We start from the raw sequence: 111,293 nt of genomic DNA, 5'->3' as shown, positions 1-111,293 counted from the left end.
ATCAACCCGACCGGCCAGTTCATCATCGGTGGCCCGGTGGGCGACTGCGGCCTCACCGGTCGCAAGATCATCGTCGACAGCTACGGCGGCATGGCCCGTCACGGCGGTGGCGCGTTCTCGGGCAAAGACCCATCCAAGGTTGACCGCTCGGCGGCCTACGCCGGTCGTTACGTGGCCAAGAACATCGTCGCCGCCGGCCTGGCCGAGCGTTGCGAGATTCAAGTGTCCTACGCCATCGGTGTAGCGCAGCCTACGTCGATCTCGCTGAATACTTTCGGCACCGGCAAGATCAGCGACGACAAGATCATCAAGCTGGTACGCGAAATCTTCGACCTGCGCCCTTACGCGATCACCACCATGCTCGACCTGCTGCATCCGATGTACCAGGAAACCGCAGCCTATGGCCACTTCGGCCGTACACCTGCACAGAAGACCGTCGGCGACGACACCTTCACCACCTTCACCTGGGAAAAAACCGACCGCGCCAACGACCTGCGCACCGCTGCCGGTTTGTAATCGCTCGCAGTACCCAAGGCCCCGCCGGTTAGCCCGGCGGGGCTTTTTATTGCCCGCAGGTTTACGCACAACGGTCAAATATTTTGGATCCAAACCTTGCAGGCCAAATAATGGCCCTCTAGAATCCGCGCCCTCTCGGGCCCTTCACCTCCATCTGGATATTGCACTGCGCCCGCCCGGGACGGATAAGCGCGCAGGCAATCGAACATTGAGGTTTTTCATGCGCATTTCCACGCTCGCCCCTGCCGCCCTTTTGCTCAGCCTGTTCACCCTGCCGGCTCACGCCGCAGACCTGAGCGCACTGAGCGGTGCCCTGAGCTCCCAACTGGGCGGCGGTAATTCCGGCGATTGCCAGCAACACGCCAAAGACCTGCAAGCCAAGATCGATGCCGCCAACGCCCAGAACGACGTTTTGAAAGTGAAGGCCTTTGAGGCTGCGCTGGAACAAGTCAACAAAGGTTGCAACAAACTCGCCGAATCCCAGGCCAAAGTCGACGCCAGCCAGCAAAAGCAGCAGGCCAAGGCACAGAACAACGACGCGGTGAAAGCCTTGGGCGGGCTGTTCAAGTAAGCCGAAACACCCAGTAAAAAGCCCCGCTCGTTCGGGGCTTTTTTGTGGCTGCGTGGATCACTTAGGCTGGGCACCCTTTTCGAGCAAGGATGCTCATGATGCGCTTGCTGATGGTTTTACTGCTGAGTGCTCTACCTTTTTGGGCCACGGCCGAAGACTGCACCAACCGGACCCGCTCACAGTTCGACGCCCTGGCCAGGCAAATACACCTGTGGGATGACCGTTACCACCGCCTCGGCCAATCCCCCGTCAGTGACGAGCTCTACGACCAGGCCCGCCAGCGCCTGAGCCGGTGGCGCGAATGTTTTCCCCAACCCACATCGGACATCGACTCACCCCTGGCCAGTTCACGGGGCACGCAGCCTCATCCGGTGGTACACACCGGCCTCGAAAAGTTGCTGGATGAATCGGCCGTCGGCGACTGGCTTGGGCACCGCCAAGACGTCTGGATTCAACCCAAGGTCGACGGCGTGGCGGTTACATTGGTGTATCGCAACGGGCGCTTGAGCCAAGTCATCAGTCGCGGCGATGGCGTGCTCGGCCAGGACTGGTCCGCCTCCGCCAGCAAGATCGCCGCGATCGTCCAGCAACTGCCGGAGCCCATCGATGTCGTGTTGCAAGGCGAGCTTTACTGGCGCCTGGATGCACACGTGCAGTCGGCACAGGGCGGGCTCAATGCCCGCAGCAAAGTAGCCGGCCTGATGAACCGCCACCAGTTGAGTGACGTCGAAGCCGCCGGAATCGGCCTTTTCGTCTGGGCCTGGCCAGAAGGCCCGGCCAGCTTCTCCGAGCGCCTGGCGACCCTGGCACGCTGGGGTTTCAGCGACAGCGAACGTTACAGCCACCCTATCAAACACATCAGCGAAGCCGCGCATTGGCGCACTTATTGGTACAACCAACCTCTGCCCTTCGCCAGCGATGGCGTGGTGTTGCACCAGGCCGCGCGCGCACCCGCCGAACGCTGGCAAGTCGCCGCACCTTACTGGGCAGTCGCCTGGAAGTACCCGGCCGCCAAGGCCCTGGCACTGGTCCGCAAGGTGCAATTCAAGATCGGTCGCACGGGGCGCATCACTCCCATTCTGGAACTAGAACCCGTGCGCCTGGATGATCGGCAGATCAGCCGGGTCAGCGTCGGCTCCCTCATGCGCTGGCAAACCCTGGATATCCGCCCCGGAGACCAGGTGTCCATCAGCCTGGCCGGCCAGGTGATCCCACGATTGGACGAAGTCATCCTGCGCAACAAGACCCGGGTGCAAGTGCAAGTGCCCGACGCCCACGCGTTCCATGCCTTGAGCTGCTGGCAACTGGACCCCGGCTGCGAGGAGCAGTTGCTCGCGCGCCTGACCTGGCTCAGCAGCAACCAGGGCCTGGCTTTACCGCATATGGGCCGCGAGACCTGGAACATATTGATCCAGGCCGGTCTAATCGCAGGCTTTCTCGATTGGTTAACCCTGGATGCGACAGAGCTTGCTAACATTGACGGCTTCGGCGACCGCAGCCGTGCGCGGGTGCTCGACAACATCCTCAGCGCCCGGCAACGCCCTTTTGCACAATGGCTCAAAGCCCTGGGCGTACCGCCCTCGGCACGCAACAACCTGGAAGGCGGCTGGCATACCCTGGCTGCCCGGGACACACAAGCCTGGCTCGCCACCGACGGCATAGGCCCGGGTCGCGCCGCGCAACTCAGCGCTTTTTTTCACGACCCGCAAGTGCAGGCGCTGGCTCAAACATTACGTACGGCCGGAATAGACGGGTTTTGAACCCAGGCCAACTACCTTTAACCCCGGCAGAATTCATCCTGCCATCGGATCGCGACTTTGGAGTTCCACATGAATTTTTTCGCCCCCCTCGCCCTATTGACCGCCGCAAGCTTCATGACCACACCGTTGCTGGCAGCCGAAGAAGACTCACCACTCACCGGCTGCGCCGCCAAGCGCCAGGCCATCAGCACGCAGATCGAACAAGCCAAGGTGCACGGTAACAGCGAGCAGCAGGCCGGCCTGGAAAAAGCCCTGAGCGAAGTCACCACCCACTGCACTGACGCCTCCTTGCGCAAAGAACGTGAAAACAAAGTGCTCGACGCCAAGCACGAAGTCAGCCGCCGTCAGGCCGACCTCGACAAGGCGATGAAAAAGGGTGACGCCGACAAGATCAACAAGCGCAAGGACAAGCTCGCCGACTCGCGCAAAGAGCTGCAGGACGCCGTGGAAGAACTCGACAAATAAAACCGGTCAATGGTCTCGGAACTGCTTATGGCAGGCGGAGCAGGCATCTTCGACTTTCTGCACGGCAGGCCCCAGGTTGCTGGCTTTGTAAGGCTGGACTTGGCTGGCGATCACCAGTTCACCGGTGGCCGCCTCAAGGTTACGCGCCAGCTCCTGGAAACGGGCCTGTTGTTGCCACACGTTATCCTTGGCGCTGGTATGGTCTTCTTCACGCACGCTTGGGAAATGTTTCCACGGTTCGTGGGACAACGCGTCCAGCTTGACCGCACCTTCGGCAAACTTTGCACCGTCGAACGGAATGCGTCCGCGCAACATGCCACCCAGGTCTTCGCCAGTCTTGAGCATCTGCTTGAAGATCGCCTTGCGCTGACCCAGCGGCGAGTTCGGATCAACACCGCCACAGGCGGACAACGTCAGGCAGGCCAGCAATACCACGGTCAGTTTTTTAAAAGTCATGATGGCTTCAAGGTCACGGGAACGGCGGCCAGTATCCTCGCCCCGCCCGCAAAGACCAATAGCCCTATTAATAATAAGGGTTGCCCGCTGGCGTGAATGCACGGGTGACCGCTTCAGGAATTGCTTGTATGAATCTCACCTTCAAACCTTGGAGCCGCCTGGCGTGGGCTCTGCCGATCATCGCGCTGCTGGCGGGCTGTGACGGCGGCAAAGACGCCAATCAACCGCAAGCCCCCAAACCCCATGCTATCGCCACTTATGTGAGCGCGCCGTGGGAAGCCTTGCCAAGCGTGTCCGACAGCGACCTGCTGGCCGGTTTTGAATCCTGGCGCAGTGCCTGCCAACGCCTCAAGGCCGACCCGGTGTGGGGTGCGACCTGTGCGGCCGCAGTGAGCGTGCCGGGCAATGCCGAGGCGGTTCGCGATTTTCTCAAGGAACGCCTGGATGTATTTGGCCTGCGCTCGGCCGACAACACTCCGAACGGCCTGATCACCGGCTACTACGAGCCGGTCTACCCCGGCAGCCTGACCGAAACCGCCACGGCCCATGTGCCGGTGTATGGCGTACCGGACGACCTGATCATCGTCAACCTGGAAAGTATCTACCCCGAACTCAAGGGCAAGCGCCTGCGTGGTCGCCTGGAAGGTCGCGTACTCAAGCCCTATGACGACGCCGGCACCCTCAACAGCCAAGGCTCGACCGCCAAGCCGATTGCCTGGCTGACGAACCCGATGGACCTGCAGTTCCTGCAAATCCAGGGCTCGGGGCGTATTCAACTGGCAGGCGGGCGCCAACTACGCGTGGGCTACGGCGACCAGAACGGTTACCCCTATCGCCCGATCGGACGCTGGCTGGTGGAGCAAGGCGAACTGAAAAAAGACGATGTGACCATGGGCGCCATCAGCGCCTGGGCCAAGGCCCATCCACAGCGCATTCCGGAACTGCTGGCGAGCAACCCCAGCTACGTGTTCTTCAGCGCCCGCCCCGACAGTAACGAAGGGCCACGGGGTTCTTTGAATGTGCCGTTGACGGCCGGTTATAGCGTGGCCGTTGATCGCAAGGTCATTCCGCTCGGCAGCCTGTTGTGGCTGTCGACGACCAAACCCGATGGTTCACCGATCTCAAGGCCTGTCGCCGCGCAAGACACGGGCGGCGCGATCACGGGTGAAGTGCGTGCGGACTTGTTCTGGGGCACGGGGGATGCGGCGGGTGAATTGGCCGGGAACATGAAGCAACAGGGGCAGATCTGGATGTTGTGGCCTAAAGGTGCTGCATTGCCACAGGTGCCGGACGCACCAGCCGGCACCTGATGCTGACCTATGGCGAGGCCGCCCCAAACCAGGCACCTGAGCTCTGCCTGGAAGAATGCGGTGCCTGGATTAGGGCGGCTTCGCCACCCATCGCGAGGCAAGCCCGCTCACTACATCAGGGGTTTGCGTCGGGCGTCAGATCGAGACAAAGAAGAAACTCGCAATCAACGCCATGCCCACGAACCACACCAGCGAACGCAACATCGCCCAGTCCGCCAGGTAGCAAATGATGTACAGCAGGCGACTGGTGATAAACAACACGGCCAGCACGTTGATCGTCACCAGCGACGCCGTACCGGCCAGGTGCGCAATAATCACCGCCGCGGCGAATGCCGGCGTCACCTCGAAGCTGTTCAGTTGTGCGTTGTGGGCGCGTCTTGCTAACCCTTCCAAGGTGTCCAGGAAAGCACGTGGGTCGTGGTTCTGCCGCGGTCCGAATTTGCCGCCGCTGAACTTGGCCACTCCCGTGCACAGGTAAGGTAGGAAAATCGCGATCAATACACACCAGAATGCCACCGTCATCACAGATTCCTTTTGTTGTTTTAACCAGCGGTTAGAGTTTTAGCACCAAACATTCGCGACCGCACTCACCCGCTATGAGCCCTGTCGAACCGAAAAGGTTCTATCCAGCGCTTGCAACATCCCACCGCTGCTGCGGTCCATCCACCCACTGACGAACGATCCAAACCACTTCCAAGGACCCCGGATGCTTGAACTTGTCGCCGCTTTCATTTGCCTCACCACACTGCTCACCTATGTGAACTTCCGTTTTATCGGCCTGCCGCCCACTATTGGCGTGATGGTCACGGCCCTGCTCTTCTCACTGATCCTGCAAGGGCTCAGCGTGCTCGGCTACCCTGGCCTGGAAGACCGCATCCAGCAACTGATCGGCCAGATCGACTTCGGCGACTTGCTGATGAACTGGATGCTGTCGTTCCTGTTGTTTGCCGGCGCCTTGCACGTCAATTTGAACGACCTGCGCAGTTACCGCTGGCCCATCGGCCTGCTGGCAACCTTCGGCGTGTTGATTGCTACCGTGGTGATCGGCAGCCTGGCGTATTACATCTTTGCCCTGTTTGGCTGGCACGTGAGCTTCCTCTACTGCCTGTTGTTCGGCGCGCTGATTTCCCCCACCGACCCGATTGCGGTGCTCGGCGTACTGCGTACCGCCAACGCCTCGAAACCCTTGAAAACCACCATCGTCGGCGAATCGCTGTTCAACGACGGCACAGCGGTCGTGGTGTTTACCGTATTGCTGGGCATCGCGCAGTTGGGCGAAACCCCGACCGTGGGTGCCACAGCCATGCTGTTCGCACACGAGGCATTGGGTGGCGTGGTGTTCGGCGGCTTGATTGGTTACCTGGTGTACCTGATGATCAAAAGCATTGAACAGCATCAGGTCGAAGTGATGCTGACCCTTGCCCTGGTCATCGGCGGCTCGGCGATGGCCACCGAACTGCACGTCTCTGCACCGATTGCGATGGTGGTCGCGGGGCTGATCATCGGCAACCTGGGCCGCAAGCTGGCAATGAACGACATGACCCGGCGCTACCTGGACGGTTTCTGGGAACTGCTCGATGACATGCTCAACGCCCTGCTGTTTGCGCTGATCGGCATGGAGCTGTTGCTGCTGCCGTTCAACTGGCTGCATGTATTGGCGGCAAGCTTGCTGGCCGTGGCGATCCTGCTGTCGCGCCTGCTGACGGTGGCTCCCGCGATCCTGCTGCTGCGTCGCTGGCGCAGCGTGCCGCGTGGCACCATCCGCATTCTCACTTGGGGCGGCTTGCGCGGCGGCGTTTCGGTGGCATTGGCCCTGGCCTTGCCGCTGGGCCCGGAACGCGACCTGTTGCTGAGCATCACCTACATCGTGGTGCTGTCATCGATCCTGCTGCAGGGCTTGAGCATCGGCAAGCTGGTCAAGCATGTGACCCAGGGCGAACCCGAGGCCACACCCGAACCTCACTGATCCTTGTTGATGGGCTGCGGATGCCTTGGGTCCGCAGCTTGTTTGCCGGGCAGGCTGCCTTCGCTGCGGATCTGCGCATGGCTGATCAACGCAAAGATGAAGCTGCCACCGATGATGTTGCCGGCCAGGGTCGGGCCGGCAAATACCAGCCAGAAGTCATGCCACGACAGTTCACCGGCAAACACGAGGTAGGACACTTCCGCCGACCCCACCACGATATGGGTGAAGTCGCCCAGCGCCATCAGGTAGGTGATCAGAACGATGATCCAGATCTTGGCGCTTTCCATCGACGGGATCATCCACACCATGGTGGCGATCATCCAGCCGGAAACGATGCCCTTGGCGAACATCTGGCCGGCGTCGTTCTCCATGATCTTGCGCCCGATCTCGAGGAAGGCAAGGTCGGTCTTGCTGTCGAAGATCGGCAAGTGCAGCATCACGTAGGCAACCAGCAAGGTGCCGCACAAGTTACCCACCAGCACCACGGACCACAGCCGCAGCAGCCGACCCGCATTGTTCAGCGTAGGTTTGCTCATCACCGGCAGCACGGCGGTCAGGGTGTTCTCGGTGAACAGTTGCTGGCGTGCCAGGATCACCGCGAGGAACCCCGCGCAGTAGCCGAAACTGGCGATGACCTTGAAGGCTTCGCCCTCCGGCAGGCGCGAGTTGAGCAGCCCCATGGCCATCAATGACAACCCCATGGTCAACCCGGCTGCCAGCGCCGACCACCACAACGCCGCAACGTTGCGCTCCAGTTCCTGGTCGCCCTGGGTACGGATGATTTCATGCAGCACAGCCGCACGGGGCGGCTGGTTTTTGTCTACGTCCTGCTGCTCTTCCTGCGACAGGTTGGGGGTCTTGCCGTCTTCGGGGGTGGCCATGATCTACAGTGTCCTTAGGGGGTTCCTGTAGCTACGACACGCCGCAACGATGGCTGTTCAGTGGCACCGTATTTAAACCGGAATGCGCCAGGCCTTGGCCATTTCAACGGTGGTCGACCTGACCGGCTTGCTCCAGGGTTTATTGCGCGCACCGTATTGCTCAATGATGCCGTCGAGTACGCGGTTGAACTCGGCGGGCGTGGTCGCATCGGCCAAGTCACGCGCCGAGCGCTGCAATAACTCAAGATTGGCCTTCGATTGGCCCGGGCGGTGCATTGAGGGGTAAATCACTTCACGCGTGAAATTCTCGACTTTCACCGCGATATCGCGTCTTTTCATCTCAGCGACGGCACTGCTCATCACTTTGGACAGGGGCGAAGCCTGTTTGGCAGCCACTTGCAGCAACTGCTGGAAGTTGCGCTGGCCCGGCGCATTCAAGCGCTGCGCCAGCCACTCGATGTGCTCAGGTTTACGGGCCAGCGCGTCCAGGTTACGCAAGGCTGCCGCCACTTTGGGCGTGACCTTGAGGGCGCCACCGGCTTGATTGGCCTCGCTGATGGCGCTGTCCAATGCCTGCAAGGCTTGTTGTGCATGCCTGCGAAACATCAGCACCTGTGCGGCAGCCGGGTCTTTCTGGAGTTCCGTTTGCACGCCGGCAAGCAGTTCATCGTCCATCGCCAGCACCGCACTTTCCAATGAGGGAAACTCGTGCGTTTCACGCGCCTGCGCACGCTGATCCAGATGCCCTGCGACCGCTTGCCGGCTGCGTGCCTGCAGCTCCTTTTTCTGTTCGGGGGTCATGGTGAAGTTGACCGTACCGTTGAGCAGGCCGCGAAAGTCACCTTTGTTGGTTTTCAGCGGCAAGGTCACCGTCTGATCGCGATACGCCTTGAGTCGCTGCTCCTGATAAGCGCCCGCTGCGGCGTGGGGCGTACCGGTAAAGCGGTCGACCAAATGACTGAAGAATCCCCCACTTTTTTTCGGCCCTGCTGCTGCGGACTCAAACTCGACGACCAGCGACTCGGGCCGATTCAACGGGCCCTGCGCAACGGCGCCGCCGATCACCCCCGGCGCGGGCGTATTGGCCAGCAGGCCACCGTCCTGAAACGCCGTGATCTGAGCCTGTGCCTGGAATGCATGGCCTTGCTCCTCAGGGCTTTTGAACAGCCCCGGCAAGGCACCCGAGATACGCGCTGCCCGGGCAATGTCCATATCCGGAGTGAGACTGGCGTTGAACACAACCAACTGCGGCCGCCCATCGAACATGCCCGTGCCGGTGATATTGAGTGACTTGATCGCCGGGATATGCCGGCTCAACACCTCCAGATCGCGGAACGTCGGCGCACCACCGGCTCTGAGCCTGGCGGCGATCTTCATCACCTCGGCGGGCGGCTTGGCCCCGGGCATTGCGGCGATATGGGCGAGGATCGACTTACGCGACTCGTTGCGTATCATCTCCTCCAGCGGCGAGGCCTCGGTTTGCAGGCGCGGCAACAGGGTCAGCAGCAGTTGGGAAATGTTTCCGGCGGCGCCAGGCAGACGCCCGGCGAGCTTGCCAAGTTCGGAACTGATGGTTTGCAGCCAGGCCGTCACCGGGTCCTGGCTATTGAGCAGGCTGGGCAGGTCGATACTGTTCGACAACTCACCGAACGCCTGCGCGCCCATGCCGCTGGCGATCAGCGTCGCGGAAATCGCTCCGGCCGATGAGCCGGAAATCACTTTGACGCCAGGGAGCTTATTGGCCTGCTCGAGCGCCTGTAGCACTCCGGGGAAAGCGATACCCTTCGCACCGCCACCACTGAGCACAAGATGGCTCACCGCCGGCGGCGACAGAACCACTTTTACGCGGCCATCGCTGTAACGATGAAGGCTTAACTTGCGCGGGCCCACCTCTTTGAGCAGAGGCGTCTTCACCGCCTGTTCGAGCGCTTGAGGAAACGAAGATTGGACAGGCGAGGTTGACACTTTCATACACGGGGCTCTCTCTACAGGGTGTAGGCCTGAGTGATAAGAGAGCCACGCAAAGATCCTTACGGAATAACCCGGTAAAGATTCAACACCTACCCCGCGACGGCGTCGTCCTGGAACTGGTCCTTCACGTATTTGATCTCGGTACGCCCATGGGGCGCAGGCAAGCCATCTTCGCCGAGGTTGACGAACACCATTTTTTCCACGGTGAGGATACTTTTGCGGGTGATCTTGTTGCGCACTTCACAGGTCAGGGTGATGGAGGTGCGGCCGAACTCGGTAGCCGTGATGCCCAGTTCGATGATGTCGCCCTGGCGCGAAGCGCTGACGAAGTTGATTTCGGAAATGTACTTGGTCACCACGCGCTGGTTGCCCAGTTGGACAATCGCGTAGATGGCCGCTTCTTCATCGATCCAGCGCAGCAGGCTGCCGCCGAACAGGGTGCCGTTGGGGTTGAGGTCTTCAGGTTTTACCCACTTGCGGGTGTGGAAGTTCATGGTCACTCCAAAGCGTCTTGCCGAATGATGGGTGACATCATGGCAGAGCCTGGGCTCTGGCTCTATGAGCCATTGCCTATCAACCCCATGAGCGATCTTCATATGACCGACGGAAAGGCTTGGGAAGTCAGGCGCACACGGCTATAATCGCCACCGTTTCAAAACGGTCATCTACGATTGATACCGTTCTCCCGCCACCTGTCCGAGGGGCGCTGCAGCAGGTTCAACCTGTCAGGCTCGGATGGGGCGTTGTCCGGCCTGGTTGCCCTGGCCTGATACTAAACGCACAACGGCGCCCATTCGCACACTACGAATGGAGGCTCTTCATGAGCGCTGTCAACACGCCTGCAGATTTCAACGACTACAAAGTCGCCGACATGTCCCTCGCTGCCTGGGGCCGTCGCGAAACCTTTATCGCCGAATCCGAAATGCCTGCCCTGATGGGCCTGCGTCGCAAGTACGCCGCTGAGCAGCCGCTCAAGGGCGCGAAGATTCTCGGCTGCATCCACATGACCATCCAGACTGCCGTGCTGATCGAAACCCTGGTTGCCCTGGGTGCCGAAGTACGCTGGTCGTCCTGCAACATTTTCTCGACTCAAGACCAGGCCGCTGCCGCGATCGCTGCCGCCGGTATCCCGGTATTCGCCTGGAAAGGCGAGACCGAAGAAGAGTACGAGTGGTGCCTGGAGCAAACCATCCTCAAAGATGGCAAGCCTTGGGATGCCAACATGATCCTCGACGACGGCGGCGACCTGACCGAGCTGCTGCACAAGAAATACCCGGCCATCCTGGACCGCGTCCACGGCGTGACCGAAGAAACCACCACTGGCGTACACCGCCTGCTGGACATGCTGGCCAAGGGCGAGCTGAAAATCCCGGCCATCAACGTCAACGACTCGGTGACCAAGAGCAAGAACGACAACAAGTACGGCTGCCGTCACAGCCTGAACGACGCCATCAAGCGCGGCACCGACCACCTGCTGTCGGGCAAGCAAGCCCTGGTGATCGGCTACGGTGACGTGGGCAAGGGTTCGTCCCAGTCGCTGCGTCAGGAAGGCATGATCGTCAAAGTCTCCGAAGTCGACCCGATCTGCGCCATGCAAGCCTGCATGGACGGCTTCGAAGTGGTTTCGCCGTTTATCGATGGCGTCAATGACGGCACCGAAGCGAGCATCGACAAGGCCCTGCTGGGCAAGATCGATCTGATCGTCACCACGACCGGCAACGTGAATGTTTGCGACGCGAACATGCTCAAAGCCCTGAAGAAGCGTGCTGTTGTCTGCAACATCGGTCACTTCGACAACGAGATCGACACCGCTTTCATGCGCAAGAACTGGGCATGGGAAGAAGTGAAGCCGCAGGTACACAAGGTTCACCGTACCGGTGCCGGCGATTTCGACCCGCAGAACGACGACTACCTGATCCTGCTGGCTGAAGGCCGCCTGGTTAACCTGGGCAACGCCACCGGCCACCCAAGCCGCATCATGGACGGCTCGTTCGCCAACCAGGTACTGGCGCAGATCTTCCTGTTCGGCCAGAAGTACGCCGACCTGTCGCCGGCCCAGAAAGCCGAGCGCCTGACGGTAGAAGTACTGCCGAAGAAACTCGACGAAGAAGTGGCCCTGGAAATGGTCCGCGGCTTCGGCGGCGTTGTGACTCAACTGACCAAGACCCAGGCCGACTACATCGGCGTGACCGTTGAAGGTCCGTTCAAGCCGCACGCTTACCGCTACTGATTTGCCTGCTGCCCGCTCTCTACTCACGGGAGAGCGGGCTTTATGTGGGAGGGGGCTTGCCCCCGATGGCGGTAGCACATTCAACAGCTCTGTTGACTGAACGACTGCTATCGGGAGCAAGCCCCCTCCCACATTGACGGTGTACACCTCCCGGCATTTTGAGTTTCCAAGGATCCGACCATGTCCCAAGACCGTCGCTACAGCTTCGAGTTCTTCCCGACCAAGACCGATGCTGGGCATGAAAAACTGATGGCCACTGCTGAGCAACTGGCCCGCTACAACCCTGACTTCTTCTCCTGCACCTACGGTGCCGGCGGTTCCACCCGCGACCGTACGATCAACACCGTGCTGCAGCTGGAAAGCCAAGTCAAAGTTCCCGCCGCTCCGCACTTGTCGTGCGTGGGCGACAGCAAGGCCGACCTGCGCAGCCTGCTGACCCAATACAAGCAAGCCGGCATCAAGCGTATCGTCGCCCTGCGTGGTGACCTGCCGTCCGGTATGGGGATGGCCAGCGGTGAACTGCGCCACGCCAATGACCTGGTGAGCTTCATCCGCGAAGAAAGCGGCGATCACTTCCATATCGAAGTGGCGGCTTACCCGGAGATGCACCCTCAGGCACGTAACTTCGAAGACGATCTGCGCAACTTCGTACGCAAGGCCAATGCCGGCGCCGACAGCGCGATCACCCAGTACTTCTTCAACGCCGACAGCTACTTCTACTTCGTCGAGCGTGTACGGGCCATGGGCGTGAACATCCCAATCGTGCCGGGCATCATGCCGATTACCAACTACAGCAAGCTGGCGCGTTTCTCCGACGCTTGCGGCGCTGAAATCCCACGCTGGGTGCGCAAGCAACTGGAAGCCTATGGTGATGACGTCAAGAGCATCCAGGCGTTCGGTGAACAGGTCATCACGCAAATGTGCGAACAATTGTTACAAGGCGGTGCGCCAGGACTGCATTTCTATACCCTGAACCAGGCTGAACCCAGCCTCGCCATCTGGAACAACCTCAAGCTGCCACGCTAACGCTTGCCCGGTTGTGCCAAGGCCCTCGTCCAGACGAGGGCCTTTGTCGTTTTACGTAGCCACGGAACTGCGAAATCCGCCCCACCTCCGATCAAGGCCCATGCCCACTTGATGGACGCTGCGGCGAAATAGCTCGCGCCGCCAATGCGCGTGCCAGAGCTTCTCTTTAGGGCTGGAGCGTCGTAATCTCCCGGCATGCCTGTCATTTTAAAGCTGTTGACTGCTGCGCTTTTCGCTTGCCTGAGCCTGGCCGCTTACGGCGAGAAGCTGCGCATTGTCACTGAGCCTTGGACGCCCTACGTCTACGACGACAACGGCACCATGCGCGGGCTCGACTATGAAACCACGGTGACCGTGTTCCAGCGCCTGGGGGTGGATGTGCAATGGCAGTTCCTGCCCTGGAAGCGCTGCCTGGCAATGCTCGACCAAGGCCACGCCGATGGTGCGCTGGATATTTTCCACAGCCACGACCGCGATGCCCTGCTGCTTTACCCCAGCGAGCCGTTATCGGAGGTCGAGTTCGTGCTGTTCTACGCCAACGAACGCCCTCACCCCGCCAAGACCCTGGACGAGTTGCGCGGCCTGACGGTCGGCATCTCGCCAGGCTACCTGTATGGCAGCGCCTTCAGTGACTCCACAGCCTTCAACCGCGAACCCGCTCCCAGCCACGAAGCCAATTTCGGCAAACTCATGCTGGGGCGCATCGACCTGCTGATCACTGACCGACGCGTGGGAATGCATGTGATCAAGGACCTGGGCCTGGAAGGCAAGGTCAGCCAGGCACCGCTGGTGGTCAGTCGCCAGCAGCAATTTCTGGCCGTACGCCGTGGCGCGGGCATGGACCTGCTGGTGCAACGTTTCGCCGCCGAGCTCAAGCGCTTCAAACAAGAGCCGGCCTATGCCGTATTGAGCGCAAAATACGGCGATGCCCACCTGCACACCACCCCGATTACCACGCCCGCAGGAACCGTTGAGCAGCAGGAAAGCAGCGCGCAGTGATTGCTCTGTTATACTCCGGCCTTTCCGCCAGGCTTACGCCCGGCCGCTGAGGTCTTGAAAAAGGCACCTAACCCAGCTACTGCGCAGCTTTCAGCCCGCGCGAGCCGGTGGAGTGCCCGCCAGACGCAGCAGGACCGGACGGGGTTGCGCTCCCCTAAGCGCCATTCACGCCCGGCAAGATTATCCCTTTGGGCCAAGCCCTAACTAAAACAGGATTACTCATGTCCTTTGCTTCCCTCGGTCTCTCCGAGGCTTTAGTCCGCGCCATCGAGGCTGCGGGCTATACCGAGCCTACTCCGGTGCAACAGCGGGCCATTCCCGCCGTGTTGCAAGGTCGCGACCTGATGGTTGCGGCACAGACAGGTACTGGTAAAACCGGTGGTTTCGCCCTCCCGATTCTGGAGCGGTTGTTCCCCAACGGTCACCCGGACAAATCCCAGCGTCACGGCCCGCGCCAACCGCGCGTACTGGTCCTGACCCCAACCCGCGAACTCGCAGCCCAGGTGCATGACAGCTTCAAGCTGTATGCCCGCGACTTGAAGTTCGTCAGTGCCTGCATCTTCGGCGGCGTCGGCATGAACCCGCAGGTTCAGGCCATGTCCCGGGGTGTTGACGTGCTGGTGGCATGCCCGGGTCGCTTGCTCGACCTGTGCGGTCAAGGCAGCGTCGACTTGTCCCACGTCGAAATCCTCGTACTGGACGAAGCCGACCGCATGCTCGACATGGGCTTTGTCCATGACGTGAAAAAAGTCCTCGCCCGTCTGCCGGCCAAGCGCCAGAACCTGCTGTTCTCGGCGACGTTCTCCCAGGACATCACCGCCCTGGCCGGCAAGCTGCTGCACAACCCGGAGCGCATCGAAGTCACGCCACCGAACACCACGGTCGAGCGTATCGAGCAACGTGTGTTCCGCCTGGCCGCCAGCCACAAGCGTGCATTGCTGGCCCACCTGATCACCGCCGGCGCCTGGGAACAGGTGCTGGTGTTCACCCGTACCAAGCACGGCGCCAACCGCCTGGCCGAGTACCTGGACAAACACGGCCTCACCGCCGTCGCCATCCACGGCAACAAGAGCCAGAACGCGCGCACCAAGGCCCTGGCCGACTTCAAGGCCGGCACCGTACGCATCCTGGTTGCCACCGACATCGCCGCCCGAGGCCTGGATATCGACCAGTTGCCGCACGTGGTCAACTTCGAACTGCCTAACGTCGACGAAGACTATGTGCACCGTATCGGCCGTACCGGCCGCGCCGGTCGTTCGGGTGAAGCCATTTCCCTGGTTGCACCGGACGAAGAAAAACTGCTGAAAAGCATTGAGCGCATGACCAAGCAGAAGATCGCCGACGGCGACCTGATGGGCTTCGATGCCAGCGCCGTAGAGGCTGAAAAGCCTGAAGCGCGCGAGCGTCCGGACGTGCGCAACCCACGCAACCCACGCGGTCCTAAGGGCGATGGCCCGAACGGCGGCGGTGGTGGCGGCGGGCGTCGCGACAAGGGCAAAGACAAGGGCAAGGAAAAGTCCGCGAGCAACGGCCGTGGCGAACGCCCAGCCCGCGAGCAGAAGCCCCGCGAAGGCACCCCGGCCCGCGAACAGCGCCAGCCGAGCCAGCCGCCCCGCGCCGCAGCCGACCGTGCTCCGGACGAGTTCCTGGACGACGATATCGATAACTTCGGTAACCGCGTCGACTACGTGCCCCAGGCCAAACCGGCCCAGGGCCGTGGCCGCCGCCCAGGTGCTCCGGCACAGGGCGCGGGCGCTCCGCGCAGCGGCCAGCCTCAAGGCGGCCGCCAGAACGGCCCACGCAACAGCAGCGGCGGCACCGCCGGCACCCCACCAGCCAAGCGCAATGGCGGACGTAATGGCGCATCACGTGACGGCCAGGCCCGTCGCGAAGATTCGCGTAACCGCCGCCCGGCCCGTGACGACCAGCCTCGTTCGTCTGAACCTGCCGTGCAGAACCCGCGTGGTGGCCCGGCGCCGAAGATCATCCACAAGGAGTCCAAAGCCGACCGCTTCCCGACACCCGAGCAGTTGGATCAACTGCCAGGCCGTCCTCGTGGTGAAAAACCAGCGCTGCTGACCCGCAACCGCTGAGTTTTCAAGCCCCATAAAAAATGCCCCGCATCGAAAGATGCGGGGCATTTTTGTATGCGAGGCGAAAATTACTTCGCTTTCACACCTTCAAAGGTGATGTACAGATTAACCACGTCGGACTGTGGACCTACGTCCATGCCACCTGGATTGAACTCCTTGCGGCTGATCGAGGTGGTCCCTTCAAAGCCGGCACGGTAGCCGCCCCATGGATCCTTGCCTTCGCCCAGGAACGTAGCCTTGACCACGATAGGCTTGGTCACGCCGTGGAAGGTCAGGTCGCCCGCCACATCGGCAGTCTGCTTGCCATCAGCATTCTTGCCGGTTGGCTTGACGCTGGTGGAAACGAACTTGGCGTCCGGGAATTTGCCCGACTCCAGGAAGTCCTTGCTGTTGACGTGCTTGTCACGTTCAGCATGGTTGGTGAACACACTGGCAGTGCGCACATTGACTTCGATCTTGGCGTCTTCAGGCTTGGCCGCGTCAAAACTGAACTTGCCGTCCAGGTCCTTGAAGGTACCGGTGATGTAGCTGTAGCCCAGGTGGCTGATCTTGAAGTCGACGAAGGCGTGCTGGCCTTCTTTGTCGATCACATAGTCGGCAGCCATTGCCGAACCTGCGGACAGCAGGACCGAACCGATTGCCAGAGCGGCGAGAGTCTTTTTCAACATGCTTTCTATTCCTTGTGAGTCGAGGTTGAACATCAGGCTTTGCGCCCCAGCATTCGCGTCAGGGTCACATCACGATCGATAAAGTGGTGTTTCAATGCAGCCACGCCATGCAAACCGGCGAAAACCACCAGCACCCAGGCCAGGTACAAATGCACCACACCCGCGGTATCTGCCTGGTCCGGTAGACCGGAAACCAAGGCAGGAATTTCAAACAGGCCAAACACCGGGATACCGACACCATCGGCGGTGGAAATCAGGTAACCGGCAATCATCACGGCAAACAGCCCGACATAGAGAAACGCGTGGCCAAATGCGGCCCCCATACGGGTCAGGCGGCTATAGCTGGCCAGCGGTGGTGGCGGCGGGCTGATCAAGCGCCAGACGATCCGCACCAGCATGATGGCAAACAGCGTGATGCCGATGCTCTTGTGCAAATCCGGAGCTTCTTTGCGCCAGGCGCTGTAATAGTCGAGACCGACCATCCACAAGCCCAGGGCGAACAAACCAAACACCACCAGGGCAACGCCCCAGTGCAAGACCATACTGACCCAACCATAGCGGGCCTCTGAATTGCGTAGCTGCATGTACTTAATCCCGTAAGAGCTGTGCCAAGCCTAGCGATTTACCTATCGAATTAAAGCGGAAAATTTTGCTTTGAAATATCAAGAAATACGATATTGAGAGTAGGCAGATTAAATTAACAAGGGATTAAGGACTATCCAGAAGAAACGTGACAGACCGTCCTGTGTTTACTGCCTATTCGCACGTAATGGGTTGTGACACGGCCGCCCATTGCATAGGCTTGCGCGATTGTTTCGCCTGCGTGGTGCGCAGGACCGCTTCGAGGAGAAAACCGATGGGCTTGAACAACCAGTGGATGCAACGCGACCTCGCGGTGCTGTGGCATCCCTGCACCCAGATGAAAGACCACCAGCAATTGCCGCTGATCCCCATCAAGCGCGGTGAAGGCGTGTGGCTGGAAGACTTCGAAGGCAAGCGCTACCTCGACGCCGTCAGTTCCTGGTGGGTCAATGTGTTTGGTCACGCCAACCCACGCATCAACCAGCGCATCAAGGATCAGGTCGACCAGCTTGAACACGTGATCCTCGCCGGTTTCAGCCACCAGCCGGTGATTGAGCTGTCCGAGCGCCTGGTGCAAATGACGCCTGAGGGCCTGACCCGGTGCTTCTACGCCGATAATGGATCGTCCTGCATCGAAGTCGCGCTGAAAATGAGCTTTCACTATTGGCTCAACCGGGGCCTGCCGAACAAGAAGCGCTTCGTCACCCTGACCAACAGCTACCACGGTGAGACCATCGCCGCGATGTCGGTAGGCGACGTGCCACTGTTTACCGAAACCTATAAGGCGCTGCTGCTCGACACCCTTAAAGTGCCCAGCCCGGACTGCTACCTGCGCCCTGAGGGCATGAGTTGGGAAGAACACTCGCGCACTATGTTCCAGGCCATGGAACAGACCCTGGCGCAGCACCATGAAACGGTCGCCGCCGTCATCGTCGAGCCGCTGATCCAGGGCGCCGGCGGCATGCGCATGTACCACCCGGTCTACCTCAAGCTGCTGCGCGAAGCCTGCGACCGCTACGGCGTACACCTGATCCACGACGAAATCGCCGTGGGCTTCGGCCGCACCGGCAGTATGTTCGCCTGTGAACAGGCCGGCATCCGCCCGGACTTCCTGTGCCTGTCCAAGGCCCTCACCGGCGGCTACCTGCCGCTGGCCGCCGTGGTCACCACCGAAGACGTGTACAGCGCGTTCTACGACGACTACCCCACCCTGCGCGCCTTCCTGCACTCCCACAGCTACACCGGCAACCCGTTGGCGTGCGCGGCGGCCCTGGCCACCCTGGATATTTTCGAAGAAGACAACGTCATCGAAAACAACCACGCCCTGGCCCAGCGCATGGCCAGCGCGACTGCGCATCTGGTTGACCACCCCCACGTCGCGGAAGTCCGCCAGACCGGCATGGTGCTGGCCATCGAGATGGTCCAGGACAAAGCCACCAAGACCGCCTACCCCTGGCAGGAACGCCGTGGCCTGAAGGTATTCGAACATGCCCTGGAACGTGGCGCGCTGTTGCGGCCACTGGGCAGCGTGGTGTATTTCCTGCCGCCCTATGTGATTACGCCACAGCAGATCGACTTCCTCGCCGAGGTGGCCAGCGAAGGCATCGATATTGCGACCAACAGCCGCGTCAGCGTGGCGGTGCCCAACAACTTCCACCCCGACTTCCGCGACCCCGGCTGACTGATCGTTCCCGCGCTCTGCGTGGGAACGCATCCCCAGACGCTGCGCGTCCGCTCTGCCGACCCTTTTCCAGAGAACACAAATGAGATTGTCCCGTTTCTTCACCGACACCCCGCTGAGTCTCGGCGATCACGAATTGCCCGAAGCCCAGGCGCATTACATCAGCCGCGTGCTACGCATGACGGAAGGCGACGCCGTGCAATTGTTCGACGGTTCCGGCCAGGAATTCCTGGGCAGCTTGCTGGAAGTCGGCAAAAAGCGCGTCACCGTGCAGCTGACGGAACGTTTCGCAGGCCAGGCCGAATCACCGCTGCACATCCACCTCGGCCAGGGCCTGTCCCGGGGCGAGCGCATGGACTGGGCGATCCAGAAAGCCACCGAACTGGGCGTCAACGCCATTACCCCGATTTTCAGCGAGCGTTGCGAGGTGCGCCTCAAAGACGAACGCGCCGACAAACGCCTGCTGCACTGGCGCCAGGTGGCGATCAGCGCTTGCGAGCAATGCGGACGTTCAACGGTGCCGGTAATCCATCCGCCGCTGCTGTTGGCGGACTGGTTGAAGCAGACCGAGGCCGACCTGAAGCTGGTGCTGCATCCGGTCGCGGCGCCGCTGGTCAGCCATGCCAAGCCCTCGAGCCTGGCCTTCCTGATTGGCCCCGAGGGTGGGCTGACGGACGCCGAAGTCGAAACCGCCCAAGGCGCCGGCTACCATGCCGCCCGCCTTGGCCCACGGGTGTTGCGTACCGAGACGGCACCGGTGGTGGCGCTGGCGGTGGCCCAACAACTGTGGGGCGATTTCTAAGCCTGGTTTGTAAGCCCAATCCCAAAATGGGATTGGGTTATCACGCCGTCAAATCAGTCCACCGGGTCACTGACCGGCTTGGCGATAATGGCCTTCAGCTCAGCGGTCATCGGGAATTCCAGGTTCAGGCCCTTGGGTGGAATCGGCTGTTCAAACCAGCGCTGGTAAATCCCGTTGATCTCCCCGCTGCGATACAGGTCGCCAAGCGTCTCGTTGACCACGGCCAGAAATTGCGGGTCGTCCTTGCGCACCATGCAGCTGTAGATTTCCCTCGATTGCTCCTTGCCGACCACCACCCAGTGGTGCGGGTCCCTGGCCTTGGCGCGCTCGCCGTACAGCAGCGCGTCATCCATGTAGAACGCCGCCGCACGGCCGGTCTCCAGCATCTTGAACGCTTCGCCATGGTCCTTGGCGCTGATCACGAACATGTTGGTTTTGTGCTCGGCGTCATAGCTCTTGAGAAAGCGCTCGTTGGTGGTGCCCGCAGTGGTCACCACGTTCTTGCCCTTGAGGTCGTCGAACCCCTGGATGCCACTGTCCTTGGCGGTGAGCAACTGGCCCTTCACGTAGATAAAGCCATAGGAGAAGGCCACCTGCTTCTGTCGCTCGGCCGTCACCCCGGTGGACCCACACTCCAGGTCGACGGTGCCGTTCTGCACCAGGGGAATGCGGGTCTGGGAGGTCACCAGGTTGTATTTGACCTTGAGGTCCGCCACCCCGGTTTTCTGCTGGATGCGCTCGACGATCTTGTTCGCCAACTCCACCGAATACCCCATGGGCTTGCCGCTCTGGTCCCCTACGTAGGAAAACGGCACCGATGCGTCGCGGTAGCCCAGGGTGATGGACCGGCTGCTGGCGATCTTGCTCAGCGTGCCCTCCAGCGGTGCTTCGTTCGCATAAGCCTGTGCCCCGAGTAAAAGCCCCAGGGTGCAGCCGCTCAACAGGATTTTTTTCATTGTTATGCTCCGTTGGTTGTTCGGATTATTGACGTACAGCGATCACGCTGATTTCCACCTGTACACTGGGCCGCGCCAGCTCCGCTTGCAGCGTGGTGCGCGTTGGCGCCATGCCCGGGGATAGCCATGCGGACCACACTTCATTCATCGGGGCAAAACCCGCGCCGATATCTTTCAGATAAATAGTCGCATTGAGCAGATGGTCCTTATCGCTACCGGCCTGGGCCAGCAGCGCATCGATCTTTGCCAGGACCTCGCGGGTTTGTGTCGCCACGTCCTGGCCTTCGCCCGGCACCTGACCCGAAAGAAATACAAGACCCTTGAAGGTGACGGCGTCAGAGAGGCGCTCGTTGCTGTCGATTCGGCTGATGGTCATGGGACATCCTCATGTAGCGCGGGGCGCCAGGCCCTGCATATCAATGGAAGGAACCTGCTGGCCAATCAACTCGGCCAGCAGTTGGCCGCTACCGCTGGCCAGCGTAAACCCGAGCGCGCCATGGCCCAGGTTCAACCACAGGTTGCTATAAACACTGGCGCCGATCAGCGGCACGCCGGTCGGAGTGGCCGGACGCATGCCTGCCCATTCGACCGCGTGGGCATAGTCGCCGGCCAGAGGGAAAGTCTCCAACGCCTGACGCTTCATCAGCGCCAGGCGCTTGGGTTCAAGGCGGGCGTCAAAACCGACGATGTCCACCATGGCCGCCACCCGCAGTTGCTCACCGATGCGCGCGTAGACGATCTTGCGGTCGTAGTCGGTGATGCTCACACTCGGCGCCCGGTGCTGTGGGCCGATGGGCACGCTCAGGCTGTAGCCCTTGAGCGGATACAGTGGCAGCGCCAACCCCGGCAGGCCCAACTCAGCACTGCGATGGCCGGCCGCGAGTACCAGTTGTTCCACGGGCAGCACTTCATCGCCCAACTCGACAGCCCGCACCACGCCGTTGGCGTGGCGAATCGCAGTCACCCGCCGCCCCAGTAAAAACCTGCACCGGCCCGACGCCTCAAGCCGCTCGGCGAGCCGCCGGCAGAAGGCATGACAATCAGCCACCTCCTCGTTCGGCGTGTAAATGCCGCCGACAAAACCACCGTCTGCCAGTGCGGGTTCAAGGCGCGCGCAATCCAGCGCCGACAGCACTTGCTGCTGGAGGATATCCGTGACTTTGCTGCGTGCCTGTTCAAACGTGGCCGCGTGGCGGAAGGTCACCAACTTGCCGTTACGCCGCCAGTCGAAACCGTCCAGATGATCATCCTCGCGCCAGCGCTGCAACGTGTCCTGGCTCAGGGACGCCAGGCGCAGCAGGTGCGCGGCATTGCTCTTGTTGACCGAGCCACGGCAGGCGCCAAGAAACGCGGCCATCCAGCGCCATTGCTGAAGGTCCAGGCGCGGGCGCAGCCTGAGCGGCGAGTCACCGCGCAGCAACCAGCCAATGGCTTGCAGGGGGACACCGGCGTCGGCCAACGGCGCGACGTAGCGATAAGACAACTGCCCACCGTTGGCGAAACTGGTTTCACTGCCCACACTGTCGCGAGCCTCGATCAGTGTCACTTCATGGCCCGCCCGCACCAACGCGTAAGCACTGGCCAAACCGATGACGCCACCGCCGATGATGCAAACTCGCTTGGCCATCCCCGCCACCCGTGGTTGAAGTAAGAGGTTCCAAGGGTAGAGGCAGGTGACAGGTCACCGACAATGAATAAAGATGGTCCACCTATAAACAAAGGTTATGGACTTGCCATGCGCTTGCGGCATATCGAAATTTTCCAGGCCATCCGCCAGACCGGCTCCGTCAGCGCCGCCGCGCAGTTGTTGCACGTCTCGCAACCGGCGGTGACCAAGGTGTTGCAACACGCCGAATTGCAGCTGGGCTTCCCGCTGTTCCTGCGGGTGCGCGGCAAATTGCAGCCCACCCCGGAAGCCCTGGCGCTGGAAAGTGAAGTGGAGAAAGTCACCCAGAGCCTGCAAGGGGTGCGGCGCCTGGCCAAGAGCCTGCGCCACGAGCCTGGGCAAAGCGTGCGCATCGGTGCGATTCCGGCGCTGGCATTGTCACTGTTGCCACCGGCGGTGCTGGAGTGGAAGCGCGATTACCCGGACATCGCCTGCGAGCTGTCCAGCGACCACAGCCGCGAGCTGGTCCACAAGCTGTTGATGCGCGAGATCGACCTGGCGCTGACGCTCAACTTCTCCGGCCATCCGGGGCTGACCACCCAGGTGCTGGCCAACGGTGTGCTGGTGGCGTTGGCGTCCAAAGGCTATTGGCCCGAAACCGCGTCGGCTCAACCTTTACCTTTATCGGATCTGGCCGGCGCACCGCTGATTGGCTTGTCCAGCGCTGACCCACTGGCGGCAAAACTCGAGAGTTACCTGGAAAGCGTCGACCCGACGCCTCGGGTGACCCTCTCCGTACAGACCTATTCCCTGGCCCGGGCCATGGTGGAGTCCGGCGCGGGCTTGACGGTGATCGATCCCTTCACTGCATCAGGTGCCTCGACGGCCACCACCTGCATCCGCACGCTCACACCGCCGCTGCCCATCACCCTGTATGCCTTGACCCGCGCCGACGAGCCGCCGCCGCATATGCTGGCCAAGCTGGTGGAGATCTTCGGCCTGCGCGCCAGGGAGCTACTGGAGCGCTTATAAGACGTAATGCATGATCGCCACGAAGTGCAGCAGGCTGCCGCCGATCACGAACAGATGCCAGATCCCGTGGGAATGCCGCAGCCGGTCCTCCAAGGCAAAGAAGATGATGCCGACGGTGTACAGCACCCCACCCGCCGCCAGCCAGGTAAACCCCGCCGTGCCCAGCGCGGCGATCAGTGGCTTGACGGCCACCAGCACAATCCAGCCCATCACCGCGTAGATCACGATCGACAGGATGCGCGCCTCGGAGCGCGGCTTGATCTCCTGCAGGATGCCGATCACCGCCAGCCCCCACACGATGCCGAACAGCGTCCAACCCCACGGGCCACGCAAGGTCACCAGGCAGAACGGCGTGTAACTGCCGGCAATCAGCAGGTAGATAGAGAAATGATCGACCTTCTGCATGATCTCTTTTCGCCGCCCGCGCACGCTGTGGTACACGGTCGACGCGCTGTACAGCACCAGCAACGTAAAGCCATAAATTGCCACGCTGACAATCTTCCACGGGCTGCCATCCAGGCTCGCCACCACCAACATCCACACTGCACCAATACACGCCGCCACTGTGCCGAGCAAATGGCTCCAGGCGTTGAATCGTTCACCGTGGTACATCTGTCACCGACCTCCCTAACCGTTAACCATTGGCGAGCTAGCGTCCAACCTTGCGCATAAGAGTGCAAGCGTCTTGTGACGTTCCGAGGACGCCACGCGGTTTTGCGGGCACAATCGAACGCATTCGAACAAGAGCCACGGCCATGCTGATCGACGAAGAGTTCACCCTCAAGAAGCTGGAAATCTTCCTGGCGTTCATGCGCACCGGTAACCTGGCCCGCGCCGCCGCCGAGCTGCAAACCAGTAACGTCAGCGTGCACCGCGCCATCCACTCCCTGGAAAATGCCCTGCGTTGCCCACTGTTCAAACACGAAGGGCGCAACCTCACCCCGCTGGAAAGTGCCTACGTGCTGGAAGAGCGCGCGCAAAAACTGGTCGCCGATGTGGTCGACAGCGTGCGCCTGACCCGTGAAGCCGCGGGTTTCTCCGCCGAACGCTTCAAGCTCGGCGCGTTGTATTCGCTGACGGTCAAGACCGTGCCGCAACTGATCATGGGCCTGAAAATCCGGCGCAGCGAACTCAACATCGACCTGATCCTGGGCTCCAACTTCGACCTGCTCTACAAGCTCAAGAATATGGAAGTGGACGCGATCCTGATCTCCCTCGATGAGCACGCCAACGACCCTGACTGCGAACAGATCGCGCTGTTCTCGGACGACATCTTCCTCGCCACCCCGGCCGACTCGCCGTTCGATCGCGAGCAGCAGATCGACCTCGCCGATGTTCGCGACGCCACCTTCATCACCCTCACGCAAGGCTTCGCCACCCACCAGGATGGCAATCGCGTCTTCAAGCAAGCGGGGTTCGAACCGAAGGTCGCGATGCAGGTGAATGACATTTTCACGTTACTGAGCATGGTCAGTTCGGGAGTGGGCTATGCCCTGCTGCCGGGAAGGATTGCGGCGGTGTATGAGAACCGGGTGAAACTGATACCGCTGCAACCGCGGTATCGGTTGCAGCAGCATATTGGCGTGGTGTTCTTGAAGGCCAAGGAACGCGACCCGAATTTGCTCGCGTTGCTGGCGGAGTGTCGGATGTATGCCAACCGTCAGACCGCTATCGGGAGCAAGCCCCCTCCTACATTTTGATATGTGAACCCAATCAAGTGTGGGAGGGGGCTTGCTCCCGATGACGCCAGACCAGACAACACAAACTCCAGAGTCAGCCAACCAGCCCACGCACAATGAAGTACAGCACCGAAGGCCCGAGCAAACACCCAAGCCCGGTATGAAACGTCGCCGTCAGCGCACCATAAGGCACCAACCGCCGATCCGTCGCCGCCAGCCCCGCCGTCACCCCGCTCACCGTGCCGGCCAAACCGCCAAACACCATCGCCGAGCGCGGGTTATCCAAGCCCATCCAGCGCGCCGCCACCGGGGTGCCGACCATCACCAGAATCGCCTTGATCAAGCCGGTGGCAATCGACAGCGCCATCACATCCGACGTCGCGCCAATCGCCGCGCCGGTCACCGGGCCGACAATGTACGTCACCGCACCGGCGCCGATGGTGGTCATGCTGACCGCATCGCGATAACCAAAGGCCCAGGCCATGCTGGCGCCGACAATAAACGGCAGCACCGTGCCCAGCAGCAACGCGATCACGCCGATCAACCCAGCCTTGCGCGCTTCGGTGGCTTGCACTTCAAACGCGGTGGCAACGATGGCGAAATCCCGCAGCATCGCACCGCCCATCAGGCCAATGCCGGAGAACAACGCCACATCGGCCAAACCCTTTTGCCCGCCGGTGAGTGTGCCGCCGACCCAGGCCAGTACCAGCCCGATAACGATGGCAATCGCCGAACCATGAATGCGCCCGAACGTCAGGCGCTTGGACAGCACCACGGAAATCCACATCACCACACCCACGAAGGCGAATGCGGTAACCAGGCCGTTATGTTCCAAACCTTTCTCGATGAGGTCCCACATATCAGCGACCTCCCGCCGGCGCGATCAGCGGCTCTTCAGCGGGTAACGGTTCGCCTTTGTGGGTGCGGCTGATCAGGGCAATCGTGCAACCGCACACCAGTATCGAACCGATGGCCGCCAGTACCGCCACCGGCCCACCGTGCAGGGCCGTCACCACGTTTTGTTGCGCCGCCATCGCCACCACTACGGGGATGTACATCGCGCCCCAGAAGCCCACGCCCATCTCGCAATCCTTGGTCATGCCACCGCGTTTTTGCATCCACAGGCGGGCGCAGATCAGCAGGATCATCGCAATGCCCACTCCGCCCACGTTGGATTTGACGCCCAGCAACACGCCGAGCATGTCGCCCATGATCACGCCCGCTAGCGTGCAGATCGCCAGCAATGCCACACCGTAGATAATCATTGTTGTTGTCCTCAAAGTGCTCGATCGAAATTGTTGTTTTTGTACTTCGAATGCCTTGGGTGGGGCTTTATCGGTGGCGGCGTTCCTCCTCTTGCAGCAGGGCCTGCAAGGTGTCCAGGCGCGCGCCTTCATAGGCGATCACCGTGCCTTGCTCGAACACCCGGCGTGACAGGCCGGTCAGCACGGAGCCCGGCGGCAATTCGATTTGCAGGCGCACGCCGCGCTCGTAGGCGCTTTGCACGGTGCCGCGCCAGTCGACGATGCGGCACATGTTGAACGCCAGGTCATCGCGCAGTTGCTCGGGGTTGTGGATAGGTCGGGCACGCGTACTGCTCAGGTAGGTGATGCGCGGCGCCTTGAGTGCAACGAAGGCTTGTGCCAACACCTGGGCCGGTTGCTCCAGCAGCGCGCAGTGGGACGGCACGCTCACCGCCAGGCGCTTGGCAATGCCGTTGCCTTTGATGCGCTCGGCGACAAGCGCCATCGCCGCGTTGCTGCCGGAAATGACGACCTGGTTGTCGGCGTTGATATTGGCCAGGTACACCGGGGTTTGCGGGCTGTGGATAGCGGCCAGCAAGGCTTCGACGGTGGCTAGCTGAGCACCGATGATCGCCGTCATGCCATAACCTTGTGGATAAGCCTGCTGCATCAGTTCGCCGCGCAGGCTGACCAGTCTGATCGCGTCGGCAAAATCCAGGGCGCCGGCGATAATCGCGGCCGGATAAGCACCGATGGAGAGGCCCGCTACGTAATCGGGTGTGTATTGCAGCTGGCGGGCGTGGGCCACGCCGCTGATCAACAGGCACAATTGCACGGCGCGCGTCGACTCAAGGGCTTGGGCGCAGTCGAGTTGGCGAACGTCCTCGCCCAACGCATCGCTGGCTTCATCCAGCACAGCGGCAGGCAATGGCTGGAGCATGCCCGGCCGTTGCGCGCCCTGCCCCGGAAACACCAGCAGGCTGCTCATGCCACGGCCTGCCAGGGGTTGAATACGAGGTGCGCGCCGCTGACGGTTTTCAACAACACTCGGCGTGACGGGCCAGCCCATTCGCGTAAAGCGACCGCGCCGAAGGGCGTCTGCAGTTGCAGGTCCACCGCGCACACTGCTGTGTCCAACAACGCCAGCAGGTCCCGCGCGGCATGCCGATCAAGCGGTTCAGGCGTACACAGAATCAAATCCAGATCGCTTTGGGCATGCAGCGCTTCGATGCCGCTGGCCAACTCAAAGCCGGCGCTGCCGCTGACGCCCCAGTCCAAAGACGCCAGCAACGGGCGCAGTTGATCAAGCGCGCGCAATGCCGGCACCTCTCGCGACGAGCGCCGCTCACGCAGGGCTTGCGGCGTGACGCTGCGCTGCACCGAGTGCAGGGGCATGGTCGTGGCAAAACGTTGCTCGCGCAAACGCCCACGCACACCGACCGCCACAGAGCCAGGCTCGGTGATGGCGCGACGCACCACTACCGGGTGGCCGGCGCTGATCGCGTCCAGCGCCCAGGCCGGTGCATCGGCAGGCAGTTGCGCCGGGGTCATGCCCCAGAGCAAATCGTGCGCGTTCACCATTGCTCCCGCAGCAGTTGGCGTACGTGGCTGGAGGCGGCGCGATTGGAGGCGCCCAGGCGCCCGCTCAAGTCGGTGCTGGCGATATCCTTGATCGCGTGCACCAGGCAGTCGCTGACCCGCGCCACGTCATCCGCAGTAGGCTGTTCGATCCGGCTGACCGACAGCGTCTCCCAGAGCAGACCGAGGCTGGCATAACTGTCGATGTCGTAGGCCATGGGCGGCACGCTGGCCGCCAGGGCTTCCAACTCTTCGACGCTGCGCAGGGTCACCCGCGCAGCAGAAGCTTTGCCCATGGCATGCACCATCACACCCGGGTCGCGCAGGGCGATCAAACGATTGGCCTGGTAGCCGTGGGCGAGAAACGCACCCGACATGGCCTTGCCCACCAAGAGCGCAATCACCGGGTGCCCGGCCAAGCGAGCGCGGGCGTAACTGTCGGCGGCGGCGGCCAGGGACTGATGAATACCGAGGGCTTCTTCGCGACGCCCGTAGGCTTGGCTGGGCACATCGACGATGGCAATGATCGGACGCCGGTCGCCACGGGCGATGGCGTCATCCACCGCCTTGGCCAGGCCCCAGCCTTCGAGCAAGCCGACTTCCCCATTGCGGGCACGGGCAAAGCGGTTTTGTGGGTCGGTGACCACGGCGATAAAGCGCACGGCTTGCCCGCCCAAGGCAGCGTCGGCGACCCTCAATGAAGCCGGCAAGCCCTCAACAGGCGTCGCCCCGGCGCTCAATGCGTTGAACCACTGCAAGCCTCTCATGGGCGTTCTCCTTGATACAGCTTGCGCACCGTCGCCGGATCGATCTGCGGCGTGGCGTCCAGTTCGGCCAGGCGCGCCAAGTAGTACTCGGCCTGACGGCTGCGCTGTTGAGCGGGTAAGCCTTGTTGCAGCAGCGCGGTGACGGTCTGCTGGATCTGCACGGCATCGTCCGCGACATAGCGGTCGGCCAGGCCACTGTTAAAGCGTTGCTCCCCTCCGGTGAGGCTCCAGATGAAAGGCCGGTCACGGGAGTCATACTCATCCAGGCCCGCTTCCTGCTCGATCACTTGCGGGCCGTTCAGGCCCAGGCGGGCTTCACGGGTGACAACGAGGTAGCTGCACAGCCCGGCCGCGATGGACATGCCGCCAAAGCAACCGACACTGCCGGCCACCACGCCGACCACGGGCTGGTATTGGCGCAGGTCGACAATCGCCGCGTGGATATCGGCAATCGCGGCCAGGCCCAGGTTGGCTTCCTGCAGGCGCACGCCACCGGTTTCCAGCAACAGCACGGCACGCGTGGGCACACCGTTGCGGTTGTCTTCGGCCGCCAGCTCCAAGGCGCCAGCGATTTTTGCGCCACCGACTTCACCAAGGCTGCCTCCCTGGAAATTCCCTTCGATGGCCGCGATCACTACCGGCAACCCGGCCATGCTGCCCTTGGCGATCACCACGCCATCGTCGGCCTGGGGTACCACGCCCTGGCGACTGAGCCAGGGCGACATCACACGCTGGAACGGATCGATCAGTTCGCGCAGGGAGCCGGCGTCCAGCAATGCCTTGGCCCGCTGACGAGCGCCCAATTCAACGAAGCTGTGTTTAGCCAGCAAGTCAGTCATGCCCGACCTCCTCGAAACCCTGCTCCAGGCGCAGCCGCACCACGCCGGGCGTCGCGCCGAAATCGTGAATATCAATGTGCAACGCCGGTGGCGTCTGCTCCTGGAAAATCCGCTCAAACAGGTGACGCCAACGTTGTTCAGCGCCATTCACCGAGGTTTGCACCTGGATCGTCAGCGTGCCCGCCGTACCTGGCTCCAGCAGCACTTCCAGGTCTCCCGAACCGACACATCCCACCAATGCACGGCCTTTGGGCGGCACCCCGGCGGGGAATTCAAAGGATAAGGTTTCCATCACAACGCTCCGTCGAGGCGGTCGATAAACAGGCAGGCGGCCAACAGGTCGGCAGCGCCGCCGGGGGAGGCATTCAGGGCCAGCAGTTGCAGGTCCAACTCGTGCAGTCGGCGACGTCCGGCGAGGGTTGCGCTGCCGCCGGCCTCCAACACGGCTTGGGCACCCTGCTGCATGGCGCTGATCCCTTCAGGGCCGGCACGGTAGAGCACGCAGGTGTCGGCCAGCTCGGTCATGATCGCCAACAGCGCGTCCAGCCGAGCGTTCTGCTCACCGACGTTTTGCAGGCGGCTTGTACGCAGTTGCGGCAAGCCGCGTTGCATCACCGAAGGGAAACCGAGCTGGGCTTCCTCGCGAGCACCACGCGCGCCGTAGCGTTGCGCAACTTGTACGCCGTGGCTCAAGGGCTGCGGCGCATAGCGGTCATTGAGCAGGGCTAGCCTGGCGGCAGTCAGCGTGACAGCGCGAGGTTGCAACGCGGCGGCGGCGGTGAGCAGACCGAGCGCCCAGATCGCACCCCGATGAGTGTTCACGCCGTGGGTGGTGATCAACATCGCTTGCTCACCTTCGCGACCCAGCCGCCCAAGGGCTTCGCGCAGGGGCAGGCCGATTTCACCGAATTCGATCGCCGCCTCGGCCATGGCCTTGAACATCGGCCACAACGACAACGCCGAGGCGTGCATCAGGCCCAGGTGCAGATCGCTGTGGGCGCCGTTGCCGCGACGGTCCACCAAGGCGGGTTTGGGCGACAGGTCGGCCTCATCGATCAGCGCATCGACGGCCAGGTCGGCCAGCCGATCGGCAAGGCTGAGTTCATGCAGTTTGAGGGCGCGCATTTACCAGCTCCTGAACTTGGCGGGCGGGTTGTACAAACCACCGGACCACTCCACCAGATCGGCCACGCTCTTGGCGGCCAACAGCTCGCGGGTGGCGTCGGTACGGCGGATGCCGAGGTCTTCGGGCAAGGCGATCAAACCTTCACGACGCATGCGTGCGGTGTCCTTGGGGTTATGGCGCATGCCGATGGCCGTTACGCCTGCAACGGCGGCGATCATCGCTTGGCGCTCTTCCAGCGAGCGCGCCTTGTACAGGTAGGCAATGCCTTCTTCGGTGAGCAGGTGGGTGACGTCATCGCCGTAGATCATGATCGGCGCCAGCGGCATGCCGCTTTTACGGGCGACTTCCATCGCATCCAGCGTGTCGACGAAGGTGGGTTTGCCGCCTTCCTGGAAGGTCTCGACCATTTGCACCACGAGTTTTTTGCCGCGCTCAAGCAAGGCTTCCGGCGCGTCGTCGTGGCGCATATCCAGCCAGGCCGGTGTGCCATGCCGGCGGCCGCGTGGGTCGTGGCCCATGTTCGGCGCGCCACCGAAACCGGCGAGGCGGCCACGGGTGACGGTGGAAGAATGCCCATCACCGTCCACTTGCAGGGTGGCGCCGATAAACAGGTCCACTGCGTATTGGCCGGCGAGTTGGCAGAACATCCGGTTGGAGCGCATCGAACCATCACGGCCGGTGAAAAACACATCGGGCCGTGCGGCGATATAGTTTTCCATGCCCAACTCGGTACCGAAACAATGCACGCTCTGCACCCAGCCGCTTTCGATGGCCGGGATCAGGGTTGGGTGTGGGTTCAGGGTCCAGTTACGGCAGATCTTGCCTTTGAGACCGAGGGATTCGCCGTAGGTGGGCAAAATCAATTCAATCGCGGCGGTGTTGAAACCGATGCCGTGGTTGAGCGACTGCACGTTGTGTTTTTCGTAGATGCCACGGATCGCCATCATCGCCATCAGCACATGCACCGGCTTGATGTGGCGCGGGTCGCGGGTAAACAGCGGTTCGATGTAGAACGGCTTGTCGGCCACCACCACAAAATCCACCCAGCTCGCCGGGATATCGACGCGGGGCAAGTCAGTAACGTCGTCCACCAACTGATTGACCTGCACGATGACGATGCCATCGCTGAACGCAGCGGGCTCGATCAAAGCCGGGGTGTCTTCGGTACTCGCGCCGGTGTAGATGTTGCCGGCGCGGTCAGCCATGAAACCGGCGGAGAGCACCACGTTGGGGATCAGGTCCACCACCAGTCGCGCATAGAGTTCGATGTAGGTGTGAATCGCGCCGATTTCCAGCAGGCCATCTTCCAGCAACTGGCTGATGCGCAGGGATTGGGTGCCGGCGAAAGAGAAATCCAGCTTACGGGCGATGCCTTTTTCAAACAGGTCCAGGTGCTCGGAACGGCCGACACTGGGCATGATCATGTGCAAATCGTGGAGCTTGGCCGGGTCGGCCTTGGCCAGGGAGCGCGAGAGAAAATCGGCCTGCTTCTGGTTGTTGCCTTCCAGCACGACACGGTCGCCGGGGAGGATCAGGGCTTCAAGGGCCTCGACGATTTTGTCACTGGCCAGCACGGCCCCGTCTGCGTATTGCCGGACCAACCCGAGGCGCCGCTGCTTCTCGTCGCGCCGCCGCGTCCAGCGCGAGTCGGGGGTGATTGTTGTTGTCATGGTCGCTCCACGAGGATTGCTGTCGTGGGCTGTACCTTAGGAGTGAAACTGGGGGGTATCAATCAAGCTGGTCGTTGGACTGTTACGCTTGGGTTAACGATAACCCGAATGAATACAGGCATTCACGTTCTATGGGAGGGTTGGCGGTTTTCAAGTACTCCCACATTTGATCAAGTCATTCCCACTGATAGCTCGCCAACAGATACTCCACGCTACTCAGCAATGTCCTCGCGTTGTCGATCACAGCCTTTAGGCCACCACTACGTTGCAGGTTCTCCAGGTTTGCCTTGTTGTCCATCCGTGGGTTCCAGGGGGTTGTCCCCAATCAGGTTGATCTTGTCCTGCTGCATGACCCGCCGTACAAAACTGTTCCCCGCATGCCATTTGCCTATCCAGTCTTCAGGGGTGTAAAGCGTCGGGTTGATGGTGCGGCCCAGCTGTTCTTCCAGCGGCATCAACTGCTCCATGACTTCACTGTAGTTGAGGCTTTCGCCAACCAACATGAGATCTATGTCACTGGATGAGTGCGCCTCGCCCTTGGCGATGGAACCGTAGATAAAGGCCCAGGTTATCTGTTCGGCAAACGGTGTCAGTGCGTTGCGCAATGGCTCGTCCAGGCTCAAGGTTTTGCGCACGATGGCCAACAACTCCGAGTAAATCGGACATTGGGGGTTGGCTTGGTAGTGGGTCTGATTGCCCTGGCGCGTCATGCTCAAGATACCTGCCAACTGCAAACGCTCAAGCTCACGGGTAAGACTGCCCTTGCCCACTTGGGCCCAGCGTGCGATTTCATTGGTAAAGAAACTTTGATCGGGCTTGCCGTAAAGCAGGCCAAGCACTTTTTGCTGAGTGACGGTAAAGAGCACAGTGCTGAGCGGCAAGGTATGCATGACGGCGGCCAGAGAGTCCCAAAAAGGGAACGATAGGTCCCTTTTTGGGAACGATCAGGTTTTAAGGCACAAGGGAAGGAGAAACTTGTTCCGGAGCCCGATCCACCAGCAGTTGTCCGAACTCTGCCATCCCCCTCCCACACTCGCTCAGTGGTGTTTGTCAGGAAGCAGTCCCGAAAGGGACCGCTTCACACTTCCGGCGACGGGCTGACTTGCTCCAGCGCACGATCCACCAACAACTGCCCCAACTCCACCATTTGCTGGATCCCGAGCATAACGGCGCGCTGGGACGTGTCCAGGTCAAAAGCCAGATTGCAGGTGAGAGCGTTGAGGGAGGACAGGGTTTCGCTGGCGTTGACCAGTAGAGTTTCGGGGGTGTGGTGAGGATTTACAGTAAAGAGGGGCGGATTAGGGGTAGGTTTGACCATGATGAAGCTCCTAGACAGTGAGTAAGGAGCGCCACCGTTCGCTTGCACGCGAGTGAGGGTGGCGACCGTGCGCAGGTGTGCAAGACCGGGCCTGTTTAGGACACCCAGCAGGTCCGAAGACCTCCTGCGCGCAGCCGCCATAAAGCAGCGAGCACAAAAAACGCCCGTTGGATGGCTGGGCGTATGTACGCCTAAACAGTTTCGTCGGACTTGCACGTCCGTGTCACCGTTTTTTGCGATGACGGGACGAAGACTAGGCGCGCCGACTGCACGCGACAAGTTCATGCATGGCCCAAAATCTTGCAGGAAAAATCCTGAGCAACCGCCTACCTTCGTTACTCCTACAGGCAGCAAAGAATGCTCCGACAGTTTTTTCAGGTTGTTGCTCGGTCAATCGACCCGCGACGTGGCCTCCCCCCACACGTTGATTCGTACAAGGCCTGAAAACAGAGCAATTCAGGCCAGGCCGGACTCGACCAGCAGCGCTTCCAGCCCCATCAAGTCCGGCACCTTCGCCACATGCTCCCCCACCTGCACCGCCGCCAACTCCAGGGGGCACAGGGGGACGTCCACATAGCTCAACTGGCTGTCGAGCTTGTACGAGCGGGGAATCCCCTGGATCACCATCGCAATGAACTTCAATGTCGGCCGCCCACCCAGCGTATTCAGCACCACGATCCGCGAGCGTTCGCTTGTGACGATGGCTTCACCGCACACCGCTTCAAAACTGATCAGCGGCAACTGCCGATCGCGCCAGGTGACTTGCCGCAAATACCAAGGGGGTGCATCGCTGGCCGGTTCGCCGCGTTGGAAGTCGATGAGTTCGGCCACGGCGACGTTGGGCAACACCAGGTGGCGGTCAGCCAGAGGTAGCAGCAGGCCGGTGACTTGGCTGGCACGGTGGTCAAGCATGGGACTTGCTCCAATAGGCGATGCTTTCCAGCAGCACCGACTCTTGATACGGCTTGCCGAGGTAGTCGTTGACACCAATGGCCATGGCGCGATCGCGGTGTTTCTGGCCGGTACGCGAGGTGATCATGATGATCGGCAGGCGCATCAGGCGCGGGTCGTTGCGCACCTGCATCGCCACTTCGAAACCATCCATGCGCGGCATTTCAATGTCGAGCAGCATCAGGTCCGGCGTGTGTTCTTCAAGCACGGCAATGGCATCGATGCCGTCCTTGGCGGTGAGGACGTTCATGCCGTTGCGCTCCAGCAGGCGGCTGGTGACTTTGCGCACAGTGACCGAGTCGTCCACCACCAGCACCAGCAGCGGGCGCTTTTTCAGCGGGTCGTTGAGCACCAGCGGTGCATCGACCACCTGGGCCGGCAAGGCCGGTTGCCGGGCACGGATATGGGCGAGCAAGTCGATAATCAGCACCACGCGTCCGTCACCCAGGATCGTCGCGCCGGACAAACCCTGCACGCCGGCAAACTGTGGCCCCAGGGCTTTCACCACGATCTCTCGCGTACCGGCCATGGCGTCCACGTGTACCGCCACGTGACGTTCATTGCATTGCACCAGCAGCACCGGCACCGGCTGGTACTGGCCGAGCAATTTCGGGCGAGCGCCGGTATGCAACAGATCGCCAAGGTAAAACAATTCGTAGCGCTGGCCGGCGTATTCATAACTCGGTGGGTCTTGCTGATAGTGCCCCGCCAGTTCATGGGGCAGCACGCGCACCAACCCTTCGATAGTGTTGAGCGGGATCGCGTATTGATCGTCGGCGCATTGCACCATCAGCGCACGGTTGACCGAGACGGTAAACGGCAGGCGAATACGGAAGTGCACGCCCATGCCCGGTGTCGAGTCGATCACCATCGAGCCGCCCAGTTGGCGCACTTCTTCATGCACCACGTCCATGCCGACGCCACGCCCGGAAATCTGCGTGATTTTTTCCGCAGTGGAAAAGCCTGGCTGCAAAATGAACTGCAACACATCGCGATCGCTCATCTCCTGCTGAGGAGCCAGCAGGCCGCGCTTGATCGCCTTGCGCCGCACCGCGTCCAAGGGCACACCGGCGCCGTCGTCGCGCATGTCGAAGACAATATCACCGCCTTCATGGGTCAGGTCCAAGGTGATGCGGCCCTTCTCCGGCTTGCCGGCCAACAGCCGTACCTCGCGCGACTCCAGGCCATGGTCGACGGCGTTGCGCAACATGTGTTCCAGCGGCGCCACCATGCGTTCCAGCACGTTGCGGTCCATTTCGCCCTCGGCATTGCCGACCACGAACTCCACGTCTTTGCCCAACTCCTCCGCCACCTGCCGCACGATACGCTTGAGGCGCGGCAGCATCCGTTCAAACGGCACCATGCGCGTTCGCATCAAGCCTTCCTGCAACTCGGTGTTGATGCGGGCTTGTTGCTGCAACAGGTTGTGGGCGTCCTGATTGCGGCGGTCGAGGGTTTCCTTGAGGTCCAACAGGTCGAACGCCGATTCCGACAGCGCTCGCGACAATTGTTGCAGCTGCGAATGGCGGTCCATTTCCAGCGGGTCGAACTCCTCATAGCCCAGGCGCTCGGCCTCGGCCTGCTGATGGCTGAGGATGCGGCCCTGGGTTTCAGTCTCGAGGCGACGCAACTGGTCGCGCATGCGCTCGATCGTGGTCTCCACCTCATTGAGGGCAACGCGTGCGTCGTTGACTTGCTGCTCGATGCGCCCCTGCAGGATCGAAGTTTCGCCGGCCAGGTTAACCAGGTCGTCCAGCAGGTCGGCGGAGATTTTCACCATGTCCGCCGCAGGGTCGACCGCAGCTTCGGTCTTGCCGCCGGGCAAGGCGACCGGTACCGGCGGCTCGTCGCCGGCCTGCACCAGGCTTTTGATGCGCCCGATGAGCTTGTCCACCGAGCCTACCGGCAACCCCTGTGCCACGGCGTCGATCATCTGCGCCAGGCGGTCATGACAGCCTTGCAGTAACGCGAACAGTTCGGCGGAAGGCGCCAGCTGGCCTGCGGATAACCCTTCGCAGAGAAATTCCAGTTCATGCGCCAAGTCGCCAATCGGCGCGATTTCGACCATGCGTGCACCGCCCTTGAGGGTGTGCAGGTCACGCAGTAGGGTTTCCACCTCCTGACGATTACTCGGCTCAGCCTGCCAACGCGCCAGCGCACTGCCGGAGCTGTCGAGAATATCGGCGGCTTCTTCGAGGAAGATATCCAGCAGCTCAGGGTCGGCGCCCTGGGTGGGCGCTGCCGTGGCGGCAGCGGGCGCAGTGCTGCCCTGGCGCAATGCGCGCACCCTGGCGACCAGCTCGCCGCTGTCGCTCAAGGGCTGGTGGTGTTGCAGTTCTTCGAGTTGCAAGGCCAGCCGCTCGTGGCAGGCCATCAGCACCTGGGACAGCTCGGTGGAATAACTGTAGCGGCGGTCCACCAGGCCCTCATAAAGGCCCTCCAGCTCATGGGCCAGGTCGCCGATCGGCCCTATTTCGGCCATGCGCGCACCGCCCTTGAGGGTGTGCAGATCGCGTTGCAATGACGACAACGGCGCGGCACTGTCGGGCTCCAGCAACCAACGCTTGAGCGATTGCCCGGCGCTGTCGAGGATGTCGACCGCTTCTTCCAGGAAGATCTCGACCAGTTCATCGTCCATGGCCGTGTCGTGGTCGAGCCTTGCAGTCGCGGCGCCCAGTTCGGTAATGCTCGGAGCGCGGCTGCCGTCACGTTTGATCAGGCCGGTGGCGGAGGGGTCGAGGGCTTCATCCAGCAGCTCGCGCAAGGCTTCGACCCGCGCCGGTGCCGGGCTGATTTCCTGGCCGGCGGCCAGTTGGTCGAGCATGTTGATCAGCGCTTCATGGGCCTGTTCGGCCTCCTGGAAAAACCGTTCGCTGACCGCCAGGCTGCTCTCTTCCACGGCGCCATACAGGTCGAGCAAGGCTTCGCAGAGTGCGTCGATGCTGTGCAGGTCGGCGTCGTGTGCGCCCTCGCCCAGGGTGGTCAATTCGTCCAGCAGCGCCGTCAGTTCCTGGCGCTCGCCAGGGTGCTGCTGCCAGCGCCGTAACAGGCTTTCGGCGTCGAGCAGGATATCCATGCCCTGGGCCAGGAAGTTGGTGATCAATTGCGGGTCGCGCTTGGTACGCAGGCCAGTATTGGGTGCGTCGAGCAACGCTTGCAGTTGTTGATCGAGCAGGCCTTGGGTACGGCTGATCAGGTCTTGCGCGCCTTTTATCGGCGCCAGGGGGTCGCTGTCCAAATCACGCAGCCCACGCTGGAACAAGCCTTCGGCCTCCAGCAGCAACTCCACTTCGTCCAGGTCCAGCGGCAGGCGGTGGGCTTTGTATTCGCGGGTCAGGTGGTCAAGGGGGCGCGCCAGTTCGGCGATGGGTAGCACACCGGCCATATAGGCACTGCCCTTGAGCGTATGCAGGGCGCGTTGCAGCTCATCGCTGACTTGCAGCGGCACGTGTTCGGCGGCCTGTTGCAGGAACTGGTTGAGGCTCTCGAGATGGCTCTGGGCTTCGTTGCGGAAGATCTCCAGCAACAGCGGGTCATGCGGTTCGGCGCCGCTGGCCAAGGCATGGGCGCGGGCCGCCAGGGCATCGACTTCATCGCGCTGGCGCTGCTCGTCGTTGGCGAAGTCGGCGACCAGTGTCGGCAACAGGGCCACCGCTTCATCCAGCACCTGTTGCACTTCAAGGCCAAGGGTCACGCTGCGCTCCAGGACCCGATTGAGCAGGTTTTCCACCGCCCAGGCCAGCTCGGCCAGGACCAGCGCGCGCACCATGCGACCGCTGCCCTTGAGGGTGTGGAACGCCCGGCGCATTTCGCCCTGGGCGGTTTTGTCGGCGCTGTCCGGCAGGTAGCGGTGCAACACCTCGAGCACTTCGTCGACTTCTTCGAGGAAGACCTCGCGCAGCTCATCGTCAATCGGTTCTTCGTCGGCCGGTGGCGGCAGCAAGCTGCCGGGGCGGTGCAGGGCCGGCGGGTTCAAGCGCGAGGCCGGGCTGGCCAACGCATCGAACTGGGACTGGCTGGGGATGATCTCGGCCGACAGCGCCCCATCGGGCGCGACCAGCGCCTGGCGCCAGGGCTTTTCGGCAGGCAGGTAGCCCAGCGCGGCCAGCCCCTGGGTCGCCAGCTCAAGCACCCGCTCACCCGAAGCGTCAGGGTCCTGGAGCATGCGCTCCAGGTAGTATTCCAGGCTGCTGACCACCTCGGCAAAATGCCCCAATTGCACCTCGGCAGGAGGGCTGTCGCTGAGCATCAACTGTTCGTCGACGTAATCCGAGCAACCCCGCATCAGGCTGGCCGCCCGTGGCAGGGGAATCATCGCCAGCGCACCGCGCACCTGGCTCAACAGCTGCGGCAGCGACTCCAGGCGCTGGCGGTCCCAGTCCGCTTCGATGCAGTCGATGACCAGCTCCTGCGCTTGCCGCAGGCATTGGCAGGATTCGCGGATCACCAGTTGGTGAATCTGGGTCAGGTCGGTCGTGGGCAGACGGCTTTCTTCACGGCTTTGCGGCTCCACGGTGCCGACCATGCCCGCCAGGGTGGCCTCGACGTACAGCAAGGCACCGGCGACGTCCATCAGCACCGCATCGTTGGGCTCGCGCTGCCCCTGGACAAGGCTGAGGACCACGGCCAATTGATCGATGATCACCTTTCGCGGCTGGCCGAACCCCAGTACCGCCAGGGTATCGGCTATCTGGCGCAGCGGTGCCAGCAACGCATCAAGGTCGCTGGTGTGTTGCCGGTCGCTGCGCACGAACAGATCCAGGCGCTCCTTGACCCGCACCAGCTCTTCACACAAAGCGCCGAGTACCGAACCCATGCCGTCGCGATCCGGCCCGGCCAGGCGCGCACGCTCGGCATCAACCACGGCACTGTCGGGCAAGGCTTCGTCCAGGCCGTAGCGCTCCTTGAGGCTTTGCATGCGCGGCGTCGGCCGAGTGACCTTGGCCACGTAGAACAGCAGGCTCCTGAGCAATTCATCCGGTGCCGGCTGGTTGATCCCGCCGATCCCCTGGGCCAGCAGGCGCTTGAGTTGTTTGTCGCTGGCCTTGAGCAGGCTGCGCAAAGCCGGGCTGTTGGCGATTACCCCGGTGAGCATGCCTTCGACCAGCGCCGAGGTGACCTGCCACAACGGCAACAACGGCGCGCCTTGGCACAACGCTTCGAGGCGCGCAAAGACCCGCGCCATGTCCACCAGGTTACTGGGGCCGTGATCTTCACGCAGCAGGCCGGCCAAGGCTTGTTGCAGCAGTTGGTGCCACTGGCGCAGTTGCTCATGCAGTTCAGGCGGCGCACGTTGCGCCAGGACCTCATCGCTCAACGGTGCAATCGTCAGCAGTTGCGGACTGAACAGGCTGGTTTCCGACAGCAGGCTTTCACCGCGCGCGCTGCGCAGGTCGTTGAGCAGCGGCAGTACCACCAGCGGCAGGTCACGCCGGGCACTGTGGACGCGGTCCAGATACAGCGGCAATTGGCCGAGGGCCTGTTGCAGCAGGCGGATGCTTTCATCGCGCTGGCCGACACGCCCGGCCTGGAACGCCAGGGCCAGCTCCTCGAGTTCTTCGGCGAGCAAGGCGGCACCGTAGAATTCGACCATTTGCAGCGCACCCTGCACTTGGTGGATGCCGGCCAGGCACTCGTCGATGGCTTCGCTGTCGCCGGTTTCGACAAATGTGTCCAGCGCCGAACGAGCCTGTTTCAGGGTTTCGGCAATGTCGCCCTTGACCCATTCGAGGGCCACGTAGTCGTGCCGATCAACCATAACTGCTCCGCTTAGAATTCATGAGTGGCTGGTGTTCTTGAAACCTGTGGGCCTGCGGCGGCCAACTGTGGGAGGGGGCTTGCTCCCGATGACGGTGGTTCAGCCAATGGCTCAGGTGACTGATGCACCGCCATCGGGAGCAAGCCCCCTCCCACAGTTGCATCGCGTTTCAATCATCGGTTTGCTTGGCCGCCGGCAAGGTGAACCCGGATACCGACCTGCGCAACTGGCTGGCCATTTTTGCCAGGTTGCCAATGCTTTCAGCGGTGGCGGTGGAACCCGACGACGTCTGGGTGGTGATCTGCTGGATCACGTTCATGGTCAGGGAAATCTGCCCCGCCGAAGACGTCTGCTGTTGCGCCGCGTTGGAGATGCTCTGGATCAGCGCCGCCAGGGTTTTCGATACGCCCTCGATCTCTTCCAGCGCGACGCCGGCGTCCTGGGCCAGTCGCGCGCCACGTACCACTTCGGTGGTGGTCTGTTCCATGGAGATCACGGCTTCGTTGGTGTCGGCCTGGATCGCGCGCACCAGGGTCTCGATTTGCCGCGTCGCGGCCGACGAACGCTCGGCCAGCCGTTGCACTTCATCGGCCACCACCGCAAACCCGCGCCCGGCATCCCCGGCCATGCTCGCCTGGATCGCGGCGTTGAGGGCGAGGATGTTGGTCTGGTCGGCGATGTCGTCGATCAGGCTGACAATATCGCCAATTTCCTGGGACGACTCACCCAGGCGCTTGATGCGCTTGGCGGTGTCCTGGATCTGTTCGCGGATGTTGTCCATGCCGTGGATGGTGTTGTGCACCACCTCGTTGCCCTTGTTGGCAATCTCCACCGAGCGCTCGGCCACCGCCGAGGATTCGGCGGCGTTGGCCGACACCTGATCGATGGACTGGGCCATTTGCTTGATTGCGGTGGAGGCCTCGGCGATCTGCTGGGCCTGGTGTTCCGAAGCCTGGGCCAGGTGCATGGCGGTGGCCTGGGTGTCCTGCACCGCACCGGCCACTTGCCCGGCCGTGAGGTTGATGGTGGCGACCAGGTCGCGCAATTGGTCCACGGAATAGTTGATGGAGTCGGCAATGGTGCCGGTGAAATCTTCAGTCACCGAGGCCGTGACGGTCAGGTCGCCGTCGGCCAAATCTTCGATCTCATCGAGCAGACGCATGATCGCGTTCTGGTTGCGCTCGTTCTTTTCGGCGGTTTCATGCAACTGCCGGTTGGTTTCGCGCACCATCACCAAGCCGATCAGGATGATCGAAGTCAGCGCCAGCAGGCCCAGCACGTAGCCGCCAATGGTGTCGAGGCTGCGCCCGCCGGCGAGATTTTCAAAGCCGGTGGCCAGGTGCGAGGCTTCATCGAGCAGGGTTTGCGAAAGGTTGAAGATATTGCTCGCCGAGGCCCGTACCTGGAACAGTTGCGGCGAGGTTTCAAGGATCTCATCCACGGAACCGGAGACGAACTCGAACAGCTCGGCAATTTCCGCCAACCGCGCCCGGGCGTCGTGGTCCTCGACCTGGCTGATGCGCAACCCTGGGTTGCCCTGGAGCATGCCATTGAGCACTTCGCCGAAACGGTTGGCATCGCGGCCAAAGGCATCGGCGGCCTGTACCGAGGTGTCGTCGCCAGCCAGCACGGTATTCACCGCCCCGAGGATACGTTCGGCCAACAGCGACTGGCGCTGGGCCAACACCACCTGGCTGGCCGGGGCGCCGCGCTGCAGCAGGATGTCGACGACTTTTTCCGACTCCATCTGCAACTGCGGCACCGTCTCGGCCAGGGTCGCAGCCACTTGGTGCAGGGACAGCACGGTCTGTTCGCTGGCAAGGATCGCGTCAGTATTTTTCAGCAGCGCTTCCCAGTCGGTCTGCACCGCACGCATTTCGGCACGCACGGCGTGGGGCGCCGCCGGCAGGCCGGTTTGCGGGTCGCCTTTTTTCAGGTAACCCCAACGCTGGGCAAAGTCATTGCGTGCATCGCCCAGCAACTTGAACGCCGCGGCCTTGCCGGCGGCGGCTTCGGTGGCGTTCTTGGCAATACGCTGCGACAGCACGCGCAATTCACCGGCGTGGCCGATGTACTGCTTGTCGTAGGTGGACTGGGTGTTGAGGTACGCAAAGTTGGCAAACAGCAGCATGATGAACACGATCAACGCGATAAACAGCACGATGATCTGCGAACGGCTGCGCGACCCAGCCTCGGGTTTGGACGTGGTAGCGGTGGTCATGCGGCAACATCCATGAAACCTGGGGCCTGGGCCAAAGCGAAGGGGCTGAAGACCTGCCACGGCGGGTCGCCGTCGAACTGGCCTTGAATATACGGCGCGCCGGGGTTGGCGCTCGCCATCAATGCGTCTTGCGCGAAATGCTGCATGCCCACCACCTCATCCACCAGCAGACCGACGAACAGGTCGTTGAACTCCACCACCAGCACCCGCCGCTGCTTGGGCGCCGGTGACCGCTCAAGGCCGAGGAACCCACCCAGATCCATCACCGGCAGCAGGCGCCCGCGCAGGTTGGCCACGCCCTTGACCCAGGGTTTGACCCCGGGCATCAAGGTGCAACGCGGTTCATGCAGCACCTCGGCGACTTCGCCCATGGGCGCCACATAACCGTTCGGCCCCACGCGAAAGGCGATCCCGCTCCAGCGCTGCTGGCGGGTTTCCTGGGACGGCAGGTCGGCGGCCAGCAGGCGGCAGCGGCGGTCGATGTCCAGCAGCAACTCGAAGGCGGTTTGCGACTCGGTCATGATGGTGAACCGTCAGCCGGCCAACACCTTGTTCAGGGTGGCGATCAGGGTGTCTTCATCCACCGGCTTGGTCAGGTAATCCTTGGCGCCCTGGCGTGCGCCCCAGATCTTGTCGGTTTCCTGGTCTTTGGTGGTGATGATGATGATCGGGATGCCGTTGGTTTCCGGCTCCTTGGACAACTGACGGGTGGCCTGGAAGCCATTGAGACCCGGCATCACGATGTCCATCAGCACGGCGTCGGGTTTTTCCTGGCGGGCCAGGGCCACGCCGTCCGCGCCGTTTTCGGCTTTCAGTACCTGGTGGCCATGCTTTTCCAGCATGCCGGTCAGTTTGTACATTTCGGTCGGCGAATCGTCGACGATCAGAACACGTGCCATGGTTTTCCCCATTACTTTGATGGATGCCGGCCCTTGTGAGGCGGTATCAGTGTGCTTGTTCTACTGCGGCGAAGGCAGGCACGTAGGCCTTGATCGCGCTCAGCAGCTCTTCCTTGCTGAAAGGCTTGGTCAAAAACTGATCGACACCCACGATACGCCCCTTGGCCTTGTCGAACAGGCCATCCTTGGAGGACAGCATGATCACCGGGATCGACTTGAACGCCGGGTTGTTCTTCACCAGTGCGCAGGTCTGATAGCCATCCAGGCGCGGCATCATGATGTCGACGAAGATAATGTGCGGGTGATGATCCACGATCCGCGCCAAGGCATCAAAACCATCGATGGCCGTGATGACCTCGCACCCCATGTTCTTCAACAGGGTCTCGGCGGTGCGGCGGATCGTTTTCGAATCGTCGATCACCATCACTCTCAAGGCGTGGGAATGCTGTTCCATATCTGCTCTACCATCGCCACAGCGAATCGGTTTTCGGTGTGTACTGCCTGATGTTGCACAGGATGAACGCCAGAAGCCTTGGAATTGGAGGGCTGCTGCGCCGTGGCAGTCTTTTTAGCACAGTCTCAGGGCGCAATCTATCGAGCGGCCCGCCCAGTGGTTTTTCCTTGACCCACAACAGCCGCAGCGCCACTCTGACGCCACTTTTATGCGCCCTTATTTGCTAGAGGAAATCCCCCATGAGCGTTCGCGTCGGCATTGTCATGGACCCTATCGCCAGCATTTCCTATAAAAAGGACAGCTCGCTGGCCATGCTCCTGGCCGCCCAGGCCCGCGGTTGGACGTTGTTCTATATGGAGCAGCGCGACCTGTACCAGGGCGACGGCGAGGCCCGCGCACGCATGCGCCCGCTGCAGGTGTTTGCCAACCCTGAGAAGTGGTTCGAACTTGCGGACGAAATCGACAGCCCGCTGAGCGATCTGGATGTGATCCTGATGCGCAAGGACCCGCCGTTCGACATGGAATTCGTCTACTCCACCTACCTGCTGGAGCAGGCCGAGCGCGCCGGGGTACTGATCGTCAACAAGCCGCAGAGCCTGCGTGACTGCAATGAAAAGCTGTTTGCCACGCTGTTCCCACAGTGCACGCCGCCGACCGTGGTCAGCCGTCGCGCCGATGTATTGCGTGAATTTGCCGCCAAGCACGGTGACGTGATCCTCAAGCCGCTGGACGGCATGGGCGGTACGTCGATCTTCCGCCACCGCGCCGGTGACCCGAACCTGTCGGTGATCCTGGAGACCCTGACCGCCCTGGGCGCCCAGCAGATCATGGGCCAGGCCTATCTGCCGGCGATCAAGGACGGCGACAAACGCATCCTGATGATCGACGGCGAACCGGTGGACTATTGCCTGGCACGCATCCCGGCGGCGGGCGAGACGCGCGGCAACCTGGCGGCCGGTGGTCGCGGTGAAGCGCGCCCTCTGTCGGACAAGGATCGCTGGATTGCAGCCCAGGTCGGCCCCACCCTGCGTGAAAAGGGCCTGCTGTTCGTCGGGTTGGACGTCATCGGCGAAAACCTCACCGAAATCAACGTCACCAGCCCGACCTGCATTCGCGAGATCGACAATGCTTTCGGCACGAATATCGGCGAAATGCTGATGGCGGCGATTGAGCGCAAGCTACAAGCCAAGTGACATAGAACAGCCGGACACAAACCAACATTGCGTTATCATGCGCCACCTGTGAAACGCGCGATGTTGGTTTTCTTGCCATGACCCTCCCGTCCAATCTGCCCCCCGAACTCTCCCACAGCGGCGTGCGCCCGGCTGATCGGCTCGGATTTACCCTGTTCCTCGCGGCACTGGTCCACCTCGCATTGCTCCTCGGCCTGGGTTTCACTTTCGCCGAACCCAAGCAGATCACCAAGACCCTGGAGATCACCCTCGCCACGTTCAAGAGCGAGAAAAAGCCCGAGAAAGCAGACTTTCTGGCACAGGAAAACCAGCAAGGCAGCGGCACCCTGGACAAGAAAGCGGTGCCCAAGACCACCGAAGTGGCGCCATTCCAGGACAACAAGGTCAATAAAGTCACCCCACCGCCGACGCCCAAGCCCGAGGTCAAGCAAGCCACGCCCAAACCTGCCGTGACCACCGTCGCACCCAAACCGCAAAAAGCCCCGGCCCAGCGCGAGAAAACCAAGACCGAGCCGCAACCCGAGCCGGTGAAACCGGCGCCGACTTTCGACAGCTCCCAGCTTTCCGACCAGATTTCCAGCCTGGAGGCGGAGCTGGCCAACGAACAACAACTTTATGCCAAGCGCCCACGCATCTATCGCTTGAACGCTGCCTCGACCATGCGCGACAAGGGTGCCTGGTATAAGGACGAGTGGCGCAAGAAGGTCGAACGCATCGGCAACCTCAATTACCCGGATGAGGCACGGCGCCAGCAGATCTACGGCAATCTGCGCTTGCTGGTGTCGATCAACCGCGACGGCACGCTCTATGAAGTGCAAGTGCTGGAGTCGTCCGGCCAGCCCCTGCTCGACCAGGCCGCCCAGCGCATCGTGCGCCTGGCAGCGCCCTTTGCGCCGTTCAGCGGTGACTTGAACGACGTGGACCGCCTGGAAATCATCCGCACCTGGAAGTTCGCCCGGGGTGATCGGTTGTCCAGCAATTGATGACAATTGCCATTTGCCGCACATCCCCAGCTTGTCAGTTAGCCCCTCCAACGCCACACTAGTGGACATGAAAAACGTCAACCCGACCTACCTCAAGCACCAATTCCTGATCGCCATGCCCCATATGGCCGACCCGAACTTTGCGCAGACCCTGACCTATATCGTCGAGCACACCGCCAAGGGTGCCATGGGGTTGGTGGTGAACCGCCCGCAAGAGCTGAACCTGGCCGACATCCTCGAGCAACTGCGACCGGAGGTTGACCCACCGGCCCGCTGCCAGGGCGTACCGATCTATATCGGCGGGCCGGTGCAAACCGATCGCGGTTTTGTGCTGCACCCCACCGGGCCGAAGTTCCAGGCCACGGTCGACCTGGAAGGTGTGTCGTTGTCCACGTCCCAGGATGTGCTGTTCGCCATTGCCGACGGCGTTGGCCCTGAGCAAAGCGTGATCACCCTCGGTTACGCCGGCTGGGAGGCCGGGCAACTGGAGGCGGAACTGGCCAGTAACGCCTGGCTGACCTGCCCCTTCGATGCCGACATTCTGTTCAACACCGCCAGTGAACTGCGCCTGGAAGCGGCCGCCGCCAAGCTGCGCGTCAACCTCAACCTGCTGACCAGCCAGGCGGGGCACGCCTGATGGCTTTGCGTCTGATCCTCGGTTTTGACTACGGCACCAAACAGATCGGCGTAGCGGTCGGCCAGGTGATTACCGGCCAGGCCCGTGAGCTGTGTACCTTGAAAGCCCAGAACGGCGTGCCGGACTGGAACCAGGTCGAAGCCCTGATCAAGGAGTGGAAACCCGACGCCGTCGTGGTCGGCCTGCCCTTGAACATGGACGGTACCCCCAGCGACATGTGCCTGCGCGCCGAAAAGTTCGCCCGCCGCCTCAATGGGCGCTACAACCTGCCCTTCTATACCCACGATGAACGCCTCACCACCTTTGAAGCCAAGGGCGAGCGCCGCGACCGTGGCGGCCAGAAAGGCAGCTACCGCGACAACCCCGTGGACGCTATTGCCGCCGCCCTGTTGCTGCAGGGTTGGCTGGACGAAAACACCGCTTTATTTGAATCCTGACTGACGCGGCTTGCCGCGTCTTTTTACGTTTGAGCCCGGATCTTGCCAGCGCGAGACCTAGAAGGAGCACCCATGAGCCTGCCCAATCCCGCCGACCTGATCAGCCAGATGGCGACGCGCCTTACGGCCCATCTGCAACACCGCGGCATCAGCGAACCACGCTTCATCGGCATCCGCACCGGCGGTGTCTGGGTGGCCCAAGCCTTGCTGGAAGCGCTGGGCAGCGAGTCGCCGCTCGGCACTCTGGACGTGTCCTTCTACCGCGACGACTTCAGCCAGAACGGCCTGCACCCGCAAGTGCGCCCTTCGGCCCTGCCGTTCGAGATTGAAGGCCAGCACCTGGTGTTGATCGACGACGTACTGATGAGCGGACGCACCATCCGTGCCGCCATGAACGAATTGTTCGACTACGGTCGCCCAGCCAGCGTGACGCTGGTGTGCCTGCTGGACCTGGATGCTGGTGAATTGCCGATCAGCCCGGATGTGGTCGGTGCCACACTGTCGCTGCAGGCCCACCAGCGGGTAAAATTGTCCGGTCCCACGCCGCTCGAACTCGAACTGCAAGACCTCGCCCTTTAAACCGCCTTGTAAAGAGTCCCCGCGATGACGCCTCTAGATGCCAAGCGCCCGCTGCAGCTCAATGCTCAGGGTCAGTTGCAACACTTCTTGTCCCTCGACGGTTTGCCCCGCGAACTGCTCACCGAAATCCTCGACACGGCCGACTCGTTCCTCGAAGTCGGTGGCCGGGCGGTGAAGAAGGTCCCGCTGCTGCGCGGCAAGACGATCTGCAATGTGTTCTTCGAGAACTCCACCCGCACCCGCACCACCTTTGAACTGGCCGCCCAACGGCTGTCGGCCGACGTGATCACGCTGAACGTGTCCACCTCGTCGGCGAGCAAGGGCGAAACCCTGCTCGACACCCTGCGTAACCTGGAAGCCATGGCCGCCGACATGTTCGTGGTCCGCCACGGCGACTCCGGCGCCGCGCACTTCATCGCCGAGCACGTATGCCCGCAGGTGGCGATCATCAATGGCGGCGACGGCCGTCATGCCCACCCGACACAGGGCATGCTCGACATGCTGACCATTCGTCGGCACAAGGGCAGCTTTGAAAACCTCTCGGTGGCCATCGTCGGCGACATCCTGCACTCGCGGGTGGCGCGCTCGAACATGCTCGCCCTGAAAGCCCTGGGCTGCCCGGACATCCGTGTGATCGCCCCGAAGACCCTGCTACCCATCGGCATCGAGCAGTACGGCGTGAAGGTCTATACCGACATGACCCAAGGGCTCAAGGATGTGGATGTGGTGATCATGCTGCGCCTGCAACGCGAGCGCATGGCTGGTGGCCTGCTGCCCAGCGAAGGCGAGTTCTATCGCCTGTTCGGCCTGACCACTGCGCGCCTGGCCGGCGCCAAGCCGGATGCCATCGTGATGCACCCAGGCCCGATCAACCGTGGCGTGGAGATTGAGTCGGCGGTGGCCGACGGTGCGCAGTCGGTGATCTTGAACCAGGTGACCTACGGCATCGCGGTCCGCATGGCGGTACTGTCCATGGCCATGAGCGGACAAACCGCGCAACGTCAATTCGAGCAGGAGAACGCCCAGTGAAGCTCAGCATTCTCGGCGCCCGTGTCATCGATCCGGCCAGTGGCCTGGATCAAGTTGTCGATCTTCACCTGGAAGCCGGCAAGATCATCGCCATCGGTGCCGCGCCCAGCGGTTTCAGCGCCCACGAGACCATCGACGCCAAGGGCCTGGTGGCCGCTCCGGGCCTTGTGGACCTGAACGTCGCCCTGCGTGAACCGGGCTACAGCCGCAAAGGCAACATCACCAGTGAAACCCGCGCCGCCGCCGCCGGTGGCGTGACCAGCCTGTGCTGCCCGCCGAATACCAAGCCGGTGCTGGATACCTCGGCCGTGACCGAGTTGATCCTCGACCGCGCCCGCGAAGCCGGCAATTGCAAAGTGTTCCCTGTCGGCGCCTTGAGCAAGGGCCTGGACGGTGAGCAACTCGCCGAGCTGATCGCCCTGCGCGACGCCGGTTGCGTGGCCTTCGGCAATGGCCTGGAAAGCTTTCGCAGCACCCGCACGCTGTTACGCGCCCTGGAATACGCGGCCACATTCGACCTGACGGTGGTCTTCCACTCCCAGGACCACGACCTGGCCGAAGGCGGCCTGGCCCATGAAGGCGCCGTCGCCAGCTTCCTCGGTTTGCCGGGCATCCCGGAGACCGCCGAAACCGTCGCCCTGGCCCGCGACCTGCTGCTGGTGGAACAAAGCGGCGTACGCGCACACTTCAGCCAACTGACCAGCGCCCGGGGCGTCGCCCTGATCGCGCAGGCCCAGGCCCGTGGCTTGCCGGTGACGGCGGATGTGGCGCTGTATCAACTGATCCTGACGGATGAGGCGTTGATCGACTTCTCCAGCCTGTATCACGTACAGCCGCCACTGCGCACCCGTGCCGACCGTGAAGGTTTGCGGGCGGCGGTGAAGTCCGGCGTGGTGTCGGCGATCTCCAGCCATCACCAACCCCATGAGCGCGATGCCAAACTGGCACCCTTCGGCGCGACAGAGCCGGGCATCAGCAGCGTCGAGTTGCTGCTGCCACTGGCCATGACGTTAGTCGATGAAGGTTTGCTCGATTTGCCGACATTGCTGGCACGCCTGAGCACAGGCCCGGCTCAGGCGCTGCGCTTGCCGGTGGGCAAGTTGGCGGTGGGGGCTGCGGCGGATCTGGTGCTGTTTGACACGGGCAGTTCCACGGTGGCCGGGGAACACTGGCTGTCCAAGGGCGAAAACTGCCCGTTCATCGGCCATAGCCTGCCGGCGACGGTGCGTTACACCCTGGTGGATGGGCGGATTACCTACCCGATTTAATCGTTCACACCTCAAGTGTGGGAGGGGGCTTGCTCCCGATTGCAGTGGGTCAGCTACAGAAAAACTGGCTGATCCACCGCTATCGGGAGCAAGCCCCCTCCCACATTTAATCCCACTGTGGCTCGGAAGATTCAACGGCCGCTAATGCGCTCGGCATTGCGGATGGAAATCTGGGTATTCAACGTCCAGAAGTCATACAACACCCCCACCAGGAACAAACCGCCGGTCAGCAGGTAGATCAGGCCGGTGATCCATTTGCCCTGGTACATGCGGTGCAAACCAAACACCCCCAGGAACGCCAGCAGTACCCAGGCCACGTTGTATTCGATGGGCCCAGCGGTAAAACGCAGGTCAGCTTCACGGTCCATGGCCGGGATCAGGAACAAGTCGATCAGCCAGCCGATACCCAGCAGGCCGAAGGTGAAAAACCAGATCGTACCGGTGACCGGTTTGCCGTAATAGAAGCGATGGGCACCGGTAAAACCGAAAATCCAGAGCAGGTAACCAATCACCTTACTGTGGGTGTCTTGCTGCGAAACATCCTGTCGATAGGTGTTCATGAAGTACCTCTTTTGCCTCGATAGATAAATTTTTTCACTTTCTTTGTGACTTTTTTACGGGCGCCCGACGTACGGCAAATGGTATCTTCCCTCCCCTCAAAGCCTTGTACCGCCTGACTTGTGTAGGACAATTGCGATAAAACGTCGCGCTTTTCCTGTATTTGACCCCAAGGTTCAGTCGACAAACGGCCTGAGAACGGCACAAAAAGCTGTTATAAAGTTGCGCGCAAACCTATATGAGCCACGCCTAATGCGACCATTTTTCAAGACATGGCTAACCATTTGCCTATTAATGCCACTGGCCGCCCACGCCACCAATCGTGAGCAACGACTTCCGAACGTCAACGGTTTCACCCCTAAAGTCCACAGCACACCCAGCACTGCCAAGTCGGTAAAGCTGACCGTCAACCGCCCGACTCAAGTGAGCAAGGCCCACGGTAAAACGCTTCATACCCAACTGGCCACGAACGGCAAGCAAAGCAGTACCGTGCTCAGCCGCGCCGTCAACGTGCTGGGTACTCCTTATCGTTGGGGCGGAAGCAGCCCAAGTAAAGGGTTCGACTGCAGTGGTTTGGTGAAATATGCATTTAATGACGTCAAAGCGGTGGATTTACCACGCACCTCCAACGCCATGGCTGCCGGCCACGGGCTGAAGGTAGATCGCAAGGACCTGAAACCGGGCGACCTGTTGTTCTTCAAACTCAAGAGCCGCCAGGTCAACCACGTCGCCATCTACCTGGGCAACGACCGCTTCATCCACGCACCGCGTCGTGGCAAGTCGGTCAGCATCGACACGCTGAAAAAACCGTTCTGGGACAAGAACTACGTGATCGCCAAGCGGGTCCTGCCTAAAGAGCAGAACAACCTGCGCGTGGTACAACGCTGATCTCAGGCGAAAATGCAGTAAATGTAGGAGGGGGCTTGCTCCCGAAAGCGGTAGATCTGTCAAACATGTGTTGACTGACACTCTGCTATCGGGAGCAAGCCCCCTCTCACATTTTGGCTTTCACTGGCCCCCAGAAGCTATATGTCTGTGGGAACCCTCGCCAGCTCCCGCGCAGCCTCCCGGCTGACCAGCCCCTCGCTCACCAGCGCCTTCAAGCTCATATCCAACGTCTTCATCCCTAATGCCCCACCGGTCTGGATCGCTGAAACCATCTGCGCACCCTTGTCCTCGCGGATCAGGTTACGAATGGCCGGCGTGCCCAGCATGATCTCGTGAGCCGCTACCCGCCCGCCGCCGATCTTCTTGACCAGCGCCTGGGACACGACGGCCTGCAAAGACTCCGACAGCATCGAACGCACCATGGCCTTTTCCCCCGCCGGGAATACATCCACCAGCCTGTCCACGGTTTTCGCCGCGGACGCGGTGTGCAGGGTGCCCAGGACCAGGTGCCCGGTCTCGGCCGCCGTCAGCGCGAGGCGGATGGTTTCCAGGTCGCGCAGCTCTCCCACCAGAATCACATCCGGGTCTTCGCGCAACGCCGAACGCAGGGCCGCCGAGAAGCTGTGGGTATCACGGTGCACCTGCCGCTGGTTGATCAACGCCGATTTGGGTTTGTGGATAAATTCGATGGGGTCTTCGAGGGTGAGGATGTGCTGGCGCCGATGCTGGTTGAGGTGGTCGATCATCGCCGCCAGTGTCGTGGACTTGCCCGACCCGGTCGGCCCGGTCACCAGTACCAGCCCACGAGGCAATTGGGCGATACGCTGGAACACCTCCCCGAGGCCCAGGCTTTCCAGGCTTCGCACCTGAGCAATGGTACGAAACACCGCCCCCATGCCGCGATCGTGTCGGAACACATTGGCCCGAAAGCGCGCCACGCCAGGCAATTCAAATGCAAAATCCGTTTCAAGAGATGTTTCGAAATCCTTTTGTTGGTGTTGATTGAGCAAAGGGCTCAATAAGTCCGCAACTTGCGGTGGCGAAAGTATCGACCCCTCCAGGGGCCAGACTTCGCCATCGATGCGCAGCATCGGCGCCAGACCGGCGGACAAATGCAGGTCTGAGGCGCCACGGCGCACGCTGGCCGTGAGCAATTGCGTGATATCCATAGGGCTTTCCATTTCCAGTAGAATGCCGCGGACTCCATATCCACGGGTGCATCTTGAATGTCGACGATAGCAGACAACATTGGCTTGGTTAGCGAGCGGATCCGTGCCGCGGCCCATGCCGTGCAACGTGATGAACACAGCATCCATCTGCTGGCCGTGAGCAAGACCAAACCCGCGCAAGCCGTGCGCGAAGCCTTTGCCGCCGGAATGCGCGACTTTGGCGAAAACTACCTGCAGGAAGCCTTGGGCAAACAGGCCGAATTAACCGACCTGCCCTTGAGTTGGCACTTCATCGGCCCCATTCAATCGAACAAGACTCGCTCGATCGCCGAGAACTTCGCCTGGGTGCATTCCGTGGACCGCTTGAAAATCGCACAACGCCTGTCCGAACAACGCCCGGCCGACCTGCCGCCGCTGAACATTTGCATCCAGGTCAACGTCAGTGGCGAAGCCAGCAAGTCCGGCTGCACACCCGTCGACCTGCCGGCCCTGGCCAATGCCATCAGCGCCCTGCCGCGCCTGAAGCTGCGCGGGTTGATGGCGATCCCCGAGCCGACTGAAGAGCGCGCGGCGCAAGATGCGGCGTTCGCAACGGTCAGAGACCTGCAAGCGAGCTTGAACCTGCCGCTCGACACACTTTCGATGGGCATGAGCCATGACCTTGAGTCGGCGATCGCCCAAGGCGCCACCTGGGTGCGGATCGGTACCGCCCTGTTTGGCGCCCGCGACTACGGCCAGCCGTGAAATGGCTGACTTCTCTCTGAATAAGGACCTGTCATGAGCAACACGCGTATTGCCTTTATCGGCGCCGGCAACATGGCGGCCAGCCTGATCGGCGGCCTGCGGGCCAAGGGCCTGCAAGCCCAGCAGATCCGTGCCAGCGACCCCGGTGCCGAAACCCGTGCCCGCGTCAGCGCCGAGCACGGTATCGAAACGTTCGCCGACAACGCCGAAGCCATCCAGGGCGTCGACGTGATCGTGCTGGCGGTCAAGCCGCAAGCCATGAAGGCCGTGTGCGAAAGCCTGCGCCCGAGCCTGCAACCGCAGCAACTGGTGGTCTCGATAGCCGCCGGCATCACATGCGCCAGCATGAGCCAATGGCTCGGCGCCCAGCCGATTGTGCGCTGCATGCCCAACACCCCGGCGCTGCTGCGCCAGGGCGTGAGCGGCCTGTATGCAACTTCCAGCGTCAGCGCCGAACAACGCGACCAGGCCCAGGAGCTGCTGTCCGCCGTGGGTAGCGCCCTGTGGCTGGAACAGGAGCAGCAGCTGGATGCCGTCACCGCCGTCTCCGGCAGCGGCCCGGCCTACTTCTTCCTGCTGATCGAGGCCATGACCGCCGCCGGCGTCAAGCTGGGCCTGTCCCACGAAGTGGCTGAACAACTGGCCGAGCAAACCGCGCTGGGGGCCGCGCACATGGCCGTCGGCAGCGAGGTGGATGCCGCCGAGCTGCGCCGTCGCGTAACCTCCCCAGGCGGCACCACGCAGGCCGCCATCGAATCCTTCCAGGCCGGGGGCTTTGAAGCTCTGGTGGAAAAAGCACTGGGTGCCGCGGCGCATCGTTCGGCTGAAATGGCCGAACAGCTGGGCAAATAGTCGTCCCCTTCATTAGGAAACCAACATGCTCGGAATCAATGACGCTGCCATTTTCATCATCCAGACCCTGGGCAGCCTGTACCTGCTGATCGTGCTGATGCGTTTTATCCTGCAACTGGTGCGGGCGAACTTCTACAACCCGCTGTGCCAGTTCGTGGTGAAGGCCACCCAACCGCTGCTCAAGCCACTGCGCCGGGTGATCCCGAGCATGTTCGGCCTGGACATGTCTTCGTTGGTGCTGGCGCTGCTGCTGCAGATCCTGCTGTTCGCCGTGATCCTGCTGCTCAACGGCTACCAGGCCAACACGGTGTTGTTGTTGCCGTGGGGCCTGATCGGCATTTTCTCGCTGTTTTTGAAGATCCTCTTCTGGTCGATGATCATCAGCGTGATCCTGTCGTGGGTCGCACCTGGCAGCCGCAGCCCGGGCGCCGAATTGGTCTACCAGATCACCGAGCCGGTGCTGGCGCCGTTCCGCCGCCTGATCCCTAACCTGGGCGGCCTGGATATCTCGCCGATCTTCGCGTTTATCGCGATCCAGCTCCTGCAAAGCTGGGTGATTCCGCGCCTGGCTTACTACGCGTTCATGCCCAAGGAACTGTTCGGCCTGATCTGACACGCAACGATCGTTCCCACGCTCAGCGTGGGAACGCAGCACTGGACGCTCCGCGTCCCGAAGCGTGACGCAGAGCATCACAAAAGGCATTCCCACGCAAAGCGTGGGAACGATCCGCCGGGAAGGGTTTGCTTGCCGCTGGGTGCAGCGCTCTTTAGACTTACGCCTCATTTAAACGAGAGCAGGGTCGATGCCAGCTGCCTTTCCCCCCGATTCCGTTGGACTGGTCGTACCCCAAGTGGCGCACTTCAGCGAGCCGCTGGCCCTGGCCTGTGGCCGCTCGCTGCCCGCCTACGACCTGATCTACGAAACCTACGGCCAACTGAACGCCACGGCGAGCAATGCCGTGCTGATCTGTCACGCCCTGTCCGGCCATCACCACGCGGCGGGCTTCCACGCTGCCGATGATCGCAAGCCCGGCTGGTGGGACAGTTGCATCGGCCCCGGCAAGCCCATCGACACCAACAAGTTTTACGTGGTCAGCCTGAACAACCTCGGCGGCTGCAACGGTTCTACCGGCCCGAGCAGTATCAACCCGGAAACCGGAAAACCCTTCGGTGCCGACTTCCCGGTATTGACCGTGGAAGACTGGGTACACAGCCAGGCTCGTCTTGCCGACCTGCTGGGCATCGGCCAATGGGCAGCGGTGATCGGCGGCAGCCTTGGCGGGATGCAGGCCCTGCAATGGACCATCACCTACCCGGATCGCGTGCGCCATTGCCTGGCCATTGCCTCGGCACCGAAACTCTCGGCACAGAACATCGCCTTCAACGAAGTCGCGCGCCAGGCCATCCTCACCGACCCCGAGTTCCACGGCGGTTCATTCCAGGAAGCCGGTGTGATCCCCAAGCGCGGCCTGATGCTGGCGCGGATGGTGGGGCATATCACCTACCTGTCCGATGACTCCATGGGCGAGAAATTCGGTCGTGGCCTCAAGAGCGAGAAGCTCAACTACGACTTCCACAGCGTCGAGTTCCAGGTGGAAAGCTACCTGCGTTATCAGGGCGAGGAGTTCTCGGGGCGTTTCGACGCCAACACCTACTTGCTGATGACCAAGGCCCTGGACTACTTCGACCCGGCGGCCAACCACGACGACGACCTGGCGAAAACCTTCGAAAATGCCACGGCCAAGTTCTGCGTGATGTCATTCACCACCGACTGGCGCTTCTCGCCGGCCCGCTCCCGCGAGCTGGTGGACGCGCTGATGGCTGCACGCAAGGACGTCTGCTACCTGGAGATTGATGCTCCGCAAGGCCACGACGCCTTCCTGATCCCGATCCCGCGTTACTTGCAGGCGTTCGGCAACTACATGAACCGTATTACTGTATGAGAACGCCATGAGAGCTGACCTGGAAATCATCCAAGACTGGATACCCGCCGGCAGCCGCGTGCTCGACCTGGGCTGCGGCGACGGCGAACTGCTGAGCTGGCTGCGTGACAACAAGCAAGTCACCGGCTATGGCCTGGAAAACGACCCGGACAACATCGCCCAGTGCGTGGCCAAGGGCATCAACGTGATCGAGCAGGACCTGGACAAGGGCCTGGGCAACTTTGCCAGCAACAGCTTCGATATCGTGGTGATGACTCAAGCCCTGCAAGCGGTGCACTACCCGGACCGCATCCTCGACGAAATGCTGCGCGTCGGCCGCCAGTGCATCATCACTTTCCCCAACTTCGGCCACTGGCGCTGCCGCTGGTACCTGGCGACCAAGGGCCGCATGCCGGTCTCGGACTTCCTGCCGTACACGTGGTACAACACGCCCAACATCCACTTCTGCACCTTCGAAGACTTCGAAGCCCTGTGCGGCGAGCGTGAAGCCAAGGTGATCAACCGCCTTGCCGTCGATCAACAGCACCGCCACGGTTGGGCGAGTAAGCTGTGGCCGAACCTGTTGGGAGAAATCGGGATTTACCGGGTCAGCAGTCCTGGCCTGGCCGACCACAAGATTGCCGTCTAATCATTTTCCAGAGGGACGCACATGAGCCGTTTGGCTGTTGTTCTATTGACCGCACTGCTTGGCGTCAACGCCATGGCCGCCGACGTTATCGACCCTAATCGCACGAAGGAATTCGGCGATATCACCGTGCGCTACAACACCTTCACCTCCAGCTTCCTGCAGCCGGAAACCGCCCAGGCAGTGGGCGTAGTGCGCAGCAAGAACAAGGGCTTGATCAACGTGTCGGTGTTCAAGGGCGTGACGCCCGTGGCAGCGCAAGTGACCGGCACCATCAAGGACTCGCTCGGCAAGAGCGAAGTACTGACCTTCAAGCAGATCACCGAAAAAGGCGTGACCAACTACCTCGCGCCATACTCGGTGCCGCAGCAGGAATTCAAGACCTTCACCATCAATGTTGAAACCGGCGGCAAGGCCCACGGTTTCAGTTTTGTCCAAGAACTCTTCCCGGCCGAATGATGAACCTCACCCAACTCGTACTGGCCAGCCATAACGCCGGCAAGCTCAAAGAACTGCAAGCCATGCTCGGTGGCTCCGTGCAGCTGCGCTCGATCGGCGAATTCAGCCAGGTCGAGCCGGAAGAAACCGGCCTGTCGTTCGTCGAAAATGCCATCCTCAAGGCGCGCAATGCCGCACGCCTCTCCGGTCTGCCGGCGCTGGCCGATGACTCGGGCCTGGCGGTGGACTTCCTGGGCGGCGCCCCAGGCATCTACTCGGCGCGGTATGCCGATGGCAAGGGCGACGCAGCCAATAATGCCAAGCTGCTGGACGCGCTCAAGGATGTGCCGGACGCAATGCGTGGCGCGCAGTTTGTGTGCGTACTGGCCCTGGTGCGACACGCCGACGACCCGCTGCCGATCCTCTGCGAAGGGTTGTGGCACGGGCGTATCCTGCACGCGCCCAGCGGTGAACACGGTTTTGGCTATGACCCGCTGTTCTGGGTACCGGAGCGCAATGTCTCCAGCGCCGAACTGAGCCCGGCCGACAAGAACCAGATCAGCCACCGCGCCCGCGCAATGGATTTGCTGCGCCAACGCCTGGGCCTGAAATGACTCAAAACACCTCCGCGCAGCCGCTGATTCACGGCGGCGCGCGAACACCACGGGCGGCCCTGCCCCACTTGCCGCCCCTGGCGCTGTACATCCACATTCCGTGGTGCGTGCGCAAATGCCCTTATTGTGACTTCAACTCCCACACCGCCAGTAGCGTGCTGCCGGAAGAGGAGTATGTGGATGCCTTGCTGGCCGACCTCGATCAGGACCTGCATGCGGTGTATGGCCGCGAGCTGAGTTCGATCTTCTTTGGTGGCGGCACGCCCAGCCTGTTCAGCGCCGCCGCGTTGGGGCGCTTGCTCGAAGGCGTGCAAGCGCGCATTCGGTTTGCCGACGACATCGAGATCACTCTGGAGGCCAACCCCGGGACTTTCGAGCAAGAAAAATTTGTCGCGTACCGCAAGCTGGGGATCAACCGGCTGTCCATCGGCATCCAGAGCTTCCAGCAGGCGAAGCTCGAAGCCCTGGGGCGTATCCACAATGGCGATGAAGCCGTACGGGCTGCCGATATGGCGCGTCAGGCGGGGTTTGATAACTTCAACCTGGACTTGATGCACGGCCTGCCCGATCAGTCCCTGGACGACGCCCTGGGCGACCTGCGCCAGGCCATTGCGCTCAAGCCTACGCACCTGTCCTGGTACCAACTGACCCTGGAGCCCAACACCGTATTCTGGAACCAGCCACCTGCGCTGCCGGAAGACGACACGCTGTGGGACATCCAGGAAGCCGGCCAGGCGCTGCTTGCCGAACATGGCTACCGGCAATATGAAGTGTCGGCCTACGCCCAGGCGGGCCGCCCGGCCCGGCATAACCTGAACTACTGGAGCTTCGGTGACTTTATCGGCATCGGCGCCGGCGCCCACGGCAAGCTCAGCCACCCGGACGGGCGTATTGTGCGCACCTGGAAGACGCGAGCGCCGAAGGACTACCTCAACCCGGCCAAAAGCTTCCAGGCTGGAGCCAAAGAGCTGACGAACGAGGAACTGCCGTTCGAGTTCCTGATGAACGCCTTGCGCCTCACCGAAGGTGTCGAAGCCAGACTCTATGCCGAACGCACCGGCCTCGACCTGGCCAGCCTCGACGAAGGCCGCCGCGAGGCAGAACAAAGTGGCTTAATGCAGGTCGAACCGTCACGCCTGGCGGCGACCGACCGCGGGCAACTTTTTCTCAATGACCTGTTGCAGAAGTTTTTGAGCTGATCGCTCTTAAGGAAATCACATGGATTTGGTACTCGACCTGCTCGCCACTTTGTCCCGCTGGAGCCGTAGCAACCTGTCGGAAATCTCCCTGGCCCTCGTGGGCTGTTTGCTGGTGCTGTTCGGCGCCGACATCAAGGGTTGGGTCGAAGCGCGCCTGGGCAGCATTGCTGGCGCTTTGCGCGTACCGCTGATGGCGCTGGTGTGCATGATCGGCAGCGGCGCGGCGCTGATCTATGCCACGCCGTGGATTGTGCGGGGGTTGAGCCAGTTCAATAACTACAGCCTGGCACCGGTGCTGGTGGTCGTGCTGGTGTTGATTGGCGTTGTCGCAGACCGGCGCTAATTCCAAGCACACTGCAAAAACAAATGTGGGAGCAAGCTCCCACATTTTTTACCGCATTTCAAAACTGCGGCCGGGTCAGGCCAGTTTCTCGAACTTCAAATCCCACACCCCATGCCCCAATCGCTCGCCGCGGCGTTCGAACTTGGTGATCGGACGCTCGGCCGGGCGTGGCACGCACTTGCCGTCTTCGGCCAGGTTGCGGTAGCCGGGCGCGACGTTCATCACTTCCAGCATGTATTCGGCATACGGCTCCCAGTCGGTCGCCATGTGCAGGATACCGCCCACTTTCAGCTTGCTGCGTACCAGTTCCGCGAAGGAAGCCTGGACGATGCGACGCTTGTGGTGACGAGCCTTGTGCCACGGGTCAGGGAAGAACAGCATCAGGCGATCGAGGCTGTTGTCGGCGATGCAGCGGTTGAGCACTTCAATCGCGTCGCAGTCATAGACTCGCAGGTTGGTCAGGCCCTGGGTCAACACGCCATTAAGCAGCGCGCCGACACCCGGACGGTGTACTTCCACACCGATGAAATCCTGTTCCGGCGAAGCGGCGGCCATTTCCAGCAGGGAGTGACCCATGCCGAAGCCGATTTCCAGGGAACGCGGGGCCGAACGGCCGAACACCTGGTCGTAATCCACCGGCGCGTCAGCCAGTGGCAATACGAACAGCGGCGTGCCCTGCTCCAGGCCCTTTTGCTGGCCTTCGGTCATGCGACCGGCGCGCATCACAAAACTCTTGATACGGCGGTGCTTGGACTCGTCACCTTCTTCCACGGTGTTTGGCGTTTCGTTTGATTCAGTCATCAATAGCTCTTACTTGATCAGACCATCCAGCGGCGAGGAGGCGCTGGCGTAGAGTTTTTTCGGCATGCGGCCGGCGAGATACGCCAGGCGGCCTGCAAGGATGGCGTGTTGCATGGCTTGGGCCATCATGACCGGTTGCTGGGCATGGGCGATGGCCGAGTTCATCAGCACCGCATCGCAGCCCAGCTCCATGGCGATGGTGGCGTCGGAGGCAGTCCCCACGCCCGCATCCACCAGGACCGGGATCTTGGCTTCTTCAAGGATGATCTGCAGGTTGTACGGATTGCAGATACCCAGGCCGGAACCGATCAGACCGGCCAGCGGCATCACGGCGATGCAGCCGATGTCTGCCAGTTGGCGCGCGATGATCGGGTCATCGCTGGTGTAGACCATCACGTCGAAACCTTCCTTGACCAGGGTTTCAGCGGCCTTGAGGGTTTCGATCACGTTGGGGAACAGGGTTTTCTGGTCGGCCAGTACTTCCAGTTTCACCAGGTTATGGCCGTCGAGCAGCTCACGGGCCAGGCGGCAAGTACGCACGGCTTCGATGGCGTCGTAGCAACCGGCGGTGTTCGGCAGAAAGGTGTAGCGATCCGGCGACAACACGTCGAGCAGGTTCGGCTCGCCTTCGATCTGGCCCAGGTTGGTGCGGCGCACGGCAAACGTGACGATCTCGGCGCCCGAGGCTTCGATGGCCAGACGGGTTTCTTCCATGTCGCGGTACTTGCCGGTACCGACCAGCAGACGGGACTGGTAAGTACGACCGGCCAGAACGAAGGGCTTGTCGCTACGAACGATGCTCATGGGAAATCCTCGAAATGGGGTGAGGTTCTGCAGAATGCGGGTTGGCGCGATTGAGCGCCTGACGGCTAGCCGCCGCCGATGGCGTGGACCACTTCGACCTGGTCACCTTCGGTGAGCGCGGTCTCGGCGTGCTGGCTACGCGGGACGATATCCAGGTTGAGCTCCACTGCGACGCGACGCCCGGTCAGGTCCAGGCGGGTCAGCAGGGCCGCAACGGTTTCACCGTCGGGCAGTTCAAAGGATTCGCCGTTCAACAGAATGCGCATGCCACGGGCCGTCATCGTTTTTAGGGGCCAGCATTCTAGCGCGATTGAGACCTCAAGGTCAGCTCCAAGCGTCAAGCGGTCAGTTGCAAGCGCCACGCGGCCAAGCCAAGGAAGAACCACCCGAGCAGAAACGCCAGCCCGCCAAATGGCGTGATGATCCCCAGTTTGCTGATCCCGGTCAGGGTCAGTACATACAGGCTGCCGGAGAACAGCAGGATGCCGACGGTAAACGAGAGACCCGCCCAATTCACCAATCGGCCCGGGATATGCGCAGCCAGCAACGCCACGCCGAACAGCGCCAGGGCATGCACCAACTGATAGGTCACGCCGGTATGGAAGATCGCCAGGTACTCGGCGCTCAGGCGGTTTTTCAGGCCGTGGGCGGCGAAAGCCCCCAGGGCGACACCGGTAAAGCCGAAAAAGGCAGCCAGCATCAGAAAGCTACGCAGCATGAGGAACTCCAGTCAGACTCAAAGGGCCGGGTCTGTATAATGGCCCGCTCAACGGGTTCGGCCAAGCCATCTCTATGCTGCGTTTCCTCTTCAAGCGTTTCCTCAGAGTCGTGAAATGGTTTGCCATCGGCAGTGTATTGCTGGTGCTGCTGTTGCGTGTCGTGCCGCCACCGTTCACGGCGCTGATGGTGGAGCGCAAGGTCGAATCCTGGATTGATGGCGAGCCGATTGACCTGCAGCGCACCTGGGTGCCGTGGGATGAGATATCCGATGAACTGAAAGTGGCGGTGATGGCCGGTGAAGACCAGCGCTTCCCGCAACACTGGGGCTTTGATTTCGGCGCGATCCAGGCGGCGATTCTGCATAACGAGCGCGGCGGCTCCATTCGCGGTGCCAGTACCCTGAGCCAGCAGGTCTCCAAGAACCTGTTCCTGTGGGCCGGCCGCAGCTATTTCCGCAAGGGCCTGGAAGCCTGGTTCACTGGGCTGATCGAGGTGTTGTGGCCCAAGCAGCGGATTCTTGAGGTGTACCTCAACAGCGTGGAATGGGATGAAGGGGTATTTGGTGCGCAAGCGGCAGCAGAGCATCACTTTGGAGTGAGTGCCAAGACGCTTTCTCGCCAGCAGGCCAGTTATCTGGCTGCAGTGCTGCCTAACCCACGAGTGTGGAGTGCCAGTCATCCAACGGCGTATGTGGCAAGACGGGCAGCCTGGATTCGCCAGCAGATGAGCCAGCTGGGTGGGGATGGTTACCTGGCTGAGCTGAACAACTCCAGAAAAGCCCCCTGGTCCGACTGATACCACTCAGAAACAACTGTGGGAGGGGGCTTGCTCCCGATTGCTGTGCGTCAGTCACAGATGAACTGGCAGAAACACAGCTATCGGGAGCAAGCCCCCTCCCACATTTTGACCAGGCCGCGCTTTAAGCAGCGATGGACAACTTCAGCTTGTTCATCGCACTTTTCTCAAGCTGGCGAATCCGCTCGGCCGACACGTTGTACTTCTGCGCCAGGTCGTGCAGCGTGGCTTTTTCTTCCGCCAGCCAACGCTGGTAGAGGATGTCACGGCTGCGGTCGTCCAACACTTCCAGCGCTTCGTGCAGGTTGTGGTTGGAGTTGTCGCTCCAGTCGGCGTCTTCCAGTTGACGGGCCGGGTCATACCGGTGGTCTTCCAGATAGTTGGCCGGCGATTGGAAGGCGCTGTCGTCGTCCGCTTCGGCGGCCGGGTCGAAGGCCATGTCATGGCCGGTCAGGCGGCTTTCCATCTCGCGCACTTCACGTGGCTCCACGCCGAGGCTTTCGGCCACGCGGTGGACTTCTTCATTGTTCAACCATGCCAGGCGTTTCTTCTGGCTGCGCAGGTTGAAGAACAGCTTGCGCTGGGCCTTGGTGGTCGCGACTTTCACGATGCGCCAGTTGCGCAGGATGAACTCGTGGATTTCCGCCTTGATCCAGTGCACGGCAAACGACACCAGGCGCACACCCATTTCCGGGTTGAAGCGCTTTACAGCCTTCATCAGGCCAACGTTGCCTTCCTGGATCAGGTCAGCCTGGGCCAGACCGTAGCCGCTGTAGCTACGGGCGATATGTACGACAAAACGCAGGTGGGCGAGCACCATCTGCCGAGCCGCCTCCAGATCCTGCTCATAGTAGAGACTCTCGGCCAGTTCACGCTCCTGCTCGGGCGTCAGCAATGGAATGCTGTTCACCGTGTGCACATAGGCCTCCAGGTTCGCACCCGGGACCAAGGCATAAGCAGGTTGCAAAGAAGTGGTCATACGAAAAAACCTCCGACTCACATAACTCGTGCAGTTAAGCACTGCGAAAATTGACCGGGAACCGTAGGACAAGTTCCCTAAACCACCTATACGGTCAATACAAACGAAACCACATTAATCTGACATTAACTACTTCGGTGCCAGCTCGCGTAAATGACGAGCGACCGCAATCCACGCACCGATATACCCCAACAAGACAGCGCCGAGCAAGAGACTCAGACCATCGGCCACCGGCACGCCGGCCAAGGCAAAATCGCTGCCGTACAACCCGGCAAGCCCGACGACCGCGTCGTTCAGCCAGTCAAGGCCAAACGCCAGCACGCCCCAGGACAAAATCCCCGCACCAAAGCCATAAAGCGCGCCCATGTACAGAAAAGGACGACGCACATAGCTGTCTGTGCCGCCGACCAGTTTAATGACTTCTATCTCGGTGCGACGGTTTTCAATATGAAGACGAATGGTATTACCTATCACCAAAAGTAATGCAGACACCAACAGCACCGTCAGGCCGAATACAAAGCGGTCACCCAGCTTGAGGATCGCGGCCAGGCGCTCCACCCAGACTAGATCAAGTTGAGCCTGTTGCACCTTGGGCATCTCTGCGAGTTTTTGTCGCAGGGCTTCCAGGGCCGGCTTGTCGACTTCATTCGGCGTCACCAGCACCACACCCGGCAGCGGGTTCTGTGGCAACTCCTTGAGCGCCTCGCCCAGCCCGGATTGTTGCTGGAATTCCTCAAGGGCCTGGTCACGGCTGATGTATTCAGCATCGGCGACACCCGGCAGTTGCTTGATGTCATCGCGCAGGCCCTCGCCATCTTTGGCACTGGCGTCGATGTTCAGGTACAGGGAAATCTGTGCCGCACGCTGCCAGGAGCCACCCAGGCGCTCCACATTATTGAGCAGCAGCGACAACCCCATCGGCAGGCTCAATGCCACTGCCATCACCAGGCAGGTGAAGAAACTGCCGATCGGCTGCTTGCCCAGGCGGCGCAGACTGTCGAGCAAGCTGGCACGATGGCTTTCGATCCAGGCGTGCAGCAGGGTGCCGAAGTCCGGGCCCTCATCATCGTCGCGTTTTTTCTTCTTCTGCGGTTGTGGGTCAGCCGCTTTCGGCGCCACGCGCTCGGAAACTTTAGGGCTACGTGTTGCACTCATACACCCGCCTCCCCGTCACCGATCAGGCGGCCACGCTGCAGGGTCAGCATGCGGTGACGCATGCGGGCGATCAGTGCCAGGTCGTGGCTGGCAATCAGCACGCTGGTGCCCAGACGATTGATGTCTTCGAACACGCCCATGATCTCGGCCGCAAGGCGCGGGTCGAGGTTACCGGTAGGTTCGTCCGCCAGCAGCAAGGCCGGGCGGTGGACGATGGCGCGGGCAATGCCGACGCGTTGTTGCTGGCCGGTGGACAGGTCGCCAGGATAAAGATCGGTCTTGTCCGACAACGCGACACGCTCCAGGGCCGAGTCCACGCGCTTGATGATCTCGGCCTTGGACAGCCCGAGGATCTGCAACGGCAGCGCGACGTTATTGAATACCGTGCGATCGAACAACAATTGGTGGTTCTGGAACACCACGCCGATCTGGCGGCGCAGGAACGGAATCTGCGCATTGCTGATGGTTGCCAGGTCTTGCCCGGCCAACAGCAGTTTGCCGGTGGTAGGGCGCTCCATGGCCAATAGCAGGCGCAACAAGGTGCTCTTGCCGGCGCCGGAATGGCCGGTGACAAACAAAAACTCGCCGCGACGCACTCGAAAGCTCAGCTCATGCAAGCCCACATGCCCGTTGGCATAGCGTTTACCGACCTGTTCGAATCGAATCATGAACGCTCCCGTTCGGCAAACAGTGCCTGTACAAAGGGTTCGGCTTCAAAGGTGCGCAGGTCGTCGATGCCTTCACCGACGCCGATGTAGCGAATCGGCAACCCGAACTGTTTTGCCAAGGCGAAGATCACGCCACCTTTGGCCGTGCCGTCGAGCTTAGTCAATGCCAGGCCGGTCAGTTGCACCGTCTGGTTGAATTGCTTGGCCTGGCTGATGGCGTTCTGGCCAGTACCCGCGTCGAGCACCAGCAATACTTCGTGTGGCGCATCGGCGTCGAGCTTGCCGATCACGCGGCGCACTTTCTTCAGCTCTTCCATCAGATTGTCTTTGGTGTGCAGGCGACCGGCGGTATCGGCGATCAACACATCGATGTTGCGCGCCTTGGCGGCCTGCACGGCGTCGAAGATCACCGAAGCAGAGTCGGCACCGGTATGCTGGGCGATCACCGGGATCTTGTTGCGCTCACCCCACACCTGCAGCTGTTCAACAGCAGCGGCGCGGAAGGTGTCACCGGCCGCCAGCATGACTTTCTTGCCTTCTGACTGCAGTTTTTTCGCCAGTTTGCCGATGGTGGTGGTCTTGCCCGCGCCGTTCACACCCACAACCAGGATCACAAATGGCTTGTTCGGCGTGATCACCAGCGGCGCTTCCACGGGCTTGAGCATCGCAGCCAGTTCAGCCTGCAGGGATTTGTAGAGGGCGTCGGCGTCGGTCAACTGCTTGCGCGCCACCTTCTGGGTCAGGCTCTGGATGATCACCGCAGTGGCTTCGACGCCCACATCGGCGGTCAGCAAACGGGTTTCGATGTCTTCCAGCAGTTCGTCATCGATGACCTTCTTGCCCAGGAACAGGCTGGCCATACCTTCGCCGATGCTTGCGCTTGTCTTGCTCAGGCCCTGCTTGAGGCGAGCGAAGAAGCCGGTTTTGCTGGCTTCGGTGACGGCGGCGACAACCGGCTCTGGCTCCGGCTCGATCACGGCCGTAGCAACCGGCTCCAATGCCGGCGGCGCTTCGACCACTACCGTTACGGGCTCAATGACGGCAGGAATGGGCGGCGTGACATGTTCAGCCTGCACATCCTCAACCAGCGCCACGGGCTCTTCGGCCACCGGCAACTGTGGCCACGGCGTATGTATCGGGCTGGGCTCAGGCTCAGGCGCGGCCTCGACCACCGGCTGCAACACCGGTTCAGCCATCGGCAATACCACCGGCGCCGGAGTTTCGGCAACCGGTTCGGCCGCAACTACCGGGGGCTCTGGAATCGGCTCAGGTTGAACCTGCGGCTGTTCGACGACGGGTTCCTGCGGCTTTTTGCGCAGCCATCCGAACAGGCCTTTTTTCTCGCCAGCCGCAGCTGGGCTCTTCTTGTCGTCGTTGGAACCAAACATGGAGGACGGCTATCTCAAAGTAGCGATGCGCCAGGGCGCTTCGGTAAATAAATTCAATGCAGAACAGACTGCTTTAAAGCTCGCTTGTTCATGCGCAACATTTTCAGGGCATAAATAAAGACCCTGACAAATCGATTCAATATAGGACTGAAGCGATAACATCGGCGAAAAGTGGAAGATCGTCGGGAAAACCCACGCTCTATTCCAAGATTCCGACGACTGAACCCGGGACAGGATGACCGCCGCAGTGGCCGTGTCCAAATCGGATCAGTATCCTAGCACCTCCTCGCCCGCCGACGCTAAGACCAAGCGGGCAGCCCAACAGGTTTAAAAACGAATGAATGCTCTAGCCCGCCGCGCCGCAGGCCTGCTGCTCAGCACAGTTTGTCTGCCCCTTTACGCTTTCGCAGCCGACCCACAACCTACCCATGAATTCACCCTGGATAACGGCCTCAAAGTGGTCGTGCGCGAAGATCATCGTGCACCAGTTGTAGTTTCCCAGGTTTGGTACAAGGTGGGTTCAAGCTACGAGACCCCGGGCCAGACCGGTTTGTCCCACGCGCTGGAACACATGATGTTCAAAGGCAGCGCCAAGGTCGGCCCCGGCGAAGCCTCGCTGATCCTGCGCGACCTGGGCGCCGAGGAAAACGCCTTCACCAGTGACGACTACACCGCCTACTACCAGGTGCTGGCCCGTGATCGCCTGGGCGTAGCCTTCGAACTGGAAGCCGACCGCATGGCCAGCCTGCGCCTGCCGGCCGATGAGTTCAGCCGCGAAATCGAAGTGATCAAGGAAGAACGCCGCCTGCGCACCGACGACAACCCAATGTCCAAGGCCTACGAGCGCTTCAAGGCCATGGCCTACCCGGCCAGCGGCTACCACACGCCGACTATCGGCTGGATGGCCGACCTTGAGCGCATGAAGGTCGAGGAGCTGCGTCACTGGTACCAGTCCTGGTACGTGCCGAACAATGCCACCCTGGTGGTCGTCGGCGACGTCACGCCGGACGAGGTGAAAAACCTGGCCCAACGTTATTTCGGCCCGATTCCCAAGCGCGACGTGCCACCGGCCAAGATCCCACTGGAGCTGGCCACGCCTGGCGAACGCCTGCTGACCATGCGCGTACAGACCCAGTTGCCGAGCGTTATCCTCGGCTTCAACGTCCCAAGCCTGGCAACGGCCGAAGACAAGCGCTCGGTACAAGCCCTGCGCCTGATCTCCGCCTTGCTGGATGGCGGCTACAGCGCACGTATTTCCGAGCAACTGGAACGTGGTGAAGAACTGGTTTCAGCCGCCTCCACCAGCTACGACGCCTACACCCGTGGCGACAGCCTGTTCACCCTGACGGCCACGCCGAACCAACAGAAGAAAAAGACCATTGCCCAAGCCGAAGCCGGCCTGTGGCGCCTGCTGGAAGAGCTGAAAGCCAAACCGCCGACCGCCGAGGAACTGGAGCGCATCCGCGCCCAGGTCATTGCCGGCGTGGTCTATCAGCGCGACTCCATCACCAGCCAGGCCACGGCCATCGGTTCGCTGGAAACCGTCGGCCTGTCCTGGAAGTTGATGGACACTGAACTGGCCGAGCTGCAAAGCGTGACCCCGGAAGATATCCAGAAAGCCGCGCGCACCTATTTCACCCGCGATCGTCTGAGCGTCGCCCATGTTCTGCCTGAGGAGACCGCTCATGAGTAATCGAAGCAGCCGCCTGATCTTTCCCGGCCTGGTCGTCGTCACCCTGGTCGCCGCAAGCGCCGTGTACTTCCTGCGCCCAAGCGAATCCGTCGCCAGCCAGGCGCTGGACAAGGCGCAATCGAGCAACACCCTGCAATCGCTCGCGGAGTTGGACGGCAAGGCGCCGACCAACCGCAAACTCGACGTGCAAACCTGGAACACCGCTGAAGGCGCCAAGGTACTGTTCGTCGAAGCCCATGAACTGCCGATGTTCGACATGCGTATCCTGTTCGCCGCTGGCAGCAGCCAGGACGGTGACGTCCCGGGCCTGGCCCTGATGACCAACGCCATGCTCAACGAGGGTGTGCCGGGCAAGGATGTGAGCCAGATCGCCAGCGGTTTTGAAAGCCTGGGCGCCGATTTCGGCAATGGCGCTTACCGCGACATGGCGCTGGTGTCCTTGCGCAGCCTGAGCGACAGCGATAAACGCGATGCCGCGTTGAACCTGTTTGATGAGGTGATCGGCAAGCCGACCTTCCCGGCCGACTCCCTGGCGCGCATCAAGAACCAGATCCTTGCCGGTTTCGAATACCAGAAGCAGAACCCCGGCAAACTGGCGAGCCTGGAGCTGTTCAAACGCCTCTACGGTGACCACCCGTACGCGCACCCGAGCGAAGGCACCGTCGAAAGCGTTCCAAAAATCACCCTCGCCCAGCTGCAGGCGTTCCACGCCAAAGCTTACGCCGCGGGTAATGCAGTCATTGCAGTGGTCGGCGACCTGACCCGCGCCGAAGCCGAAGCGATGACCGCCAAGGTTTCCGCATCGCTGCCCAAAGGTCCGGCGCTGGCCAAGATCGCTCAGCCAAGCGAGCCCAAGGCCGGCCTGAGCCACATCGAGTTTCCGTCCAAGCAGACTCACCTGCTGTTCGCCCAACTGGGTATCGACCGCGCCGATCCGGATTACGCAGCCCTCTCCCTGGGCAACCAGATCCTCGGCGGCGGTGGCTTCGGCACTCGCTTGATGAGTGAAGTGCGCGAAAAACGCGGCCTGACCTACGGCGTGTACTCCGGCTTTTCGCCGATGCAGGTACGCGGCCCGTTCATGATCAACCTGCAGACTCGCGCCGAAATGAGCGGCGGCACCCTGCGCCTGGTCGAGGACGTGCTGTCCGACTACCTCAAGACCGGCCCGACGCAAAAGGAACTGGATGACGCCAAGCGCGAGTTGGCCGGCAGCTTCCCACTGTCGACGGCAAGCAACGCCGATATCGTCGGGCAACTGGGCGCGATGGGTTTCTACAACCTGCCGCTGAGCTATCTGGAAGATTTCATGAAACAATCCCAGGCCCTGACCACAGAGCAGGTCAAGGCTGCCTTGAACAAACACTTGAGCGCCGACAAGATGGTCATCGTGACCGCCGGCCCGACGATTGCGCAAAAGCCACTACCGCCCCCCACTGACAAACCCGCCGAGCAACCGCTCGGGGTTCCGGAGCATTAATGGCCAGTTCATCTCGCCCGAAAAAACCTGTCCACAACGTCCATAACGGTGTGGGCCAACTGCGCATCATTGGTGGTGAATGGGGCAGCCGCAAGCTGAGCTTCCCCGATGTCGTGGGCCTGCGCCCGACGCCGGATCGCGTGCGTGAAACCCTGTTCAACTGGCTCGCGCCGCACATCGGCGGGGCCAAGGTACTGGACCCGTTTGCCGGCAGCGGCGCGCTGTTCCTGGAGGCGCTGTCCCGTGGTGCGGCCCAAGGCCAGGCGCTGGATGCCAGCAATGTGGCGGTTTCCAGCCTCAAGGAACACCTGGGCACCTTGCGCTGCACCACCGGCCAGGTCCAGACCGCCGACGCCTTGCGCTACCTGGACACCCAGCCGGCCAGCGAATACGACGTCGTGTTCCTCGACCCACCGTTCAACCAGAACCTGTTGCCGACCGTGTGTGCGTTGCTCGAAGAACGCCAATGGCTGGCGCCCGATGCCTGGATCTACACTGAAAGCGAAACCGCGCCATCCACGCTTGGCCTGCCGGGCAGTTGGCGCCTGCACCGGGAACAGAAGTCCGGCCGCGTGTATTACGCCCTGTGGCACCGCAACACCATGTAGTGAGCGGGCTTGCCCCGCGCTGGGTGGCGCAGCCGCCCTAAACCAGGCGCCTAATTTCTGCCTGGATACATGCCTTAAAACCAGACGCCTGAGCTCTACCCGGACGCATGCGTTGGACGGATTGGGACGGCTGCGCCGCCCAGCGCGGGGCAAGCCCGCTCACTACAGAGACCTTCATGAAGATGTCGTCTGGAAATTTTACGCCCGCCTTCGGCCTCGGCAACCCACACCTGCAAACGCTGTGGGGGCCGTTGTGGCGCCCGACCACCCACCTCGAGCGCCAGCGCGAACGCTTATGGCTGGACGACGGCGACTTCCTTGACCTCGACTGGCATGGCCCCCACGACGTGCAAGCACCGTTGGTGCTGGTGCTGCATGGGCTGACCGGCTCATCCAACTCACCCTACGTGGCCGGCCTGCAAAAAGCCCTCGCCGAGCAGGGCTGGGCCAGTGCAGCGTTGAACTGGCGCGGCTGTTCGGGTGAGCCAAACCTGTTGGCGCGCAGCTATCACTCGGGCGCCAGTGAAGACCTGGCGGCGGCGATTGCACACCTGCGAGCCAAACGGCCGTTGGCACCACTGTATGCAGTCGGCTATTCGCTGGGCGGCAACGTGCTGCTCAAGCATTTGGGTGAAACCGGTGAAAGGTCGGGCTTGCAAGGCGCGGCGGCGGTATCGGTGCCGTTTCGTCTGGATCAGTGCGCGGACCGTATCGGGCTGGGGTTTTCCCGGGTTTACCAAAAGCATTTCATGCGCGAAATGCTGACGTACATCCGCGTCAAACAGAGCCGTTTTCTGCAGGATGGTCGTGCTGAAGGGCTGAAAACCCTGGAAGCACTCGGTTCGTTGGAAAAAATGCGTACGTTTTGGGATTTCGACGGACGAGTGACCGCACCGCTGCACGGTTTTCTGAGTGCCGAAGACTATTACCGTCGCGCATCTAGCCGGTACTACCTGAGTGGGATCCGCACCCCCACCCTGATCATCCAGGCCGCCGACGACCCCTTCGTGTTCAGCCATAGCCTGCCCGAAGCCAGCGAACTGTCGGATTGCACCGAGTTCGAGCTGCTGGCCAAGGGTGGGCATGTGGGGTTTGTGGACGGTTCGCTGAGGCGCCCCGGTTACTACCTCGAACGACGAATCCCACAATGGCTACAGACAAAACGCAGTTAAACATGTGGGAGGGGGCTTGCTCCCGATGGCGGTGTATCAGTATCAGATGTCCTGACCGACCTACTGCTATCGGGAGCAAGCCCCCTCTCACATTTTGATTGGATTCACACCGGCATTACGTCAATCGCCAGTAGCGACCTTCCGCGCAGGATCGGTAATCCACTCGCTCCACGACCCCGCATACAAGGTGCCCAAGGGGTAACCCGCCAGGCTCAGGGCGAACAGGTTGTGGCACGCCGTCACGCCTGAGCCGCAATAGGCAACCAGCTTGTCCGGCGAGCGGCCCTGCAACTGCGCGGCAAACCGCTGCTTGAGCTGTTCGGCCGGCAGGAAGCGGCCGTCACTGCCCAGGTTTTCACTGAATGCCGCACATTGCGCGCCAGGAATATGCCCGGCGACCGGGTCGATAGGCTCCACTTCGCCGCGAAAACGCGGTTGAGCGCGGGCATCGATCAACGTCATGCCGGGTTCGCCCAGGCGTTTTTGCAGCTGTTCGGCATCTACCAGCAGATGATTGTCCGGCGTGCCGGTAAAGGCTCCCGGCTCGATCACCGGTGCATCCAGGCTCAACGGGAAACCGGCCGCGTGCCAAGCCTTGAGGCCGCCGTCCAGGATAAACACGCCATCGCGCTTGCCCAGCCAGGCCAGCAGCCACCAGGCGCGGGCGGCATAGGCGCCAGGCCCGTCGTCATACAGCACAATGTCGGTGTCGGCGTTGATGCCCCACGCCCGCAGTTGCTGTACCAGAGTGTCCGCCGCCGGCAGCGGGTGACGACCGGTCACGCCCTTCGTCACCGGGCCGCTGAGGTGACGCTCCAGGTCGGCGTATTGCGCGCCTTCGATATGCCCTTCGGCATAGCTGCAAAGCCCATAGTCAGGGTCTTCCAAGGCAAAACGGCAATCAAGGATCACCAGCCCTCCACGCTGTTGGCGCTCGGCCAGTTGCTGGGGGCTGATCAGTTGCGCAAGCGGCATGACGGACTCCTGTGAACAGATTAGGGAAAGGTCCTACTTCACTTCTTCCAATGCCTGATTCAACGGCACGTAAAACTCTTTGAACAGTGCATCTACTGCTTCCTTAGCCTGAGGCGTGACAAACCCCGCCTCCAGCACCAGCACCTGATACACCCCGCGTTTGATCGCTTCAGCGCTCAAGTGCGCGGAGTTCTCATTGGTGGTGCACAGGAAACGCACCCAGGAGGTGAGGATGATCCAGGCATTGAGGGTCAGGGCTTCGGTTTGCACCTTATCCATATTGAGGATGCCGGCATCGACGAACCCTTGGTAGATGGCACCGCCCTGGGTCAGGCAACGTTGGGAGAAACGCCGGTAGCCGGTGGCCAGTTCCGGGTCGCTTTCCAGCAAATGTTCAAGGTCACGGTGCAGGAAACGATAGCGCCACATGCCGGCCAGCACGGCCTGCAGATAGAAGCGTTTGTCTTCGACGGTGACGGCGCGGCCTTGGGGCGGGCGCAGGAAACTGTCCACCAGGGCTTCATATTCACGAAACAGTACGGCGATGATCGCCTGCTTGTTGGGGAAGTGGTAGTACAGGTTGCCCGGGGAAATTTCCATATGGGCGGCAATGTGGTTGGTGCTGACGCTACGCTCGCCCTGCTGGTTAAAAAGCTCCAGGCTGGTTTGCACAATGCGCTCGCTGGTCTTTACTCGTGGTGCCATAGGGGATCAGCTTCTGTACACGTGATGAGGCATCTTACGGCCTATCCTTGCCAGGATAAATCCGCATGTTGCTGCAATGTCATTTGACAATTTAGAGTAATGACTCTAATAAATGGTGCATTCCAATAATAGTCGGGAACTGCGCCATGTCTGCCAACGTTGCCTATCTGCAAGATTCCCAGGGGCCGGATCAACTCCAGCCCCTGTTCGACGCACAACGTCGTGCCTACGCGGCCAACCCGATGCCGCCGGCCGAGCAGCGCCAGCAATGGCTCAAGGCATTGCGCGACCTGCTCAGTGACGAACGCCAGGCGTTGATCAACGCGATCAGCCAGGACTTCAGCAACCGCAGCGCCGACGAAACCCTCTTCGCCGAATTGATGCCCAGCCTGCATGGCATTCACTATGCCAGCAAACACCTCAAGGGCTGGATGAAACCCTCCCGCCGCGCCGTAGGTATCGCCTTCCAACCGGCTTCAGCCAAAGTCATCTACCAACCGCTGGGTGTGGTCGGGGTGATCGTGCCCTGGAATTACCCGCTGTATCTGGCTATAGGCCCGCTGGTCGGAGCTTTGGCGGCGGGTAACCGGGTGATGCTCAAGCTCAGCGAGTCCACCCCTGCCACTGGCGAACTGCTCAAAGCCCTCTTGGCGAAAATCTTCCCCGAGGACCTGGTGTGCGTGGTGTTGGGCGAGGCCGAAGTGGGCATGGCGTTTTCCAGGCTGCCCTTCGATCACCTGCTGTTTACCGGCGCCACCAGCATCGGCAAGCATGTAATGCGTGCTGCCGCCGAACACCTCACGCCGGTCACTCTGGAACTGGGCGGCAAATCGCCTGCCATCGTTTCCGCCGATGTGCCGCTCAAGGATGCCGCCGAACGTATCGCCTTCGGTAAAGCCTTGAACGCCGGGCAGACCTGCGTGGCACCGGACTACGTGTTGGTGCCGGAAGATCGCATCGAGGGTTTCGTCGAGGCCTACACCCAGGCCGTTCGCGGGTTTTATCCGACCCTGGCCGACAACCCGGACTACACCGCCGTCATCAACGAACGGCAATTGGCCCGGCTCAATAGCTACGTCAAGGACGCGACCGACAAAGGCGCCACCCTGATTGCGCTGTATGACCAGGGCCAGGCACGACGCATGGCCCACAGCCTGCTGCTTGACGTCAGTGATGACATGATCGTGATGCAGGATGAAATCTTCGGGCCCTTGCTGCCTATCGTGCCTTATCGCGGCCTCGACCAAGCCTTTGCCTACATCAACCAACGCCCTCGCCCACTGGCCCTTTACTACTTTGGCTACAACAAGGGCGAACAGAACCGTGTGCTTCACGAAACCCATTCCGGTGGCGTATGCCTGAACGACACTCTGCTGCATGTGGCTCAGGACGACATGCCGTTTGGTGGCATCGGCCCCTCAGGCATGGGCCACTACCATGGGCATGAAGGCTTCCTGACGTTCAGCAAGGCCAAAGGCGTATTGGTGAAGCAGCGCCTGAACGCCGCAAAGCTGATCTACCCGCCCTACGGAAAATCGATCCAGAAGTTAATCCAGAAGCTGTTTATCCGCTGATATCTCCACCTTCGGCACTCTCCACCTTCGGGACTCTCCACCTTCGGGACTATAAAAACAATGAACCCCAGCCTGACTGAATCACCCGCGCTGTCACGGCGCGGCGTCTTGAAAATCGGCCTGTGCGCCAGCGCCTTCCTGGCTACCGCCGGGTTGGGCGCCAGCCTCAGTGGCTGCTCCAGCAGCACCCCGGCCAGCGGCTTTGCCATGCTGCGCAGCAGTGACCTGCCCTTCCTGCGTGCAGTGATTCCGGTGCTGCTCGAAGGCGCCGCCAGCGTCCAGGCGGTGGTCGACGGGGTTGAAGACACCCTGAAAAAACTCGACTACAGCCTGCAATACCTGTCGCCAGAAATGTTCAAGCTCACCCAGCAACTGTTCGATGTATTGGCCATGGGCATCACTCGTGGTCCGTTGACCGGGATCTGGGGCAGTTGGGAAAACGCCAGCGCGGAGCAAATCCGCAATTTCCTGCACCGCTGGGAAAACAGCTACCTGAACCTGCTGCGCATGGGCCAGGGTTCGCTGCTCAAACTGGTGATCATGGCCTGGTACTTCCGACCAGAGTCCTGGGCCCACTGCGGCTACCCCGGCCCGCCGAAGATCTGATGCGTATCTTCCCTCATAAAAACAAGAGACGACCCTGATGCCCGTACCCGATCTGTTCCGCGACGGCCTGGCCCGCGGCTGGAAAACCCACAATGGCGCCGCCCTCGATAACGACCTGACCCTGGAAGCCGACGTGGCGATCATCGGCAGCGGTGCCGGCGGCGGCACCACGGCTGAAATCCTCAGCGCGGCGGGCTACAAGGTGTTGCTGATCGAAGAAGGCCCGCTCAAGACCAGCAGCGACTTCAAGCTGTTGGAGGACGAGGCTTACGCCAGCCTGTACCAGGAAGGTATCGGCCGCATGAGCAAGGACGGCGCGATCACGATCCTGCAGGGGCGGGCCGTGGGCGGTACCACGCTGATCAACTGGACCTCCAGCTTCCGCACACCCGACCCCACGCTGACCCACTGGGCCAGTGAATACGCGGTCAAAGGCCACAGCAGCGCCGAGATGGCGCCGTGGTTCGAGAAAATGGAACAACGCCTGGGCATCGCACCCTGGGCCATTCCACCCAACGCCAACAACGATGTGATCCGCAAGGGCTGCGAACAGCTCGGCTACAGCTGGCACGTGATCCCACGCAACGTGCGCGGCTGCTTCAACCTGGGTTATTGCGGCATGGGTTGCCCGGTCAACGCCAAGCAGTCAATGCTGGTGACCACCATTCCGGCCACCCTGGAAAAAGGCGGTGAGCTGCTCTACCTGGCCCGTGCCGAACGCCTCAAATACAGCGGCGACACCATCAGCAGCCTGGAGTGCGTGGCCATGGACGAGCGCTGCGTGGCACCCACCGGCCGCAAGATCACGGTCAAGGCCAAGCATTACGTGCTGTCCGGCGGCGGCATCAACAGCCCGGCACTGCTGATGCGCTCGGACGCGCCGGATCCGCACTCGCGCCTGGGCAAGCGCACGTTCCTGCATCTGGTGAATTTTTCCGCCGGGCTGTTCGACGAGGTGATCAACCCATTCTACGGTGCGCCACAGTCGATCTATTCCGACCACTTCCAATGGCAGGACGGCACCACTGGCAAAATGTCCTACAAGCTCGAGGCGCCGCCCTTGCACCCGGGCCTAGCCAGTACCTTGTTCGGTGGCTACGGCACGCAAAACGCGCTGGAGATGGGCCAGCTGCCCCACACCCACGCCATGCTGGCGTTGATGCGCGACGGTTTTCACCCCGACAGCCAAGGCGGCACCGTGGACTTGCGCGGGGACGGGACGCCGGTGCTCGACTATCAAGTCTCACCTTATGCCTGGGACGGCCTGCGCCGGGCCTTTCACAGCATGGCCGAGATCCAGTTCGCCGCCGGCGCAAAGTCGGTCAAACCACTGCATCACGATGCGCGTCATGTGAACACCCTGGCCCAAGCACGCGAACTGATTGACGGCCTGAACCTGGAACTGCACCGAACCACGCTGGGCAGCGCCCATGTGATGGGCGGTTGCGCCATGGGTGAAGATCCGAAAATCGCAGTGGCCGATAGCCTCGGTCGCCATCACCAACTGCGTAACCTGTCGATCCACGACGGCTCGCTATTTCCCACCAGCATTGGTGCCAACCCGCAATTGTCGGTGTATGGCTTGACGGCGCAACTGGCGACGGCATTGGTCGAACGTCTGAAAACAGCATGAAAAAACCGGGTATTCACGGTATCTATCTACATAAGTCGACTTGGCCGACCGGGATGGCTGCGATACCATCCGGTTCCCCAACGGACTCCGCCAGGACGACGCGATGAACCGAGTGTTGTACCCAGGTACCTTCGACCCGATTACCAAAGGCCATGGCGATCTGGTCGAACGCGCCTCTCGCCTGTTCGACCATGTGATCATCGCAGTCGCGGCCAGCCCCAAGAAAAACCCGCTGTTTCCCCTGGAACAGCGCGTGGAACTGGCGCGTGAGGTCACCAAGCACCTGCCCAACGTGGAAGTAGTGGGTTTCTCCACACTGCTGGCCCATTTCGCCAAAGAGCAGAACGCCAATGTATTCCTGCGTGGCCTGCGTGCGGTGTCGGACTTCGAATACGAATTCCAGCTGGCCAACATGAACCGCCAATTGGCGCCAGACGTGGAAAGCCTGTTCCTCACGCCGTCGGAACGTTATTCGTTCATTTCCTCGACGCTGGTCCGTGAGATCGCGGCGTTGGGCGGCGATATCACCAAGTTCGTGCACCCGGCCGTCGCCGATGCGCTGACGTTACGCTTCAAGAAGTAAGAATGACTGTGGCGAGGGAGCTTGCTCCCTTGCCACAGGCTCGCACTGCGGGCGCCAATGCGGCACAATTGCGCGCATTAGTTTTCAGATGCCTTGGCTGACCGCCCTGGCAGGAGTTTCCATGTCCCTGATCATCACCGACGATTGCATCAATTGCGACGTCTGCGAACCTGAGTGCCCGAACGCTGCCATTTCCCAGGGCGAAGAGATCTACGTGATCGACCCGAACCTGTGCACCCAGTGCGTCGGCCACTACGACGAGCCTCAATGCCAGCAAGTGTGCCCGGTAGACTGCATTCCACTGGACGAAGCGCATCCCGAGACCGAAGAGCAGTTGATGGAGAAGTACCGGAAGATTACCGGTAAGGCCTGAAGTTTATCGGTGCCCATTCGGGCCTCATCGGGAGCAAGCCCCCTCCCACACTCGACCGCATTCTCATGGTGGAACCTGGTCAACTGTGGGAGGGGGCTTGCTCCCGATGGCGATATCCGCCATCACACCGCAATCAGCGCTGGCACTTGGGGCAAAACACACTCGCCCGCTGCCCCAGCACCACATTGCGCAACTCGCTCCCGCAGACCTTGCACGCCTCGCCTCCCCGGCCGTAGACGAACAGTTCCTGCTGGAAATACCCCGGCTGTCCGTCACCACCGATAAAGTCCCGCAGCGTGGTACCGCCCCGCTCGATGGCGGCCGCCAGCACGCGCTTGATCTCGATCGCCAGCTTCAAGTACCGCGCTCGTGAAATGCCGCCGGCCTCTCGACGCGGGTCGATGCCCGCCGCAAACAGCGCTTCCGTCGCGTAGATATTGCCCACGCCCACCACCACCGCGTTGTCCATGATGAATGGCTTCACCGCCATCGAACGGCCACGGGACAGTTGGAACAGGCGCTCGCCATCGAACAGCTCGGTCAAAGGCTCCGGGCCGAGGCGGATCAGCAGTTCGTGATTGTGCGGGTCCTGGCTCCACAGCATCGCGCCGAAGCGCCGCGGGTCGGTGTAGCGCAGCGCCAGGCCGGATTCGAGTTCAATGTCCACATGCTCATGCTTGGCCGCCGGCAGGCCGGCTTCTACCAGGCGCAAGTTACCCGACATGCCCAGGTGGCTGATCAGGGTGCCCACTTCAGCGTTGATCAGCAGGTATTTGGCCCGCCGCTCCACCAGCACGATGCGTTGCCCGGACAGGCGCACGTCCAAGTCCTCCGGGATCGGCCAGCGCAGGCGTCGCTCACGCACCACCACACGGCTGACGCGTTGGCCTTCCAGGTGCGGGGCAATTCCGCGTCTCGTGGTTTCGACCTCTGGTAACTCGGGCATGTGTACCTCTTGAAGACAGGTTTAGTGGGCGCCCAGTTCGCGGATCGACAATTTCATGCTTTCGAAGTCGTAGTCCGACAGGCCCACGTAGTCCAGCACCAGATGGCCGATGGCTTCCCACTCATGGTCCACCGCCTGGTTGCCCAGCACGCGGTGCGACGAGCAAATGTGCTCGGCCATTTTCAGGATCGCCAGCAGGTTTTTCAGCTGCGAATTGCGCGATGACTCATCGCTGAAAATCGCCAGGGCGTTGTGATGGTTGGCAATCGCGTCGGTCACGTGTTCCGGCAGGCGCCAGGATTTGGCGGTGTAATAGCCGACCACGGCATGGTTGGTGTTGAACGCGTTGTTTTCGGTGTCGACCACACGACAGTCGGGGTTGGCGTTGGCGTAGGCTTCCTCGAGCACCGTCATGTAATTGGGAAAACGCTTGAGCATCAACGGCACGCCACAATCGTGGAACAGGCCCAGGGCATAAGCCTCGTCGACCGCTTGCGAGCCGGTGCGCTTGGCCAGGGTCAGGCAGGTCATGGCCACATCCTGGGCGGTGTCCCAGAAGCGGTTGAGGGTGACGATGGTGTCGTCGCTCATCTCACCCCTGATCGACTGCGCGTTGATCAGGTTGATGATCGAGCGGCTGCCCAGCAGGTTCACGGCGCGCTGGATCGAGGCGATCTTGTTGCTCAGGCCGTAATATGGCGAGTTGACGATCTTCAACAACGCGCCGGACAGGCCCGGGTCCTGGGAGATCAGCCGGGCAATCACCTCCAGGTCTGGGTCGGGCATGTACTGCTCCATCTGCAAATCCACCATGATTTGCGGTTGAGGCGGCACACTGATGCCTTGCAGGGCCTGTTGGATCTGTTCGGCGGAAAGCTCTTGGGACATAAGTACACACTCTGGGCTAGGCGGGGATTCTAACCTCTATAGGAACCTGACTGACACCTCAAAAACCTGAACACAAACCCGGTCAAACGCGCGAGAGGGCTGGTTGCCGATTGCATCAGCGCCGTACGTCAGATACACCGCGCCGCCTGCATCGCGGGCAAACCCACTGCCACATGAACCACGCCGCAACAGGTATACTCCCGCTCTTTTTTCCGGAGCGACGTCATGTCCCTGCCAAGCCTGCGTCTCAAAGCCAACGCCGATCGTCGTTTGCGCAACGGCCACCTGTGGGTCTACAGCAACGAAATCGACGTGGCCGCCACCCCACTTCACGGCTTCCAGGCAGGCGACCAGGCCATCCTGGAAGCGGCCGGCGGCAAGACCCTCGGCATCGTGGCCATGAGCCCGAACAACCTGATCTGCGCCCGCCTGCTGTCGCGCGACATCAAGTTGCCGCTGGACAAGTCGCTGCTGGTACACCGCCTGAACGTCGCCCTGTCCCTGCGTGAGCGCCTGTTCGACAAGCCGTTCTACCGCCTGGTCTACGGTGACTCCGACCTGCTGCCGGGCCTGGTGGTCGATCGTTTCGGCGACATCCTGGTGGTGCAGATCGCTTCGGCGACCATGGAAGCCCACAAAGACGACGTGATCGCTGCGCTGACCCAAGTGCTCAAGCCAAGCGGCATCCTGTTCAAGAACGACTCCGCCGCACGTGACGCCGAGGGCCTCAACCGCTACGTCGAAACCGTGTTCGGCCTGGTGCCGGAGTGGGTGGCGCTGGAAGAAAACGGCGTGAAATTCGAAGCCCCGGTGATCCAGGGCCAGAAGACCGGCTGGTTCTACGACCACCGCATGAACCGCGCGCGCCTGGCCCCGTATGCCAAAGGCAAGCGCGTACTCGACCTGTACAGCTACATCGGCGGCTGGGGCGTGCAAGCTGCCGCCTTCGGCGCCAGTGAAGTGTTCTGCGTCGACGCCTCCGCCTTCGCCCTTGATGGCGTAGAACGCAACGCCGCGCTGAACGGCTTCGCCGAGAAAATGACCTGCATCGAAGGCGACGTCTTTGAAGCCCTGAAAGAACTGAAAGCCAGCGAAGAACGCTTCGACGTGATCGTCGCCGACCCACCGGCCTTCATCAAGCGCAAAAAAGACATGAAAAACGGCGAAGGCGCCTACCGTCGCCTCAACGAGCAAGCCATGCGCCTGCTCAGCAAGGACGGCATCCTGGTCAGCGCCTCGTGCTCCATGCACCTGCCGGAAGACGACCTGCAAAACATCCTGCTGACCAGCGCCCGCCATCTGGACCGCAATATCCAGATGCTCGAACGCGGCGGCCAGGGCCCAGACCACCCGGTGCACCCGGCGATTGCCGAGACGCGGTATATCAAGAGCATTACTTGCCGGTTGTTGCCGAATAGCTAAGTAACACCAGGCCACCTGTAGGAGCGAGCTTGCTCCTACAGGAATAGGCCACATTCTTAAAGGAGCAGTCTGATTCGATTTTGATTGAGTTCCACTTTTCCCAGACTAGTATCGGTTTCTGGTTTCACTCCGGAAAACAAAAACAATGCCTGGACCTACCCTCTCCCGCTTTATCCTGATCACCTGCATTTCACTGATCAGCTTCTTTCCCATCAATATCCTGCTGCCCTCATTTCCCGCCCTGTCTGCCCGGTTCGATACGCCCAGCGCAGATATCGCACTGTCCATCAGCCTGTTCACCCTGGTCTTTTCCATCTCCCAATTGGTCGCCGGCCCGCTTTCGGACAAATGGGGACGCAAGGAAGTCCTGCTCGGCTGCATTACGCTGTCAATCCTGGGTGCGATAGGTTGCGCACTGGCACCGGATTATCTGGCCTTTCTGCTGTTTCGAAGTGTCCAGGCAGTGGGTTGCGGTTTCTTTGTACTGGGCCATGCACTGGTGGAAGACCTGTTCGAGGAGCAGGATCGCGCCCGCATACGCCTCTACTACATGACCCTGAGCGGTTCTTTTGTCGCTCTGTCACCGCTGATCGGATCCTGGCTGCAAACCAACTTCAATTGGCAAGGCAGCTTCTACGGCTTTGCGTTGATGGCTTTGGGGATGTTGATCCATGCGTTCTGCATCCTGCCCTCCAAGTCCGCCAGGCAGCACCGCGACCCAGTTTCTGTCCTCGGTACACTCAAAGCCGTCGCTCGCAATCGCGACTTCCTGCGTTACTGGTGGATCGCCGCGCTGGTGTTCGCCTGCTACTTCGCGCTGATCAGTGTGACGCCGCTGATTTTCATGGATGCGCTGAAACTCTCCGAATACCAATACGCGCTGGTGCTGATGGTGTACGGCATAGCCTATCTTCTCGGCGGCGTTGCGGCCTCGCACCTGCAAAAACGCATCTCGCTGTCCCGGCAGATCAACATCGGCCTCGGCCTGCTACTCGTCGCTGGCGTGCTGCTGACATTGATCATCAGCCTTCAAGCCATCACCCCCGTGACCTTGCTGATCCCGATGCTGATCAGTGCCCTGGCCGTCACACTGGTGCGCCCCGCCGCGATCTCGGCGGGCATGCTGCTGTTTTCAAGCAGCGCCGGTACGGCAGCATCAGCAGGCAACAGCATCATGTTCCTGACGGCAGCCGTCAGCAGCGCCGTGCTTGCGCAAACCGGGACACATTTATTGATGACCATCGGCGTGAGCTTCATGGTTTTCAGCCTCTGGGGTTGGCTGACGAACGCCAGGGTGGGAAAGTAAAACCCATATTGTGGCGAGCAAGCTTGCTTGCGTTGAGGTGCGAAGCTCTCCCAGAAGGGCCGGCGCCTGCTTCGCCACTGAGCGGGAGCAAGCTGCCTCGCCATAGACGGCCATTCCCTCCAGCCGCCAGCGGTGTAGAATCGGCCCTATTCATCGCCAGTCATCCCCCGGCGGGTTTATGAGCTCAAGGCCACTGCGCGCGGCGATCCCGTAGCGTTTGAGGCAACTTCCGGACACCACGGCCATTTTTCGGGTGTTCCTGACGTCAATAGAGGCTCACTTCCCTTTAGTACCTGATTAGCCGCCCGGAGTGCTCCATGCCAGATTACCGCTCGAAAACATCCACCCACGGCCGCAACATGGCCGGTGCACGCGCACTGTGGCGTGCCACGGGGATGAAGGATGACGACTTCAAGAAGCCAATCATCGCGATTGCCAACTCGTTCACCCAGTTCGTACCGGGCCACGTCCATCTCAAGGACCTGGGCCAGTTGGTCGCCCGCGAGATCGAACGCGCCGGCGGTGTAGCCAAAGAGTTCAACACCATCGCCGTGGATGACGGCATCGCCATGGGCCATGACGGCATGCTGTATTCCCTGCCGAGCCGCGAGATCATTGCCGACTCCGTGGAGTACATGGTCAACGCCCATTGCGCCGACGCCATTGTGTGCATCTCCAACTGCGACAAGATCACCCCCGGCATGCTGATGGCGTCCCTGCGCCTGAACATCCCGGTGATCTTCGTGTCCGGTGGCCCGATGGAAGCCGGCAAGACCAAACTCGCCTCCCACGGCCTCGACCTAGTCGACGCCATGGTCATCGCCGCCGATTCCAGCGCTTCTGACGAGAAGGTCGCGGAATACGAGCGCAGCGCTTGCCCGACCTGCGGCTCGTGCTCCGGCATGTTTACCGCCAACTCGATGAACTGCCTGGTGGAAGCCCTGGGCCTGGCCTTGCCGGGCAACGGTTCCACGCTGGCCACCCACAGCGACCGCGAGCAACTGTTCCTGCAGGCCGGCCGCACCATCGTCGAGCTGTGCAAGCGCTACTACGCCGAGAACGATGAGTCGGTGCTGCCGCGCAACATCGCCAACTTCAAGGCGTTCGAAAACGCCATGACCCTCGACATCGCCATGGGCGGGTCCACCAATACCATCCTGCACTTGCTGGCTGCTGCCCAGGAAGCCGAGATCGATTTCGACTTGCGCGACATCGACCGGTTGTCCCGCAACGTGCCGCAACTGTGCAAGGTCGCGCCGAACATCCAGAAGTACCACATGGAAGACGTGCACCGTGCCGGCGGGATCTTCTCGATTCTCGGCTCGCTGGCCCGTGGTGGCCTGCTGCATACCGACCTGCCGACCGTACACAGCCGTAGCATGGAAGAAGCGATCGCCAAGTGGGATATCACCCAGACCCGTGACGAAGCGGTGCATCACTTCTTCAAGGCCGGCCCTGCGGGCATTCCGACCCAGACCGCATTCAGCCAGTCGACCCGCTGGGAAACGCTGGACGACGACCGGGAAAACGGCTGCATCCGCAGTGTCGAGCACGCCTACTCCAAGGAAGGCGGCCTGGCCGTGCTGTACGGCAACATCGCCCTGGACGGCTGCGTGGTGAAAACTGCCGGTGTGGATGAGTCCATCCACGTGTTCGAAGGCAACGCCAAGATCTTCGAAAGCCAGGACAGCGCCGTACGCGGCATCCTCGCCGACGAAGTAAAAGCAGGCGATATCGTGATCATCCGCTACGAAGGCCCGAAAGGCGGCCCGGGTATGCAGGAGATGCTCTACCCGACGTCCTACCTGAAATCCAAGGGCCTGGGCAAAGCCTGCGCCCTGCTGACCGACGGCCGCTTCTCCGGCGGCACCTCGGGCCTGTCCATCGGCCACGCCTCTCCGGAAGCCGCCGCCGGCGGCGCGATTGGCCTGGTGCAGGACGGCGACAAAGTCCTGATCGACATTCCGAACCGCTCGATCAACCTGTTGATCAGCGATGAAGAACTGGCTGCGCGCCGGGTCGAGCAGGACAAGAAAGGCTGGAAGCCGGTGGAAAAGCGCCCACGCAAAGTCACCACCGCGCTGAAGGCTTACGCCCTGTTGGCCACCAGTGCCGACAAAGGTGCGGTGCGTAACAAAGCGATGTTGGATGGACTGTAAGGTTTAACCAATGTATGAAGCCCTGCACGGACGTGCGGGGCTTCTTTCATTCTTGGTTTATTTATCGGCCAGTCGAGTTTGCAGGTAACGATAAAGTTCGCCGGCACTCTTTCGGTAACCTTGCTCATTAAGATGAATCAAATCGTTTTGGGCCAAATCATCGGACCGCCAGGCTTCTATTGAGCAAGCACCCCCCATATAGGCTCGCCAGTCCCAGAATAGAGCTCCCGACTGTAAAGCCACCTGCTTTTGAATCTCAATGACTTGCGACAGGTTTTTCGGCTGGCGCTCTTTACAGGTCAAACCGGAACGCTGTTTTATCGAATCAGCCGGGCCGATCAACAAGATCAGGGTATCGGGAAGCGTGCGCTGCAACAGCGTCAGCTTTTCCCTCAGGTCGGCTTGATACAGTGCCAAGTCCAGATTGTCATCGAAAGCTTCGTTGCCACCATACGCCAACACCAGCAGGTCTGGATGCAATGCCTGCAAGGTCTGCGGCCATCCGGCTTGCCAGGCATCGACTATTTTCAGGGTCGCGCCATTAACCCCCAACGCGGAGTAAGTCACGCCAGTAGGTTGCTGTGACTCAATATTCCAGCCGCCCAGTGCGACTCCTCGATTAGCCGTTATCGTCAGGTTCAACGGTAGGTTCAGATCCTTGAGCGTCGAACTGAAGCGCCACTGACCGGAGGTCGACGGCAATGGCACTTGAGAGCGATGAGCGCCGTCATCGGCTATCAAATTGCTGTCGAAGTCGGACCGGTACAGCGCAGAAACACAGTAACGCGACTCACGCGGCTCACGGACATCAATTTTTACCTGCGCGTTGACCACCCTGGGTAGCGACAGATAGCCACCCAACGGGAATTCATCGCTGAACTGATTACGACTGGAAACCAGGCGCCATTGATCAGTATCAGTGGAGAGCACGACTTGATCGTAACGAGTGCCAGGAATAGGCGTCGCTGCAATAAAACCAATGCCACCTTCACCATATTGCATCTGAAACAGATGACGCAGCTCGCCGGACAACCAATCTGCGGCCGTATGGGAATCGCCCAACTGCAAGATATTGACTGATGCCCTATGCGCAGCGTCGAGCTTGGCGGCCAGTTTCGCAAGGTTAACGGCCGTGGCCTCCTGCTGTTGCGATGCAGAAGCTGGAATCTCGCAAAGAGAAATGCAGCCGCTCAATACGGTAAACAACACGATTGATCGGCATTGCGATGTAAACATGCTGCAACCCCCAGGCGTCTAGTTGCTGACTATAGCCGCCGGCCAGAAACACAGGGGATTGCACACGTGTCCGAGTTAGGCCTGTTACTGAATCTCGTCCGGCTTGACGATCACCCAGTTCTTGTCCGCCGTCACCGGCAACCCTTCCTTGGCCTGCGCCGCCGCGTGCTTGGCCATCATGCCGTTGAGCTGGGTCATGTACTTATCCTTACGGTTGACCCATAAGTGGATGCCGCCCTTGGCCACGTCCACATCGTGAAACAGCATGTAGCCATCGCTGGTTGGGGTATCCCCCCCGACGATCACCGGTTTTTTCCATTCGTCGATGTAGGTGAGGATCGCGGCGTGTTTGCCGGCCATCCAGGTCGCCGGGGTCCACAGGTAGGGGGTGAGTTCCAGGCCGAGGTTGGCCTTCTCATCATATTTGCCGGCCGTGATCTGCTTGCGTGCGGTGGTCAGCTCGCCGGTCTTGCGATCCTTGAGCAGGGTGCTCACGCCGATGACATTCTCAGGCTTGACGTTGTAGCCGTACTTCGGATCGGCAGCGACCATGCGTACCAGTTCCTCCGAGGCCGCCGTCATCACGTACACCTCGATGCCGTTCTCCATCAGCTTGTTGTACAGCTCGGCCTGGCCGGTGAACACCTTCGGCGGCTGGACCTCGGAGGTCTTCACCACATCACCTTCGTAATAGGTGACCGGCACGGGCTTGCCGGAGGCCATCAGCTCATCCACGTAGCCCTTGAGTTCTTTGAGGGTGAAGCCGGCAAAGATCTGCGCCACCCAGGGGTAGCAAACCATGTCGTCGACTTCGCAGAGGCGATAGTAGTAGCTGAACAGGCTTTCCTTGTGGTCGGCGGTATCTTTGAACGGGATCAGCTTGAGGGAAGGGTCCATGGTGTCGCGGGTGATCAGGCCCTTGTTTTCAAGGTAGGGCAACAGGGACTCTTCGAGGTCGTAGCGGTAGCTGGTGTTATCCATGTCGAATACCGCGAAATTACCTTTGTTGGCGTTCGCGGCGATCATCTTGTTCAGTTGCTCGGCGGCAGGCGCCGGCCAATGCTTCAACTCGGTGGCGGCAGATGCCTGGCTGGCGAGGCCGAGGCAGAAGGCGGCGGCAAGTAATGTAGGCGCGAGCTTCATAAGCGTTTTCTCCCTGGGTCAAAGACATCGACGCTAACAAATCTGTATGACAGTTATCGCCCGAGCACGACCGCTTACATCGTGATCACGCCAAAGGCATGTGCCTGAGCGTCAGACGCTTATTCCAAAAACGACAGATACCATTCCATATCGGTATTAAATCAATATATTTCAAGCTGTTAGGCTTCCCGGTTCGCAATCGCAGGCTCGTGCGATTGGCTGCCTTCTCAACGGAGCTTTAATGAATCTGCCCCTGATTCTCAACTTACTGGTGTTCGTGGCCCTGTTGCTGGGCCTGGCACAAACCCGTCGGACCCAATGGAGCCTCGCCAAAAAGGTCCTGTTCGCCCTCGCCCTGGGCGTGGTGTTCGGTACGGTTCTGCACACGATCTACGGTGACGGCAATCCAGTCCTCAAGGCGTCCATCGGCTGGTTCGACCTGGTCGGCAACGGTTACGTGCAACTGCTGCAAATGATCGTGATCCCGCTGGTATTCGCCTCGATCCTGAGTGCCGTGGCGCGCCTGCATAACGCTTCTTCCCTGGGCAAGATCAGTTTCCTGACCATCGGCACGCTGCTGTTCACCACCGCGATTGCGGCGCTGATCGGCATCGGCCTGACCAATCTGTTCGGCCTCACCGCCGAAGGCCTGGTAGCCGGCACCCAGGAAATGGCCCGCCTGCAAGTGATCCAGAGCGATTACGCCGGCAAGGTCGCTGACCTGAATATCCCACAGTTGCTGCTGTCGTTCGTGCCGGCCAACCCGTTTGCCGACCTGGCCCGGGCCAAGCCGACGTCGATCATCAGCGTGGTGATTTTCGCCGCCTTCCTCGGGGTTGCCGCGCTGCAGCTGCTCAAGGACGACGTGGAAAAAGGCCAGAAAGTGCTCAACGCCATCGACACCCTGCAAGCCTGGGTGATGCGCCTGGTGCGCTTGGTGATGAAACTGACGCCTTACGGTGTATTGGCGCTGATGACCAAAGTGGTCGCCGGCTCCAACCTGCAAGACATCATCAAGCTCGGCAGTTTCGTGGTGGTCTCGTACCTGGCCCTGGGCCTGATGTTCGTGGTGCATGGCCTGCTGCTGTCGCTGGCCGGGATCAACCCGCTGCGCTTTTTCCGCAAGGTATGGCCGGTACTGACGTTTGCCTTCACCAGCCGCTCCAGCGCGGCGGCGATTCCGTTGAGCATTGAGGCGCAAACCCGTCGGTTGGGCATCCCGCAATCCATCGCGGGGTTTGCGGCGTCGTTCGGCGCAACCATCGGCCAGAACGGTTGCGCAGGGCTTTATCCCGCCATGCTGGCGGTGATGGTTGCCCCGACCGTGGGCATCAACCCGCTGGACCCGCTATGGATCGCAACCCTGGTGGCGATTGTAACCTTGAGTTCGGCTGGCGTTGCCGGTGTAGGCGGCGGTGCAACCTTTGCCGCGCTGATCGTGCTGCCGGCCATGGGCTTGCCGGTGTCACTGGTGGCGCTGTTGATTTCCGTGGAGCCGCTGATCGACATGGGCCGCACGGCGTTGAACGTGAATGGGTCGATGACGGCGGGGGCGATTACCAGCCAGATCATGGGGCAGACGGATAAAGCGCTGCTGAATGCCGATGAGCATGCCGAGTTAGCGCAGGCCTGATAGACCGCTATCGGGAGCAAGCCCCCTCCCACACTTGAGCGCATTCTCATGTCGCAACGCGTTCAAATGTGGGAGGGGGCTTGCTCCCGATGCTTTAAGCTTTTTCCCAGACTTCGAAGGTGTACGCCGGCTTATCACCGTCGGCCGGGTTCTCGACATTCGAAACCAGCTTCCACTGGTTCAAATCAAACTCCGGAAACCACGCATCCCCTTCCGGGCTCAGCGCCACGCGCGTCAGGTACAAGCGGTCCGCCTGTTCCAGCCCCTGCGCATACAGCTGCGCGCCGCCGATCAGCATCAGTTCATCCGCGCCTTGCTCCAGCGCCCACGCCTCGGCGCGCTCGACCGCCGCGTCCAGTGATGGAAAAACTTGCGCACCTTCAAGCTCAAGATCGGTCTGACGGCTGACCACGATGTTCAAGCGCCCCGGCAACGGTCGGCCCAGGGAGTCCCAGGTCTTGCGCCCCATGATGATCGGCTTGCCAAGCGTGGTGGCCTTGAAATATTTGAAATCCCCCGGCAAATGCCAGGGCATGCTGTTGTCGACGCCGATCACACGGTTTTCACCGAGGGCTGCGATCAGGCTTAAAGGGAGAGTTTTTTTCATGGCGACGAGAATACCAGAGCCACGAGCCAGGGGTTATGCTCCAGGCTCACTGACACAACAGGATGGCGCGTGACGGCACTGAACCCACTGCACACACTCTGGCTGACGGAAACCGTGCGCCTGCGTGAAGAACACGCCGGCCCCCTGGAAGACCTGGAAGCCAACCGCCTGGCCCGCACGGCCGGTGGCGACCTGCCGACGCGTATTCAACAGCGTGCCCTGCACCTGGCCGAGCGCGATGGCCTGACTGCCGCCCTGACCCGCTGGCTGCAAGGCGCGCGCCTAGCCCTGGTGTTGCTGGCGATTGTCGCGATCGTCAGCGGCGCCGGCCTGGCCTTTGCCGCGCTGGGCAACGGGCTGGTCCCGGTCAACGTGTTCTGGGCCTTGGGCAGCCTGCTCGGCTTGAACCTGATCCTGCTGGTCAGCTGGGCCTTGGGCCTGCTGTTTGCCGGTGAGCACGGTGCCAGCCTGGGACGCTTATGGCTGTGGCTCAGCGAAAAGCTCGCCCGCGACGCCAAGGCCGCACAGTTGGCGCCTGCGCTGTTGCTCTTGCTGCAACGGCAGAAACTCAATCGCTGGGCTGTGGGCGTGCTGGTCAACAGCCTTTGGCTGTTGGCGCTGCTCAGTGCCATGGTGATTTTGCTGACGCTGCTCGCTACCCGACGCTATGGTTTCGTGTGGGAAACCACCATCCTCGGCGCCGACACCTTCGTCGCCGTGACCCAGGCCCTGGGCGCCCTGCCCGCGTGGCTGGGCTTCAATGTGCCGACGGTCGAGATGATCCGTGCCAGCGGCGACTCCGCATTGAATATCGAAAGCGCCCGCCAGGCCTGGGCCGCGTGGCTGGTCGGGGTGTTGCTGGTGTACGGCATACTGCCCAGGCTGATCCTCGCCCTGCTGTGCCTGTGGCGCTGGAAACGCGGGCGCGCCGCCCTGCGCCTGGACCTCAACCTGCCCAGCTACAGCCAATTGCGCGAACGCCTGATGCCGAGCAGCGAACGCCTCGGCGTCAACGATGCCGCACCGGAGCAACTGCACGCCGTCACCGGCGGCGTCAGCGAACTGGAAAGCGACGGCGCCTTACTGGTAGCCATCGAGTTGGACGATCAGCATCCCTGGCCCCCCAAATTGCCGGCCGGCGTCAAAAACGCCGGGATCCTCGACAGCCGCGAGTCGCGCAACAAGCTTTTGGAACAACTCAGCCGCTTCCCGCCGGCACGCCTGGCCATCGCCTGCGACCCACGCCGCTCACCCGACCGTGGCAGCCTGGCATTGATCGCAGAACTTGCGCGCAGCGCCGCCACCACCCGCGTCTGGCTGCTGCAAGCGCCTCCCGGCCAAGCCCTGGATGCCGAACGCCTGGGTGACTGGCACGCCGCACTGCAACAACTGGAGCTGCCTTTCGCCGACTGCGCACCGCTGAACTGGCTGGAGACCGGTCATGACTAAACCGCTGAAACTCGCCGTGGTCGGCCACACCAATGTCGGTAAGACCTCGCTGCTGCGCACGCTGACCCGGGATGTGGGCTTCGGTGAAGTCTCCCATCGCCCCAGCACCACACGGCATGTCGAAGGTGCGCGGTTGTCGGTGGACGGCGAAGCCTTGCTGGAGCTGTACGACACACCCGGCCTGGAAGATGCCATCGCCCTGCTCGACTACCTGGAACGCCTGGATCGCCCCGGCGAACGCCTCGATGGCCCGGCGCGCCTGGCGCGCTTCCTGGACGGCAGCGAAGCGCGCCAACGTTTCGAACAGGAAGCCAAGGTGCTGCGCCAATTGTTGGCCTCAGACGCCGGCCTGTATGTGATCGACGCCCGCGAGCCGGTGCTGGCCAAGTACCGAGATGAGCTGCAAGTACTGGCCAGTTGCGGCAAGCCGTTGCTGCCGGTGCTCAACTTCGTCAGCAGCAGCGACCACCGCGAGCCGGACTGGCGCGAAGCCCTGGCCCGCCTGGGCCTGCATGCACTGGTGCGCTTCGACAGCGTAGCGCCACCGGAAGACGGCGAGCGGCGCCTGTATGAAAGCCTGGCACTGCTACTGGAAAACGCCCGGCCGCAACTGGAACGGTTGATCCTCGACCAGCAAGCCCAACGCCAGGCCCGCCAGCAAAGTGCCGCACGCTTGATCGCCGAGCTGTTGATCGACTGCGCCGCTTGCCGTCGCAGCGTGGTTACCGAAGATGAGCAGCAAGCCATCAGCGATTTGCGCAAGGCCGTGCGCCAGCGCGAACAGAAATGTGTGGAAGCCCTGCTCAAGCAGTTCGGCTTCCGCGCGCAGGATGCCGCCGCCAGTGACCTGCCACTGCTCGACGGCCGCTGGGGCGACGACCTGTTCAACCCGGAAACGCTCAAACAACTGGGCGTGCGCGTCGGGGGCGGGATCGCCGCGGGGGCGGCGGCCGGTGCCGGTGTCGACCTGCTGGTCGGCGGCCTGACCCTGGGCGCCGCCGCCCTGGCCGGTGCGATTGCCGGTGGCGCACTGCAAACCGCGCGCAGTTATGGCAGCCGCCTGTTGGGCAAGATCAAAGGCCAGCGCGAACTGACTGTGGACGACAGCGTGTTGCGCCTGCTCGCCCTGCGCCAGCGCCAGTTGCTCAAAGCCCTCAACCTGCGCGGTCATGCGGCCATGCACAGCATCAAGGTCGATACGCCCCAGGACAAAACCTGGCGCGAAGGCAAGTTGCCGGACGCACTGCATAAAGCCCGCGCCCATCCGCAATGGTCGTCCCTCAACCCCCACGCCAAGCTCAGCCAGGCTGAGCGCCAGGAGCAAGTTGAAGCGCTGGCCCTGCGCCTCGACGAAACCTAAGTCGCCAATGCCTGCCGGGCCTTGCCCTTGAGCACCTCGAGGTCGAGCACCGGCACGTGCATCTGCTTGGCCTGCTCGTCCCAATAGCGCAGGCGCAGGCTGACCTGGCAGAGCGGGTCTTGCTCGAAAGCCCGCGCTTCTTCTGCCGTCATCACGCCCCCTTGGTACTCCAGGGTACGGCGGCTGGCTTCGCTCAGGCGGGTGTAATAGTCGGGCTGGCTGAAGGTCAGGTAGCGCTTGGCTTGCACGTGATATTCCACCAGCCTGGCCATGCGTTCGCTGAACCCGGCCCGGCGCAAATAATCCGCGCCCAGCCGCTCATGGCTGACCACACCATAACCGCCCATATTTTCACCACCCTGGCCGCACAGATGCCCGATGTCGTGAAAAAACGCCGCCAGCACCACTTCATCGTCAAAACCCTCAGCCATTGCCCACTGCGCGGCCTGGGACATGTGCTCGATCTGCGACACCGGCTCGCCGATGTAATCCGCCGCGCCATGCCTTTCGTATAAACCGAAGACGTCGGCAATCACCTGCTCCGCGGTCATGACGCCGCGCCCCACAACGCACTGATATTGCGTTCGGCCAGCGCCGGCCCCACGCTCATGCCCACGCCGGTATGCATCAGCGCTGCGCTCACCCCCGGCGCCACGCGCAGGAATGAGAACGGCCCGGGACCGCGTGAGCCGTAGACACCTTGCCAGCGCTCCACCACCTGGATCTTGCACCCCAAGGTCTGCTCAGCCAGTTCGATCATCCAGTCATCGACCTGTTCGGCGTTGAACGGCGATGCATCGCGGCCGTAGTCGTGGGAATCGCCAATGATCAGTTCGCCATGGGGCGTCGGGCTGATCAGCAAGTGAATACCCTGTGCCGCCAGGTGAGGCGCTTCACGCAGGATCTGCGCCTGCACCGATGCAGCTTGCGGCAAGTCGGCGAAGGCGCCGTAGTGCACACAGCTGAGGCCGGTGAGCAACGCATGTTGCAGGTTCAGATTGACCGCCGGTCGCGCCCGCAGCATTTGCAAGCGGCAGATCTGCGGGTTGAGTTCGGCCATCGCCTCGGCCAGCAGCGTCTGGTAGTCGTGGCCGGAGCACACGATGACCTGCTCGCCACGAAAGCTGCCTGCCGTGGTGTGCACATGGCCCGGTTCGACGTCGCGTACCAAGGTGGAAAAGTGAAACTCGACCTTGAGCGTTTGGGCCAGATAGGCGATCAGTGCCGGAATCGCTTCGCGGGAATACAACTGCTGGTCGTCCTTGCCGTGCAGCGCGGCGCGATGATGGCGGAACTGGCCGCCGTACAGATCCTTCATCGCCGAGCCTTGCAGCAGCTCGACGTTGTAGCCGTGTTCCCGCGCGCGGCCGGCACAGAAGGCTTCGAGCAGATGCTCTTCGGCTTCGGTGCGAGCGAACAAGTATGAGCCGTTGCGCTTGAGTTGCAGGCCCGCTACTTGGGCCCAATGGCCCCAGATGTCACGGCTTTGCCGCGCCAGGTCGAGCATCGGCCCTGGCGGCTGGCCGGTGACCAGCGCCTGGCCGAAGTTGCGCACCGAGGCGCCGAGCGGTGTGGCGCTACGCTCGAAGACCGTGACCTTGAGCCCGCGCCTGGCAGCGGCGTAGGCGTGGGACAGGCCGAGGATGCCGGCGCCAACAATCAACAGATCACTACTCATGCATTCCTCTCGTTCCCACGCTCCGCGTGGGAATGCATCCTATGACGCTCTGCGTCACAAGTTCGGGACCGGGTGGCGTTCCCACGCAGAGCGTGGGAACGATCGGTTATTGTTTTTCGGACTTGCCGTCATAGCGCTTGCGCCATTCGGTGAGGATGCTGTCGCGGTTCTTCGAGGCCCAGGAAAAGTCGTTCTTGATCAGGCGCTGCTCGTAGTCGGCCGGCAGCTCGGTCTGCGGCTTGGCGATGCCCGGTTGCGCCAGGACAGCGAAGTTGTCCTTGTACAGCTCCATCGCGGCGGGGCTGGCGGAGAAGTCGGCAAGTTTTTTCGCCGCATCGGCGTGAGCAGTGCCCTTCATCACGGCCGTCGCTTCAATGTCCCAACCCAGGCCCTCTTTCGGCAGGATGATGTCCAATGGCGCACCCTGGCGCTTGAGCTGCACCGCCGGGTACTCGAACGAAATACCAATCGGGAACTCCCCCGAAGCGGCCAGCTTGCACGGCTTGGAACCGGAGTGAACGTACTGGCCGATGTTCTGATGCAGCTCGTCCATGTACTGCCAACCCTGCTTTTCACCGAAGGTCTGCAACCAGGCGCTCACATCGAGGAAGCCGGTGCCGGACGACGCCGGGTTGGGCATCACGATCTTGCCCTTGTACTCAGGCTTGGTCAGGTCCTGCCAGCTCACCGGCTTGGTCAGGCCCTGTTTCTCGGCCTCGACGGTGTTGAAGCAGAGGGTCGCCGCCCATACGTCCATGCCGACCCAGGCCGGTGGGTTGGCGGGGTCGCGGTAATTTTTGCCGATCTTGTCCAGGTCCTTGGGCGCGTAGTTCTCCAGCATGCCCTGCTGGTCGAGGATCGCCAGGCTCGAAGCTGCCAGGCCCCACACTGCATCGGCTTGCGGGCGATCTTTCTCGGCCAGCAGCTTGGCCGTGATGATGCCGGTGGAGTCACGCACCCACTTGATCTCGACATCAGGGTTGGCCTTTTCGAAAGCCTGCTTGTAGGTCTTCAACTGCTCGGCTTCGAGCGCCGTGTACACCGTCAGTTCGGTCTTGGCGAAGGCATTCAGGCTGAATGCCGTGAGTACCGCAGCGACCAGCGCCAGGGGCTTGAACATGGAGCACCTCCTTCAGGGTTGTCATTGGCCGGGAGCGGACTGGCGCCAGGCTTGGGAGCGACGCAGCGCGCCACGTGAAGCCCACGCCAGCAGCAGCGAAACGCCGGCCGAAGTGAACAGGATCAGGGTCGACATGGCCGCCGCACCGCCCACGTTGCCGGCGTCGTCCATGTTCAACACGGCGACGGCGGCGAGGATAGTGTCGGGGCTGTAGAGAAAGATCGCGGCGGACACGGTGGTCATCGCCGATACAAACAGGTAGCGCACGATGTCCAGCAGCGCCGGCAGGCAGATCGGCACCGTGACGCGCAGGTAGTGGCGGTACAGCGGCGCCTTGAGCGACAGCGCGGCGGCTTCGAACTCGGCATCCAACTGGCGCAGGGCGGTGGTCGCGGTCATTTGTGCGGTGGTCAGATAGTGGGCAATGGTGCACACCACCAGCAACGTCATGCTCCCGTAGAACACATGCAACGGGTTGCCGTTGAGGTTGAAAAAGAACACGTAGCCCAGGCCCAGCACCAGGCCCGGCACCGCCATCGGTACGAAGCTGAGCATGCGCAGGGCCAGGTTCAGGCCTTTCTGGCTTTGGGTTTTTTCCATCAGGTAGGCACCGGTGAAGATCAGCACACTGCCGAGCAATGCCGTGCACAGGGCCATGGTCAAGCTGTTGCGATAGGCCAGCCAGCCACCGCCCGCCGTGTCTTCGAACTGGTAGTGGTTGAGCGACAACGACAGGTTGTAGGGCCAGAACTTCACCAGCGAGGAATACACCGCCATGCCGAACACCAGCAGCAATGCCGTGCAGATCAGCACTACGATGGCCAGGTAACAGCCGTCTCTTGCGCGCGATGGCGCGGGTCGAAATACCTGCGCGCGACCGCTCATGGCGTCGCCATGCCGCCGGCGCAACCAGGCATCCACGCCAAAACTGAACAGCGCCGGCAGCAGCAACACCATGCCGATCAATGCGCCACGACCAAACTGTTGCTGGCCGACCACCGCCTTGTAGGCTTCCAGCGCCAGCACCTGATAATCCCCTCCCACCACCACGGGCACACCGAAGTCGGTAATGGTCAGGGTAAACACCAGGCAGGACGCAGCAAATACGGCCTGGCGCGTGGCCGGCCAGGTGATGCTGCGAAACGCCCGGGCCGGGCTCGCCCCCATGCTGGAAGCAGCATCGAACAAACGCGCATCCGCCAGGGACAGCGCCGACAGCAGAATCATCAAGGCGTGTGGGAAGGTGTAGATCACCTCACCCAACACGATGCCCCAGAAGCCGTAAATGTTCTCAGAGAGCAAAGCGCGCAACAGGCCCTGGTTACCGAACAGGTACACCAGCGCAATCCCCGGCAACATCGACGGTGCCATTAACGGCAGCAATGACAGGCCGCGCCAAACGGCCTTGCCGGGAATCAATGTGCGTTGCAGGGCGTAGGCAAACAGGTAAGCCAGCGGTACAACAATGGCCGCCACACTGACGGACACTTTCAGGCTGTTACCCAGCAGCCAGTGAAAATTGTCGCTGGTCACCAGCTCTCGCGCCGCGATCCACCCGCCGCCCTGCCCGGCTTCGCTACTGAAACCTCGCCAGAAGATCGCCAGCAGTGGCAGCAGCACCGCGATAACCAGCAAAAACAGCCACAGCAGTTTGCCGCCGAGCACAAAAATACGATCGCCCATTTGTGTACGGGACACCTGGCGGGCTATCGGCAGCGCCATCACCGCAGCCATCTCAGGCAAACACCTGCAGGCTGCGCGGCGGCAGCGCCACCCAGATGTCCTGGGCACCCAGGCGCGGCATGGCTTCCGGCGCCAGCTCGGCAAGCAATGGATGACCGGGCAATTGCGCCAGCTCAAAGCTCATGCGGCAGCGGTTGCCGAGAAAGGTGATCTCGCGGACCTTGGCCGGGAACAGGTTTTCTTCATGCACCGGCGGGTTGACGCTGATGGCTTCCGGGCGGCAGAACAAACGCCCGGACTGGGCCACGCCGGCATCATCGGCCAGGCGCAGGTTCATACCGCCAACCTGAGCGTGGCTGACACTGTTGCGGCTGAACGGCAACCAGTTGCCCTGGCCGACAAACTCCGCCACAAACGGTGTGGCCGGACGGTCGTAGATCGCCTGGGGCGTCGCGTATTGCTCGACCTTGCCGTTGTTCATCACGGCAATGCGGTCGGCCATCAACATGGCCTCGTCCTGATTGTGGGTGACCATCAAGGTGGTGATGCCCAGGCGTCGTTGCAACTGGCGCAACTCGGTGCACAGGTGCTCGCGGACACGGGCGTCGAGGGCCGACATCGGTTCATCCAGCAACAGCAGCGAAGGGGCCGGTGCCAGCGCTCGCGCCAGGGCGACACGTTGCTGCTGGCCGCCGGACAACTGGCCGGGGTACTTCTTTTCGCTGCCCACCAGGCCCACCAGTTCCAGCATCTGGCCGACGCGCTTGCGCACCTCATCGCGGCCGCTGCCGGTGAGACCGTAGCCGATATTGGCTTCGACGGTCAGGTTGGGAAACAGCGCGTAGGACTGGAACAAAATCCCGTAGTCCCGCGCCTGAGGCGGGAGCAGGGAAACATCGCGATGGCCCAGGCGCAGTTCACCGCTGTCCTGGCGTTCCAGGCCGGCGATGCAGCGCAACAAGGTGGTCTTGCCGCAACCGGACGGGCCCAGCAGGCACACCAGCTCGCCGGCGGCGACGTCCAGGGACACGTTGTCCAGCGCGGTAAACGCACCAAAGCGTTTCTGGATGCCCCGCACCGTCATGGGCGCACCGGGGTGGGTCAGGGCTGTGTTCATGCAAGGCACCTCATCGAACGGATGAAGGCCATGCTAGGTGGGCAATGCGTCGCTCATGTGGCAGGAAGGCAAAACGCGGTGATAGTGGTATTGGTGGATTTGGGTGTGGCTCATGGAGGTGCGGTGGCTGGACTGCCGCTATCGGGAGCAAGCCCCCACACATTCTGAATGTATTCACAGATCAAACTGTGGGAGGGGGCTTGCTCCCGATGAGGCCCTCAAAGCCGCCTACCTACTCAGAGTGGCGACATCTCCTGCGCCAACCCCAGAAACGCCGCCGGCAACCGTGCGCCCTTGCGCTCCTTGAGGCAGTACAGATACTCGGCAATCTGCGGCGCGTTTTCGATGGTCAACACGCGTAATTGCGGGTCGTGGGGCACTTCCTGGCGGGCAATGATGCTGATGCCGATGTTGCGCAGCACCGCCTCGCGGATCGATTCGCGGCTGCCGATTTCCAGCAACGGGCCATGGCTCACGCCCGCGCCTTGCAACAGGTCCTCCGTCAGGCGCCGTGTGGTCGAGCCCGCTTCGCGCATCAACAAGGTATGCCCGGCCAGTGCCGTCAGCGGCACATGCTCCAGCGCTGCCAGCGGGTGATTGCGATGGACCGCCAACACCAACGGGTCGGTGCCGAGCACACGGCGGATCAGCCGCGGGTCTTCGAGTAATTGCGAGGACGCGGCGACGTCAACGCGGTAATCATCCAGCGCTTCAAGCACCTGTTGGGAGTTGCCGATTTCCACCGACACCTCCACCTGGGGCAGGCGCTCACGAAAGGCTTTGACCAGGTCGAGGATGTAATACGGCGCCGTCGCGGCGATGCGCAGAGCGCCCTGGACCTGACCGTTGTTGCGCAGGAAGAACTCGATGTCCGCTTCCTGCTGCAACAGCGTCTTGACCATCGGCAGCAGGCGCGCGCCTTCGTCACTGACGGTGAGGCGGCGCCCGCCACGGTAAAACAGCTCGACCCCGTACTGGCTTTCCAGGTTGCGGATCTGGGTGGTGACGGTGGGCTGGCTCAGGCCGAGCTTCTTCGCCGCCTGGGTAATGCTGCCCAGGCGGGCGACCATGAAAAACGCCTTCAACTCGGCACTCAGCACACCACCCTCTCATCCTCTATTTGCGCAACAGGCGCAGGCCATTGAACACTACCAGCAGGCTTACGCCCATATCGGCGAACACCGCCATCCACATGGTGGCCATGCCCAGGAAAGTCACGGCAAGAAAGATCGCCTTGATCACCAGCGCCAGGACGATGTTCTGCTTGAGGATACTCGACGTTTGCCGCGATAAACGAATGAATGCCGGGATCTTGCGCAAATCATCGTCCATCAAGGCCACGTCGGCGGTCTCGATCGCCGTGTCGGTGCCGGCGGCGGCCATGGCAAACCCGATCTCGGCGCGGGCCAGGGCCGGCGCGTCGTTGATGCCGTCGCCGACCATGCCGACACGGTGGCCTTGGCCATAGAGGGTTTCGATGGCTTGCAGCTTGTCGGTGGGCAGCAGGTCGCCCTGGGCTTGATCGATACCGACCTGGGCGCCAATGGCTTGGGCGGTGTGAGTATTGTCGCCGGTGAGCATCAGCGTCTTGATGCCCAGGTCGTGCAGTTGCTGGATGGCTTCACGGCTGCTGTCTTTGACAGTGTCGGCGACGGCGAACAACGCCAAGGGGCCGGACTTGTCGAGCAACAACACCACGGACTTGCCTTGTTTCTCCAGGGCGAACAGCTTTTCTTCCAGTGCCGGCGAGCACAGGCCAAGGTCTTCCACCAGCCGGTGGTTGCCCAAGTGATAGGTTTCGCCGTTGATATCCCCGCGCACGCCACGACCGGCCAGGGCCGCGAAGTTATCCACAGCGTGTAGGGGCAGTTTTTTATCCACAGCAGCATTGGCAATCGCCAGCGACACCGGGTGGTCGGAGCGCCCGGCCAGGCTGGCAGCCAGGGCGGGCGCGCTGTCCGCGACGTTGGGGAACAATGCCAGGTAGTCGGTTTGCACCGGCTTGCCGTGGGTAATGGTGCCGGTCTTGTCGAGCGCCAGGTAGTCGAGTTTGTAGCCACCCTCCAGGTACACGCCGCCCTTGATCAGAATGCCTTTGCGCGCCGCCGCCGCCAGGCCGCTGACAATGGTCACGGGCGTCGAGATCACCAAGGCGCAAGGGCAAGCCACCACCAGCAACACCAGGGCACGGTAGATCCAGTCGAACCAGGCGCCAGCCATGAATAACGGCGGGATGATCGCCACACCCAGCGCGAACAGGAACACCGCCGGGGTGTAGACCTTCGAGAAACTGTCCACAAAACGCTGGGTCGGTGCCCGCGCGCCTTGAGCTTGTTCGACCGCATGAATGATGCGCGCCAGCGTAGAGTTGTTCGCCGCGGCGGTGACCTTGTACTCCAAGGAGCCGGCCTGGTTGATGGTGCCGGCGAAGACTTTATCGCCCACGGTCTTTTCAATCGGCAGGCTTTCACCGGTAATCGGCGCCTGGTCGATAGTGGACTGGCCCGCAGTAACTTCGCCGTCCAGGCCGATGCGCTCACCGGGTTTTACCCGAACAATCGCGCCCAGTTCAATGCTTTTGACCTCCTGTTCCACCCATGAACCGTCGGCCTGCCGCACCGTGGCCTGTTCCGGCGTCATTTGCATCAAGCCGCTGATGGCGTTACGAGCACGATCCAGGGATTTGGCTTCGATCAACTCGGCCACGGTGAACAGGAACATCACCATCGCCGCTTCGGGCCACTGGCCAATCAGCACGGCACCGGTAACAGCGATGCTCATCAGCGCATTGATGTTCAGGTTCAGGTTCTTGAGCGCGATCCAGCCCTTCTTATAGGTGGTCAGCCCGCCGCTGAGGATCGACACCAACGCCACCAAGGCGATCACCCAGGTAGGCGCGACGCCAGTGAAGTGCAGCACTTCGGCGCCCAACGCTCCTACGCCAGACACAGCCAAAGGCCACCAGTGTTTCTTGGCAGGAGGCTGGGCGGCGGGGGCACCCTCTTCAATCGGGTCGGCCTGCATGCCCAAGGACTTGATGGCATCGATGATCGGCGCGGTGCTCGGCAGGTCATGGGTCACGCCAAGGATGCGGTTGATCAGGTTGAATTCCAGTTGCTGCACGCCGGCGAGCTTGCCCAGTTTGTTCTGGATCAGCGTCTGCTCGGTGGGGCAGTCCATGGCTTCGATGCGAAAAGTGCTCAAGCGCGAGCCCGCCGTCGGCGCTTGGCTGAGCGTCACCACGGCAGGCGCAGCCTTGCTCGAACAGCAAGAGCCCGCATGGCTGGCATGATCATGCGGCTTGACCGGCGTCAGTTTGGCGCCGTGGTCGTGGCTATGTGCATGATCGTGGTCATGATCGTGTTTGTGATCATGCTTATTCGGGGTGTGGATGGAATCGCTCATTCGGTCGCGTCCGTAAAGGTGCCTGTTGCCAAGTAAAGACCCTGTAGCCACTATAGGGTCAAGCACCCATTTGGAGATTGCAGCAATGAAGATCGGCGAACTGGCCAAACTGACCGACTGCCAAGTGGAAACTATCCGTTATTACGAGAAAGAAGGCCTGCTGCCGCCCCCGGCGCGCACCGACGCCAACTACCGCGTATACACCCAGGCCCACACCGAACGGCTGATCTTCATCCGCAATTGCCGCAGCCTGGACATGACCCTGGAAGAAATCCGCAGCCTGCTCGGGCTACGCGACAGCCCCCAGGACCAATGCGAAAGCGTGAATGCCTTGATCGACGAGCATATCCAACACGTGAAAGCGCGGATCGATGGGCTGTTGGTGCTACAGGAACAGCTGCTGGACCTGCGCCAACGCTGCGGCGGTGGAGCGGGCCTGGATCAATGCGGGATTTTGCAGCGGCTGGAAGTCAGCGGCAGTGTGGCGGCCAGCGAGGCTGAGCCTTCGCATGTGGGCAGAAGCCATGGGCACTGATTCTAGTGACCACAGCCCCTCCCACAATGACCGGTGCAGGCCTCAGATGGCCACGTCGGCCTTGATGCTTGGATCGGCGTCATAGCCCACAATTTCGAAGTCTTCGAACTTGTAGTCATAGATCGACGCAGGTTTGCGCTTGATCACCAGCTCCGGCAGCTTTTTCGGCGTACGCGCCAGCTGGGTGCGGATCTGTTCCATGTGGTTGCTGTAGGCATGGGTATCGCCGGTGGTGACGATGATCTCGTGGGGGATCAGGTCGCACTGCTGGGCCAGCATATGGGTGAGCAACGCCAGCGCGGCGGTGTTGTACGGCAGGCCCAGGAATACATCGGAGCTGCGGATATACAACTGCATCGACAGATGACCGTCATGCACGAACGCCTGGTACAACAGGTGGCACGGCGGCAAAGCCTGCTTGCCGTTGCGCGCGTTTTCCTGGGGGCTCTTGGTTTCGTCCGGCAGGTACTCGACGTTCCAGCCGTGGAACAGGATGCGGCGGCTGTTCGGGTTGGTCTTGAGCGTGTGGACCATGTAGTCGATCTGGTTGATCTTGCCGCCATCCTTGGTCGGCCAGGCGGTCCACTGCTCGCCGTACACCGGGCCCAGGTCGCCGTCTTCGGTGGCCCATTCATCCCAGATGCGTACGCCGTTTTCGTTCAGCCACTTGATGTTGGTGTTGCCGCTCAACATCCAGATCAATTCGTTGGCGATGCTTTTGAAATGAAGCTTCTTGGTGGTCAGCAGCGGGAAGCCGTCGGCCAAGTTATGCCGATACTGACGGGCAAACACGGCCTTGGTGCCGGTGCCGGTGCGATCGCCCTTGGTCAATCCATTGGTCACGACGTCGTTCAGTAGTTCGAGATATTGCTTCATGTGAGTACCCGTATCGTTGAAGCCGAGGCCGGCAAAAGCCTCGGCGTCGAATTTAAAGCGCTGTGTTCTTGATGCCTTGCGGGCGATTGTAAGCCCACCACAACAGGCCCAGACCCGCGATGATCATCGGCAGGCTGAGAATCTGCCCCATGGTCAACCAGCCCCAAGCCAGGTAGCCCAGCTGTGCATCCGGCACCCGCACGAACTCGACGATGAAACGGAAGATCCCGTAGAACAGCGCGAACATGCCGGAAACCGCCATGGTCGGACGCGGCTTGCGCGAGAAGATGTACAGAATCAGGAACAGTGCCACACCTTCCAAGGCAAACTGGTAGAGCTGCGACGGGTGGCGCGGCAATTGCGCCGGGTCGCTGAACGGCGGGAACACCATGGCCCACGGCACGTCAGTCGGCTTGCCCCACAATTCGGCGTTGATGAAGTTACCGATGCGCCCGGCGCCCAGGCCGATCGGCACGAACGGTGCGACGAAGTCCATCAGTTGGAAGAACGACTTGCCATTGCGCCGGCCGAACCACCACGCGGCGATCATCACGCCGACAAACCCGCCGTGGAACGCCATGCCGCCCTTCCACACTTCGAAGATCAGCGTCGGATGGGCGATATAGGCTGGCAGATCGTAGAACAACACATACCCCAGGCGCCCGCCGACGATCACCCCCATCGACATCCAGAACACCATGTCGGAGAGTTTCTCCTTGGTCCAGGTCGGGTCGAAACGGTTCAGGCGCCGGGAAGCCAGCAGCCAGGCACCGCCGATGCCGATCAGGTACATCAACCCGTACCAGTGGATTTGCAGCGGACCGATGGCCACGGCCACCGGGTTGATCTGCGGGTAAGGCAGCATTGCGACTCCTCGTTAAATCATTAGTCATGGCGCACCGGACCATGCCGGTGTGCGATTAAGCCTGCGTTACAGCCGCTATTTCAAATTAAGAAGTTCACACGTACCGAACCGCCAGGCATGTTAACGGATGGAAGGCGTGCGACCCAACTTCGATGCGATGGAACACCCGCCGCGGTGTGAGTAGAGTGGCAAAAAACCCAAAAGGGATTTGCCTGATGTGCCTGATAGTTTTCGCCTGGCGGCCGGGCCACGCCCAACCGCTGATCGTCGCGGCCAACCGTGATGAGTTCTACGCCCGCCCCAGCCTGCCGCTGGCCCAGTGGCCGGATGCGCCCCAGGTATATGCCGGTCGCGATCAGGAAGCGGGCGGCACCTGGTTGGGCGTGAGCGCCGATGGGCGTTTTGCCGCCCTGACCAACATCCGTGACCCGCACCAGCCGCCGGCACGCAAGTCCCGGGGAGAGCTGGTGGCGCGCTTTCTCAGCGGAACATTAGCGATTGACGACTATTTGGCCGACGTTAACGGACGATCGATTGAATATGCCGGCTTTAACCTGCTGGTGGGCACGCCCGATGAGTTGTGGCACTACAACGCCAATCACACCGCGCCTACACGGCTGGAGCCTGGGGTTTATGGGCTCTCCAATGCCGGGCTGGATACGCCATGGCCCAAATTGCTCAAGGCCAAGGCGGCGTTGCGCGAACGGCTCGAAGATCCGCAGCCGCAAGCCTTGCTGGACATATTGAGTGACCCACAAACCGCACCGTTTGCCGACTTGCCGGACACCGGCGTGGGATTGGCCACGGAGAGTTTATTGTCGAGCGTGTTCATTGCCAGCCCCAGCTATGGGACGCGGGCGAGTACGGCGCTGATCGTGAATGCCGACGGGACGCGGCGGATGGTGGAACGCAGTTTCGGCCCACTGGGAGGCAGGTTGGGCGAAGTAGAACTCAGCCTCTGAGCAACACCACAAAACTACTGTGGGAGGGGGCTTGCCCCCTCCCACATTTTTGATGTGCACCAAGCTTTAGAGAGTTTTGGCGGAGGCCGGGTTGATCATCCGCGTCAGCCCCAGGTTCTTCAGCGCCAGTTGCAGCGAGCTGTGGATAACTTGCGGGTTGTCAATGGTCATCAACTCGGCCAGCAGGTCCTTGGCCATGTTCAGTTCGACCTGGCGCAGCATCCACTTCACCTTCGGCAAGTTGGTGGCGTTCATCGACAAGCTGTCAAAGCCCATCGCCATCAGCAGCACCGCCGCCGCCGGGTCGCCGGCCATTTCGCCACAGATGCTCACCGGCTTGCCTTCGGCATGGGCTTCACGCACCACATGTTGCAGGGCTTGCAGCACGGCCGGGTGCAGGTAGTCGTAAAGGTCGGCCACCCGTGGGTTGTTGCGGTCCACGGCCAGCAGGTATTGGGTGAGGTCGTTGGAACCCACCGACAGGAAGTCCACCTGTCGCGCCAACTCCTTGGCCTGGTACACCGCAGCCGGAATTTCGATCATCACGCCAATCGGCGGCATCGGCACGTCGGCACCTTCGTCGCGGACTTCGCCCCAGGCGCGATGGATCAGGTGTAGCGCCTCTTCCAGCTCATGGGTACCGGAAATCATCGGCAGCAGGATGCGCAGGTTGTTCAAGCCCTCGCTGGCCTTGAGCATGGCGCGGGTCTGCACGAGGAAAATCTCAGGGTGGTCGAGCGTCACGCGAATGCCGCGCCAGCCGAGGAAAGGGTTGTCTTCCTTGATCGGGAAATAAGACAGTGACTTGTCGCCGCCGATATCCAGGCTACGCATGGTCACCGGCAGCGGATGGAAGGCTTGCAGTTGCTCGCGATAGATCGCCAACTGCTCCTTCTCGCTCGGGAACCGCTGGTTGATCATGAACGGCACTTCGGTACGGTACAGGCCGACCCCTTCGGCGCCACGCTGTTGCGCGCGGGCCACATCAGCCAGCAACCCGGTATTCACCAGCAGCGGTACGCGGTGGCCATCAGTGGTCACGCACGGCAGTTCGCGCAATGAGTCCAGGCCCAGCGCCAGTTGTTTCTCTTCCTGCACCACTTCGGTGTACTGCTTGCGCAGCACTTCGCTGGGGTTGGTGTAGACCTCGCCGCGATGACCATCGACGATCATGTCGATGCCATCGACCTTGGAATACGGCAGGTCCACCAGGCCCATCACCGTCGGGATGCCCATGGCCCGGGCCAGGATTGCGACGTGGGAGTTGCCAGAGCCGAGTACCGAGACCAGGCCCACCAGTTTTCCCTCAGGCACTTCGCCGAGCATGGTGGCGGTCAGTTCTTCACTGACGAGGATGGTGTTATCGGGATAAACCAGGTTGTTGGTGCGATCTTCCTGCAGGTAAGCCAGCAGGCGACGACCCAGGTCGCGCACATCCGAGGCGCGCTCCCGCAGGTAGGCGTCGTCCATCAGTTCAAAACGGTTGACGTGATCGGTAACCACCTGGCGCAACGCGCCCTGCGCCCACTGGCCGGTCTTGATCACGTTCTTGACTTCGCTGCCCAGGGACGCGTCGTCAAGCATCATCTGGTACACATCGAACAACGCCCGTTCTTCGGGGCGTAGCTGGGTCGCCAGCTTGGTCGACAGGTTGCGCATGTCGGCGCGCACGCCTTCCAGTGCGGTCTTGAACAGTTTGATTTCTGCGTCGATGTCATCGACGGTCTTGTCCGGCACCACGTCGAGGTCGGCTGGCGGCAGCATGACCACCGCCGTCCCCACCGCTGCACCCGGCGAGCCCGGAACACCGACGAACTTGGCTTCCTGGATGCCCTTGCCCTGGCGGCCCAGGCCGCGAATCGAACCCGTCGCCTCGGCGTGAGCAATAACCCCGGCAAGCTGTGCGCTCATGGTCACGAGGAAGGCTTCTTCACCCTCGTCGAACTGGCGGCGCTCTTTCTGCTGGATGACCAACACGCCGACGACGCGGCGGTGGTGAATGATCGGGGCGCCGAGGAACGAGGCGTAGCGCTCTTCGCCGGTTTCGGCAAAGTAGCGATAACGCGGGTGATCGGCCGCGTTTTCAAGGTTCAGGGGTTCTTCACGCGTCCCCACCAGGCCAACCAGACCTTCATTGGGCGCCATGCTGACCTTGCCAATGGAGCGCTTGTTCAAGCCCTCGGTGGCCATCAGCACAAAACGGTTGGTCTCTGGGTCCAGCAGGTAAACCGAGCAGACCTGGCTGCCCATGGCTTCCTTGACGCGCAACACAATAATCCCCAACGCCGCCTTGAGATCCTTGGCGGAGTTAACTTCCTGGACGATCTTGCGCAGCGTATTGAGCATGGCTCGGGGTCGAACTCCGTCGTCAGTCGCGCGCTAAAAGGCGCGGGGCAAGCTCTTTAAGAGCGCGACGATAAACCTCGCGCTTGAATGTCACCACCTGGCCCAACGGGTACCAATAGCTGACCCAACGCCAGCCATCGAACTCCGGTTTACCGGTCAAATCCATCCGCACCCGCTGCTCATTGGAGATCAGGCGCAGGAGAAACCATTTCTGTTTCTGGCCGATGCACAGCGGTTGGCTGTGAGTACGCACCAGGCGTTGCGGCAAACGATAGCGCAACCAGCCACGGGTGCAGGCCAGAATTTGCACATCTTCGCGCTCAAGGCCGACTTCTTCATTCAACTCACGGTACAAGGCGTCTTCAGGGGTTTCGTCGGGGTTGATCCCACCTTGAGGAAACTGCCAGGCATCTTGGTTGATTCGGCGAGCCCATAGCACCTGTCCGGCATCATTCGTAAGAATAATCCCGACATTAGGACGGAAACCATCGGGGTCGATCACGGCAACAACCTCGCAAACGCATGTCGCCGCATTGTTCCACAAAGGTTGATGAAGCGGCAACGAGGCTTCTTACCTTATGTGCACTCTTGTGAAAAGACCGTATTCTGGACGCCTTTTTACAGACTTTTCAGCGAGTAACTGCAATGCGCCTGGCTTTATTCGACTTGGACAACACCCTTCTCGGCGGTGACAGCGATCACGCGTGGGGCGATTACCTGTGCGCCCGTGGGATTCTCGACCCGGTGGCCTACAAGGCCCGCAACGACGCGTTCTACCAGGACTACCTGGCCGGCAAGCTGGACAATGCCGCCTACTTGAACTTCAGCCTGGAAATCCTCGGCCGTACCGAAATGGCCCAGTTGGAGCAGTGGCACCAAGACTTTATGCGCGACTGCATCGACCCGCTAATGCTGCCGCTGGCTGAGGAACTGCTGGCCAAACACCGCGCCGCCGGCGACAAGCTGGTGATCATCACCGCCACCAACCGTTTCGTCACCGCGCCGATTGCCGCACGCCTGGGCGTTGAAACCCTGATCGCCACCGAGTGCGAGATCGACAATGGCCGCTACACCGGGCGCAGCACCGACGTGCCGTGCTTTCGTGAAGGCAAGGTGACGCGCTTGAACCGTTGGCTGGAAGAAACCGGATATAGCCTGCAAGACAGCTACTTCTACAGCGACTCGATGAATGATTTGCCGCTGCTGGAGCAAGTGACCCATCCGGTGGCGGTGGACCCGGACCCGAATCTTCGTGCCGAGGCCGAGAAGCGCGGCTGGCCAGTAATCACACTCCGCAGCTGAGAATGCTATCGGGGGCAAGCCCCCTCCCACATTTGGACCGTGTTCACAAATCAAGGGTGGGAGGGGGCTTGCTCCCGATGCAGGCAGCTCGGTCTAAAAGCCCTAAATGGGTTTGGCGCCCATCAGCCCGGCAATCGCCACAAACCCCACCAGGCTGATCACCGCCAGCACCAGGGTGAAATTCAGGCTGCCGCCCTCGCCTTTGCGCAGACGATTAAGCCGCGCCACCAGCCAGAACCAGGCCAGCGCCGCCACGGTATAGAGGATGCTGGAGCCCAGAATCCAGGTCTGCCCCAACGGCCAGCCGATCAGGTGCACCAGCCACCAGCCGCTGAACGGCATGCTCACCAGGCAAATCCCCATCAGCAGCCAGACAAACGCCCACGGGCGTTGCACGGTCACCGCCGGGCCGGCGCTGCGCTTGCGCCAGGCCAATACCGCCAACCCGAGGCCGCTGAGCAGCAGCAACACGGTAGCGGTGATGTGGATAACCTTGAGAGTGGTCAGCGTTTCCATGGTCTCGATTCCTTAAAGGCCGCTCTGTCAGCGTAGTCGCTCAACCGAGGAACAGTTGGTAGGCCGGGTTTTCGCTTTCATCCCAGTACGGATAACCGATCTCAGCCAACGCCGCAGGCACCAGGTGGCGCTCATCCGCCGGCACTTGCAGGCCGGCGACCACGCGGCCGTCAGCCGCGCCGTGGTTGCGGTAGTGGAACATCGAGATATTCCAGCGCCCGCCCAGCTTGTTGAGAAAGTTGAACAACGCTCCCGGACGCTCCGGGAACTCGAAGCGAAACACCAGCTCATCGCTGACTTTGGCGGCGTGCCCGCCGACCATGTGGCGTATGTGCAACTTGGCCAGTTCGTTTTCAGTCAGGTCCAGCACCGGGAAACCCTGCTCGGTGAGGCTGGCGATCAACGCGCTGCGCGGGTCGTTGTCCGGGTGGGTCTGCACACCGACGAAGATGTGCGCCTCGCTGCCGGAATGGTAGCGGTAGTTGAATTCGGTGATCTGGCGCTTGCCCACGGCTTCGCAGAACGCCTTGAAGCTGCCCGGTTGCTCGGGAATGGTCACGGCGATGATGGCTTCGCGGCCTTCACCCAGTTCGGCGCGCTCGGCCACATGGCGCAGGCGGTCGAAGTTGACGTTGGCGCCGGAGTCGATGGCCACCAGGGTCTGCCCGCTGACACCTCGGGTTTCCACATATTTCTTGATGCCCGCCACGCCCAATGCGCCCGCCGGCTCGATAATGGAGCGAGTGTCGTCGTAGATATCCTTGATCGCCGCGCAGATTTCATCGGTGCTGACGGTGATCACTTCATCCACATAGTCTTTGCAGATATCGAAGGTGTGCTGGCCGATCTGCGCCACCGCCACGCCATCGGCAAAGATGCCGACGGTTGGCAGCACCACGCGCTCCCCTGCGGCCATGGCCGCCTGCAGGCAGTTTGAATCGTCCGGCTCGACGCCGATGATCTTGATTTCGGGGCGCAGGTATTTCACGTACGCCGCGATACCCGCGATCAACCCGCCGCCGCCCACCGGGACGAAAATCGCATCCAAAGGCCCCGGGTGCTGGCGCAGGATCTCCATCGCCACGGTGCCCTGCCCGGCAATGGTGTGGGGATCATCATAGGGGTGAATGTAGACGTAGCCTTTTTCGTCGACCAGCTTGAGCGAATAAGCCAGGGCTTCCGGGAAGGAGTCACCATGCAGCACCACCTTGCCGCCACGGGAGCGCACGCCTTCGACCTTGATCTCCGGGGTGGTCTTGGGCATCACGATGGTGGCCTTGACCCCCAACACCTTGGCCGCCAGCGCCAGGCCCTGGGCGTGGTTGCCGGCAGACGCGGTGACTACGCCACGCGCACGTTCCTCGGCCGATAGCTGGGTCAGCTTGTTGTAGGCGCCGCGAATCTTGAACGAGAACACCGGCTGCAAGTCTTCACGCTTGAGCCAGACCTTGTTGCCCAACCGCTCGGAGAGCTGGCGGGCGGTCTGCAAGGGGGTTTCTACGGCAACGTCGTAAACGCGCGAGGTGAGAATTTTTTTGACGTAGTGTTCAAGCATCGGCGGGTATCTACTTCGCGAATTGGGCAGGGTCAAGGAGTCTAACCCAGCGTTTGGCCGGGCGACCACACGAATACCGAGGTTTTGTTGGGTTATACTCGCGCCCCTCGATAACTCCCCGCCCGTTCCGGAGCCCGCATGACCCAGGATCAACTCAAACAGGCAGTGGCCCAGGCCGCCGTCGATTTAATCCTTCCTAAACTCGACGATAAAAGCATCGTCGGTGTCGGCACCGGCTCCACTGCCAACTGCTTCATCGACGCGCTGGCCCTGCACAAGGGCGCGTTCGACGGCGCCGTCGCCAGCTCCGAAGCCACCGCCGCACGCCTCAAGGGCCATGGCATTCCGGTGTACGAGCTCAACACCGTGAGCGACCTGGAGTTTTATGTCGACGGCGCCGATGAAAGCGACGCACACCTGAACCTGATCAAGGGCGGCGGCGCAGCCCTGACCCGCGAGAAGATCGTCGCGGCCGTGGCCAAGACCTTTATCTGCATCGCCGACGCCAGCAAGCTGGTACCGGTACTCGGCGCGTTCCCGCTGCCGGTGGAAGTGATTCCGATGGCGCGCAGCCACGTGGCTCGCGAGCTGGTGAAGCTGGGCGGCGACCCGGTGTACCGTGAAGGTGTGTTGACCGACAACGGCAATATCATCCTCGACGTGTTCAACCTGCAGATCACCAACCCGGTGGAGCTTGAGACTCAGATCAACGCCATCGTCGGCGTAGTCACCAACGGCCTGTTCGCTGCGCGCCCGGCGGACGTGCTGCTGCTGGGCACTGCCGAAGGCGTCCAGACCCTCAAGGCCTGACAACACCGCAACTCCAATGTGGGAGGGGGCTTGCTCCCGATAGCGGTGGGTCAGTCGATAAACTGCTGACTGGCACACCCTCATCGGG

Annotated in this window: 109 protein-coding genes and 1 riboswitch (1 of these 110 cut by a window edge); of the genes, 51 read left to right on the top strand and 58 right to left on the bottom strand. The window is 61.6% G+C overall.

Annotated elements, in window-relative coordinates; all coding sequences use genetic code 11:
- From metK to MJP36_RS04275, 4 genes are all read left to right on the top strand, one after another.
- On the top strand, nucleotides 1-516 hold the end of the coding sequence (gene metK / locus MJP36_RS04290; RefSeq protein ID WP_060753409.1) for a methionine adenosyltransferase. 675 nt of this gene lie to the left of the window's left edge; the window shows 516 of its 1,191 coding nt (coding positions 676-1,191); the start codon falls outside the window, past its left edge; its stop codon occupies nucleotides 514-516.
- 220 nt (nucleotides 517-736) lie between these two features.
- Nucleotides 737-1,087: a hypothetical protein gene (locus MJP36_RS04285; RefSeq protein ID WP_060753410.1), complete on the top strand. Its 351-nt coding sequence runs from the start codon at nucleotides 737-739 to the stop codon at nucleotides 1,085-1,087.
- 95 nt (nucleotides 1,088-1,182) lie between these two features.
- Nucleotides 1,183-2,847 (top strand): NAD-dependent DNA ligase LigB, encoded by a 1,665-nt coding sequence (ligB, locus tag MJP36_RS04280; protein ID WP_244384941.1) that lies wholly within the window; start codon nucleotides 1,183-1,185, stop codon nucleotides 2,845-2,847.
- A 69-nt stretch (nucleotides 2,848-2,916) separates the two neighbouring features.
- Complete coding sequence (locus MJP36_RS04275) at nucleotides 2,917-3,312, top strand: DUF1090 domain-containing protein (RefSeq protein WP_060753412.1); 396 nt, start codon at nucleotides 2,917-2,919, stop codon at nucleotides 3,310-3,312.
- 6 nt (nucleotides 3,313-3,318) lie between these two features.
- On the opposite strand, the gene MJP36_RS04270 is transcribed toward MJP36_RS04275, so the two are convergent.
- On the bottom strand, nucleotides 3,319-3,768 hold the full coding sequence (locus MJP36_RS04270) for a c-type cytochrome (RefSeq protein WP_198763231.1): 450 nt from the start codon (nucleotides 3,766-3,768) through the stop codon (nucleotides 3,319-3,321).
- Between the two features lie 128 nt (nucleotides 3,769-3,896).
- Between MJP36_RS04270 and mltA the strand changes: the two genes are divergently transcribed.
- Nucleotides 3,897-5,078 (top strand): murein transglycosylase A, encoded by a 1,182-nt coding sequence (mltA, locus tag MJP36_RS04265; protein ID WP_244384940.1) that lies wholly within the window; start codon nucleotides 3,897-3,899, stop codon nucleotides 5,076-5,078.
- Between the two features lie 135 nt (nucleotides 5,079-5,213).
- On the opposite strand, the gene MJP36_RS04260 is transcribed toward mltA, so the two are convergent.
- Nucleotides 5,214-5,600 carry an MAPEG family protein gene (locus MJP36_RS04260; RefSeq protein ID WP_198763232.1) on the bottom strand — a complete coding sequence of 129 codons (387 nt, stop codon included), beginning with the start codon at nucleotides 5,598-5,600 and terminating at the stop codon, nucleotides 5,214-5,216.
- Between the two features lie 184 nt (nucleotides 5,601-5,784).
- Here MJP36_RS04260 and MJP36_RS04255 point away from each other — a divergent pair, with 184 nt between their 5' ends.
- Entirely contained in the window at nucleotides 5,785-7,044 is a 1,260-nt protein-coding gene (locus tag MJP36_RS04255; RefSeq protein WP_060753416.1) for a cation:proton antiporter, read from the top strand.
- Here MJP36_RS04255 and MJP36_RS04250 read toward each other — a convergent pair.
- From MJP36_RS04250 to MJP36_RS04240, 3 genes are all read right to left on the bottom strand, one after another.
- On the bottom strand, nucleotides 7,038-7,925 hold the full coding sequence (locus MJP36_RS04250) for a formate/nitrite transporter family protein (RefSeq protein ID WP_090368272.1): 888 nt from the start codon (nucleotides 7,923-7,925) through the stop codon (nucleotides 7,038-7,040). The two genes, MJP36_RS04255 and MJP36_RS04250, sit on opposite strands and share 7 nt — an antisense overlap.
- 72 nt (nucleotides 7,926-7,997) lie before the next feature.
- Entirely contained in the window at nucleotides 7,998-9,896 is a 1,899-nt protein-coding gene (locus tag MJP36_RS04245) for a patatin-like phospholipase family protein (protein WP_244384939.1), read from the bottom strand.
- Between the two features lie 89 nt (nucleotides 9,897-9,985).
- Complete coding sequence (locus tag MJP36_RS04240; protein WP_060753419.1) at nucleotides 9,986-10,390, bottom strand: acyl-CoA thioesterase; 405 nt, start codon at nucleotides 10,388-10,390, stop codon at nucleotides 9,986-9,988.
- Between the two features lie 198 nt (nucleotides 10,391-10,588).
- Nucleotides 10,589-10,695: riboswitch (S-adenosyl-L-homocysteine riboswitch) on the top strand.
- Between the two features lie 21 nt (nucleotides 10,696-10,716).
- On the opposite strand from MJP36_RS04240, the gene ahcY reads away from it, so the two are divergent.
- The 4 genes from ahcY to rhlE2 all read left to right on the top strand — a co-directional run bounded on the left by ahcY (nucleotide 10,717) and on the right by rhlE2 (nucleotide 16,244).
- A complete protein-coding gene (ahcY, locus tag MJP36_RS04235; protein ID WP_060753420.1) occupies nucleotides 10,717-12,126 on the top strand; it encodes an adenosylhomocysteinase in 1,410 nt (469 codons plus the stop codon).
- 180 nt (nucleotides 12,127-12,306) lie between these two features.
- Nucleotides 12,307-13,152, top strand: coding sequence for a methylenetetrahydrofolate reductase [NAD(P)H] (gene metF / locus MJP36_RS04230; protein ID WP_060753421.1), 846 nt, complete (start codon nucleotides 12,307-12,309; stop codon nucleotides 13,150-13,152).
- Nucleotides 13,153-13,347: 195 nt separating this feature from the next.
- Nucleotides 13,348-14,151, top strand: a complete 804-nt coding sequence (locus MJP36_RS04225; RefSeq protein ID WP_060753423.1) for a substrate-binding periplasmic protein — start codon at nucleotides 13,348-13,350, stop codon at nucleotides 14,149-14,151.
- Nucleotides 14,152-14,372: 221 nt separating this feature from the next.
- Nucleotides 14,373-16,244 carry an RNA helicase RhlE2 gene (rhlE2, locus tag MJP36_RS04220; RefSeq protein WP_090368265.1) on the top strand — a complete coding sequence of 624 codons (1,872 nt, stop codon included), beginning with the start codon at nucleotides 14,373-14,375 and terminating at the stop codon, nucleotides 16,242-16,244.
- 68 nt (nucleotides 16,245-16,312) lie between these two features.
- On the opposite strand, the gene MJP36_RS04215 is transcribed toward rhlE2, so the two are convergent.
- Both MJP36_RS04215 and MJP36_RS04210 read right to left on the bottom strand, forming a co-directional pair.
- Nucleotides 16,313-16,912 carry a YceI family protein gene (locus tag MJP36_RS04215; protein ID WP_244384938.1) on the bottom strand — a complete coding sequence of 200 codons (600 nt, stop codon included), beginning with the start codon at nucleotides 16,910-16,912 and terminating at the stop codon, nucleotides 16,313-16,315.
- 32 nt (nucleotides 16,913-16,944) lie between these two features.
- Complete coding sequence (locus tag MJP36_RS04210) at nucleotides 16,945-17,496, bottom strand: cytochrome b (protein ID WP_244384937.1); 552 nt, start codon at nucleotides 17,494-17,496, stop codon at nucleotides 16,945-16,947.
- A gap of 272 nt (nucleotides 17,497-17,768) precedes the next feature.
- Between MJP36_RS04210 and MJP36_RS04205 the strand changes: the two genes are divergently transcribed.
- Complete coding sequence (locus tag MJP36_RS04205; RefSeq protein ID WP_244384936.1) at nucleotides 17,769-19,175, top strand: adenosylmethionine--8-amino-7-oxononanoate transaminase; 1,407 nt, start codon at nucleotides 17,769-17,771, stop codon at nucleotides 19,173-19,175.
- 82 nt (nucleotides 19,176-19,257) lie between these two features.
- Entirely contained in the window at nucleotides 19,258-19,977 is a 720-nt protein-coding gene (locus MJP36_RS04200) for a 16S rRNA (uracil(1498)-N(3))-methyltransferase (protein ID WP_060753428.1), read from the top strand.
- 53 nt (nucleotides 19,978-20,030) lie between these two features.
- Here the strand turns inward: MJP36_RS04200 and MJP36_RS04195 are convergent, their stop codons facing one another.
- The 3 genes from MJP36_RS04195 to MJP36_RS04185 are packed head-to-tail and all read right to left on the bottom strand — an operon-like array spanning nucleotide 20,031 to nucleotide 22,560.
- A complete protein-coding gene (locus MJP36_RS04195) occupies nucleotides 20,031-20,933 on the bottom strand; it encodes a transporter substrate-binding domain-containing protein (RefSeq protein WP_060753429.1) in 903 nt (300 codons plus the stop codon).
- A 25-nt stretch (nucleotides 20,934-20,958) separates the two neighbouring features.
- A complete protein-coding gene (locus tag MJP36_RS04190; protein WP_244384935.1) occupies nucleotides 20,959-21,309 on the bottom strand; it encodes a RidA family protein in 351 nt (116 codons plus the stop codon).
- Between the two features lie 9 nt (nucleotides 21,310-21,318).
- The gene (locus MJP36_RS04185) at nucleotides 21,319-22,560 is read right to left on the bottom strand and encodes a D-amino acid dehydrogenase (protein ID WP_244384934.1); all 1,242 of its coding nucleotides are present in this window, start codon (nucleotides 22,558-22,560) and stop codon (nucleotides 21,319-21,321) included.
- A 108-nt stretch (nucleotides 22,561-22,668) separates the two neighbouring features.
- On the opposite strand from MJP36_RS04185, the gene MJP36_RS04180 reads away from it, so the two are divergent.
- Nucleotides 22,669-23,571, top strand: coding sequence for a LysR family transcriptional regulator (locus tag MJP36_RS04180; protein ID WP_244384933.1), 903 nt, complete (start codon nucleotides 22,669-22,671; stop codon nucleotides 23,569-23,571).
- Here the strand turns inward: MJP36_RS04180 and trhA are convergent.
- Nucleotides 23,566-24,183 (bottom strand): PAQR family membrane homeostasis protein TrhA, encoded by a 618-nt coding sequence (gene trhA / locus MJP36_RS04175; protein ID WP_060753433.1) that lies wholly within the window; start codon nucleotides 24,181-24,183, stop codon nucleotides 23,566-23,568. The genes MJP36_RS04180 and trhA overlap by 6 nt on opposite strands.
- Before the next feature lie 143 nt (nucleotides 24,184-24,326).
- Here trhA and MJP36_RS04170 point away from each other — a divergent pair, with 143 nt between their 5' ends.
- Nucleotides 24,327-25,271: a LysR family transcriptional regulator gene (locus tag MJP36_RS04170; protein ID WP_104994912.1), complete on the top strand. Its 945-nt coding sequence runs from the start codon at nucleotides 24,327-24,329 to the stop codon at nucleotides 25,269-25,271.
- 73 nt (nucleotides 25,272-25,344) lie between these two features.
- On the opposite strand, the gene madM is transcribed toward MJP36_RS04170, so the two are convergent.
- The 17 genes from madM to pilG all read right to left on the bottom strand — a co-directional run bounded on the left by madM (nucleotide 25,345) and on the right by pilG (nucleotide 44,075).
- Nucleotides 25,345-26,109: a malonate transporter subunit MadM gene (gene madM, locus MJP36_RS04165; RefSeq protein ID WP_060753435.1), complete on the bottom strand. Its 765-nt coding sequence runs from the start codon at nucleotides 26,107-26,109 to the stop codon at nucleotides 25,345-25,347.
- Nucleotide 26,110: 1 nt separating this feature from the next.
- Nucleotides 26,111-26,515, bottom strand: coding sequence for a malonate transporter subunit MadL (madL, locus tag MJP36_RS04160; protein WP_244384932.1), 405 nt, complete (start codon nucleotides 26,513-26,515; stop codon nucleotides 26,111-26,113).
- A 67-nt stretch (nucleotides 26,516-26,582) separates the two neighbouring features.
- A complete protein-coding gene (mdcH, locus tag MJP36_RS04155; RefSeq protein ID WP_244384931.1) occupies nucleotides 26,583-27,482 on the bottom strand; it encodes a malonate decarboxylase subunit epsilon in 900 nt (299 codons plus the stop codon).
- Nucleotides 27,479-28,075: a malonate decarboxylase holo-ACP synthase gene (locus MJP36_RS04150; RefSeq protein WP_244384930.1), complete on the bottom strand. Its 597-nt coding sequence runs from the start codon at nucleotides 28,073-28,075 to the stop codon at nucleotides 27,479-27,481. The genes mdcH and MJP36_RS04150 overlap by 4 nt, the downstream gene beginning before the upstream one ends.
- A complete protein-coding gene (gene mdcE / locus MJP36_RS04145) occupies nucleotides 28,069-28,839 on the bottom strand; it encodes a biotin-independent malonate decarboxylase subunit gamma (protein ID WP_244384929.1) in 771 nt (256 codons plus the stop codon). The genes MJP36_RS04150 and mdcE overlap by 7 nt, the downstream gene beginning before the upstream one ends.
- Nucleotides 28,836-29,678, bottom strand: coding sequence for a biotin-independent malonate decarboxylase subunit beta (locus tag MJP36_RS04140; RefSeq protein ID WP_060753440.1), 843 nt, complete (start codon nucleotides 29,676-29,678; stop codon nucleotides 28,836-28,838). Before MJP36_RS04140 ends, mdcE begins: the two co-directional genes overlap by 4 nt.
- Nucleotides 29,671-29,970, bottom strand: a complete 300-nt coding sequence (locus MJP36_RS04135) for a malonate decarboxylase subunit delta (protein WP_104994917.1) — start codon at nucleotides 29,968-29,970, stop codon at nucleotides 29,671-29,673. The genes MJP36_RS04140 and MJP36_RS04135 overlap by 8 nt, the downstream gene beginning before the upstream one ends.
- Nucleotides 29,970-30,803, bottom strand: coding sequence for a triphosphoribosyl-dephospho-CoA synthase (locus tag MJP36_RS04130; protein WP_244384928.1), 834 nt, complete (start codon nucleotides 30,801-30,803; stop codon nucleotides 29,970-29,972). The genes MJP36_RS04135 and MJP36_RS04130 overlap by 1 nt, the downstream gene beginning before the upstream one ends.
- Nucleotides 30,804-32,474, bottom strand: coding sequence for a malonate decarboxylase subunit alpha (gene mdcA, locus MJP36_RS04125; RefSeq protein WP_244384927.1), 1,671 nt, complete (start codon nucleotides 32,472-32,474; stop codon nucleotides 30,804-30,806).
- Nucleotides 32,475-32,734: 260 nt separating this feature from the next.
- Entirely contained in the window at nucleotides 32,735-33,364 is a 630-nt protein-coding gene (locus MJP36_RS04120; protein ID WP_244384926.1) for a nucleotidyltransferase domain-containing protein, read from the bottom strand.
- Nucleotides 33,365-33,552: 188 nt separating this feature from the next.
- Complete coding sequence (locus MJP36_RS04115; protein WP_198763250.1) at nucleotides 33,553-33,792, bottom strand: DUF6124 family protein; 240 nt, start codon at nucleotides 33,790-33,792, stop codon at nucleotides 33,553-33,555.
- Between the two features lie 456 nt (nucleotides 33,793-34,248).
- The gene (locus MJP36_RS04110) at nucleotides 34,249-34,704 is read right to left on the bottom strand and encodes a chemotaxis protein CheW (RefSeq protein ID WP_060753450.1); all 456 of its coding nucleotides are present in this window, start codon (nucleotides 34,702-34,704) and stop codon (nucleotides 34,249-34,251) included.
- Nucleotides 34,697-40,501, bottom strand: coding sequence for an Hpt domain-containing protein (locus MJP36_RS04105; RefSeq protein ID WP_244384925.1), 5,805 nt, complete (start codon nucleotides 40,499-40,501; stop codon nucleotides 34,697-34,699). The genes MJP36_RS04110 and MJP36_RS04105 overlap by 8 nt, the downstream gene beginning before the upstream one ends.
- A 169-nt stretch (nucleotides 40,502-40,670) precedes the next feature.
- A complete protein-coding gene (locus tag MJP36_RS04100; protein WP_060753452.1) occupies nucleotides 40,671-42,722 on the bottom strand; it encodes a methyl-accepting chemotaxis protein in 2,052 nt (683 codons plus the stop codon).
- Nucleotides 42,719-43,243, bottom strand: a complete 525-nt coding sequence (locus MJP36_RS04095; protein ID WP_090368232.1) for a chemotaxis protein CheW — start codon at nucleotides 43,241-43,243, stop codon at nucleotides 42,719-42,721. The genes MJP36_RS04100 and MJP36_RS04095 overlap by 4 nt, the downstream gene beginning before the upstream one ends.
- Nucleotides 43,244-43,255: 12 nt before the next feature.
- Complete coding sequence (gene pilH, locus MJP36_RS04090) at nucleotides 43,256-43,621, bottom strand: twitching motility response regulator PilH (protein WP_003234583.1); 366 nt, start codon at nucleotides 43,619-43,621, stop codon at nucleotides 43,256-43,258.
- A 46-nt stretch (nucleotides 43,622-43,667) separates the two neighbouring features.
- Nucleotides 43,668-44,075, bottom strand: coding sequence for a twitching motility response regulator PilG (pilG, locus tag MJP36_RS04085; protein WP_060753454.1), 408 nt, complete (start codon nucleotides 44,073-44,075; stop codon nucleotides 43,668-43,670).
- A gap of 239 nt (nucleotides 44,076-44,314) precedes the next feature.
- Here pilG and gshB point away from each other — a divergent pair, with 239 nt between their 5' ends.
- The 7 genes from gshB to MJP36_RS04050 all read left to right on the top strand — a co-directional run bounded on the left by gshB (nucleotide 44,315) and on the right by MJP36_RS04050 (nucleotide 50,201).
- Nucleotides 44,315-45,268 (top strand): glutathione synthase, encoded by a 954-nt coding sequence (gene gshB / locus MJP36_RS04080; RefSeq protein WP_104994926.1) that lies wholly within the window; start codon nucleotides 44,315-44,317, stop codon nucleotides 45,266-45,268.
- A 77-nt stretch (nucleotides 45,269-45,345) separates the two neighbouring features.
- Nucleotides 45,346-46,251, top strand: coding sequence for an energy transducer TonB (locus MJP36_RS04075; RefSeq protein WP_060753455.1), 906 nt, complete (start codon nucleotides 45,346-45,348; stop codon nucleotides 46,249-46,251).
- 67 nt (nucleotides 46,252-46,318) lie between these two features.
- Nucleotides 46,319-46,888: a YqgE/AlgH family protein gene (locus MJP36_RS04070; RefSeq protein ID WP_060753456.1), complete on the top strand. Its 570-nt coding sequence runs from the start codon at nucleotides 46,319-46,321 to the stop codon at nucleotides 46,886-46,888.
- Complete coding sequence (gene ruvX / locus MJP36_RS04065) at nucleotides 46,888-47,325, top strand: Holliday junction resolvase RuvX (protein ID WP_003195067.1); 438 nt, start codon at nucleotides 46,888-46,890, stop codon at nucleotides 47,323-47,325. Before MJP36_RS04070 ends, ruvX begins: the two co-directional genes overlap by 1 nt.
- A 72-nt stretch (nucleotides 47,326-47,397) precedes the next feature.
- Nucleotides 47,398-47,904, top strand: coding sequence for a bifunctional pyr operon transcriptional regulator/uracil phosphoribosyltransferase PyrR (gene pyrR / locus MJP36_RS04060; RefSeq protein WP_060753457.1), 507 nt, complete (start codon nucleotides 47,398-47,400; stop codon nucleotides 47,902-47,904).
- Between the two features lie 24 nt (nucleotides 47,905-47,928).
- Nucleotides 47,929-48,933, top strand: coding sequence for an aspartate carbamoyltransferase catalytic subunit (locus MJP36_RS04055; RefSeq protein WP_090368230.1), 1,005 nt, complete (start codon nucleotides 47,929-47,931; stop codon nucleotides 48,931-48,933).
- Entirely contained in the window at nucleotides 48,930-50,201 is a 1,272-nt protein-coding gene (locus MJP36_RS04050; RefSeq protein ID WP_104994927.1) for a dihydroorotase, read from the top strand. The genes MJP36_RS04055 and MJP36_RS04050 overlap by 4 nt, the downstream gene beginning before the upstream one ends.
- Nucleotides 50,202-50,332: 131 nt before the next feature.
- Here MJP36_RS04050 and MJP36_RS04045 read toward each other — a convergent pair whose 3' ends face one another.
- A complete protein-coding gene (locus MJP36_RS04045) occupies nucleotides 50,333-50,761 on the bottom strand; it encodes an NINE protein (protein ID WP_060753460.1) in 429 nt (142 codons plus the stop codon).
- A 250-nt stretch (nucleotides 50,762-51,011) separates the two neighbouring features.
- Between MJP36_RS04045 and MJP36_RS04040 the strand changes: the two genes are divergently transcribed.
- Nucleotides 51,012-51,647, top strand: a complete 636-nt coding sequence (locus MJP36_RS04040) for a C40 family peptidase (RefSeq protein WP_244384924.1) — start codon at nucleotides 51,012-51,014, stop codon at nucleotides 51,645-51,647.
- A 137-nt stretch (nucleotides 51,648-51,784) separates the two neighbouring features.
- Here MJP36_RS04040 and MJP36_RS04035 read toward each other — a convergent pair whose 3' ends face one another.
- Nucleotides 51,785-52,816, bottom strand: a complete 1,032-nt coding sequence (locus MJP36_RS04035) for a type IV pilus twitching motility protein PilT (RefSeq protein ID WP_244384923.1) — start codon at nucleotides 52,814-52,816, stop codon at nucleotides 51,785-51,787.
- Between the two features lie 57 nt (nucleotides 52,817-52,873).
- On the opposite strand from MJP36_RS04035, the gene MJP36_RS04030 reads away from it, so the two are divergent.
- From MJP36_RS04030 to MJP36_RS03990, 9 genes are all read left to right on the top strand, one after another.
- Entirely contained in the window at nucleotides 52,874-53,560 is a 687-nt protein-coding gene (locus tag MJP36_RS04030; RefSeq protein WP_244384922.1) for a YggS family pyridoxal phosphate-dependent enzyme, read from the top strand.
- Between the two features lie 33 nt (nucleotides 53,561-53,593).
- Nucleotides 53,594-54,412: a pyrroline-5-carboxylate reductase gene (proC, locus tag MJP36_RS04025; protein ID WP_090368224.1), complete on the top strand. Its 819-nt coding sequence runs from the start codon at nucleotides 53,594-53,596 to the stop codon at nucleotides 54,410-54,412.
- A 25-nt stretch (nucleotides 54,413-54,437) separates the two neighbouring features.
- Nucleotides 54,438-55,025: a YggT family protein gene (locus MJP36_RS04020; RefSeq protein WP_060753465.1), complete on the top strand. Its 588-nt coding sequence runs from the start codon at nucleotides 54,438-54,440 to the stop codon at nucleotides 55,023-55,025.
- A gap of 190 nt (nucleotides 55,026-55,215) precedes the next feature.
- Nucleotides 55,216-56,355 (top strand): homoserine O-succinyltransferase MetX, encoded by a 1,140-nt coding sequence (gene metX, locus MJP36_RS04015; protein WP_090368222.1) that lies wholly within the window; start codon nucleotides 55,216-55,218, stop codon nucleotides 56,353-56,355.
- 7 nt (nucleotides 56,356-56,362) lie between these two features.
- Nucleotides 56,363-56,983 (top strand): methionine biosynthesis protein MetW, encoded by a 621-nt coding sequence (gene metW, locus MJP36_RS04010; protein WP_060753467.1) that lies wholly within the window; start codon nucleotides 56,363-56,365, stop codon nucleotides 56,981-56,983.
- A gap of 21 nt (nucleotides 56,984-57,004) precedes the next feature.
- Complete coding sequence (locus tag MJP36_RS04005) at nucleotides 57,005-57,439, top strand: DUF4426 domain-containing protein (protein WP_090368220.1); 435 nt, start codon at nucleotides 57,005-57,007, stop codon at nucleotides 57,437-57,439.
- On the top strand, nucleotides 57,436-58,032 hold the full coding sequence (gene rdgB, locus MJP36_RS04000; RefSeq protein WP_060753469.1) for an RdgB/HAM1 family non-canonical purine NTP pyrophosphatase: 597 nt from the start codon (nucleotides 57,436-57,438) through the stop codon (nucleotides 58,030-58,032). Before MJP36_RS04005 ends, rdgB begins: the two co-directional genes overlap by 4 nt.
- Nucleotides 58,029-59,231, top strand: coding sequence for a radical SAM family heme chaperone HemW (gene hemW / locus MJP36_RS03995; protein WP_244384921.1), 1,203 nt, complete (start codon nucleotides 58,029-58,031; stop codon nucleotides 59,229-59,231). Before rdgB ends, hemW begins: the two co-directional genes overlap by 4 nt.
- A 19-nt stretch (nucleotides 59,232-59,250) precedes the next feature.
- Entirely contained in the window at nucleotides 59,251-59,574 is a 324-nt protein-coding gene (locus tag MJP36_RS03990) for a DUF3392 domain-containing protein (RefSeq protein WP_244384920.1), read from the top strand.
- A gap of 75 nt (nucleotides 59,575-59,649) precedes the next feature.
- Here MJP36_RS03990 and trmB read toward each other — a convergent pair whose 3' ends face one another.
- The 4 genes from trmB to MJP36_RS03970 all read right to left on the bottom strand — a co-directional run bounded on the left by trmB (nucleotide 59,650) and on the right by MJP36_RS03970 (nucleotide 61,897).
- A complete protein-coding gene (gene trmB / locus MJP36_RS03985; protein WP_060753471.1) occupies nucleotides 59,650-60,375 on the bottom strand; it encodes a tRNA (guanosine(46)-N7)-methyltransferase TrmB in 726 nt (241 codons plus the stop codon).
- A 9-nt stretch (nucleotides 60,376-60,384) separates the two neighbouring features.
- Nucleotides 60,385-61,179: a thiazole synthase gene (locus MJP36_RS03980; RefSeq protein WP_060753472.1), complete on the bottom strand. Its 795-nt coding sequence runs from the start codon at nucleotides 61,177-61,179 to the stop codon at nucleotides 60,385-60,387.
- A gap of 65 nt (nucleotides 61,180-61,244) precedes the next feature.
- On the bottom strand, nucleotides 61,245-61,445 hold the full coding sequence (thiS, locus tag MJP36_RS03975) for a sulfur carrier protein ThiS (protein WP_031320180.1): 201 nt from the start codon (nucleotides 61,443-61,445) through the stop codon (nucleotides 61,245-61,247).
- A 71-nt stretch (nucleotides 61,446-61,516) separates the two neighbouring features.
- Entirely contained in the window at nucleotides 61,517-61,897 is a 381-nt protein-coding gene (locus MJP36_RS03970) for a DUF423 domain-containing protein (protein ID WP_198763344.1), read from the bottom strand.
- A 74-nt stretch (nucleotides 61,898-61,971) separates the two neighbouring features.
- Between MJP36_RS03970 and mtgA the strand changes: the two genes are divergently transcribed.
- Nucleotides 61,972-62,694 carry a monofunctional biosynthetic peptidoglycan transglycosylase gene (mtgA, locus tag MJP36_RS03965; RefSeq protein ID WP_244384919.1) on the top strand — a complete coding sequence of 241 codons (723 nt, stop codon included), beginning with the start codon at nucleotides 61,972-61,974 and terminating at the stop codon, nucleotides 62,692-62,694.
- 124 nt (nucleotides 62,695-62,818) lie between these two features.
- Here mtgA and rpoH read toward each other — a convergent pair whose 3' ends face one another.
- The 4 genes from rpoH to ftsY form a co-directional block, all read right to left on the bottom strand.
- Nucleotides 62,819-63,673, bottom strand: coding sequence for an RNA polymerase sigma factor RpoH (gene rpoH, locus MJP36_RS03960; RefSeq protein ID WP_060753475.1), 855 nt, complete (start codon nucleotides 63,671-63,673; stop codon nucleotides 62,819-62,821).
- Nucleotides 63,674-63,802: 129 nt separating this feature from the next.
- Entirely contained in the window at nucleotides 63,803-64,828 is a 1,026-nt protein-coding gene (gene ftsX, locus MJP36_RS03955; RefSeq protein WP_090368208.1) for a permease-like cell division protein FtsX, read from the bottom strand.
- Nucleotides 64,825-65,496, bottom strand: a complete 672-nt coding sequence (ftsE, locus tag MJP36_RS03950; RefSeq protein ID WP_003176700.1) for a cell division ATP-binding protein FtsE — start codon at nucleotides 65,494-65,496, stop codon at nucleotides 64,825-64,827. Before ftsE ends, ftsX begins: the two co-directional genes overlap by 4 nt.
- Nucleotides 65,493-66,884: a signal recognition particle-docking protein FtsY gene (gene ftsY, locus MJP36_RS03945; RefSeq protein WP_244384918.1), complete on the bottom strand. Its 1,392-nt coding sequence runs from the start codon at nucleotides 66,882-66,884 to the stop codon at nucleotides 65,493-65,495. Before ftsY ends, ftsE begins: the two co-directional genes overlap by 4 nt.
- Nucleotides 66,885-67,221: 337 nt before the next feature.
- On the opposite strand from ftsY, the gene MJP36_RS03940 reads away from it, so the two are divergent.
- The 4 genes from MJP36_RS03940 (at nucleotide 67,222) to MJP36_RS03925 (ending at nucleotide 71,837) form a co-directional block, all read left to right on the top strand.
- Complete coding sequence (locus MJP36_RS03940) at nucleotides 67,222-68,577, top strand: M16 family metallopeptidase (RefSeq protein ID WP_244384917.1); 1,356 nt, start codon at nucleotides 67,222-67,224, stop codon at nucleotides 68,575-68,577.
- Complete coding sequence (locus MJP36_RS03935; RefSeq protein ID WP_244384916.1) at nucleotides 68,570-70,057, top strand: M16 family metallopeptidase; 1,488 nt, start codon at nucleotides 68,570-68,572, stop codon at nucleotides 70,055-70,057. The genes MJP36_RS03940 and MJP36_RS03935 overlap by 8 nt, the downstream gene beginning before the upstream one ends.
- Nucleotides 70,057-70,665, top strand: coding sequence for a 16S rRNA (guanine(966)-N(2))-methyltransferase RsmD (gene rsmD, locus MJP36_RS03930; protein WP_104994937.1), 609 nt, complete (start codon nucleotides 70,057-70,059; stop codon nucleotides 70,663-70,665). Before MJP36_RS03935 ends, rsmD begins: the two co-directional genes overlap by 1 nt.
- Nucleotides 70,666-70,841: 176 nt before the next feature.
- Nucleotides 70,842-71,837, top strand: a complete 996-nt coding sequence (locus MJP36_RS03925) for a hydrolase (RefSeq protein WP_244384915.1) — start codon at nucleotides 70,842-70,844, stop codon at nucleotides 71,835-71,837.
- Nucleotides 71,838-71,957: 120 nt separating this feature from the next.
- Here MJP36_RS03925 and MJP36_RS03920 read toward each other — a convergent pair whose 3' ends face one another.
- Entirely contained in the window at nucleotides 71,958-72,812 is an 855-nt protein-coding gene (locus tag MJP36_RS03920; protein ID WP_205344380.1) for a sulfurtransferase, read from the bottom strand.
- A 33-nt stretch (nucleotides 72,813-72,845) separates the two neighbouring features.
- Entirely contained in the window at nucleotides 72,846-73,517 is a 672-nt protein-coding gene (locus MJP36_RS03915) for a TetR/AcrR family transcriptional regulator (RefSeq protein ID WP_060753484.1), read from the bottom strand.
- A 146-nt stretch (nucleotides 73,518-73,663) separates the two neighbouring features.
- Between MJP36_RS03915 and MJP36_RS03910 the strand changes: the two genes are divergently transcribed.
- From MJP36_RS03910 to MJP36_RS03890, 5 genes are all read left to right on the top strand, one after another.
- Entirely contained in the window at nucleotides 73,664-75,091 is a 1,428-nt protein-coding gene (locus tag MJP36_RS03910; RefSeq protein WP_244384914.1) for a coniferyl aldehyde dehydrogenase, read from the top strand.
- Nucleotides 75,092-75,151: 60 nt separating this feature from the next.
- Nucleotides 75,152-75,697: a twin-arginine translocation pathway signal protein gene (locus tag MJP36_RS03905; protein ID WP_244384913.1), complete on the top strand. Its 546-nt coding sequence runs from the start codon at nucleotides 75,152-75,154 to the stop codon at nucleotides 75,695-75,697.
- 37 nt (nucleotides 75,698-75,734) lie between these two features.
- Nucleotides 75,735-77,330 carry a GMC family oxidoreductase gene (locus MJP36_RS03900; protein WP_244384912.1) on the top strand — a complete coding sequence of 532 codons (1,596 nt, stop codon included), beginning with the start codon at nucleotides 75,735-75,737 and terminating at the stop codon, nucleotides 77,328-77,330.
- A 103-nt stretch (nucleotides 77,331-77,433) separates the two neighbouring features.
- Complete coding sequence (gene coaD, locus MJP36_RS03895) at nucleotides 77,434-77,913, top strand: pantetheine-phosphate adenylyltransferase (RefSeq protein WP_003176711.1); 480 nt, start codon at nucleotides 77,434-77,436, stop codon at nucleotides 77,911-77,913.
- Between the two features lie 121 nt (nucleotides 77,914-78,034).
- Entirely contained in the window at nucleotides 78,035-78,286 is a 252-nt protein-coding gene (locus tag MJP36_RS03890) for a YfhL family 4Fe-4S dicluster ferredoxin (RefSeq protein ID WP_003195146.1), read from the top strand.
- A gap of 133 nt (nucleotides 78,287-78,419) precedes the next feature.
- Here the strand turns inward: MJP36_RS03890 and mutM are convergent, their stop codons facing one another.
- Together mutM and MJP36_RS03880 are read right to left on the bottom strand one after the other, a co-directional pair.
- Complete coding sequence (mutM, locus tag MJP36_RS03885) at nucleotides 78,420-79,232, bottom strand: bifunctional DNA-formamidopyrimidine glycosylase/DNA-(apurinic or apyrimidinic site) lyase (RefSeq protein WP_060753488.1); 813 nt, start codon at nucleotides 79,230-79,232, stop codon at nucleotides 78,420-78,422.
- A gap of 21 nt (nucleotides 79,233-79,253) precedes the next feature.
- Nucleotides 79,254-80,066 carry an HDOD domain-containing protein gene (locus MJP36_RS03880; protein ID WP_174554053.1) on the bottom strand — a complete coding sequence of 271 codons (813 nt, stop codon included), beginning with the start codon at nucleotides 80,064-80,066 and terminating at the stop codon, nucleotides 79,254-79,256.
- A 279-nt stretch (nucleotides 80,067-80,345) separates the two neighbouring features.
- On the opposite strand from MJP36_RS03880, the gene MJP36_RS03875 reads away from it, so the two are divergent.
- From MJP36_RS03875 to ilvD, 3 genes are all read left to right on the top strand, one after another.
- The gene (locus tag MJP36_RS03875; RefSeq protein WP_060753490.1) at nucleotides 80,346-81,542 is read left to right on the top strand and encodes a class I SAM-dependent rRNA methyltransferase; all 1,197 of its coding nucleotides are present in this window, start codon (nucleotides 80,346-80,348) and stop codon (nucleotides 81,540-81,542) included.
- Nucleotides 81,543-81,687: 145 nt separating this feature from the next.
- Nucleotides 81,688-82,848 carry an MFS transporter gene (locus MJP36_RS03870; protein ID WP_161548643.1) on the top strand — a complete coding sequence of 387 codons (1,161 nt, stop codon included), beginning with the start codon at nucleotides 81,688-81,690 and terminating at the stop codon, nucleotides 82,846-82,848.
- Nucleotides 82,849-83,165: 317 nt separating this feature from the next.
- A complete protein-coding gene (ilvD, locus tag MJP36_RS03865) occupies nucleotides 83,166-85,007 on the top strand; it encodes a dihydroxy-acid dehydratase (protein WP_104994945.1) in 1,842 nt (613 codons plus the stop codon).
- Nucleotides 85,008-85,064: 57 nt separating this feature from the next.
- Here ilvD and MJP36_RS03860 read toward each other — a convergent pair whose 3' ends face one another.
- Both MJP36_RS03860 and MJP36_RS03855 read right to left on the bottom strand, forming a co-directional pair.
- On the bottom strand, nucleotides 85,065-86,243 hold the full coding sequence (locus tag MJP36_RS03860) for an SGNH/GDSL hydrolase family protein (RefSeq protein WP_060753493.1): 1,179 nt from the start codon (nucleotides 86,241-86,243) through the stop codon (nucleotides 85,065-85,067).
- A gap of 84 nt (nucleotides 86,244-86,327) precedes the next feature.
- Nucleotides 86,328-87,386, bottom strand: coding sequence for an HAD family hydrolase (locus tag MJP36_RS03855; protein ID WP_090368182.1), 1,059 nt, complete (start codon nucleotides 87,384-87,386; stop codon nucleotides 86,328-86,330).
- A gap of 241 nt (nucleotides 87,387-87,627) precedes the next feature.
- Here MJP36_RS03855 and MJP36_RS03850 point away from each other — a divergent pair, with 241 nt between their 5' ends.
- A complete protein-coding gene (locus MJP36_RS03850) occupies nucleotides 87,628-89,019 on the top strand; it encodes an L-cystine transporter (RefSeq protein ID WP_060753495.1) in 1,392 nt (463 codons plus the stop codon).
- 94 nt (nucleotides 89,020-89,113) lie between these two features.
- On the opposite strand, the gene MJP36_RS03845 is transcribed toward MJP36_RS03850, so the two are convergent.
- Nucleotides 89,114-89,626 carry a dihydrofolate reductase gene (locus MJP36_RS03845; protein ID WP_161548641.1) on the bottom strand — a complete coding sequence of 171 codons (513 nt, stop codon included), beginning with the start codon at nucleotides 89,624-89,626 and terminating at the stop codon, nucleotides 89,114-89,116.
- Nucleotides 89,627-89,695: 69 nt separating this feature from the next.
- Here MJP36_RS03845 and MJP36_RS03840 point away from each other — a divergent pair, with 69 nt between their 5' ends.
- Together MJP36_RS03840 and MJP36_RS03835 are read left to right on the top strand one after the other, a co-directional pair.
- Entirely contained in the window at nucleotides 89,696-91,075 is a 1,380-nt protein-coding gene (locus tag MJP36_RS03840; RefSeq protein WP_244384911.1) for a DUF2868 domain-containing protein, read from the top strand.
- Nucleotides 91,068-92,435 (top strand): DUF3482 domain-containing protein, encoded by a 1,368-nt coding sequence (locus MJP36_RS03835; protein ID WP_090368175.1) that lies wholly within the window; start codon nucleotides 91,068-91,070, stop codon nucleotides 92,433-92,435. The genes MJP36_RS03840 and MJP36_RS03835 overlap by 8 nt, the downstream gene beginning before the upstream one ends.
- Here the strand turns inward: MJP36_RS03835 and MJP36_RS03830 are convergent.
- The 7 genes from MJP36_RS03830 to MJP36_RS03800 all read right to left on the bottom strand — a co-directional run bounded on the left by MJP36_RS03830 (nucleotide 92,432) and on the right by MJP36_RS03800 (nucleotide 101,438).
- Entirely contained in the window at nucleotides 92,432-92,986 is a 555-nt protein-coding gene (locus tag MJP36_RS03830) for a phosphonate degradation HD-domain oxygenase (RefSeq protein WP_090368173.1), read from the bottom strand. The genes MJP36_RS03835 and MJP36_RS03830 overlap by 4 nt on opposite strands.
- Nucleotides 92,983-94,113, bottom strand: a complete 1,131-nt coding sequence (locus MJP36_RS03825) for a TIGR03364 family FAD-dependent oxidoreductase (protein WP_104994950.1) — start codon at nucleotides 94,111-94,113, stop codon at nucleotides 92,983-92,985. Before MJP36_RS03825 ends, MJP36_RS03830 begins: the two co-directional genes overlap by 4 nt.
- A gap of 106 nt (nucleotides 94,114-94,219) precedes the next feature.
- The gene (locus tag MJP36_RS03820) at nucleotides 94,220-95,233 is read right to left on the bottom strand and encodes a putative 2-aminoethylphosphonate ABC transporter substrate-binding protein (protein WP_244384910.1); all 1,014 of its coding nucleotides are present in this window, start codon (nucleotides 95,231-95,233) and stop codon (nucleotides 94,220-94,222) included.
- A 21-nt stretch (nucleotides 95,234-95,254) separates the two neighbouring features.
- Nucleotides 95,255-96,967 (bottom strand): putative 2-aminoethylphosphonate ABC transporter permease subunit, encoded by a 1,713-nt coding sequence (locus MJP36_RS03815; RefSeq protein ID WP_244384909.1) that lies wholly within the window; start codon nucleotides 96,965-96,967, stop codon nucleotides 95,255-95,257.
- A 1-nt stretch (nucleotide 96,968) separates the two neighbouring features.
- Nucleotides 96,969-98,033: a putative 2-aminoethylphosphonate ABC transporter ATP-binding protein gene (locus MJP36_RS03810; RefSeq protein ID WP_244384908.1), complete on the bottom strand. Its 1,065-nt coding sequence runs from the start codon at nucleotides 98,031-98,033 to the stop codon at nucleotides 96,969-96,971.
- A 236-nt stretch (nucleotides 98,034-98,269) separates the two neighbouring features.
- A complete protein-coding gene (locus tag MJP36_RS03805; RefSeq protein ID WP_244384907.1) occupies nucleotides 98,270-99,133 on the bottom strand; it encodes a LysR family transcriptional regulator in 864 nt (287 codons plus the stop codon).
- Between the two features lie 16 nt (nucleotides 99,134-99,149).
- Nucleotides 99,150-101,438, bottom strand: coding sequence for a heavy metal translocating P-type ATPase (locus tag MJP36_RS03800; RefSeq protein ID WP_244384906.1), 2,289 nt, complete (start codon nucleotides 101,436-101,438; stop codon nucleotides 99,150-99,152).
- Nucleotides 101,439-101,523: 85 nt separating this feature from the next.
- On the opposite strand from MJP36_RS03800, the gene cadR reads away from it, so the two are divergent.
- Complete coding sequence (gene cadR, locus MJP36_RS03795; RefSeq protein ID WP_060753506.1) at nucleotides 101,524-101,973, top strand: Cd(II)/Pb(II)-responsive transcriptional regulator; 450 nt, start codon at nucleotides 101,524-101,526, stop codon at nucleotides 101,971-101,973.
- Nucleotides 101,974-102,015: 42 nt separating this feature from the next.
- On the opposite strand, the gene MJP36_RS03790 is transcribed toward cadR, so the two are convergent.
- Nucleotides 102,016-102,849 carry a thymidylate synthase gene (locus MJP36_RS03790; RefSeq protein WP_060753507.1) on the bottom strand — a complete coding sequence of 278 codons (834 nt, stop codon included), beginning with the start codon at nucleotides 102,847-102,849 and terminating at the stop codon, nucleotides 102,016-102,018.
- A 52-nt stretch (nucleotides 102,850-102,901) separates the two neighbouring features.
- A complete protein-coding gene (lgt, locus tag MJP36_RS03785; protein ID WP_060753508.1) occupies nucleotides 102,902-103,714 on the bottom strand; it encodes a prolipoprotein diacylglyceryl transferase in 813 nt (270 codons plus the stop codon).
- Nucleotides 103,715-103,929: 215 nt separating this feature from the next.
- On the opposite strand from lgt, the gene MJP36_RS03780 reads away from it, so the two are divergent.
- Nucleotides 103,930-104,676, top strand: a complete 747-nt coding sequence (locus tag MJP36_RS03780) for an NRDE family protein (RefSeq protein WP_244384905.1) — start codon at nucleotides 103,930-103,932, stop codon at nucleotides 104,674-104,676.
- A 66-nt stretch (nucleotides 104,677-104,742) separates the two neighbouring features.
- On the opposite strand, the gene ptsP is transcribed toward MJP36_RS03780, so the two are convergent.
- On the bottom strand, nucleotides 104,743-107,022 hold the full coding sequence (gene ptsP, locus MJP36_RS03775; protein WP_198763367.1) for a phosphoenolpyruvate--protein phosphotransferase: 2,280 nt from the start codon (nucleotides 107,020-107,022) through the stop codon (nucleotides 104,743-104,745).
- A gap of 22 nt (nucleotides 107,023-107,044) precedes the next feature.
- Nucleotides 107,045-107,524: an RNA pyrophosphohydrolase gene (locus MJP36_RS03770; protein ID WP_003176750.1), complete on the bottom strand. Its 480-nt coding sequence runs from the start codon at nucleotides 107,522-107,524 to the stop codon at nucleotides 107,045-107,047.
- 143 nt (nucleotides 107,525-107,667) lie between these two features.
- On the opposite strand from MJP36_RS03770, the gene MJP36_RS03765 reads away from it, so the two are divergent.
- A complete protein-coding gene (locus MJP36_RS03765; protein WP_161548632.1) occupies nucleotides 107,668-108,324 on the top strand; it encodes a histidinol-phosphatase in 657 nt (218 codons plus the stop codon).
- Between the two features lie 102 nt (nucleotides 108,325-108,426).
- Here MJP36_RS03765 and MJP36_RS03760 read toward each other — a convergent pair whose 3' ends face one another.
- Together MJP36_RS03760 and ilvA are read right to left on the bottom strand one after the other, a co-directional pair.
- Nucleotides 108,427-108,840: a DUF2269 family protein gene (locus MJP36_RS03760; protein WP_090368149.1), complete on the bottom strand. Its 414-nt coding sequence runs from the start codon at nucleotides 108,838-108,840 to the stop codon at nucleotides 108,427-108,429.
- Nucleotides 108,841-108,880: 40 nt separating this feature from the next.
- On the bottom strand, nucleotides 108,881-110,395 hold the full coding sequence (gene ilvA / locus MJP36_RS03755; RefSeq protein ID WP_244384904.1) for a threonine ammonia-lyase, biosynthetic: 1,515 nt from the start codon (nucleotides 110,393-110,395) through the stop codon (nucleotides 108,881-108,883).
- 138 nt (nucleotides 110,396-110,533) lie between these two features.
- Here ilvA and rpiA point away from each other — a divergent pair, with 138 nt between their 5' ends.
- Complete coding sequence (gene rpiA, locus MJP36_RS03750) at nucleotides 110,534-111,205, top strand: ribose-5-phosphate isomerase RpiA (protein WP_060753514.1); 672 nt, start codon at nucleotides 110,534-110,536, stop codon at nucleotides 111,203-111,205.
- Nucleotides 111,206-111,293: the final 88 nt, after the last annotated feature.

This window comes from Pseudomonas palleroniana, assembly GCF_022836895.1.
Lineage (GTDB): Bacteria > Pseudomonadota > Gammaproteobacteria > Pseudomonadales > Pseudomonadaceae > Aquipseudomonas > Aquipseudomonas palleroniana.
Note: the sequence above shows the minus strand (reverse complement) of the source record. Positions and strands in the feature narration are given on the sequence as shown.

What these genes read in the sequence shown, in the direction of transcription:
- MJP36_RS04285 (WP_060753410.1), top strand. Translation starts at nt 737, where the DNA reads ATGCGCATTTCCACGCTCGCCCCTGCCGCCCTTTTGCTCAGCCTGTTC.
- ligB (WP_244384941.1), top strand. Translation starts at nt 1,183, where the DNA reads ATGATGCGCTTGCTGATGGTTTTACTGCTGAGTGCTCTACCTTTTTGG.
- MJP36_RS04275 (WP_060753412.1), top strand. Translation starts at nt 2,917, where the DNA reads ATGAATTTTTTCGCCCCCCTCGCCCTATTGACCGCCGCAAGCTTCATG.
- MJP36_RS04270 (WP_198763231.1), bottom strand. Translation starts at nt 3,768, where the DNA reads ATGACTTTTAAAAAACTGACCGTGGTATTGCTGGCCTGCCTGACGTTG.
- mltA (WP_244384940.1), top strand. Translation starts at nt 3,897, where the DNA reads ATGAATCTCACCTTCAAACCTTGGAGCCGCCTGGCGTGGGCTCTGCCG.
- MJP36_RS04260 (WP_198763232.1), bottom strand. Translation starts at nt 5,600, where the DNA reads ATGACGGTGGCATTCTGGTGTGTATTGATCGCGATTTTCCTACCTTAC.
- MJP36_RS04255 (WP_060753416.1), top strand. Translation starts at nt 5,785, where the DNA reads ATGCTTGAACTTGTCGCCGCTTTCATTTGCCTCACCACACTGCTCACC.
- MJP36_RS04250 (WP_090368272.1), bottom strand. Translation starts at nt 7,925, where the DNA reads ATGGCCACCCCCGAAGACGGCAAGACCCCCAACCTGTCGCAGGAAGAG.
- MJP36_RS04245 (WP_244384939.1), bottom strand. Translation starts at nt 9,896, where the DNA reads ATGAAAGTGTCAACCTCGCCTGTCCAATCTTCGTTTCCTCAAGCGCTC.
- MJP36_RS04240 (WP_060753419.1), bottom strand. Translation starts at nt 10,390, where the DNA reads ATGAACTTCCACACCCGCAAGTGGGTAAAACCTGAAGACCTCAACCCC.
- ahcY (WP_060753420.1), top strand. Translation starts at nt 10,717, where the DNA reads ATGAGCGCTGTCAACACGCCTGCAGATTTCAACGACTACAAAGTCGCC.
- metF (WP_060753421.1), top strand. Translation starts at nt 12,307, where the DNA reads ATGTCCCAAGACCGTCGCTACAGCTTCGAGTTCTTCCCGACCAAGACC.
- MJP36_RS04225 (WP_060753423.1), top strand. Translation starts at nt 13,348, where the DNA reads ATGCCTGTCATTTTAAAGCTGTTGACTGCTGCGCTTTTCGCTTGCCTG.
- rhlE2 (WP_090368265.1), top strand. Translation starts at nt 14,373, where the DNA reads ATGTCCTTTGCTTCCCTCGGTCTCTCCGAGGCTTTAGTCCGCGCCATC.
- MJP36_RS04215 (WP_244384938.1), bottom strand. Translation starts at nt 16,912, where the DNA reads ATGTTGAAAAAGACTCTCGCCGCTCTGGCAATCGGTTCGGTCCTGCTG.
- MJP36_RS04210 (WP_244384937.1), bottom strand. Translation starts at nt 17,496, where the DNA reads ATGCAGCTACGCAATTCAGAGGCCCGCTATGGTTGGGTCAGTATGGTC.
- MJP36_RS04205 (WP_244384936.1), top strand. Translation starts at nt 17,769, where the DNA reads ATGGGCTTGAACAACCAGTGGATGCAACGCGACCTCGCGGTGCTGTGG.
- MJP36_RS04200 (WP_060753428.1), top strand. Translation starts at nt 19,258, where the DNA reads ATGAGATTGTCCCGTTTCTTCACCGACACCCCGCTGAGTCTCGGCGAT.
- MJP36_RS04195 (WP_060753429.1), bottom strand. Translation starts at nt 20,933, where the DNA reads ATGAAAAAAATCCTGTTGAGCGGCTGCACCCTGGGGCTTTTACTCGGG.
- MJP36_RS04190 (WP_244384935.1), bottom strand. Translation starts at nt 21,309, where the DNA reads ATGACCATCAGCCGAATCGACAGCAACGAGCGCCTCTCTGACGCCGTC.
- MJP36_RS04185 (WP_244384934.1), bottom strand. Translation starts at nt 22,560, where the DNA reads ATGGCCAAGCGAGTTTGCATCATCGGCGGTGGCGTCATCGGTTTGGCC.
- MJP36_RS04180 (WP_244384933.1), top strand. Translation starts at nt 22,669, where the DNA reads ATGCGCTTGCGGCATATCGAAATTTTCCAGGCCATCCGCCAGACCGGC.
- trhA (WP_060753433.1), bottom strand. Translation starts at nt 24,183, where the DNA reads ATGTACCACGGTGAACGATTCAACGCCTGGAGCCATTTGCTCGGCACA.
- MJP36_RS04170 (WP_104994912.1), top strand. Translation starts at nt 24,327, where the DNA reads ATGCTGATCGACGAAGAGTTCACCCTCAAGAAGCTGGAAATCTTCCTG.
- madM (WP_060753435.1), bottom strand. Translation starts at nt 26,109, where the DNA reads ATGTGGGACCTCATCGAGAAAGGTTTGGAACATAACGGCCTGGTTACC.
- madL (WP_244384932.1), bottom strand. Translation starts at nt 26,515, where the DNA reads ATGATTATCTACGGTGTGGCATTGCTGGCGATCTGCACGCTAGCGGGC.
- mdcH (WP_244384931.1), bottom strand. Translation starts at nt 27,482, where the DNA reads ATGAGCAGCCTGCTGGTGTTTCCGGGGCAGGGCGCGCAACGGCCGGGC.
- MJP36_RS04150 (WP_244384930.1), bottom strand. Translation starts at nt 28,075, where the DNA reads ATGGTGAACGCGCACGATTTGCTCTGGGGCATGACCCCGGCGCAACTG.
- mdcE (WP_244384929.1), bottom strand. Translation starts at nt 28,839, where the DNA reads ATGAGAGGCTTGCAGTGGTTCAACGCATTGAGCGCCGGGGCGACGCCT.
- MJP36_RS04140 (WP_060753440.1), bottom strand. Translation starts at nt 29,678, where the DNA reads ATGACTGACTTGCTGGCTAAACACAGCTTCGTTGAATTGGGCGCTCGT.
- MJP36_RS04135 (WP_104994917.1), bottom strand. Translation starts at nt 29,970, where the DNA reads ATGGAAACCTTATCCTTTGAATTCCCCGCCGGGGTGCCGCCCAAAGGC.
- MJP36_RS04130 (WP_244384928.1), bottom strand. Translation starts at nt 30,803, where the DNA reads ATGCGCGCCCTCAAACTGCATGAACTCAGCCTTGCCGATCGGCTGGCC.
- mdcA (WP_244384927.1), bottom strand. Translation starts at nt 32,474, where the DNA reads ATGACAACAACAATCACCCCCGACTCGCGCTGGACGCGGCGGCGCGAC.
- MJP36_RS04120 (WP_244384926.1), bottom strand. Translation starts at nt 33,364, where the DNA reads ATGCATACCTTGCCGCTCAGCACTGTGCTCTTTACCGTCACTCAGCAA.
- MJP36_RS04115 (WP_198763250.1), bottom strand. Translation starts at nt 33,792, where the DNA reads ATGGTCAAACCTACCCCTAATCCGCCCCTCTTTACTGTAAATCCTCAC.
- MJP36_RS04110 (WP_060753450.1), bottom strand. Translation starts at nt 34,704, where the DNA reads ATGCTTGACCACCGTGCCAGCCAAGTCACCGGCCTGCTGCTACCTCTG.
- MJP36_RS04105 (WP_244384925.1), bottom strand. Translation starts at nt 40,501, where the DNA reads ATGGTTGATCGGCACGACTACGTGGCCCTCGAATGGGTCAAGGGCGAC.
- MJP36_RS04100 (WP_060753452.1), bottom strand. Translation starts at nt 42,722, where the DNA reads ATGACCACCGCTACCACGTCCAAACCCGAGGCTGGGTCGCGCAGCCGT.
- MJP36_RS04095 (WP_090368232.1), bottom strand. Translation starts at nt 43,243, where the DNA reads ATGACCGAGTCGCAAACCGCCTTCGAGTTGCTGCTGGACATCGACCGC.
- pilH (WP_003234583.1), bottom strand. Translation starts at nt 43,621, where the DNA reads ATGGCACGTGTTCTGATCGTCGACGATTCGCCGACCGAAATGTACAAA.
- pilG (WP_060753454.1), bottom strand. Translation starts at nt 44,075, where the DNA reads ATGGAACAGCATTCCCACGCCTTGAGAGTGATGGTGATCGACGATTCG.
- gshB (WP_104994926.1), top strand. Translation starts at nt 44,315, where the DNA reads ATGAGCGTTCGCGTCGGCATTGTCATGGACCCTATCGCCAGCATTTCC.
- MJP36_RS04075 (WP_060753455.1), top strand. Translation starts at nt 45,346, where the DNA reads ATGACCCTCCCGTCCAATCTGCCCCCCGAACTCTCCCACAGCGGCGTG.
- MJP36_RS04070 (WP_060753456.1), top strand. Translation starts at nt 46,319, where the DNA reads ATGAAAAACGTCAACCCGACCTACCTCAAGCACCAATTCCTGATCGCC.
- ruvX (WP_003195067.1), top strand. Translation starts at nt 46,888, where the DNA reads ATGGCTTTGCGTCTGATCCTCGGTTTTGACTACGGCACCAAACAGATC.
- pyrR (WP_060753457.1), top strand. Translation starts at nt 47,398, where the DNA reads ATGAGCCTGCCCAATCCCGCCGACCTGATCAGCCAGATGGCGACGCGC.
- MJP36_RS04055 (WP_090368230.1), top strand. Translation starts at nt 47,929, where the DNA reads ATGACGCCTCTAGATGCCAAGCGCCCGCTGCAGCTCAATGCTCAGGGT.
- MJP36_RS04045 (WP_060753460.1), bottom strand. Translation starts at nt 50,761, where the DNA reads ATGAACACCTATCGACAGGATGTTTCGCAGCAAGACACCCACAGTAAG.
- MJP36_RS04040 (WP_244384924.1), top strand. Translation starts at nt 51,012, where the DNA reads ATGCGACCATTTTTCAAGACATGGCTAACCATTTGCCTATTAATGCCA.
- MJP36_RS04035 (WP_244384923.1), bottom strand. Translation starts at nt 52,816, where the DNA reads ATGGATATCACGCAATTGCTCACGGCCAGCGTGCGCCGTGGCGCCTCA.
- MJP36_RS04030 (WP_244384922.1), top strand. Translation starts at nt 52,874, where the DNA reads ATGTCGACGATAGCAGACAACATTGGCTTGGTTAGCGAGCGGATCCGT.
- proC (WP_090368224.1), top strand. Translation starts at nt 53,594, where the DNA reads ATGAGCAACACGCGTATTGCCTTTATCGGCGCCGGCAACATGGCGGCC.
- MJP36_RS04020 (WP_060753465.1), top strand. Translation starts at nt 54,438, where the DNA reads ATGCTCGGAATCAATGACGCTGCCATTTTCATCATCCAGACCCTGGGC.
- metX (WP_090368222.1), top strand. Translation starts at nt 55,216, where the DNA reads ATGCCAGCTGCCTTTCCCCCCGATTCCGTTGGACTGGTCGTACCCCAA.
- metW (WP_060753467.1), top strand. Translation starts at nt 56,363, where the DNA reads ATGAGAGCTGACCTGGAAATCATCCAAGACTGGATACCCGCCGGCAGC.
- MJP36_RS04005 (WP_090368220.1), top strand. Translation starts at nt 57,005, where the DNA reads ATGAGCCGTTTGGCTGTTGTTCTATTGACCGCACTGCTTGGCGTCAAC.
- rdgB (WP_060753469.1), top strand. Translation starts at nt 57,436, where the DNA reads ATGATGAACCTCACCCAACTCGTACTGGCCAGCCATAACGCCGGCAAG.
- hemW (WP_244384921.1), top strand. Translation starts at nt 58,029, where the DNA reads ATGACTCAAAACACCTCCGCGCAGCCGCTGATTCACGGCGGCGCGCGA.
- MJP36_RS03990 (WP_244384920.1), top strand. Translation starts at nt 59,251, where the DNA reads ATGGATTTGGTACTCGACCTGCTCGCCACTTTGTCCCGCTGGAGCCGT.
- trmB (WP_060753471.1), bottom strand. Translation starts at nt 60,375, where the DNA reads ATGACTGAATCAAACGAAACGCCAAACACCGTGGAAGAAGGTGACGAG.
- MJP36_RS03980 (WP_060753472.1), bottom strand. Translation starts at nt 61,179, where the DNA reads ATGAGCATCGTTCGTAGCGACAAGCCCTTCGTTCTGGCCGGTCGTACT.
- thiS (WP_031320180.1), bottom strand. Translation starts at nt 61,445, where the DNA reads ATGCGCATTCTGTTGAACGGCGAATCCTTTGAACTGCCCGACGGTGAA.
- MJP36_RS03970 (WP_198763344.1), bottom strand. Translation starts at nt 61,897, where the DNA reads ATGCTGCGTAGCTTTCTGATGCTGGCTGCCTTTTTCGGCTTTACCGGT.
- mtgA (WP_244384919.1), top strand. Translation starts at nt 61,972, where the DNA reads ATGCTGCGTTTCCTCTTCAAGCGTTTCCTCAGAGTCGTGAAATGGTTT.
- rpoH (WP_060753475.1), bottom strand. Translation starts at nt 63,673, where the DNA reads ATGACCACTTCTTTGCAACCTGCTTATGCCTTGGTCCCGGGTGCGAAC.
- ftsX (WP_090368208.1), bottom strand. Translation starts at nt 64,828, where the DNA reads ATGAGTGCAACACGTAGCCCTAAAGTTTCCGAGCGCGTGGCGCCGAAA.
- ftsE (WP_003176700.1), bottom strand. Translation starts at nt 65,496, where the DNA reads ATGATTCGATTCGAACAGGTCGGTAAACGCTATGCCAACGGGCATGTG.
- ftsY (WP_244384918.1), bottom strand. Translation starts at nt 66,884, where the DNA reads ATGTTTGGTTCCAACGACGACAAGAAGAGCCCAGCTGCGGCTGGCGAG.
- MJP36_RS03940 (WP_244384917.1), top strand. Translation starts at nt 67,222, where the DNA reads ATGAATGCTCTAGCCCGCCGCGCCGCAGGCCTGCTGCTCAGCACAGTT.
- MJP36_RS03935 (WP_244384916.1), top strand. Translation starts at nt 68,570, where the DNA reads ATGAGTAATCGAAGCAGCCGCCTGATCTTTCCCGGCCTGGTCGTCGTC.
- rsmD (WP_104994937.1), top strand. Translation starts at nt 70,057, where the DNA reads ATGGCCAGTTCATCTCGCCCGAAAAAACCTGTCCACAACGTCCATAAC.
- MJP36_RS03925 (WP_244384915.1), top strand. Translation starts at nt 70,842, where the DNA reads ATGAAGATGTCGTCTGGAAATTTTACGCCCGCCTTCGGCCTCGGCAAC.
- MJP36_RS03920 (WP_205344380.1), bottom strand. Translation starts at nt 72,812, where the DNA reads ATGCCGCTTGCGCAACTGATCAGCCCCCAGCAACTGGCCGAGCGCCAA.
- MJP36_RS03915 (WP_060753484.1), bottom strand. Translation starts at nt 73,517, where the DNA reads ATGGCACCACGAGTAAAGACCAGCGAGCGCATTGTGCAAACCAGCCTG.
- MJP36_RS03910 (WP_244384914.1), top strand. Translation starts at nt 73,664, where the DNA reads ATGTCTGCCAACGTTGCCTATCTGCAAGATTCCCAGGGGCCGGATCAA.
- MJP36_RS03905 (WP_244384913.1), top strand. Translation starts at nt 75,152, where the DNA reads ATGAACCCCAGCCTGACTGAATCACCCGCGCTGTCACGGCGCGGCGTC.
- MJP36_RS03900 (WP_244384912.1), top strand. Translation starts at nt 75,735, where the DNA reads ATGCCCGTACCCGATCTGTTCCGCGACGGCCTGGCCCGCGGCTGGAAA.
- coaD (WP_003176711.1), top strand. Translation starts at nt 77,434, where the DNA reads ATGAACCGAGTGTTGTACCCAGGTACCTTCGACCCGATTACCAAAGGC.
- MJP36_RS03890 (WP_003195146.1), top strand. Translation starts at nt 78,035, where the DNA reads ATGTCCCTGATCATCACCGACGATTGCATCAATTGCGACGTCTGCGAA.
- mutM (WP_060753488.1), bottom strand. Translation starts at nt 79,232, where the DNA reads ATGCCCGAGTTACCAGAGGTCGAAACCACGAGACGCGGAATTGCCCCG.
- MJP36_RS03875 (WP_060753490.1), top strand. Translation starts at nt 80,346, where the DNA reads ATGTCCCTGCCAAGCCTGCGTCTCAAAGCCAACGCCGATCGTCGTTTG.
- MJP36_RS03870 (WP_161548643.1), top strand. Translation starts at nt 81,688, where the DNA reads ATGCCTGGACCTACCCTCTCCCGCTTTATCCTGATCACCTGCATTTCA.
- ilvD (WP_104994945.1), top strand. Translation starts at nt 83,166, where the DNA reads ATGCCAGATTACCGCTCGAAAACATCCACCCACGGCCGCAACATGGCC.
- MJP36_RS03860 (WP_060753493.1), bottom strand. Translation starts at nt 86,243, where the DNA reads ATGTTTACATCGCAATGCCGATCAATCGTGTTGTTTACCGTATTGAGC.
- MJP36_RS03855 (WP_090368182.1), bottom strand. Translation starts at nt 87,386, where the DNA reads ATGAAGCTCGCGCCTACATTACTTGCCGCCGCCTTCTGCCTCGGCCTC.
- MJP36_RS03850 (WP_060753495.1), top strand. Translation starts at nt 87,628, where the DNA reads ATGAATCTGCCCCTGATTCTCAACTTACTGGTGTTCGTGGCCCTGTTG.
- MJP36_RS03845 (WP_161548641.1), bottom strand. Translation starts at nt 89,626, where the DNA reads ATGAAAAAAACTCTCCCTTTAAGCCTGATCGCAGCCCTCGGTGAAAAC.
- MJP36_RS03835 (WP_090368175.1), top strand. Translation starts at nt 91,068, where the DNA reads ATGACTAAACCGCTGAAACTCGCCGTGGTCGGCCACACCAATGTCGGT.
- MJP36_RS03830 (WP_090368173.1), bottom strand. Translation starts at nt 92,986, where the DNA reads ATGACCGCGGAGCAGGTGATTGCCGACGTCTTCGGTTTATACGAAAGG.
- MJP36_RS03825 (WP_104994950.1), bottom strand. Translation starts at nt 94,113, where the DNA reads ATGAGTAGTGATCTGTTGATTGTTGGCGCCGGCATCCTCGGCCTGTCC.
- MJP36_RS03820 (WP_244384910.1), bottom strand. Translation starts at nt 95,233, where the DNA reads ATGTTCAAGCCCCTGGCGCTGGTCGCTGCGGTACTCACGGCATTCAGC.
- MJP36_RS03815 (WP_244384909.1), bottom strand. Translation starts at nt 96,967, where the DNA reads ATGGCTGCGGTGATGGCGCTGCCGATAGCCCGCCAGGTGTCCCGTACA.
- MJP36_RS03810 (WP_244384908.1), bottom strand. Translation starts at nt 98,033, where the DNA reads ATGAACACAGCCCTGACCCACCCCGGTGCGCCCATGACGGTGCGGGGC.
- MJP36_RS03800 (WP_244384906.1), bottom strand. Translation starts at nt 101,438, where the DNA reads ATGAGCGATTCCATCCACACCCCGAATAAGCATGATCACAAACACGAT.
- cadR (WP_060753506.1), top strand. Translation starts at nt 101,524, where the DNA reads ATGAAGATCGGCGAACTGGCCAAACTGACCGACTGCCAAGTGGAAACT.
- MJP36_RS03790 (WP_060753507.1), bottom strand. Translation starts at nt 102,849, where the DNA reads ATGAAGCAATATCTCGAACTACTGAACGACGTCGTGACCAATGGATTG.
- lgt (WP_060753508.1), bottom strand. Translation starts at nt 103,714, where the DNA reads ATGCTGCCTTACCCGCAGATCAACCCGGTGGCCGTGGCCATCGGTCCG.
- MJP36_RS03780 (WP_244384905.1), top strand. Translation starts at nt 103,930, where the DNA reads ATGTGCCTGATAGTTTTCGCCTGGCGGCCGGGCCACGCCCAACCGCTG.
- ptsP (WP_198763367.1), bottom strand. Translation starts at nt 107,022, where the DNA reads ATGCTCAATACGCTGCGCAAGATCGTCCAGGAAGTTAACTCCGCCAAG.
- MJP36_RS03765 (WP_161548632.1), top strand. Translation starts at nt 107,668, where the DNA reads ATGCGCCTGGCTTTATTCGACTTGGACAACACCCTTCTCGGCGGTGAC.
- MJP36_RS03760 (WP_090368149.1), bottom strand. Translation starts at nt 108,840, where the DNA reads ATGGAAACGCTGACCACTCTCAAGGTTATCCACATCACCGCTACCGTG.
- ilvA (WP_244384904.1), bottom strand. Translation starts at nt 110,395, where the DNA reads ATGCTTGAACACTACGTCAAAAAAATTCTCACCTCGCGCGTTTACGAC.
- rpiA (WP_060753514.1), top strand. Translation starts at nt 110,534, where the DNA reads ATGACCCAGGATCAACTCAAACAGGCAGTGGCCCAGGCCGCCGTCGAT.